Source organism: Ruegeria sp. HKCCD6647-2, from assembly GCF_057221075.1.
On record NZ_JBWVBD010000002.1, the window covers coordinates 1 to 115,025 of the forward strand.

The following is a 115,025-nucleotide window of genomic DNA, read 5'->3' on the forward strand; positions in this document are numbered from 1 at the left end:
ATGTCCCAAAGCGACGTTCTCTGACCTTTGCTGACCTTGGTCCTGCATTCAGCACCGCAGTTCTTGCACTCTCGATTGTAATTGACCGCTTTCCCAGATTGGAGGAGTTGCTCTCGCGGATACAGCGAAGGTCCGCTTACCGGCCTCCTTGTGGATGGCTTTGCGCTTGCAGTAGACTATTCGCGTATGCAGCGAACGGCAGCTATGTGGCGTTATCCCTTATCTTGCCCAACAGATTACAGGCGCGGCGAATGTCGGCAAGGTCGGCACAGCAGTCAATTGATTTTTGGGTGAACCCAAACCTCAGCTTCCGGATCGTGATCAGCGCGGCGGCCATCTGTCTGGGCTCCAAGCCGCTCTGCTACGGCCTGAGAACGACGGTTTTCATGGTATATGTAGCTGACCAATCGATTAAGGCCGTGACGACGGTTGGCCCAGCTGCGAACTACCTTTGCGGATTCCGTTGCATATCCATTGCCTTCCGCTCCATCAAAAAGATGTCAGGCCAGCTCGACCTGCGGCCAGCCGGAATGCTTGAGTAATCCTAGGCGACCAATTGGAGTGGTTTCCCCATGCAACGTCAAAATAAAGAACCCGAACCCATGCCATTGCCAATGGCCAATGCCAGTCAAAAAGCTATACCAAGCTTGGTCCTCGCTGACCGTTTCTCCTTGCGCTTTCATTCGAGGCGAACTTGTCATGAAGCGTGTGAAATCAGGCAAATAACTCTCTTGAGGGCCACGTAGTATCAGTCTTTGCGTTTTTAGGATCGGCGCGAGCGTCAAAGCTTGGGACACATCTAGCTCCTTATTGTGGACTTCCGCGTAGCCAAACAACCTCGGCAAAAAGCGCGGTAATTGCAATCAACACAATAGTAACTACAGCAAAGAACCGAATAAACTGAGTAGCCGCTCCGAAGATGGTCCACGTTTACAAGCTACCCACTTAGTCAGACTCATTTGCAGACAAAACTTTCGAGCCTTGTTATGCTTCAATGCCTGTCTCGCGTTTCCTGCTGAGACCTTTAGCGCCACCTTGGTATCCTGTTGGGCAAAGAGGTCTTCGCGGTAGATCGCAAATCACTTACAACAATGCACGCATTTGAACCTTTGATCGTCTTTTGGGACGCGGGGTTGGATCATGTGGGCTTCGTCTTAGCCATTGCAACGTATGCCAGGGATGCAGTTTTGATCGGATCGCGTAGATTACCTGATCTGAATGGCAGCTTTTAGGCTGCGATCAGCCACTGATGCGACTCAGGGCAAACCGGGAATCTGGATCTGGGCGGCCGTTCTCTTCCTTCCTATTCATCTCAGCAATGCAAAGTGTCGGCTCACATGTGCCCAAAGAGATGGCACCAAAGGCTCGGCGATCCCGCATAAGAATCTGACGATCCCTCCAGTTATTCTCAAGACATGCGAGCTGCTCCTCATTTCTCGGCGTTGGAAGTCCTGAACTACGCAAACAATTGCCTAGAGTTGGCGAAGTTCTGCTAATCGGCCGCTAACCGACCAGGACTCTGATCGCGATCGTATCTATGCCCGCGCTGCCCGTTGGCTATGCTATACTTCACTAAAACGGACGCATTGTTGTGGAGGTAACTTATGATTATTCGCTTAATAGCAACGCTTGGACTCACGTTTTCATTTGCCGCGGCCGCTCCTCAGATTGCACGAGCCGATGCGGGCGACTTTATCGGCGGCGCTGTCGTTGGTGGGGTCGTGGGTTACGCAATTGGCAAGGACCAGCAGAAGAAAAAGGCTCAGTCTACAACCCGGACCACCCGGTCGGGCATTCCGTCGACTACACATGGTGCGCAGACCCAGACTGCGCTCAACTATTTCGGTTACAATGCCGGAAGGGTTGATGGCCAGGTCGGCCGCGGCACCCGATCAGCGATCGAACGCTACCAGGCTTCAATGGGTTATCCTGTGAATGGCTATGATTTTCAGCCCTACCAGTACGACTTTCTGATGCAAGCATATTACTGGGCAACAAGCGGTGGACAGGCCACGACTCAACTATCGGGCCAGCCACTTTTGATGGCGTACCGCCAACAACTCCAAACCGGTTCTGCTGTTGCGGTCGCTCCTCAGGCTCCGGCACAGGTCACCCCGGTTGTTACGCCTCAGGATGACGCGTCCGCGACGAACGCGACCGAAACAGCGGCGAATAGCCTGCCGAGCCTGTTCTCTGGCGGTACAACAGGTCCTTCGCTTGCCAATCGCTGTAGTGCAGTCATGCTGCAAACCTCAACCAATGGCGGGTACACGACTCTGTCAAACATGTCCGATCCAAATTTTGCGCTAAGCGAACAGTTCTGCCTCGCCCGCAGCTACGCGATGGCGCGTGGTGAGGAACTTATGGCGGACGTACAAGGGCTCACGCCAGACCAGGTGTCCACCCAGTGCGACGCTTTTGGAGCATCGCTGGCGCCGCAAGTCGATACGCTTTCTCTGAGTTCACAGGCAGAAGCGGAATCCAAAATGCGTGAGTTTGCGTTGGGTACCGGACTTAGCCCAGAAGATCTGGCGGCAACGAGCAAGGTCTGTCTGGCAATTGGATACCGTCAGGACAACATGGATAGCGCACTGGGCTCTGCACTGATGTTGGTCGCAATGGGCGAGCCTGCCTACGGAGAGTTGATCGGGCACCACCTGCGTGAAGGCTTTGGTGTGCAGGAACGCCGCGATCTTGCGATGCAGTGGTATGATGCGAGCCTTTCGGCGCTGGACGCCGGATCCCAGGCTGTCTTCTTGCCGTCCCAGTCCGACCGACCACAGCTTTTGCGGGCGGCGATGACGGAGGCGCAATAAGCCGAATTTGCTGCTTTCCCGCGGGCGAACTGACTGCCTGCGGTACAAATCCATAATCCGCTTCTTTCACCATTAGTGTGTCAGGATCGGCAGTTTCCGTTGGCGAATTGTATCGAGGTTGCAAAGATCCAACGGCGGCTTGGCCGGTCACCTGGTTTATATCGGCAAGGCGATGCACTGCAGTTTGGCCCGATGTTTGGGGCGTCGGCGCCACTCTACACCGAACGGCAACTACGCCAACACAGTGCCCAACGATCAGGCATCCCGGAAGGCCACCAAGAACTGTTCCGGCGTCTGTAGAAGTGTGATTTTCGAGGTGCTCGCAACCCGCAACGTCATCACTTGACCAGTGTCCATCAAAAGACCGGAAACAGCCAATTTGGTGTGTGGAGCGAGTGATTGTACACCGGGCGTGAATGCCGCCAGGGCAAACTGTCTGGTCTTCGCAACAATTCTGGTGATGGCCCCATTGCCGCCTTGTTGCACTGTTTGGCCTAATACAATCAGTCGGGCAGTTTCGTTTCAAGGACCAACCGCAACGCGCGATGCGACCGAGAGTGACAGTTGTTCAATGGCCTTCCTGTGCGTAAATGAATTCGGCGCGACCGGTGTCAACTAGCTTTGGGCCACAAATCAAGATTGTTCCGCTTGCGGATTTTGATCCCGACAACGAGGCGGTTGATTGTATTATCAGCGCTGACCTACTCTGTTTTTGAACTGGTGTGGCTTTCGTCATTCCTCTTCCGACAACCAGATTGCGAATAGCTGTGGAATCCAAGCTCGTCACCACGATAATCGCCGATATTTCGGACAGCACCCCGTTTTACGAAGCAATGGGGGACGATCAGGCACAAAAGCTGATACAATCCGAGATCGACCGCCTGCGCGAGGTCGCACTGAGTTTTGGCGGAATTCCTGTCGGGCAAAAAGGCGACGACGTCCTGTGCTATTTTCTTGAGCCTGACGCCGCAGTTAATTCGGCCTTAGAGATGATCTGCAACCCGCCGGGTTCATTGTTGTCCATTCATGCGGGCGTGCATCATGGGCCGATTGTCGTCGCGGAGAACGGCATTTTTGGCGAGACCGTGAATCTGACGGCTCGATTGGCTGCGGCCGCCAATCCAGGTGAGGCCTGTGTTAGCGACAGTGTCGTGCACAACTTGTGTCCGGACCTCAGGCGATTGCTCACCTCTATTGGTCCGCTCCGTCTGAAAGGTGTCAGTGATCCTGTAACTGTCTATTCGCTGGTCGTGCCGACCGACGATCTGAGTACGGTAATGCATTTGCCCACCCAACTTGGTCCCGGCGACAAACAGGGGGAACAGAGCGAAAACTTTGCCCTCATCCTCTATCACGACGACCATTCATGGCGATGCCGAGAGGGCGACGAGCTAAAAATCGGCAGGTCCAACCAATGCGACGTGGTTTTACCCCAGCCGTGGATTTCGCGCCTACATGCCGTTCTGAGCATGAAAAGTGGAAAGCTCATGCTGACCGATCGCAGCTCGTCCGGGACTTACGTTCAATTTGATAATGCACGGGAAATTCAATTGAAGCGCGAAGCTGTCATGTTGGCGGGCAGTGGATTGATTTCGCCGGCACTTCCTATTTTGCACGCTGATGCGCGCCCGTTGGAATTCGAGGTCGTTCGGCGATAGCTCCCTTCTTTTGTTGGTTTTTCGGGATCTGTGGCGAAAGTCTCAGAAAGGAACCTGCAATTCGTGGTAGGATCAGCGCGAAGTGCGGTTTTCAACTAACTTCAGGAGGGAAAGATGTCATTGAATTCTTCGGGAAACCAAGTGCGTCTGGGCGGTCTTGTCCTTGGCGTTCTCGCATTGATTTGCGGTTCGGAAGCAGCCGCGCAATCGGCGATGCCCAATGCCTGCCCGGTGGATGGATGTGAAGTGCGCATCGTCTCGGTCGAGAAAAATGGCGACGAACTTACAATTACTTACGAAGCAAACTTCACGCCTGACGTATCAAAGAACCATTTTCATGCCTGGTGGGGGGAAAGCTACGCAGTTGAGCAGGTTGGCAGGAATGCCCAGAGCGAATTCAACGTTGAGCAGGGTCGATGGCACCGGCACGACGAGTATCCCTCTTACGTGACGAAGGAGGCCGCATCGACATCGGCACGGGACGGGGCCACAACCATGTGCGTCACTGCCGCAGATCGGGATCACAATATCCTGGATGCGACCAAGTACCATTGCGTGGATGTGCAGGAGCATTTCTAAAGTATCGGATGCGTCATGAGTTTCCCTGCGTTTATAGGTCGTTATGCCGTAGAGAGGGAAATTGCGAGTGGCGGCTTTGCTGCTGTGGTGCTTGCGCGGGATGAAGAACTGGAAGTTCCCGTAACGCTGAAAATCTTGCACGCAAACCTTGCTGCAAATGACAAGGTCATCACGCATTTTCTTGAGGAAGCGCGGCTGCTGCGTCGTATTCGATCACCACGCGTTGTTTCCGTTCACGATGTGGGTCGCCTGGAAGATGGGCGGCCCTATTTCGTCATGGATTACGCGGACCGCGGCACGTTGGCCGAACGCCTGAAGCGTCTGGAGCCGACGGCGTTGGCGAAGCGGGAAGGGCTCGACGTTTTGATTGACGCGCTGGCAGATGGTTTGGCCGCTGTCCACGAGGCAAACGTCGTGCATCGGGACGTCAAACCCGCAAACGTTCTTTTGCAGCGCATCAAAGGCAAAAAGGACGAAGAATCCACGGCGTCGTTTGGCGCATTGGTTGAACCGGATGAAAGAGTTTTTCTGGCTGACCTTGGGATCGCGAAAGATCTGGCGATTGGTGTGACCGGGGCGACCATGATGGCCGGAACACCGCTTTATCAGGCTCCGGAACAAGCCGAGAACGGGCATCCCGTTACTCCGATGACCGACATTTACTCGGCCACAGCGTTAATGTGGCATGTGTTGACGGGCAAGGCCCCGCCGCCGTTCTACCGTGTCTCGGAATTTCTGACGGGGCTGCCGGAAATGTGGCGGGAGTGCATAGAGCACGGAATGGCAATGGATCCAGATGCGCGGTTTCAGGAAATGGTGTCCTGGCGCAGTGCAATGAACGATGCGCTGGACCGCGACCGGCGAGAGGCAGCGTCCGAGGCTGTAACCCAGATATCGGCCAGCAAGGTGGAATGCCCCTACAAAGGACTGGCGGCTTTTCAGCCCGAAGACGCGAACTTTTTCTTCGGCCGGGAAGATCTGGTTGAAGAACTCTTACATCGGCTTCAACAGAGCCGCATTCTGGTTTTGGGCGGCTCCTCCGGCAGCGGAAAGTCTTCGGTTCTTCGCGCTGGGTTGCTCCCTGCGATTGCAGCGAACGCGATACCCGGAAGCGAGTGCTGGCGCACCTGTGTGTTTACCCCTGGCCGGGATCCGCTGACTGATTTGTATTTTCAGCTTATCGGAGACAACTCACATCTGACCGCCCAGATTTCACTGAACGACTTTATCGCATACCCCAGCGCAGCGCGCCGTCTCGCCACTGCCAATGACGGAGAATTGCTGATCTGTATCGACCAGTTTGAAGAACTGTTTACTCTGGTCACTCGGGAACGCAGGATCAATTTCATCGAGGCGTTGTCTGCAATGACTGATCCTGCAGACAGTCGCGTTCGCATTGTGATCACGATCCGCGCAGACTTTTATGCGTCCTGCGCCGAGATTCCCTGGCTTGCTGATCGGATTTCGGAAAACCAGCTGTTGGTCGGGCCGATGACACGACCCGAGCTTCGTCGCGCCATCAGCGAACCCGCGCGGGCGGCTGGTCTTCACATGGACAGATCGCTTATCGATGCCATAGTTGACGATGCTGGTCGCGAAGCTGGTTCACTGCCTCTGGTGGCCCATTCTTTGTATGAAACCTGGAGCCGGCGCAAAGGCGCGGTCATGTCACTGGATGGATACCGACAGGCCGGCGGCGTGGCGGGTGCAATCAGCCAGACCGCGGAAACGCTTTTTTCCAACAGTTTTGACGAAAAGCAACAAGAGGCGACGCAACGGTTGTTCTTGCGCTTGGTGACGCCCGGAGAAGGTACGCCGGATACGCGAAGACTACTTCCAATTGATGAGGTCGAACGGGACACCGATCCGGATACAACACGACGCGTTGTCGAAGCTTTGACGGATGCACGGCTGTTAACGCTGGACGAAAAAACCGTTCAAATCGCACATGAGGCCCTGCTGCGAACATGGCCAAGACTGAATTCCTGGATCGAAGACAGCCGCGACGATCTGCGAATGCGCCAACGCATCCAGCATGATGCCGCAGAATGGGAAAGCGAAAACCGCGAGCCTGACTTGTTGTATCGGGGAACAAGGTTATTGGCAGCAGAAGAATGGTCAGAGGACAACGAGAACGTACTCGGCGGGCTTGAGCGTGAGTTCCTCGGAGAGGCACGGGAAGCACGCGATAAGGCTCAAAAGGCATCCGAACGGAACAAGCGGCGGCGGCGCCGCCTCTATCAGGTCGCGGCAAGCGCATTGGGCATCCTGGCCGTGGGTGCGACGGTTGCTTCGGTTCTTGCCATTCGTGCCTCCAACCTTGCTGAGCGCAATCGGATGATTGCTGTAGCCGCGACGGCTGAAGCCAACGAGAGATTTGCGCGGGCACTTGGGGCGGCGGCAAATGGATTATCCCAATCAGATCCGTTGCTTGCCCTTTCCCTGAGCGCCGAAGCCATTACCCGCGCCAACTCTGCCGGCTCAACATCAGAAGCCCGCACCGCGATGCTGATGGCGCGAAATCGATTGAACGAGGCCGGTCTGATCCCATTGGGCAGTCCGCTGACAGTCGGAGATGCGCAGACAATGGAAATTGATGCCGCGGGTCTCAGAGTCGCAGTTGGATTGCGCGATGGCCGAATTGTAATCCACAGCACCACGTCTGACGAAGGCGTTTTGGCCGAATTGGTCGGTCATACCGGCGGAATAAGGGATATCGCCTTCTCACCTGATGGAAACTTGCTGGTTTCTGCGGCGACCGATGGCGATGTCCGGCTGTGGAATACAGAGTTGTCTCGGTACAGCCCGATAACCACTTTGTTTTCCGGCGATGACGTGGCCTTTGGCGTGGCATTCGACGCGACAGGAAAACGTGTTGCATCCGCAACCGGCGATGGAACGGTGCGCCTGTGGGACGTGACGAATGGAATGCAGCTAGGAGCCCCCCTGGCGAAAATGCCGCTTGGGTTCAAAAGGGTGGCATTCTCTCCGGTTTTGGAAGGCTTGGTTGCCGGAAATGTCGACGGTGCCATTTTTGGATGGGTGGACAAAGATGCGAAACCGGCATTCCCGCCAATTCCAGGTGGCCCACTGGGCCCTGATCCGGATCACCTGTCTTTCAGCATGGACGGCGATTCCTTTGCAGTGTCTCATACGAATGGAAAGGTCACGACAATTGGCTTCCCCTCAGGCGCCCCAATTGTCGATCGCTTTCCCAATGCAGGAACCGTTGTAGCGGCCGCATTTGCCGGCCCTGACAACGTACTGATAGGTGCCAGGTCTGACGGAACTCTTCTCATGGAAGCCTCAAACCTTTCGCCTGTCGGAGATGTCGTGCAGGCGCACAGCCAGAGCATCCTAGATATCGGCGTAGCCGACCGTGTATCCGTATTGGCAACCCTTGGTCGTGATCAGCAAGTTCGCCTGTGGCAAATCGCAACCGAACCAAGCTATGGCGAGACCCTGGCATTCGAAGACGACGTAAAGGCGCTTGGGGTGGCATACAGTCCGAATGGCAAGTCGATTGCCGTTGGCGACGGCGAAGGTAACGTCTGGATTTGGGATGTGGGCTCGACCATGAAGCCCATGCTGTTACGGGGTCACCGAAATCAGGTGTGGGCCGTGGCGTTTTCGCAAGACGGTCGCAGTCTCGTGACCGGTGATCGGGATGGTAACATCCGAATTTGGGATACAACTGTCGCGCAAGTGAAAGACCAGCTCAGCCTGGGACAGACACCCATTTGGAGTATTGCGCCAACTTCCTCATCTGTATTTTTTGCGGCCACCGAGGACGGGATCCATCGGATTGACACTGCAGACACAAATGTCGTCCAGACTTTTGGACCAACTGGTGTGTCATTTAATCGGGCGGCCGTCTCACCAGATCAATCGCGGATTGCTGCGGCTTCTTCCGACGGGAAAATCTATATATGGACGATTCCCGATCTTCAGTTGGAAAAAGTGATTGATGCAGACGACAACACGCTCTGGAGCGTGGCGTTTTCTGCCGACAACTCCCGGATTGCGTCTGCATCAAGCGATGAAGTGGTCAAAATCTGGGATTTGGAAAGCGGCGCAGAACTGGCGTCTTACGGAGGCCACAAGGGCGGCGCCACGGATATTGCGTTTTTGGATGATCAGGCAACTTTGGTCGCAATTGACCGAGCGGGAGAATTGCATTGGTGGGATACTGCCGCAAACAGACGGCTTATACCGGTTCAGAAAGTTCACACAGCTCCGAGCTGGCGAATTGCGCTTGCCCCCAACGGGCATTCGTTCGCGACAACCAGCGAAGAAGGCCTTACCAGAATTTGGGATGGGCTGAGTTTGGAATTAGCCTGCTCCTTGAGCAAACCTACTTTCGACAAAGGGCGACGGATCCAGTATCTGGGTAGTGAAAAGCCGACATCCAGTTGTGACGCTTTTGTTGAGTAGTAAAAAATGCTGATCAACACGTCGCTTTTGGGCAAATTGCGCCCAGTGAAAAATGTGATACTGCCCAAGGTCGCGCCTGCGCTGCCTGGCAGCCTTCACCCCCAAAAGCCAGGGAAATCAACGCAGGCTCAAAAACCGTCCTGAAAATCAGGCTCGTCATAGCCTTGAGTCAAGAGAAGGTCGGCCTCGTCACTGCAATCGAGAACGAGCTCTGCATTGGGAAGGTCGTTCTTTAGCGTCCTGTTCAGGGCGGTTTCGGCGTCCAGACCGTGGTTGATCCATCTTTGAATCAAACGATCCCTAAGCGCCTTCTTTGGCGGGCGAACAAACACGCGGACATCGAACAGGTCCTGCATGGAATTCCACGGCTCAGCGTTCAGCAACAGGTAGTTGCCCTCGACAACGACAACCGGGGTGTCGGGGTGAATTGCGATTGCATTCGCAATTGAGAGATCCAGGTGCCGGTCAAACCTTGGGTGAAACGTCTCCTGTCTGGCCGTTGCCAGACGCTGCATCGCTTCCACGAACCCGACGGCATCGAAAGTCTCCGGAGCGCCTTTCCGAGGTAGTAGTCCACGTGATTCCAGTAGCTGATTGTCCAAATGGTATCCGTCCATTGGCAGAAGCGCGGCCACAGGAGTTGTTTCATTAAATTCCGAATTCAATGAACGCACCACAGCATCGGCCAATGTGGACTTGCCGGAAGCAGGCGGTCCTGCAATCGCGACGATTGTCCTGGTCCCGTCCTGCTTTCTGTCCTTGATAAGGTCGCAGACACGTATTGTGTCATGATCGATCAAGCTGCGTCCTCACTTGGCGGTTCTTTCGCGCCGGTCATGAATGCAACCGCATCGGACATTGTGTAGTCCTTGGGATCGATGGTGCAGAGCCGTTTGCCCAGCCGGTGCACGTGAATACGGTCGGCGACTTCAAAAACGTGAGGCATGTTGTGACTGATCAGTATGATCGGAATGCCACGCGCCCTGACATCCTGAATAAGTTCCAGAACCTTGCGGCTTTCTTTGACGCCAAGCGCAGCCGTCGGTTCGTCCATGATGATGAACTTGGATGCAAAGGCGGCAGCACGGGCCACGGCAACACCCTGACGCTGGCCGCCGGACAGGGTCTCGACGGCCTGGTTGATTGACTGCACGGTCATCAACCCCAGCTCGGTCAGCTTGTCGCGTGCGAATTTCTCCATAGCGGGTCGATCCAGTTGACGCAGGTACTTTCCCATGAAACCGCTTTTGCGGATCTCGCGCCCCATGAACATATTGTCGGCAATCGACAGCGCCGGAGACATGGCAAGCTGCTGATAAACAATCTCGATCCCCATGTTTCTCGCATCGATCGGAGAGGTAAAATTGACCTGCTTGCCTTCAATCAGGATTTCGCCTTCATCGGGTATGGTTGCCCCGCAAATCGCCTTGACGATTGACGATTTGCCAGCCCCGTTGTCGCCGATAACTGCCAGGATTTCACCTTGACGCAGTTCAAAGTCTGAATGGTCGATCGCGGTCACGTGGCCATAACGCTTCACAAGTCCGCGGCCCTGTACGACAGGTGTATTGTCTGACATCAGCCCGATACCTTTCTGATCCACTGGTCAACCGCAACGGCGGTAATGATGAGAAGTCCGATAAGCAGGAAGGTCCACTGCGCATCCGCGCCCAGAAGCCTTAGCCCCAGCGTAAACACCCCGACGATCAGGGCTCCGAACAATGAGCCTAGGATTGATCCGCGCCCACCGAACAGCGAAATACCCCCTATCACCACAGCAGTGATGCTTTCGATATTGGCCAGCTGGCCAGAGGTGGGAGAGACCGAGCCAATCCGGCCGATGAGGGCCCAGCCGGCAAAGGCGCAAATCAATCCAGAAAGCATGTAAACCGACATCAGCGTTTTGTGGACGTTGACACCTGACAGTTCGGCCGCCTCTGGGTCATCACCGACGGCATAGACGTGACGCCCCCATGCCGTATGTCTTAGCGCGTAGGCCAGCACAGAGATCAGCACCAGCATGAATACCACTCCGATGGTGAGGGTCGCCCCGCCGATTTCAAATTTGGTTCCGAAGAATTGCAGGAACGGCGCGTTCGCTTCAATGTCCTGGCTGCGGATGGTTTCGTTTGCGGAATACAGGAAGTTAGTGGCCAGAACGATCTGCCACATCCCGAGTGTGACGATAAATGGGGGCAGTTTCACGCGGCTGACGAGCCATCCGTTTATCGCCCCAATCGCAGTGCCAATGGCAAGCCCACACAGAACCGCAATCGGTACGGGAATGCCATAGCGGAAAGAGAACTGACCCATAATGACAGATGAGAAGACCATGATAGCGCCGACGCTCAGGTCGATACCCGCGGTCAGGATGACAAGGCTTTGCGCGGCCGCGACAATGCCGACGATCTGAACCTGCTGAAGGATCAAGGTCATTGCGAAGGGCGAGAAGAATTTTGAGCCCAGAAGCAGGCCGAAAATAATAATCGCACCGACCAGAACGATCAAAGGCACAAAGGAAGGATTAACGTGAAGAATATGCTGCAACTTCCCGACAAAGCCAGTTCGATGGCTCTCGAACTCTGCAACTGTTTCTTTTCGGTTGGCCGCAGTTTCGAACTCTTGGGCACCTTGGTTAGCTTCAGACATTTCTCCTCCCTTTCGCGGCGGTGTTCGCTGCCAACGACGTCAGTTTACAGGAAGTTTCGGTTTTCTTGCGATTGGATTGGTGAGGCGCGTAAACGCGCCTCACACAAGAGGTAAGGCATCAGCCCCAGCAGAGTTCCAATCCCTCCGCGACCGAAATCGAGTCCACTCCATCGACGGGTTGATCGGTTATCAGTGCAACTCCGGTATCGAAGAAGTCTTTTCCGGGAGTGTTTTCAGGCTTAACGCCTTCATCGGCCCATTTCTTCACCGCCTCTACACCAAGCGCCGCCATCAAAAGCGGGTATTGCTGGCTTGTCGCACCAATGACGCCGGCTTCGACGTTTTGAACGCCGGGGCAGCCGCCATCAACCGACACGATCAATACGTCGTTCTCACGACCGATGGATTTCAGGGCCTCGTACGCACCTGCGGCAGCGGGTTCGTTGATCGTGTGAACAACGTTAATTGTCGGATCCTTGGCCAGAAGGTTTTCCATGGCGCGCCGCCCACCTTCTTCATTACCGTCTGTGACATCGCTGCCAACCAGTCTCGCATCGGTTTCGTCACCGATGACATTGGGGTCGGCAAGATCCACGCCAAAGCCCTCCAGGAACCCTTGGTTGCGCAGAACATCAACGGTCGGTTGGCTGACGTTCAGATCAAGCGTTGCGATTTTTGCATCCGCTGCGGCGTCGCCCATCTTGGCCTTCGCCCATTGCCCGATCAGCAAACCGGCTTTGTAGTTGTCCGTGGCAAACGTTGCATCGGCGGCATCGATTGGGCTGAGCGGCGTGTCCAGCGCGATAACCAAAAGACCCGCATCCCGAGCTTGCTGGACTGCCGGAACAATGGACCCCGTATCGGACGCCGTCAGCAGGATGCCCTTCGCGCCGTCGAGAATACAGGTTTCAATGGCCTGAACCTGCGTTTCGTGGTCGCCATCGATCTTACCGGCGAATGCTTTCAGCGTCATTCCCAGCTCTTCAGCTTTTGCCGTCGCGCCTTCCTTCATTTTTACAAAGAAAGGGTTGGTATCAGTTTTCGTGATCAAGCAGACGGTTTCACCAGCGGCCTGCGCAGATGTTGCCCCGATGGTCAGGGCTGCTGCTGATGCTGCAATATAAAGAATATTCTTCATGGTTTCCTCCCGGGTAATATCTTTGGTCGTGCCGGTTTTCCGGCACCTGCCCGCATTTGTCCTCCAATACGGGTCTGACTATAGCAAAGGCGATTCTGTCGCGCCTGTCAATAAATAAATAAACTTGATTTATTAATTGGAGATGTCATCTTTCCAAAGGGATAGGAGGTGTCTATGGTCGGTCTCATGGAAAAAGAGATGCTGGCAAAACTAACGGGCGGGGTGAACCAAAGCGGTGTTCGCGACCACAATGAGCGCCTGATTCTCACGGTTTTACAAAGGCATGGCCCAACTGCGGGCGCGGATGTCGCGCGCCTTACAGGACTGTCCCCGCAGACCGTTTCCATCATTCTCAGAAAGCTTGAAAAGGACGAAATCCTAAGACGTGGTACGCCGATCCGCGGAAAAGTCGGAAAACCATCGATACCAATGGAACTCAACCCGGAAGGCATCCTGTCGGTGGGAATGAAGATCGGCCGGCGAAGTGCCGATCTTGTATTGATAGATTTTGCCGGCAATCCTCGCCGACAGTTTTCCATTTCTTATGACTATCCATTCCCCGAAACTGTGTTCGGATTTTTGGAAGAAGGGCTGGAAAAACTACTTGCTGATGAGCCGGACAGACTGCGCCGGCGCGTTTGCGGTATCGGGATCGGAACTCCGTTTGAACTCTGGAAGTGGCATGACCTGACAGGCATCGCGGCCGAGAAGTTCCGGACATGGAAAGACGTGAATTTCTTCTCGGAAGTTGCCAAATTCAGCGATCTTCCAGTGTTTGTAGTGAACGACGCAACAGCGGCCTGCCATGCCGAGCATCTGTACGGGCGCGGGGGCGAGTATCGCGACTACTTCTATTTCTTCATTGGTTCGATGATTGGTGGTGGCGTTGCGCTTAACGGCACGGTTTTCGAAGGAAATCAGGGCAACGCCGGCGCATTGGGGGCGATGCGCACCACAGGTCCATTGGGTGAAAGCCAGCAACTTATCGATGTCGCGTCGCTGCACTTGCTTGAAGACCGTTTGGTTGAAGCGGGGGTCGATCCATCCATTCTCTGGAAAAAGCCGCAGGACTGGAGCAGTATTTCCCGCTACGTTGACCCGTGGATCGGCACGACGGCGCAGGAACTTGCCAAAGCTGCCCTATCCATTTGTGCGGTCATTGATTTCGAGGCCATTTTTGTCGACGGTGCCTTCCCGACGGATGTCCGCGAAGAACTGGTGGCGCGCGTTCGGCGATATTTGTTGAATCAGGACAAACGCGGGCTGATCCCTCCGAGGGTCGAGGCCGGGGCGGTCGGCGAAAACGCCAGAGGTATTGGAGCGGCAAGTAGCCCAATTTTTCGTCAATTCCTGTTGAACACGAACGCAGGATTGTCGGCGTTCTGAGTTGAAGCAACACGGCCAGATAACAACGAAAGTTTGATGAAGATTAGCGGGACCCGACTGCCACGGCAAAAGCAGCCCGACATGAAGCTGTGGAATTATCAAGATATGACGTGCACAAAGCCATAATTTGACTTTTGAGAATAGCGTTAGAAGATCGCACCCATTTGTTCTTGGCTGTCATACGGGGCTACGAGCCACTTTCGGCGAAGGCAACATCCGCACGCTCAATCGTGCGTTCTATTAGCGCGTTCACCTGATTCGGCGTTTCGATCGATGACGAATGCCCTGCACCCCTGAACACGACCAGTTCCGATCCACGGATCGCCTGATGCATGTGTTCGGATTTTTCCGAAACCGTCGCAACGTCTTCATCTCCGACACCGATACCGACTGGTATTGCAATTTTGTGGAGCAGATCCGCGCAGCCATCCCTGTCGATCACCCCCTTGACCGCGCGCGTGATACCAATTCGATCATTGCTGGTGATGGCCCGCGCCCAACGTTTCCTTTCATTGTCGCGTTTGGGATCATTCAAAAAACTCTTTCCGAACATGATCGGCATGACCCGATTGATCACCGCCCATAGGCCAATCCAGCGTGCCACAAAATTAAGCATGCGGTACTTTGGTGCATTTTGGGGATCTTCAGGTTGCGCAGAAGTCTCAAGCAACGTCAGGGTCCGGATCAGTTCCGGCTCACGTGCCGCCAATCTCATCCCAACAAATCCCCCCATACTCAAACCAACAAAGTGACATGGAGCTGCATCCAATTCCCTGATCAGAGCAGCGGCATCCCTGGACAGGGTATCAATGTCATAACCCTCTTCGGTGATTCCGCTTTGCCCCTGCCCTCTGTGGTCAAACGTAATACACCGGCACCGATCCCTGAGATGCGCGACTTGCGCTTCGAACATTGCACCACTGAAGAGAAGACCATGGGAAAAAACTATGGGCTCGCCATTTCCCTGGGTATCTTCGAAATGGATGCGCGCTCCGTTCACCTCGATATGGGGCATGATGAGTCTCCGATCATTTTGAGCGCAGTGTAGCACAACCGGGGATATCTTCGGCGTCCGGGTGTTTGCCGTCTGTTCAATGCGAAATTGTCGTATTCAGGTATGCCCGATCTACCGCCCTGCGCGTATCTTCAGCGCAACCCATCCATCAGCTATGAATTCCGGCAAACCGATTGCGAGCGATACCAGCAGCGAGCGATTCAATGTCGGCGCCCAACGGACGGTCTTCGACGAGAGGGGGCGAAACCTCGCGAATGTCGTCGCAAGTTCGGGCCAGTACGTTTCCCAACGATTGCCGGCATCCGCGCAGTTCTACGGCTTGGCAGGCTGCCAACAGTTCGATTGCAGTCAGGTGACGCAAGTACCCGACCACTCTGTTCAACGCCTTAACGGATGCTGGTGAGCCGGGAAAGCAATCCTCTACACCGTTGGCATTCAAGCTGGGCCAGATCGGCACGGATTGAGCCGCGTGCGCGAGCTCTGACAACAGCGCTTCGGCCACTTTCATAACAGGAGCGAAGCCATTGGACGCGCTGTCTGGTTTTGCCAGAAAGCCGGGCAGCGCGCTGAATTCAGGGTTCAATAGCTTCGAAACCCGTGCCAACTGCGCCATCGCTAACGGAACAATTGATCGGGAAAGCGATTCCATGACACTGGTGATTTCAGACGTGAAGTAAGCCCCGCAAGAAATCATCTCATCGTTGTCAACAAAAGCTACCGGGTTGTCGCTGGAACTGTTGATTTCAATCGTCAGGAACTCGATCGCACTGTCGAGGGCTGCGCGAGTCGTGCCGTGGATCTGAGCCACGTTTCGAAACGACAAAGGATCCTGCAAACGCCGCGCCTGCCCCGGATCAAACAAAGCTCCACCGGTCAATCGTTTGCGCAACCCTTCGGCGGCTTTCAATTGGCCGGGATGTGGCTTGATACGAAGCACCCGTGGCTCCAGCGGCCCGGCATTCGCGCGAAACCCTTCCATTGAAAGCGCCGCGGCAGATTGTGCCGCCTCGAACGCACAGGCTGTTTCCGCCACCGCAAGTGCCGCGGCCCCGGCAACGGCACAGGCATGGTTTGCCAGCGCCAGCCCGTCGCGCGGCGCCAATTTCAACGGCTCAATTCCGTGTGCGCGCATAACCTCGATGCTGGGGCCAACGGTTCCGTCAGGGGCTCGCATCTTCCCTTCGCCGATTAACGACAATCCGACAGTTGCATTGATAACCAGATCGGCCGCACCAATTGATCCGATGTCCCCGACGACAGGCGTCAAGCCTGCATTCAGGCACTCCGCAATGTGCTTCGCAACCTCGGGTCGGGCTGCACTATGACCTGTCAGCATCGTGTTTACCCGCACAATCAGCCCCGCCCTGACGGTGTCTGGCACAGCTTGGGGGCCGATCGCCTGAGCCCGCCCGCGTAACGTCTGAACCGAGAATTCGGACAGCGCGTCCGCCGACAGCACTTCGGTGGCCCGGGCGCCCAATCCCGTTGTGACCCCATACACTGGTATCCGTTCCTGGATGGCGCGTGCCACCAGCGCATGTGACTTGGCCATTGCCGCCAGCCCTGCGGGATCAAGCGAAACTGGCCGAGATTGCCGTGCCGCCTCGCCGAGCGCTTCAACGGTCAATGACGCTCCGTCTAGCCTGAGTGAACCCATCTCAGGCATTCCGGTAGAGAAGCTTCTGAACGATACCGAGCTCTCGGGCCCGCTCCAGAATCCGGGCTCCCAGAGCAATGTCCCCGGTCGACATGCCACGGTGCCAGAACAAAATGGTCTCGTCGTCGGATTCCCGGCCCGGTTTCAAACCCGCTGCAATTTCGCCGATTTCGGCGTAAAACGTGTTTTCGCTTACAAGGCCGGCGTCTATGTGCGGACGCAGCGCGCCCAGATGACCCGCGCGCATCTGGCCCAGATCGTCCATGACAAACTTGTCGAACCCCTCAGTAAAGTTCAGCGGCAGGGCGCTCATCGTGCCGTAAGGCACCACAATTGCGCCTTTTTTGACCCAAGACCGGTCAAACATTGGCGTTGGTTCGTTTAGGCGCGTTGCTTCGATCAGGATGTCTGCCCCATTCAGGCAGCTCTGCCAGTCTTCGGCGACAATCACCTTTTTGCCCAGATCGCCGCTGAGTCTGTCACCGAAGGCATCACGGCTTTCCTGACGTCGCGAGTGCACCCGGATTTCTTCAAAGTCGAACAGATGATCCAACAACCTGACATTCCAGTAGGACGTGCCACGCGCGCCGACATGCCCCAGTATTCGAGGGTTTCGGGGACCCAACCATTTGGCGCCAAGGGCGGTCAGAGCACCTGTCCGCATATCGGTGATACCAGCGGCATCAATCACTGCACGCGGGGCGCCGGTTCTGGGACAGAACAGGTTCAGCAGGGCCAGTTCCGACGGCAAGCCCTGCTTGTAATTGTCGACATAGTCGCCAACAATTTTCACCCCGGCATAGCCCAGCGGCTCCACATAGCCACGCAGCACGTTGAAATGCCCGTTGAACGCGGGGTCAGGCGTCAGATGCATGCGCGGCTCTATGACCGTCTTACCCTGCCCCGCCGCGATCAATCCCTGCTCGATCGCGTTCAGAATGTCATCATTGCTGAGTGCCACCTGATCGACTTCGGGCTGACCCAGGTATTCGATTTCAATTTTTGTCATGCGTAGATCCCGTGCTTTTTGTCATCTTGAAGAATGCATGCTGGCGTTCCAGATCAAAAAATGTGACGCTTGCCTAAGAATTCCTGATGCAAAACGAACGCCGCCCATGCGACTTCCCCCGCTGAACACACTCAAAGCATTTGAGGCAACCGTCCGACTTGGCGGGTTCACCGCGGCCGCGGCTGAACTGGGAGTGTCGCCTGCCGCAGTGAGCATGCAGGTCAAAAAGGCCGAAGAATTCCTTGGGAAAAAGCTGTTTCATCGGACCAACAACAGCCTGTTGCTTACAGATGCAGGGCGATCCTGCTATCCAACGATCGGCGACGCGCTGATGAGCATCTCAGCCATCACAGATCAACTCCTGGAAAACGAAGCGCGCTCTCGGATCATCATCAGCACTATTCAATCTTTGGCAGAAAAATGGGTCGCTCCTGCAGTATCCAGATTTCGATCTTCTCATCCAGACATAGGGATAGAATTGCGCATCGAAGGTGACCCGGTGGATTTGACAAGCACCCAAACCGACATCCGGATCACTGCTGAAAGCCATCTGTATCCCCAACACACAACCGAACCCCTTTTCACCGATACCGTCTATCCCTATTGCAGCCAACAGTTTCGCAAGCGATTTTTTTCGAACGGAAATCTTGCCGAAGTTCCTGACAACCTGCTGATCCATACCGATTGGGGTGAACAATATGCGTCATACCCGACATGGGCCGCTTGGTTCCGTGCCGCGGGGCTCGCAAGAACACCGGACATCCGCAAAGGCCTGCGGATCGGAGGCGCAGCCGTTGCCTTTGCACTTGCGTCCCGGGGTACGGGTATAGCTCTCGTACCGAAAATGCTCATTGATGCAGAGCGCGGTGCGGAGTGTCTTCCGCAATCCGCATTACTGGGTTTGTCTTTGCCTTATGGCTATGCAGCCATTCTTCCCAAACACTCGGCAGACCTGCGCCCCCCACCCTTCAAACCGGCATTAATTCAGGCGATTCTTGCCGACTTGAAGCAAAACGGCTGACACTTACAGGGTATGCCATGCCTGTCTTCCGAAATTCAGTGACAAAGCCAGAATTGCTATGAAACCGGTTGTCTTTTCGTCCGATCCCGCCTAGGCACAACAACACCTCGGGGTGCGCGGCTTGCCGTGCTGAGATGCCTTTGGCGAACCCGTTGAACCTGAACCGGCTAGAACCGGCGGAGGGAAGGGTAGCGGTTTCATCCATCCTTGCCCTCTCGCCGCAATGGAGGATGATATGAAACATCTGATGATTGCTGCGGGAATACTGAGTGCAACATCGGCCATCGCCGCCGACAAACCTCAGCTGACCGTTTATACCTATGACAGCTTTGTCTCGGACTGGGGCCCCGGCCCGCAGGTCGAAGAAGCCTTCGAGGCAGTGTGCAACTGCGACCTGAACCTGATTGGTGTCGAGGACGGCGCGGCGCTGCTGTCACGTATCCGGCTTGAGGGTGAGAGTTCCAACGCCGATGTCGTGCTGGGGCTGGATACCAACCTGATGACCGCAGCGAAGGAAACCGGTCTGTTTGCCCCCAGCTCGGTCACAGCTGACTACACGCTCCCGATCGAGTGGACGGATGATGTCTTTGCACCCTACGACTGGGGGTATTTTGCGTTCGTCCACAACGCGGATTCACCGGCGCCTGCCAATTTCCAAGAACTTGCAGACGGCGACACCAAAATCATCATTCAGGACCCGCGCTCGTCCACTCCGGGCCTTGGGCTGTTGTTGTGGGTCAAAGCGGCCTATGGCGATGAAGCGCCGGACATCTGGGCCGGGCTTGCCGACAACATCGTAACCGTGACCAAGGGTTGGTCCGAGGCCTATGGCCTGTTCCTTGAGGGTGAGGCGGACATGGTCCTCAGCTACACGACCTCTCCGGCCTATCATCTGATCGCAGAGGAAGATGCCAGCAAGGCAGCGGCGGCCTTTGACGAGGGGCACTACATGCAGGTCGAAGTTGCGGCAAAACTGGCCGGAACCGATCAACCCGAACTGGCCGATCAATTCCTGGAGTTCATGGTTTCGGACGCTTTCCAACAGATCATTCCAACGACCAACTGGATGTATCCGGCGGTAACGCCGGCCTCTGGACTGCCTGAAGGGTTTGAAACTCTGATCGTGCCCGAGAAATCCCTGCTCTTCGGAGCGAATGAAGCCGCCGCAATGCGGGATCAGGCGCTTGCGGAATGGCTGGGCGCGCTCAGCCAGTAAGCCCGTTACCGGGTATCGGCGCGGCCGCGCTGGTCGCCGCGCTGATACTGGGTACGCTCGGCGCGGTCGCCCTGCGTGCCGAAGCAGCCGGCGGGTTTGGCCCCGCCGACTGGTCTGCCCTGCGCTTTACGCTTACACAGGCGGTGTTGTCCGCACTGTTCAGCGCGGGATTGGCCGTCCCGGTTGCACGGGCACTCGCCCGGCGAAGGTTCAAGGGGCGACAAGCCCTCATTGCCTTGTTGGGCGCGCCTTTCATTCTGCCGGTTATCGTTGCAATCCTCGGACTGTTGCAGGTCTTTGGCCGTGCGGGGTGGATCTCGGACATTCTGGGGTTCTTTGGCCTCGCCCCCATTCGCATCTACGGCTTGCATGGTGTCGTTCTGGCCCATGTGTTCTTCAACCTGCCCTTGGCCACGCGCCTCATCCTGCAGGCGTGGCAGGAAGTTCCCGCCGAGAGGTTTCGCCTGGCCGCGCAATTGGACTGCAACGGCATGGCGATGTTCCGGTTGATCGAACTGCCCATGCTGACACGGATACTCCCCGGGGTGCTGGCCGTAATCTTCGCCATTTGCCTGACAAGTTTCGCCGTTGCTTTGACGCTGGGCGGGGGACCGCGGGCGACGACACTTGAACTCGCAATCTATCAGGCCTTCACCTATGACTTTGACCTTGGTCGCGCTGCACTGCTGTCAGCGCTGCAACTTGCACTAACAGCCGCCGCCGCGCTGGCAGCGCTCAGGTTTTCGCGCAGAGATGGCCTTGGCGCAGGGCTGGATCGTGCCATTCGCCGCTGGGATGGAGGGGCGCCTGCAATCGATGCGTTCTGGATCTTGGCGGCGGCGGCATTCCTGTTGCTCCCTTTGGCATCAGTGGTGATTTCGGGGTTCGCGGGGTTCTTTGACATGCCAGCAATTGTGTTTCGCGCGGCGCTGACCTCGATCATTGTGGCCGCTGCCAGCACTGCGATCCTGCTGATGCTTGCACTGCCGATGGCAACGGCCGCCGCGACCGGGCGTTACGGAATTGTCGAACTCAGCGGAATTCTGGGTCTGGCCGCGTCACCGTTGGTTATCGGCACCGGTCTGTTCATTATGATTCGTCCACTGGCAAACCCGACTTCGCTGGCGCTTCCTGTGACCGCCCTGGTGAATGCCGTCATGGCCCTGCCCTTTGCCCTGCGCATTCTCGTGCCAGCAGCCCGCGATATCGTCGCGCGGCACGGGCGGCTCGGGCTATCACTGGGCATGGAAAAGAAGACCTTTTTTGCCTGGGTTCTGCTCCCTCGAATGCGCCCGCAAATCTGCTTTGCCGCTGGCCTCGGCGCCGCACTATCGATGGGTGATCTTGGCGTAATCGCCTTGTTCGCTGATCCCCAGATCGCAACATTGCCACTACAAATTTATCGTCTGATGGGTGCGTATCAGATGCAGGCCGCCGCAGGAGGCGCATTGTTGCTACTGTTGCTGTCGATGGGGGCATTCTGGCTTTTGGATCGCGGAGGGCGCTGGCATGCTGAAGCTTGACGGCTGTGTCATCGAAAACGGAGGTTTCGCACTTCACGCCGATATTGGCGTCGAAACCGGAGCCAGCGTTGCCATCATCGGCCCATCCGGCGCAGGAAAGTCCACATTGTTAGAAGCGATTGCCGGTTTTCGCGATCTCAAACAAGGCCGAATTCTCTGGAACGGTGATGACATTTCCGAGCTTCACCCCGGGAAACGTCCGCTGGCCATGCTGTTTCAGGATGGGAACCTTTTTCCGCATTTGACGGCCGAGCAGAATGTCGCGCTAGGCCTGCGCCCGAACGGACGACTTTCGAAGGACGAACACACCAAGGTGCAAGCCGCCCTCGATCGCGTCTCACTGCACGGATTGAGCAACCGGAAGCCATCAGAACTGTCCGGTGGGCAACAAAGTCGTGTCGCACTGGCCAGGGTCCTTGTGCAACGTCGCGAAATGTTGCTGCTGGACGAACCCTTCGCCGCCTTGGGACCGGCGCTGAAGGCAGAAATGCTTGATCTCGTTGCCGACCTGACAACGGAGACCAATACAACTTTGCTGATGGTCAGTCATGATCCGCAAGACGCGCATCGAATAGCCGGACAAACAATCCTCGTGGCGGATGGATTGGTGAATCCTCCTGCTGCGACATCTCAGCTCTTTGAGAATCCGCCCCCTGGTTTGCGCGACTATCTGGGATAAATTTTCATCGAAATCCGTCATGCCCGAAACTTTTTGCGGGTGGGTGTCGAAAGATGGTTACTGCATAAGTCTTTGGCGGATTTGTGCGGCTAAAGCTTCCGTAAAGGGCTGGTTGGAAGACAACGCAGCGATTAAAGTGGTTCCTGCTTGCTGGGAATGTCGGGGGTCTTTGCCCAGCTATCTGTTCCGCGTTTGGTGTTTCACGCAATGAAAAGAAAAGTCGTATTTGCCTATCGCATAGGGCAAAAGAAAATGGGCGGCAAAGTCATGCGCGTCGATCAGTTGGCAGCGATGGCTCGGTCCCATCTTTCGGAACGTTACGAATTTGACGTGGCGTTGGCGCCAAGAAGCGCACGTCCGTACATGTGCAAAAGGTTCGTGGAACAGTGCAAAGATGCCATTGTGATTTTTCACAAAAACGCGGCGGAAAACCTTGGGCCAGACTTTCGCGAAGCCCTAAAAAGCGTAGCCGCAGGTATCTGCGTCGATCACTTGGACGTGGTCGCGGGCCCATTTGAGCCTGGGTTCGTCGACATCCACATAGCCGCTTCTTACGAAAGCGAGCGGATTTTGTATCAAAACATGAACTCGCTCAACCCGGTTCCCGGAACGCAGATACGTCATTTGCGACATCACGCAGACCCGCGCTTAAGGGCGGGAACTGCGCCGGATCACAAACTATGTCCAGGGTATTTTGGATTGGCATCCAATGTAACAATGCCGGATGCATTGGCCGAAACGGTATTTACGCCGCAATACGATGGAAAATCGAATGCTGACGATTTTATTCAGAAAATGTCGCACGCGAACTTTCACATCTGCACGCGCGATCCACCAAAAAGAAATTCTTTTAAGCCTTTTACAAAAGGTTTCAATGCCGCTGTGGTCGGTGCCAATGTTCTTGTGAATAAACAGGTCCATGATGCAGAGCACTATCTGGGGCACTCTTATCCTTATCTGATCGAGAGCACCAATCCTGATGAAATAATGGAATGCATTTCGCGCGTAGAATCAGAATTTGGTAATCGTCAATGGAATAAGGCATTGAAGATAATGGAGGATGTATCCCGACAAGTGTCCCCGAAAAATGTTACGACCGAATTGGACAGGATTCTAAGACTGTTTTAGGCGTGGCCTGTGTCTCTACAGATAAAGCGCATGGCACCGGCTGAAGTGACGCAATGCAAACTTTATTCTCATAGCCAATGCTCGCGCCAGACAAGAACACCTGAAATGCCTCGCATTCGTGCAGCTCCCAGTCTGGGTAATTGAAATATTATTAAACCGACGGGCGAGTCTCGGGTCAGAACCCGTTTGATTCAGCCTGACCTCGTGGTTCATCGCAGCCCAAGCAACCTCAATCCTTTAATGGCGCTCGTCGATACCAAGATCGGTCCAGCTTTGTCCTTCATGGCCTAAAGGCGAAGCTACACAGCTGTCAGTTCGTTCACAACCAGTTGGGTCAATACTTGTGCAGGATCCGATTGTCGGACACGACATCCGGTGTGATCACCAGCCCTATACTCCTTGTGGCGTGCCTTCCACAAAACAGGTATTGCGGTTCATTGCCAAGGCACCCGGGCCGCCCTGTCACGCACGACTAACCGCTGTCCTGTTCCGGATTGTACCCGTTGTGGTTTCGCGGGTTGAGCGCTAGAACCTGAACCCATGAGGATCAGGATCATTTCTCCCGCCATTGTCACCGGTGGACCAGAGCTTCTGCATCAGCTTTGTCATGAGCTCTGCACAAACGGCTTTGATGCAGCCATGTGTTACACGCCTTTCGGCGAGAACCTTGAAACGCCCAGCGCCTATTCGGACTATGTAACACCGACCGCGGAATTCGAAGATGATGCGGATGTTCTTTTCGTGATCCCGGAATCCAGAACGGGATTGGTAAAATACATCAGGAAAGCTCAAATCTGCATTTGGTGGTTGTCTGTGGACAATTACCTGGCTCGAAAGCTGTTTCCCGAAGAAAATGACGGCGCCAAAATGCGAATAAATTGGGGCCTGAGACACCGCATCGATATTGACAGATTGGCGGACATGAAATTGATCCACCTGAGTCAGAGCCACTACGCGACGGAGTTTCTGGCCCGGCATGGTATACCCAGCTATCCACTTGGCGATTATTTGCACAATGCCTTTATTGAGGCATCAAGTCTATCCAGTCTGGAAAGAAAAGACTTGATTGCCTACAATCCCAAAAAAGGAATGCGGCGTACTCGTCATTTGATGAAAAAACTCCCTGGATTTGAATGGGTGGCGCTTGAGAAAATGACTCGATCCGAACTGATCGACTGCTTGCGACAAGTAAAACTGTATGTGGATTTCGGCAATCACCCGGGGAAAGACCGAATTCCACGCGAGGCGGTGATCTGCGGCGCTTGCTTAATTACTGGTCAAAATGGGTCGGCCAAAAATCCAATAGACATTCCCATCCCCAGTCGTTTCAAACTTGATTTCGAAAGTGCCGATTTTTCCTCAGAGTTTGAAAACCTCGCGGAAGGTACTATGAAGGACTTCGCCGAGGTTACTCGGGACTTTGATGATTATCGACAACACATAAAACAGGAGAGAGCAGCTTTTCGAGGCAGTGTCAGGAACCTGTTCGAAAATTTCACTTGACCCACTCACTCAAGTTGATGGGAACTTCATTGCATTAGCCATCAGTGTATCAGGCTCAACAGAAACTGTATTGCTTACTGCTTCTGCAACCAACTGGTGAAAGCCATGACACTGGCTCGGGGGCGGGCATTGCGCGGACGAGCCAAGAAATAGCCATAGTCCCTAAGCTCATACCCGGACAGAGGGAACAGCTTTTCCTCTTCAAGCTCACGGTCAATCAGGGCGTCCATCAGGGCAATCCCCTGCCCGTCAATAACCGCCTGAACCCGTACATTGGGGTCCGGGATGATCAACGTGTCCCGGCGTGTCTGGTGCGGCAACTGTGCGGCGTTTAACCAATCGGTCCAGGCATTACTGTCATCATGATCCCGTAATAGCGTAAATCCGGAAATCGCCTTCGCCATACCCCGCTTTCTTACCTTATCCAACGCCTCGGCGTTGCCAACGGGAAAGGCCGGGCACGGCATAAAAGGCGTGATTTCGCAATCATCCCAATGTCCGCTCCCCCAGCGGATCGCGATATCTACACCTTGAGAGTCGAGGTCGAACAACCGGATCATGGGCTGCAGTCGCAGCTGGATTTCTGGATGATCCTGCATGAAGGACATCAGCCGCGGCGACAACCAACGGGCAGCGAAATAGGTAGAGACGCCAACAGTCAGTGTACTGGAAGATACGCCCTTCAAAGCCTGTATTTCCACCTCGATCTCATCGTAGCGGCTTTGACAGGCCCTCAGTAGCTTTTGCCCGACCGCCGTTACCCGGACCCCTCGGGAACTGCGTTGAAAAAGCGCAAAACCCAGATCGACCTCAAGCGTTTTGATCTGATAGCTGACTGCGCCTTTGGTCATGTTCAGCGCTTCGGCGGCATCAGAAAAGCTCCGGTATCGGGCAATTTCGACAAACAGGCGCAAGCTGTCGTGGTGGCGGAAGTCAATCGGCATGTGTCTAGCGTATAAATTTTTTGCACACCAAGTGAAGATAATTTCGATTTATTAGCGCCAAATTTCATAAATAATAAGGGTCGGAGTTGCCCACAGGAGTTTGGTGGTTGGGAAATATGAACAGCCAAACACATATCACCCAACGCGGCCGGTCGCGCCAAGGGCGATTGACCCGACACAATGCACGGCAAACAACGCCGGTCTATCTGCGTCGCAAAATCCCCGCTTATGATCTGCTGAGCGACGTCGCATTGACCCGCATCGAGGCCCAGGCGGATTGGATCCTGGAGCATATTGGCATCGAGTTCCGAGGCGATGAGGCTGCCCTTGCATTCTTTGCCGAGGCTGGCGCGCGCATCGATGGTTGCAGGGTACAGCTTGCACCGGGTCATGCCCGGCATCTTTGCGCCTCGGCACCAGCCCAGTTCCAGCTGCACGGCCGCGACCCCACGCGAACAGTGACACTGGGCGGCGACAATCTGGTGCTGATGCCGGGCTATGGCTCGCCTTTCGTATCCGATCTTGAACGCGGTCGGCGCTATGCCACCCTGGCAGATTTTGAGAACTTCGTGAAACTCGCGCATCTTTCGCCGGCGCTGCATCACTCTGGCGGCATCGTCGTCGAACCGACGGATGTACCTGTGAACAAACGGCATCTGGACACGATGCTGGCGCATCTCACGCTGTCGGACAAACCGTTCATGGGCGGGGTGACGTCAGCACAAGGCGCGCAAGATAGCATTGATATGGTCCGATTGGCCTTTGGCAAAAGGTTCGTGGATGAAAACGCCGTAATTCAAGCCAACATCAACGTGAACTCGCCGCTGGTCTATGACAAGGTGATGTCCACATCCTTGCGCATTTATGCAGAGGCGAACCAATGTGTCTGTATCTCGCCCGCCATTTTTGCCGGAGCCATGGGGCCTCTCTCTCCTGCCGCCGTCGCTGCCCAGACCCTGGCCGAAGCCATGATCGGTATTGCCCTGGTGCAACTTGTACGCCCAGGGTGCCCGGTAGTGTTTGGCAGTTTTCATTCCACCATGAATCTACGCACCGGCGGGCTGACATTTGGCTCGCCCGAGGCCAACCTGACCACCATGGCGCTCTCACAGTTGGGCCGCCGACTGGGGGTTCCCGTGCGGTCGGGCGGGGGTCAGGTAACGGCGTCGAATGCCCCGGATGGGCAAGCTATGCAGGACAGCACCGGCGCGATGTGGGCCACGCTTCTGTCCGGCGGGCATCAGGTCTGGCACGCGGCTGGCTGGCTCGAAGGCGGGTTGGTGATGTCATATGAGAAATTTATCCTGGACCTCGACCATTGTGGCGCCATGCTGAAAATGCTGCAGGGATTCGACACCGATGACGAAGACTTTGGCCGCGACGCCTATAGCGAGGCTGGGCCAGGGGAGAATTTTCTCTCGACCGGTCACACATTGCGCCATTACACCACCGCCAATTTCGAGCCCCGGGTGCCAGACGGAGGTCCCTTTGAAGCCTGGCAAGAAAACGGCTGTATGACCGCAGATCAACGCGCTTCCATCCGATGGCGTCAGATGCTGGAAGAGTATCAGCCACCAGAGATGCCTGAAAGTTTCCGAACAGCCCTGAATGACTTTGTGACAGAGCGCAAAGCGAGCATGCCTGACGAATGGCATTGAGAAAGGACCCTTGCACATGACCGAAGAACTGAGCCGCACGTCCGCGCTTGCCTCCCGCCACATAGCGCTTGGATCGGGTCTGGAGGACTGGAACGGAATGGGAACTGCCTGGACCTACAACAGCGACCCGAACGATGAGCACGACGCGGTGCGCGACCACGCCGGTATGTTTGACATGTCACCGCTGAAAAAAGTGCTTGTTAGCGGACCGGACGCACAGTCAGTGCTTGACCACCTGACGACCCGCGATTTGTCCAAAGTAACTGTGGGCAAGGCCGCCTATCTCTGCGTACTGACCGAGGAAGGCGGAATTGCAGATGATGCCATCGTGTCAAACAATGGCAATGATGAGTGGATGATCGTGCACGGCTCGGGCGACACGATGGCGTTGCTGCAGGCTTCTGCCGAAGGGCGAACCGTATCGGTCGAATTTACCGACGATTTGCACGACGTCTCGGTGCAGGGCCCGGCGGCCTTGGATATCCTGAATGCGCATTGCGATTGTGATCTGGCCCAACTTGCCTACTTTGAACATACGCCTGCAACCCTGTTCGGGCATCCCTGCCGCATTTCACGCACAGGGTATTCCGGTGAACGCGGGTATGAGATTTTTGCAGACGCCGAGGTAGTCACAGATATCTGGGACAATCTCGTTGAGGCAGGCGTCACGCCGTGCTCTTTCACGGCGCTGGACAAAGTTCGGATCGAGGCCGGGCTCTTGTTCTATGGATACGATATGACGGAAGAGCATACACCCTGGGAAGTCGGCTTGGGCTTTACGGTCAGTAACTCCAAACCTGACTTCCGCGGCAAGAAAGCTCTGATGGCTGCCAAAGGCCAGGAGAAGATCAGCAACGTCTGCCTCGATATCGATCATCCCGACATAGTCGAGGGCGGCGAGATCTTGTTGCTGGACGGCAAAGAGGTTGGCGTGATCAACAGCCCCTGTTATTCGCACCGGATGAACAAGTCGCTGGCACTGGCACATGTCGGAACCGAGGTTGTCGTCGGATCGGTTTTAGGGGTCAAAAGCGCGTCACTGGACACTACCGCAACTGTTGTCGACGGTCCGATCTACGACCCTCAGAAAGCCCGGACGCATCAGTAAGCTGGTGGGCTCGGCGTAGCGAGTGACATTGAGTACGCATTTCACAAGGGTTCTCAAGTCGGCTGATCTCCCGTCCTGATGGGTAAGATGCCACTCAGAACAAGGCCGCTTCCGCCCTGCCCCATATTCAAGTCTCATGCCAATTGCATGATCAACTCGACCTCGCCATCAATTACTCTTCCCGTCGGGCGGAAACCAAACCTTTCGTAAAGCGGCATTGCCCCACCGGGTTCGTCAACGACGCTGACAACCAGCCGGGCACGGCCCCTTTTTTGTGCCAGCGATCTGGCGAACTCCAATGCGGACCAGCCGTGGCCGCGCCCCTGATGGGCCTGGTCCACCATCAATCGCCAGATGTATATCCCATTCGGGTCATCGCCATCATCGAGTTGTGCTTCGGGATGAGACATATCGACAACGGCAAGCAACCCGACCGGGCAATCGCCTTCCCAAATTCCATAGATCTCTGATCCCGGCTCAAAAATGGACTGAGCCATAGTCATGAGGTTAGGTGCAACAAATGCCGCCTGTTTGTCGCCCACCTGAAGTGTTGCCAACGGTCGAAGTGAGTCTCGCTCTAAAGGTCGAAAATCAGGCATGGCGAATGTCTACCAGATGACCTGGTATCCGGGAAGCTCTGGATCAATCAGACACAGACACCTGATGGAATTGCGTTTCCAAGGAATGAAACACGACGCATCGTTTTGGATCACTCCCTTCCAGCCACCTTGTTACGGCTGGGCCTCACTGGATTCCTGTGCACTTCCTTGTCCAGAATACTCTTTCTCACGACCTTCAAAAACCGGGAACTCCACGAAGAATTCCGTGCCTGTTCCGACTTTACTTAGGTAATCTATCGTGCCGCCAAAGTGTTCAACGATTTCCTTGGAAATATTCATCCCCAGCCCGGTACCGCCCGCGTGCCGTTCGTCGGATGAGTCAATTTGCGAGAAACGCTCGAAGACCTTGTTCCTGCTGCCAGGAGGGATTCCGACGCCCTGATCCTTAACGAAAATCCGAACACGATTGCCGATAGTTTTGCACCCCACAGTGACCTTGCCACCGTCAAAGGAAAACTTGGCCGCGTTGGATATCATATTTGTCAAAACCTGATTAAGGCGAGACGCATCACCCCTGATCAGCGCGTCGCACTGACCCTGACAGTCTTCTTCGATTTCGACGTTGTGAGCACTGGCATATCCCAGGTTGCAGGCTATGGCCTCCTGAACCAGTGAGCAGACATTTATCGCATCGTCGCGGTAAACCATTTCTCCGGCTTCCATTTTTTGGATATCCAGAACATCATTGATCAGCGATGCAAGGCGTTCACTATTCTTGCTTGCCAATGAAACAAGGCTTTGCATCTTCTCTGGTATTTCACCCAAGGCGCCTGAGTTCATTAAGTCCAACGAGCCTTTGATCGATGTCAGCGGCGTGCGAAGTTCATGACTGACGGTCGAAATGAACTGAGTCTTCGCAATATACGCGGCTTTGGTACGTTCGTGCTCTTTCTTGAGTTTCTCCAACTGTTCCAGGTTTTTCCGGTAAAGACCCAGAAACACGAGCGAACAATCGATCAGAAAGTACATCACGAAGACGACGGTAAAAAAATGTAGCCAAAGTTCCGACGAAAGATCAGGCTGTTCGACCCAGATGTCTTTAACAACAATCACCATGAACGAAATGCCGTACATGACCAACCGGACAATCATTGCCCAAACGAACTGATGGTTGTTCATTGCCGCAAAAAGAGCGGCAGCAAAAAGGAAGAACAAAGGCGTAAAATGCCCACCGGACTCCTGTTTGAACGCCACTGATACGGCATAAAGGCAGATGGCCGTAGAACTGAGAACCGTGTTCACCAGGATCCAGGCGACCATCATGCGGATCGCTTTGCTCTGGTTGGGCTTCAGAACAGCCACACGTTTTGCGAGATACAAATCCTGCAGCTCGCAAATAAGGATTGTTGCGTAAAACAAAAGTGCATTTATGGGATTGAAAAAGAAGGCGGTCAGGATCGTCGAGGCGAGAAAAATCGCCTGCCGCTGCCATAGAAGCGACGTGATCATGGCAGTGTAGTCTTTGATGTTCTGCAGCAGCCTATCGTCGGGAAATTCGGGTACCCGATCCGGCTGTTTCGCTTCGATGACCGTCATTTCAAGATCTTCACTACTCGCACTCGCGTTTCCTTCTAACCAAACAATGAGGACGGAGTTGGCCAGAATTGAGTTCACAGTTTGTCAATAATCATTGCGGGCGCTCAAAACTGTTGCGCTGTCAGGCAATGTCTCGCAGTTGCGACCGTCGGTATCTGACTGAAAAGGCGCGCGAAATTGCGAAAGTGTAATATGGTAACGCATCAAAAAAGCTTTGCCCCACTCAGCCTTCCGTAGCGTCAGCAGCGAGCAACATACCGTAGGGTCATTGAAACCAGAACGTCCCAGAGCATACTGGCCTAATGCCGCCTTTTCGTTACTTTCGAGAAAGGTGTGTTTCCTGACCGTAGAGTTCGTGCAGCACCTTTTCGAACAGGCGCGGGCTCGCGAGTTCTTTTTGCTCAGCCTCAAAATCGCAACCGGTGTGAACCCGTGCCGCGGCACCCTTTCTCAAAGCCTGTTCCCGATTGTTTACCTGCTCAACGGCCATCTTCAATGCCGACAAAGCTCCTGATTTCGAGATGGAACGCATGGGTACTGGCGAACTCATCAATGTCCGCAGATGCGCAGAAGCACCGCGCGTACTGAGAACCATCCCCAGTTTCCTGCTCAAAATCTCTTCAGACGGGAGAAAATCTGTGCTGTCCCGGCCGTGGGTGACAATAAGAAAAACACCGCCACCCCGGTAGGAAAAAACTGCATCGGCGTCTTTCATTACCTTGTCAATGCAGAAACCGATATCGGAAATCGCACGGCGGAAGCTGCCAAAGTCATTCATGTCGTAACGGTACTCGGCATCCTGCAATTTTACCGCTGTAACCGAAGAGTCAAAAAGGCGACCCAGCGAAAGGTTCTCGACATAACTGTCAAACTCGACATATCCCAAACACCGTTTCGGGCCATCGATAGACAGTGGATCCTCGAAACTGAATTGCCGGTTGTAATCAAGCTTTTCTTTGAGGGACTTGACCGACGCCATAGTTCTCTTGGCCTTGATCCGCTCCTGCATCAGCAAGTGCGCTGCATTCATACGGCTGCGCAACTCAAAAAAATCGAACGGCTTTGTAATGTAGTCGAATGCGCCTTCCTGAAATGCATCTTCGACATGTTGCCTGTCGCTCATTGCAGTCAACATTATCACGGGTGTTTCGGAATTATCCGGCAGGCTTCGAATTTTCCGTAGAAGCTGAATTCCGTTTGTACCCGGCATTTGAATGTCCAGCAGAATGCAATCGAACGGGGTTTCAGACATCTTGATTTTTTGCAGCGCCTCAGAGGCTGAACCAGCCTCCGTGACATGACAGTTCTTGAATGCGGAAAGTCCGGTCTGAAGAAGTTCCAGCACACCCGGTTCGTCATCGACCGCCAATACTCTGAACGTAGTCTGTTTCAGCGCCCGAAGTTCCAACTTCTGCTGAAACTGTTCTTTTGCGGGGATCGAATGTTTCATGACTGGCTAACCGCTTTTGCCCTGTTTAACGACGCCAGACTATGAAACGACTAGGACGAAACCGCGGCAAAAAAGCAGAAAAGCAACAAGGAACAAGGTATTTTCTTGACCTTATTTGGGCGCACGTTCACCGATTGCGGCGTCTGAGTGACGGGCTTCCCGCGGAGTTTACCTACGAAAGATACGCACGAACCGCAAAGTTCAACCTTGCTGGCCCTGCATACTTTGTCGGCTGATCCAGATGAAAAACCACCGTCGCACTCGCACCGCGCCACAGCAAACCTGCCACGCAAGGCAATTCTCAGGCTATATCGTCTGCTTGTATCTGTACGTCGCTTGAACCGATATTCCCATGCGTCTTGATGTTGAACAAAACCGACTGACTTGCGGTTCCATCAATCGAGAACTTTGCGCCAACTGGTGCAGCACCAACCCCTAGTCGCCGGGACCACCGCGCCCAAACAGAAGGTACAATCCCGAGAATGCTGGTCGCACCACCTTCTTGCGCTGTCACTGTCATTTGACGGAACAACTCCTGCTGGACGATGGTCCTGCGTGTCGACGGAACATTGTCCGTGATGAAGAACCGTGATGCTTCCCAGACAGTAGGTTTGACCGGTGCTTCGAAAAACAGAATGTCGGTGGGCAAGCTTTTCAGAATACCTTTCTGGGCATCCCGCAGCATATAACTGTACACACCGCATTTCGCCGTGGTGGGCAGGAGGCGCACTCCACCAAAGATTTCTCCGAACTCGTGAAGCACGACCCACTGGCAGGCGGGGGTATCGTATTGGTCGAATTCCATACCGTCGGCCTCGCCGACCTGCCACTTCAAGCGGTCGATGAATATGGACTTTCGGATTTCAAGGTATTGCGCAAGCAATGTGCCGTGCTCATGCATATTGCGAAAGTTCATCGTCGCAGCACGGATGCCCCCAAGCCTGCTATCACGCTCGAGCGCATCACGACTGAGCGCAAAGAGATTGCGCGGCGCCGTCCCCGTCGGCGCAATCTTAGAGTCGTTGGCAGGCTCCAGGTCCGGAAGTACCTTCGGCGCCGGGAATGCCTGCTCATACCTGAGTGGTCTGTCCATATTTTGCTCTTAATTTCGCCACACTTATGACAAGATGTAGCTTAGCAAGTCTACAACTTATTGCAGTATTTTTTTCAATTGACCGGAATGTGTGACCAATTCGCCCTCAATGAGATGTATTGTGCAATAGCCTGGTGCCATTTCGATAGATTTGCGCAGACTTACCACTCAATAATGTAGCGTTTTGGGTACACATTCCGAATTCAACGCATTGATAGGAATTGTTTTTCTCCAGACTCAGCCGGACGCGCGCAGCGAAATTGACCCAAAGGTGTTTTTGCCCGAAGTCAAGCGCAGAAATTGCCGATACGCGGGCTACCTCTTGGTTTTTACGGGGTCAAACACCAGGCCAATTGCAGCTTCGGATTACGTGCTTTCAACTGGAAGGCTGAATGCACTGTGGTTAAGGTTTGCTGACAAACTGACGCCTTTCACGGGTCATCCTTTCGCCGCTTTTATCCGTCAGATTGAACCAACCCTAAGAGTTTCAAACACCAACCGACCTTTGCCCTAAGTCTGCAATGCCCAGAGGTCGGTTTGGTGAAAAAAGTTGGTGAATAGTTATGCGTATACTTGCCGTAGACGACGACCCTAGCATTCTGGAACTTCTGACCTGTGTCCTGGCGACGTTCGGCTATGAAGATGTCGTTACAGCCCGAAGCGGCCGCGAAGCCCTGCAGATTCTTTCAGAGCGTAAAGAGGCATTTGATTGTTTGCTTCTGGATGTCCAGATGCCGCAAATGAACGGGATAACTCTGTGCGAAGAAGCTCGAAAGATCCCGGGCTACAAGTTTACGCCCATAATCATGGTAACCGCCATGGTTCAGAAACAATATATAGACGAGGCTTTCGAAGTCGGGGCAACGGACTACGTAACAAAGCCTTTCGAGTTTTCCGATCTGAAGCAACGGCTGTCGGACGCCTACAGGATGGCTGCAGAGCGCAGAGCTGCCATCGAGGTGATGGAAGCTGATGTTTACGTTTGGAAGGATTCGGAGGTTAATCCCGACCTTCGGTTAAGTGACCCGCTGTATTTTGGCGATCTGCCCGGATGCATCGGGTTGGCGGAATTCGAGAACTACGTCATCCAGCTTTCGACGATGCATTCAATGGCCTCGAAAATCGTGGCGGTCAAAGTCGCGGACGTCGAGCAAGTTTTCAAGTCGAGCACTCCCGCCGAGTTTCGAAAAACCATGGCGTCGGCAGGAACCGCACTTTTGTCGGCAACCCAGGAAGGACGCAATTTCGCAACTTATTGGGGCAATGGCGTATTCCTTCTGATCCACGACAGCCAAAAGGGACTGAGCGCAGAGCAGTTGCAAAAACTGTTGGAAGAAATTCCGGCGGATGCTGTGGAAGGCGTTTTGCAAGACCAGGCGATAACATATCAGGCTGGCGAAGAGGTCGCGTTGAAAGCGACGTCAAAAATGGAAGCATTGTTCCTGATCGACAAGGCAGTCGAACTTGCCGAATTAAGTGACCGGCAAGAAGCCAGATTTGGTTAATATGCGCCCATCGTGACCGCCAAAATGTCGGCTGGCTTATAGTCAAAGACCAGATTGGCGATTTTGCCATTCTGCCCATTCCTCGACAGGATGGTGTCCAGCTTGATGCTGCCCCAGGCAAGCGCAATCCGCTCACCCTTTTTTCGGCACCTTGCTTGTGCCAACCTAGGCTGACGTCCCCAGAAATCGAAGCGGGGCTTGTTCCCCGGTCTGCAAAACGACCGCCTGACCGAATACATTCATGTCTTCCTAAAGACCCCTTAGGGGCGGCCTACTTAATGTGGGAATTCGTCGCTGACCCCCCGAAGACAGTGAGCGATATCATTGCCGAACCCCTGGTGGCCTCCGGGAAGTTCAAAGATAGCCAAAAAATCGATGCCCGGCAGGCCGCCATCGGGCAAAGTGATGCACTTCGCGTTGTGCAGGATACAAAGCAGTACCTAGTTGCCCTTAGTATCGAGGGCCTGGACACCCGGATGTCGAAACAGTTTTGCCATCGCAATCAGCGCCAAAATGCAGCATGCGATGGCGATGAGAAATGGCATCCGCAGATTGATGGCCATGAGTGACCCGCTCAGGGCTGTAATTGTTCCGGACCCCAACGCGTAAATTGCTACAGTCACACCCATCACCCAGCCTTGTTCGGACGAGCCGACACTCCCGGAGAATAAGGACAACATGGTCGGATACATGATCGCAAAAGCGATCGTTATTGGAACGATCAGGACATAAGAAAGATCGGCCACAGGGTTAAGCATGAATGCCAAAATCCCAATGCCCATGGCCGCGATAGAGGCGTATAGTATGCGGAATTTCTTGTATCGTTCGTGCAATGGCGCCGTCAGGTAAGCGCTGCCAAAGGCCATGGATGCACCGAATACAGCAAGAGCCATGCTGTTTTGAAGCGTGCCGAACTTGAATTTGGTCAGTAGATAGGTGTCAAGGAAAAAGAAAAACGCGTTCAGGCACATAAGCGAGAACAGCATGACAACGGAAAGCCGCAGAACAACCGGATGCGAACGGACTTTCCACAAATTCATGGCGACATCCAGAAGCCCAAAGTCAATTTTTCGTTTTTTGAACCCGGGCTCCGAGAAGAATATCAGGATCAGCGCCATGTTGATCAGGATAAGGCCGATTGCGACATAAAATGGCAACTCGAGCGATGCAAATGGCCCCATCAGGTTTTGGTCACTCAACAATCCCGAAATCAACGGCCCCCCGAGAAGACCCAAGGCCGATGCCGCGACAATCATCCCCAGGTTTTTCGATTTCTCCTGATCGTCACGACTTATGTCGATCAAAGCGGCCTGCGCGATGGGTTGATTTGCCGTCGTAAACCCGGAAACCGCACGCCCCAACAGCAGCAGCCAATAGCTTGCTGTCATGATCGCCGCCACGGTCAGAACATACCCAATCAAAGCACCGGTCAGGCAAATCATTATTCCTTTCTTGCGTCCTATATAGTCTGACACCTTGGCGATGAAGGCAGCCCCAAAGAAGTAGAACAAAAAGAACACCGCAATCAGAACCGTGTAATCGAACTGACGAATGTTTCTCGGAGTATCTTGCGGAAGGAAGTTTTGCTGTGGATCCAGTAAGATCGTATTGAAGATTGGCAGAATTAGACCAAAACCCATCACGTCAATGAACACAACAAGCAGCAAAGATAGTCGCGAAAGGTTCATGAAGGCTGCCTCGGTGTTATCCTTGAATTGAACAATTTTGCAAAAAAACTGAATGCCGGCTTTTGAAGGCAAAACAAACCGACAATGGATGTCGGGTGTTGTCTTCAATACTATTCTATTGACCAATCATACTTGTGTCCAATTCAACGGAGTCATCTGTTCTTTGGTGCGCCGACCGGCCAAACGCCAATTCGACCGTCTTTTAGCACGAAGGCCCATCGTAGGTTCCCAGTGTCTGGACACTTAGCCAGTAGATGACGATTGACGGGAGTGCGATTGTAGATGGGAATGCATTTGGGCACCTGTCGTATCCGATCGCGACACGCCCCAGTTCTTGAACCAGCCGAACAGTTCCTCATTGCGGTTGCGAATTCTGGAGCGCGATTTTCAAATTTGACGGTCACTTTATGTTGCTTCGGCCAGAGATACATGTGCGGACCACCTTGTCTTTTATGGATTTTATGACCCAACCGGCGCCGTGGTCTTGATCCCTCAGCAACCAGTCGACACGTCTGACGGCTCAAGAGGACCTGTATACCGATGCAATCACTGACCCGTCCGGCATTAACGACAGGATTCAATGGTCGCCCTTTGCGATCACAGATGGCGTTCAGCTTGTTACTCCCTTCAACTCTGGTTCTTTCAATCAGGCGTTCGCATCCCCTTTTCGACGTCCAAACTGGACGCCGAACGGCGGTTTTCCGATGCTCGGCGTCAATCTGATTGTCTGCTTTTTCATGCTCGGCAGCCAGGCCAGCCGCACGCGCCATTCGCCCGTCCATAAGTCAGAAAAGACCAGAAATACCCACCGCTTGCTTTCAAGTCGTGAATCGCGTCACTCGCGTAAGTAGTGGGTACGGAACCACAGCCAGCGGATGAGAGAGGCCAATTTCTAATGCCTTTCTCTGGCACTGCGGTAGAGTTTGCTCGCACGACTTAGACTTGCGAGCAACTCTCAGGCTTCTTGTCCGGTTGAAACGAATGCTTTTTGATTATTTCGGATAGCTCGGGCCGACAGGAACCACAGCCTGTTCCGGCTTGCACGGTTTCTCCAAGTATGTCCACATCAACAAAATGCCCGGTGTCAACTGCACGGATTATGGTTTTTAAACCGACGCCGAAACACGAACAGACTGTTGGCCCGGCATCTTCTACATCCAAAGAAGGACGCCCGGACAAGACCTGCAAGGGTGAGACGTCAGGCAAGGTCGCGATGTAGTCTCGCATCAGTTTTACCGGTTCAGGGGATACAAACAGTGCCGCCAAAAGGTGATGCCCTTCGAAGAATGCAATTCTGAATGACCCTCGATTTTGATCCGATATCGATGCGCAGACGGCATCGGGTAAGCCAAACCATTCTCTTGCCGAACTCTCCCAATCCTCGACGAGCCGGTATCCTGCAAGCTCCGTTCTGTAACCCTTGTCCGTTTTGGCCGTTGCCCAGTAGTCGGCCCCAGGCGATGGAGCTGTAACAGACACCGAGAACCCATACCAAGCAGCCTTCATACGCCGAATGGACACCGCCGTTGCCTTGCTTTCAGGTTGCCCGGAGATTGGGTCGGTCACACTTGGAACCAACGCATCCACACGGGATGATGGAGCTGTTTCACCAGTCCAGTGAATTGGCGCGAATACCTGGCCGGTTGCGACAGTATCTGTGGTACGAAGTCGAAATACTCCACTTCCAACAGGGCTTTTGACTTCGACCAAGTCGGCGGTAGCGAGGCCCAATCTTCCGGCGTCCTTGGGGTTGATATCCAAAAAAGGTTCGGCGAGGTGAGCTGACAATCGGGGCGACAGCCCTGAACGGGTCATGGTGTGCCATTGGTCCCGAATGCGCCCGGTATTCAAAAGATACGGGTATTGTGCAGATGTTCCAGCTATTGGCGGTCGATGGGTAACCGGCACAAAACGTGCTTTGCCGTCAGAATAAAAAAATTGTCCATCGCCAAAGAATCGCCCGTCCGTAGCACCCGATGCCACCGGCCAACGCGTGGGGGCCAAGTCTGCGTATTCAACGTCTTCGATTTCCGATAATCCTGAAATGTCAAAGTCTTTGCCAAACGATTTTGCAAGAGAAGATAATGCAGCATGTTCACGAAAGATCTGTGCCGGAGTCTTATAGCTGAAAGACGACACCCACCCCATGCGACGTCCCACTTCGGCAATTATGTCCCAGTCTGCACGTGCTTGCCCCGGCGGCGCCAAAACGGCGCGCTGTCTGCTGATCGTGCGGTCGGAATTGGTTACGGTGCCGCTCTTTTCCGCCCACCCCGCCGCCGGCAACAGCACATCTGCCATGCGCGAAGTGTCCGTATGGGCTGTCAGGTCGCTGACAACGGTAAACGGGCAGTGTTCAATGGCCGCCCTCACTCGGTTAACGTCGGGCATGGTGACCGCCGGATTGGTGTGGATGATCCAGAGCGCCTTGACCTGATCGTCCTCAATGGAACGAAACAGATCGACGGCTTTCAGCCCCTGTCTTGGCGCCATGGTCGGCGCGCCCCAGAACTCCTGAACCGCGGCGCGGTGGCTTTCGTTTTCTATGTCCAGATGGCATGCGAGCGTGTTGGCCAAACCGCCGACTTCGCGGCCGCCCATTGCATTGGGTTGCCCCGTCACCGAAAAGGGGCCCATTCCTTTTCGCCCGATCCGGCCAGTGGCCAGGTGGCAATTCAGGATCGCGTTGACCTTGTCAGTTCCGCTGGAGGACTGGTTCACGCCCTGACTGAAGATTGTCACCACGCGCTCTGTTTTGATCCAAAGATCACAGAACGCCTCGATCAGATCTGGGCTTAGACCCGTTACGGCTGGATCCTCATGCTGCGCCGTGTCGAGGGCATCGGAAAAACCGACGCTCCGCTCCAGAAACTCTGACGCTACATGCCCGCCTTCGTGAATTCTGCCTAGCAAGCGGTTGAACAAGGCGACGTCACTTCCGGGCTTTAGTGCCAGATGCAGATCCGCCTGATCGCAACTGGCCGTGCGACGGGGGTCAATCACGACGATCTTTGTTCCTCGAGACTGACGCGCTGCCAACACGCGCTGATAAAGGACCGGATGACACCACGCTAGGTTGGACCCGACCAGGACGACCAGATCGGCGTGATCCAAATCCTCATAGGTACCCGGTACCGTGTCCGTTCCGAAGGCACGTTTATGACCGGCCACAGTCGAGGCCATGCAGAGCCGCGAATTGGTGTCGATATTGGCCGAACCTATGAACCCCTTCATCAGCTTGTTGGCGACATAGTAATCTTCGGTCAACAATTGGCCTGAGACATAGAAGGCGATGCTGTCAGGCCCGTAAGCCTCGATGGTCGAGGAGAAACGATCAGCCACCAGTTGCAGCGCATCGTCCCACGCGACGTCCTTGCCAAAAGCACGCGGGCTCATTAACCGGTGTTCTGTTCCGACGGTTTCACCCAAGGCCGCACCCTTGGAACAAAGACGCCCGTGGTTTGCCGGGTGGTCCGGGTCGCCCCGAACCGCCAGCCCTCCGGCACCGTCAGGGCGCAGCAGGACGCCGCAGCCAACACCGCAATAGGCGCAGGTCGAGCGGACCTCGGGCAGGCCGGTACCGTCCATCAGGCTGCACTCCGCCGGGCAACTGCGCTGTCGTCCAGCAGGATGCGACCGTCCTTCAGGCGCACCGGATAGGTGGTGATCCGACCGTCATCGGCGCCTTGCGCTTCGCCTGTGTTCAAGTCGAAGACCCAGTTGTGCAGCGGGCAAGTCACCGACTGGCCGTGCACGATCCCTTCGGATAAAGGACCGCCCTTGTGCGGGCAGCTGTTGGTGGCGGCAAACACTTCGGACTCGGCTGTGCGAAAAACCGCGATGCAACCGATATGAGTTTTCACAAGCCGTGCTCCGCGTAGGGGTACGTCGTCGATCTGTCCGATGTCGATCCAGCTCATTCCGCGGCCTCCAGTGTGAAATCTGCAATTGGTGCAAAGGTTTGCGCTTTTTCCCGCACGTGTTCTGCCCAGGGATCCTTGCGGTAAACGCTTTGCGACAGCTCGAACCGGGCGACCAAAGCGGTCCGGTTTTCTAGATCATCGACCACCTGCGCCTTGACCCAGTCCATGCCGACCTTTCCCAGCCATTTGTACAGACGGTCCAGGTACTTGCCGCCCTCACGGTAGACCTGTGTCACGGCCATCACGACCTCAATCGCCTCTTGTTCCGAGGGCACTTGGCACAGCAGCTCGGTCTCTTTCACATCCATACCGGCGGCACCGCCAATGCTGATTTGATAGCCGGAGTCCACACAGACCACGCCGATATCCTTGCATGTCGCCTCGGCGCAGTTGCGCGGGCAGCCCGAAACGGCCAGTTTCAGTTTGTGCGGTGTCCATGAGCCCCAGAGAGTTTTCTCTAATTTGATACCGAGACCGGTGCTGTCCTGCGTTCCAAACCGGCAGTGATCGGTTCCAACACAGGTTTTGACCGTGCGGAGGCCCTTGGAATAGGCATGGCCCGAGACCAGCCCGGCTTTGTTCAAGTCCGACCAGATCGCCGGCAAGTCCTCTCCTTTGACGCCCAGCAGGTCAATGCGCTGACCGCCGGTGACCTTGACTGTCGGCACATTGTACTTGTCGGCGGCGTCAGCAATGGCGCGCAATTCGGCTGGGTTGGTGATCCCGCCCCACATACGTGGCACGACGCTGAAGGTGCCATCCTTCTGGATGTTGGCATGCTTGCGTTCGTTCACAAAGCGGCTCTGTGGGTCGTCCTGATACTCCAGCGGCCAGTCCGCCAGCAGGTAAAAGTTGATCGCCGGACGGCAGACATGGCAGCCGTTTGGCGTGGTCCAGCCGAGTTCCTGCCAGACAGCGGCCTGACTTTTTAGTTTCTGCCCTTTGATCAGACGCCGTACATCCTCGTGGGTCAGATCGGTGCAACCGCAGATCGGCTGCGCCGCAGGCATCTGGAACTCGTCTCCCAGAGTGACCTGCAATACTTGTTCAACCAGCCCCGTGCAGGTTCCGCATGAGGCGCTGGCCTTGGTGCTTGCACGCACCGCACCCAGATCGCCGGCCCCTTCATTGATCGCCTCAACAATCTCGCCCTTGCATACGCCGTTACAGCCGCAAATCTCCGCCTCAGGCGGCAATGCTGCAACGGCTGAGAGAGGGTCCGCAGTATCGCCCCCCTGATAGGCCGGGCCGAAAATCAACGTCTCTCGCATTTCGTCGATGTTGGTGCCGTCTTTGATCAAGCCGAAGAACCAGCTTCCATCGGTGGTGTCGCCGTACATAACGGCACCGATTAAGCGATCCTCTTCAATCACCAGACGTTTGTAGACACCGCGTGAGGGGTCGCGGAAGACGATGTCCTCTCGTGCCGGCCCGTCTGCGAAATCGCCCGCGCTGAACAGGTCACAGCCTGTAACTTTCAATTTGGTGGAAAGGGTTTTCTGAACGAACGCCGCCTCTTCCTCCAACAAGGCCTGCGCCGCCGCTTTCGCCTGATCGTAAAGCGGCGCGACAAGGCCAAAGACCTCTCCGTCATGCTCGACGCATTCGCCCACGGCATAGATGTCCGGGTCCGAGGTCAGCATCTGATCATCCACATGGATTCCTCGCCCGATGGCCAGTCCGGCCTCTTGCGCCAAAGCTGTGTTCGGACGGATGCCCACGGCCATGACCAGTAGGTCACAGGGCAATTCGGTCCCGTCCTCCAACAGTAGCGCACGGACCTTGCCATCGTGCCCGAGGATTTCCTTAGAATTCGCTTGCAGGCAGATCTTGATGCCCTTTTCTTCCAGCGATTTCTTAAGAAGATACCCGGCGGCCTCGTCCAGCTGACGCTCCATCAGGTGACCCATGATGTGCACCACGGTGACGTCTACGCCATGCGCGGCCATACCTGCCGCCGCTTCAAGCCCCAACAAACCGCCGCCAATCACAACGACCTTGTTGTCCGGGACCATGGCCATCATCTGCTGGGTGTCTTCCAGATCGCGGTAGGCGATCACACCGTCCAGATCATGACCCGGCAGCGGGACAATGAACGGGTTCGACCCCGTCGCGATGACCAGCTTGTCGTAGGGAACGTGGCCATTCGCGCCCTCGACCACTTTCATCTCACGGTCGACATTCACGACACGCTCGCCGAAACGGCAGGTAATACCACGCTCTGCATACCAAGCGTCGTCATGGGTGACGATCTCTTCGTAGGTCTTGTCACCCGACAAAACCGGGCTGAGCATGATGCGGTTGTAGTTTCCGCGCGGTTCCGCGTTGAACAGGGTGATGTCGAACGCATCTGGTGCCGCGTCGGTCAGGTGCTCCAGCACCCGACCCGAGGCCATGCCCGCGCCTATGACAACAAGTCTTTGCTTCATGAGTTCACTCCGCTGCAATCGCCTTAGGGGCGGGTGTTTTTGGCTTGGCGCCGTGTTCGTATTCTTCGAGGAAATCGAGGACTTCCTGCCGGTAAGCGTAGTAATCCGGGTGCTCCAACAGCGCCTTGCGCGTACGCGGACGCGGCAGTTTGACCGATGTGATCTTGCCGATGGTTGCTTGCGGACCGTTGGTCATCATCACCACCCGGTCGGCCAATAGGATCGCCTCATCCACGTCATGGGTTACGCAGATTGCGGTGACCTTGGTGCGGGACCAGACCTCCATCAGCACGTCCTGCAACTCCCAGCGCGTCAGACTGTCGAGCATCCCGAAGGGTTCATCCAGCAGCAGGAGCTTGGGGGACAGGGCGAAGGCGCGGGCAATACCAACGCGTTGCTTCATGCCGTTCGAGAGATCAGAGGCAGATTTGTCCATTGCATCGGCCAGTCCGACACGTTCCAGATAGTATTCCACAACGTCCTGCCGCTCGGCGATGCTTGCCTTGGGATAGACCTTGTCGACCCCAATCGCGACGTTTTCCTTGGCGCTCAGCCAGGGGAACAAATTGGGCGATTGGAACACCACCGCGCGTTCGGGATCGGCCCCCTCGACGTGACGACCATCCAGTTTGATCGCGCCTTTCGAGATGTCGTTGAGACCCGCAGCCATAGTCAAAACCGTGGACTTGCCACAGCCGGAATGGCCGATCAGAGAGATGAACTCACCCTTGTCGATCTTCAGGTCAAAATCCTCGACCACGGTCAGAGGGCCTTTGGGCGTCGGATACACCTTGTGCAGCTGCGAGAAGTCGAGGAAGCGGTTCTCGATCATCCCCTTTTGCGCCTCGGCCACTGCCGTTGGAACGCCGTGGATCGGGGTGACATCCGGGAGGATCCGCGAGCCTTCGACCTTGGCCTCGATCCCCACGTCCATCAGGTATTTGGTGACGTCAGCGCGGAGGCGTTTGAAGGTCTCATCGTTGTTCATCGCACCCCGATCACGCGGGCGGGGGATCGACACGCGGAACGCTTGCCCCAATGTCCCATCAGGGTTCAGAGCAATGATCCGGTCGGCCAGAATGATCGCCTCGTCGACATCGTTGGTGATGAGGACACAGGTCTTTTTGTCGGCCTCCCAGATGTGTTCGATCTCATCCGCCAGATTGGCGCGGGTGAGCGCATCCAGCGCCGACAAAGGCTCATCCAGCAGCAGAACTTCGGGGTTCATCGACAATGCACGCGCGACGTTGACCCGCTGGCGCATCCCACCGGACAGCTCAGCCGGGCGGCGCGTGGCGGCGTGGCTGAGACCAACCATCTTGACGTAGTGCGCCACTTTCTCGGCTTTCTCCGCCTTGCTGAGGTTGGGAAAGACAGTATCCACCGCCAGACCCACATTGCCGCTTACTGTCAGCCAAGGCATCAGAGAGTAATTCTGGAAGATCACGCCACGTTCCGGGCCCGGCCCCTTGATCGGAGTGCCTTTGAACGTGACCTCTCCGCCGGTTGGGGTGTCTAGCCCGGCCATCAAATTGATCAGGGTCGTCTTGCCGGTGCCCGAGAAACCAAGGATCACCAGAAACTCACCCTCTTGCACGTCAAGGTCGATACCTTTCAGCACATCGGTTCGCGCGGTGCCTTCACCGAAGGATTTCGAGGCGTTCTTGAAGCTCAGAATGCTCATCGCGTTCACCGGGCGTTCGTGAAGGTGAAGAGGGATTGCAGCGCGTACATCACCCGGTCCAGCAGGAAGCCGATGATGCCGATGGTGAACACCGCAACCATGATCTTGGCCAGAGAGCTGGACGAGCCGTTCTGGAACTCATCCCAGACGAATTTGCCCAGGCCAGGGTTCTGCGCCAGCATCTCGGCCGCGATCAGGACCATCCAGCCGACACCCAAGCTGAGGCGCAAACCCGTGAAGATCAGTGGCAGGGCCGAAGGCAACACCAGCTTGGTGATCTTGGTGTAGGTGTTCATTTTCAGCACTTTGGAGACGTTCACCAGATCCTTGTCGATGGTCGCCACACCTAGTGCCGTGTTGATCAGGGTCGGCCACAGCGAACACAGGGTCACAGTGATGGCCGAGATCAGGAAGGATTTAGCGAACAAGCCGTCATTGGTGACGTAAACGGCCGAGACGATCATGGTCACGATCGGTAGCCAGGCCAATGGCGAGACCGGCTTGAAGATCTGAATCAGTGGGTTCAGCGCCGCATTGGCAGTGGGCGAGAGACCGGCCGCGATGCCAAGTGGGACAGCAACGACCGTAGCGATCAGAAACCCGAAGAATACGGTTTTGATCGAAGTCCATATCTGTTGGTAGTAAGACGGGGCGCCCGTGTAGGCGACTTGCTTGACCTCATCCGCGCGGCCTGCGTCGACCAGCTTTTGGTTCCGTTTCTCGACCATTACCTCGAATTTGGCGCGTTTGGCGGCCTTGGCCCGTGCGTCCTCGTTCAAGTTGATCATCTCTTCCCAAACCTGAGCCGGTCCGGGGACCGCGCCAAGCGAGGTCTGCACTTTGGGGGCCAAAGTCGCCCACAACAGCAGAAAGGCACAAATCGACAACAGAGGCACCACCAGCAAACGCCAGATCTCGGCCATCTGAGCGCGCGGGTTGTCTCCGGCGGCGGCCTTTAGGACCGGTGTGGCCCAGCTGAGGCCAAGAACCTGGAACCATTTGTCGGCGGCGTTGATGCGGGTGAAAAGGTGGGCGCGACGCTCTTGCTTTGCAGCGTCCGTATTGAATTCGGGATCGACCGTTGTCATCTGATGTGTCCTTGCGATGGCGGGGCACTTGTGGGGGCCACGTCCGACTGATGCCGGGCGTGGCGCTGCGGATTTATCCTTGCACGTCCGAGCCGACGATCTTCTGATCGCCCTTCAGACCGATGGGCAGACTTTCGAGATAGGCGTTGGGCGTGCGACCGTCGTAGGCTATGCCGTCGATGATATCCTCGGACGGTGTCGGCGCTTTGTAACCGTCGCTGTCCCAGGGAAAGTCGGCCTCATTCGCCAAACCTTCTTCGACCAGCAGGCGTGCTGCATCCAGATAGATCTCGGGTTTGTAGACGGACTTGGCCACTTCGTTATACCAGCTGTCCGGCTTCGCATCGGCGATCTGGCCCCAGCGACGCATCTGTGTCAGGTACCAGACGGCGTCCGAGTAGAACGGGTATGTCGCATTATAACGGAAGAATACGTTGAAATCGGGGACTTCACGCTTGTCGCCCCTCTCGTATTCAAACGTGCCGGTCATCGAGTTTGCGATGACGTCATAGTCTGCGCCCACATATTCCGGACGGCTTAGGATTTCGACCGCTTCCGCGCGGTTGGCGTTGTCGTTTTCATCCAGCCACATCGCAGCGCGGATCAGGGCTTTGGTCACTGCCAGCGTAGTGTTCGGGTATTCCTCGGCAAACTCGGCGGTGATGCCGAAGACTTTTTCAGGGTTGTTCTTCCACAGCTCATAGTCGGTGATTACCGGAACGCCGATCCCCTTGAATACGGCCTGCTGGTTCCACGGCTCACCCACGCAGTAGCCATTGATCGTGCCGGCTTCCAAAGTGGCCGGCATTTGCGGCGGGGGGGTCACCGACAGGAACACATCCGCACCAATCTGACCGGTCACGTTTTCTGGGCTGTAAAATCCCGGATGCAGACCGCCCGCGGCCAGCCAGTAGCGCAGTTCGTAATTGTGGGTCGAAACCGGGAAAACCATACCCATGTTGAAGGGCTTGCCTTCGGATTTGTACTTCTCAACGACCGGAGCCAGCGCTTCGGCGCTGATCGGGTGTTGCGGGCGACCATCATCCATCACCGGGATGTTTGGCTTCATCTCTTCCCATATCTCATTGGATACGGTGATGCCGTTGCCATTCAGATCCATCGAAAACGGTGTGATAATATGTGCCTCGGTCCCGTATCCGATAGTCGCAGCCAGCGGCTGACCAGCCAGCATATGCGCCCCATCCAACTGCCCGTCGATCACTCCGTCCAACAGAACTTTCCAGTTGGCTTGTGCTTCGAGCGTAACGAAGAGACCTTCGTCCAAAAAATACCCCTGCTCATAAGCCACAGCCAGCGGCGCCATGTCCGTCAGTTTGATAAAGCCAAAGGTCAGTTCGTCTTTTTCCAGCTCAAGCTCGGCCAAGGCCGGAGAAACGAGCGCGGTGGTCGCCGCAAGGCTCAGAACAAGTTTTTTCATTTCGATCCCTTTCGGTCCCGCCCAGTTCCTTGGGCAAACAAAAAAGCCGCCGACACAAACCGCCGGGAAGAAATGGCGGTTGGTCGAGCGGCTTTGCTCTTGTGAGATGCCCACAGCTTTGGGCGAATTCCTACGGTGGGCGACGCTGCCTGCCGATAAGATGATTACGACATCGTTGTCGTAGGGTGTCATCAAGAAAGGTGTATCGATCGGATTTCTTTCTGCATCGCAGCAATTTTTCTCGCTGCAGTGCAATATTTTTGTGCACTCTTATTCGGAGGGCTCAAAAATACGCCGATCGAAAAAGACGTTCGGGGGTAGAATCAGGCTACCAGTGGCAGAAGCCACCGCCATCGAGTTGGGGATAGCGCCTTCCAGCTTTTCCGATGCGCCGGGCAGTTCCGCCCCGGAACCCTGCAACTCGCGGCGATACAAATCGCTGCGAAACACTTCTGCCGCCAGACGCTCAGCCTGCATCGGATCGATGCCGCTTCTAACCGCCAGTTGATGCCCGATCCACTTGGCCTGACTGCGCCATGGAAATGAGGCTGCGCCATCGAAGAACTCGACAAACTGCTCGATCGTCCTCTGGTCGCCACGCGCAGAGATGGTGAACTCGCCCAACAACGCCCGATCAACCAGATCCGGAGATACGTTCAGATAAGTCTTTCGTGAGAGCATTTCAGATGCGGTGGTCCGGCTTTCGGGCTTCGAAAGCCACCGCCCAGCCCGCCAGACTGACCGCACTAGACTGCCCAACAAGTACGGTTCAGTTTCGGCCCAGTCAGAGCGAACCGCCAACACTTTCTCGGGTGCGCAAGTCCAAATCGCCCGTCCCGGCAGAAGCAGCGCGCCGACTTCCTTGTCGACGGCAAATGACCCCCACGGTTCACCCACGCAAAAAGCATCAATCTCGCCGGCAGCCAGAGCCTGCGCCATTAGCGGAGGCGGTACAGTACGTATTTCGACTTGTGTTGATGCAAGTTCCGTTCCCTGCACCCAGTAACGTAGCAGCTCGACATGCATTGAAAACGGAAAGGGCACACCGATGACAAGCGGTCCAGCAGCAACCCGAGCAAGCGCGGCGCCTGCAATAGCTGCATCGCGAAAATCAAAGCCATACCCGTGTTTACGCAATCGGTTTTCCAGGCTGCGACCGACACCGATTACGTTTCCATTCAAGGACAATACGGAAACCGCCGAAATCGGCGTTGAGATACCTCCGAGGTTCAGAGCCATGGCGACCGGGATCGGCGACAATAAATGCGCTGCGTCCACATGCCCGAAGGCCAGCATGTCCCGCAGGGATGACCAGGACGGTGCCGGGCGCAGATCCAGAGAAATCCCTTCGGCACGATCAAAGCCCATTTCTCGAGCGACGATCAAAGGGGCCGCATCGACAAGGGGCATATACGCGACCGGAAGGGATACGGTTCTCATGACAAGAGCCCTGATGCGGTCACCAGCGCCTCGGCCACATCGGCAACACGACGATTTTGGTTCATCGCAGTCTTGCGCAACAGGGCATATGCTTCATCTTCGGATAGGCCCTTGGCTTTCATGAGCAAACCCTTGGCCCGGTCGATGACCTTGCGTTCTTCCAGCGCACGGCGTGTCTCGGCCAGTTCCGTACGCATCTGGCGCAAAACCTGAAACCGAGCGATTGCGGTGTCGATGACGGGTTTGATGCGCTCACTCTGCAGACCATCAACAACATATGCAGATACTCCAGCCTCGACGGCTGTCTTGGCCAGTCCGCCTGCTGCGCCAGACACGAACATTGCCACGGGACGCTCCAACGGACCCGACGCGACCGTCAGCTCTTCCAGCATATCGCGCGAAGGGTTGTCGATATCGATCAACACGATATCCGGGTTGTGCGTAGCAATCTTGCGCGCCAGCCCTGAGACACTGCCAATCACAAAGACGTCCACATCCCCAGACTCCTTTAAGGCATCGACAATTGCGAAAGCGCGTTCTTTGTTCTGCTCGACAACAACGACAGTCAAATTTTGGTTCATGGCGTGTCAGCTGGACCGAGTCCTCGACAGCGACAATTGGAAAGTACTCGTCCTCCACACTAGCGCTGCCAGCCTGCATAAATTGTCAGCCACTTTTCGCAATTCGCGGAAAGAATAAGCAGAACAATATGCTCATTTTCAGCACTGAATGTCTGAGGTGCGGCCTTCAAGGATTTATTCGCTTCTTCTGTTTTGAAGAAAACTTTTGTCAGAAACACCGCGATATGGATTGATCCAAATTAATGCGAAGATTTTGCAAATCTGGTAAAATTACCCAATCAGGTAATGGGAGGAGATTTTGATGCCAGAACAGGAACGCCAATCAAGTTACCCCAGCACCCTTGTCGACGTATTCAGGCTGATGCAACCCTCGGCTGCGACGAACCCCGTTTTAGATGCTCAGATCGAGCAATTCTGGGACGCCCAAGAAAAAATGCTTGAGGAAGCCGAAACCTTTGCACAGCACTGGTTTGAACGGCGCCATGAGGCTGTCCGGACCGCGCTCAAGGCTGCGCGTACTGCGTCGTCCGCGAGCCCTGCTGACCCGTCCAAAGCGATGCAGACCATGACAGAGTGGCAACGCCGTTCAGCAGACCGAATGATAGCAGACGCGCAGGAGTGGTTCGAAACCGTTGCCCGCTGTGCGGCTTATGCCGCAGAAACCGAGGTCGACGCCGTCGAGAAAACGATAGACGACGTTGCCAGCGCCGCAAAGAAAGCCGGGAAGTCCTCAAATTCTGAACCGGTTTAGGGTCTTTTCTGCTGGAGATGTCAGCTGACATCATCGGAAGCAGTTGAGAGGAGATGAAGTACACAGGAAGATCCCGCTCCCTGTGGCGTTGGATCGTGAACACGAGACAAAATCATCTTTCGAACACGCAAAGTGCTCAGGTCATCTGGCCCGGTAAAGTGTTTCAAAACCATGCCGGTTTCTAAGGCCGGATTTGAAACACCTTCAAGTCTGTGCTCTCGAAGAAAGCGCTTTTCCCAATGGTATTGACATCAAACGAGGGTCTGTTGGGAACCTATGGCACCGATTCAGATCTCCTCGCTAACTCCGCTAACCGTCTGTTTTTACGCTGCGCGGCCCGACAGCAGTCACTGCAAACTCAACACGGCGTTTTGTGTTTGGGTGCTCGCGCTGAGGGGCAAATGCTGCCTTCGCTGAATTAGTAGAGAAAAAGCAGCGCGGAAGGCTGAGCATTCGAGGGAAGTGCCACCTGCGCTGGTATCGATCTCAGAACACAGGACTATATCAGCCCATTTCGTTGTGAGGCATTTACTGTCCTCTTGCCCGACCCGCTCAATAGGCGCACAATATGGTCTTACACCCCAAATTGCGCCCTAGTTGCGCACCGTGACAGTTTCGCGACCGGGACGCCTTCGAAAACACGGAGGGCACCATGACTATTGCAACTCGCCTGAAACATCATCTGGACGCTCAAGGGATTCCCTTTGATATTGTTCCACATCCCTATGCCGTAACCGCCAGCGAATGCGCCGAAGCGGCACATGTACCCGGCGATCACCTTGCAAAATCCGTTCTCATCCACATGGAGGAAGGTCCGATGCTGGCAGTTCTGCCTAGCAATCATCAGGTTGACCTCACCGCTCTGCAATCAATGATGAACCGCCGCCTCGGTTTGGCGCCAGAATCCGAAGTGCGCGATCTGTTTGATGATTGCGACCTTGGTGCGGTACCGCCAGTAGGCGATGCCTATGACGTACCGACCGTCGTGGATAACAGCCTTACAGGGCTTGACAAAATCTGGTTCGAGGCGGGAGACCATAAGACTTTGGTCGAGATGCGCGGCGAGGACTTCGACACGTTGATGAAGGATGTCAAACACGGCGCTTTCTGCTGCATGCACTAGTTGCCTGAAAAAACTCTCTCGGATTGCCGTCAGACTTCTTGGCAAAGGCCGTGGCTCGAACCCGTATTGTCTTCACAGTCAAGAAGCAGTTCGAACAATTATTGCATGGAATTGTACCAACCATTCGCGAGGAGAAAATCGTCATGGCTCGCCTCATGATCACAGCTGTTTTGATGGGATTGGCCACCGGTGGAATGGCGCAGACGGCACCCACGGCGCAGGAGATTTCCGCTTACGTCGGGCTTTTAAAAGCCGCGCAGGAAGGTGATGTCGCAAAAATCAGGCACTTGGTTGCAAAGGGTGCCGACGTCGATATTCGCGATTCCCGCGGACGCACACCGGTGCACGTGGCAGCCTTCGCCTCGGAAGACGAAGCCCTTCGCGCATTGGCTGAAGCCGGGGCCGACATGAACGCACTTGAAGGACAGGCCTATGATGTGGTCACAATTGCCGCAGTGGCTGACGATCCTGAACTGATGTCGCTTGCTATTGAACTTGGCAACGATCCGGGCCTCACAACCAGCCCCTACGACGGAACAGCGCTTATCGCAGCGGCGCATCTCGGTCATGTCGAAGTTGTCAGACGATTGGTAGCCGCCGGCGCACCGCTTGACCATGTCAACAATCTGCACTGGACGGCGGTGATGGAGGCCGTGGTTCTGGGCGACGGTGGAGAAAACCACCAGGCCGTGCTCGACGCACTGCTCACGGCCGGGGCCGATCGAATGCTCACCGACCGAGAAGGCGCCACACCTCTTCAACACGCAGAAATGCGCGGATTTTCCGAAATGGCGGAACGGCTAAGGCAAGCAGATTGAGTGCAGCGACATAGTACGAAGTAACCTGAGATTCTTCCGGTCTGACTATCTGAAACTGTCGGAGTTTGTTTCCTTTTTGCCGAGCGAGGGCGCGACGATTGGACAATGCCGGCGAGGTGTAGTGACGACAAAGCTCCATCGGGATGCGACGACTGAAGTAGAAAACACCGTTTTTAACAAAGGTGACGAGTTTAAACTGGCCTCCACCATGGTCTACGGCTCCAACCTGCTTTTAAAAGCTGGAGTGAAACCGAGAGTTTACCTGATGAAGTGGTGCCCGGGGGCGGCACATACAACTTGTTTGAGATTGTTCGTTCCTGTGCAGATTGCCATTCTATTACATTGATTTAGCTGACTAAACTGTCCGAACTTGTCTTGTCGTGTTTGGCACCATCCAATAGGGTAAGGTGGACATCAGGGTGGATATAAATGCGGGCAACAAACAGACTTTCGGCTTCCTTTGTAAAATCAGCACCTGTGGGTAAACACTGCGATGGCGCTGGGCTTTGGTTTATTAAACGAGACGATGGTGGCGCGCAGTGGATGCTTCGTGTAACTGTGCATGGCCGAAGGCGCGAAATGGGTTTAGGCGGCTATCCAACTCTTTCTCTTGCAAGTGCTCGAAGTGTTGCACAGCGTTGGCGTACGGTTGCTGCGGAAGGCCGCGATCCGGTTAAGGAGCGTGAAGCAGAGGCACGTGCGGCGCGGCGGGAAGATGTTTCACTTGCGGTTCTGACTGCAGATACATTCGAAGCGCGAAAGGCTGAACTCAAAGGTGATGGAAAAGCCGGGCGTTGGCTCTCACCGCTAAATGGGCATGTCCTGCCAAAGCTTGGAAAGGTTCCAATAACAGACATTGACCAGCGCGACATTCGCGACACCCTGGCCCCAATCTGGCACACAAAAGCCGATACAGCACGCAAAGCAATGAACCGGCTAAACATAGTCTTTCGCCATGCGGCCGCGCTTGGATTGGACGTTGACCTTCAGGCGACAGAAAAAGCCAAAGCGTTGTTGGGAAAGTCACGTCACAAGCCGAAACATATCCCAGCAATGCTGTGGAGCGATGTCCCTGCTTTCTACTCGAGCTTAGAGGAACCCTCGCCTACGAACCTTGCTATGAGGTTGCTCATCCTAACCGGCGTTCGCTCTAAACCTTTGCGCTTTATCAGGCTCGAACAGATTGAGGGAGACGTTTGGACTATACCCGGTGAGGCCATGAAAGGTCGAAAAGGGGCAACAAGTGATTTCCGTGTGCCGCTTTCGCAGGAAGCGCATCGCGTTATCAAACTGGCCCTACCTCATGCCAGGCGTGGCTTTCTGTTCCCGAACACACGACATGGCGTAATTTCTGATATGACACTCTCGCGGATGATGGAACGTCGCAAACTGGACGCCCGTCCACACGGCTTCCGAAGTAGCCTTCGCGATTGGCTGGCTGAAGCGACCGACGCACCGCACGAAGTTGCGGAAGCAATGCTGGGACATACAACCGACTCTGGCGTGGTTCGAGCCTATCGGCGCACTGATTTTCTTGAGCAGAGATCTGTGCTGGCGGAACGTTGGGCGGACTTTCTGTCAGGTGGTGCAGGTCATGTCGTAAAGCTGGCGACCAATCAATGAATCAGCGGAACAACAACGACTACGCTTCGGATAAGACTGTGGAGCCCTCTTCTGATTTGAGCGAATGGGGCATCCCCGATTGGAGGGACGCTGCAGCCTATGGCGACACCAAAGACTGGACGCTAAATCGTTGGAGGTGGGAGTTCTTTCGGCGCAGATCTGATCTACGTGAGCACTTCGATCGGTGGGCAGAATATACGCACCAGAAAGAATTGGAGTGCAATGTCGGGTTAGACCCCAGAGATGCAGGTTTTCTTGCCTTCGGTACAGAGGATTTCAAGCGGGAGGCTTCAGAGAAGTTTGACTATCTCGGCATTCCCAACCCACGTATCGGCTCACAACCTGCTGGAGCAATCTTGCCGCGTAGTGAACTTTCAAAGCAGAGGCGTTTGATCAATGGAGCACAACGTCACTTAAGCGTTAGAGGAGTGCTTGAAGTCGTTAATGGGTTGTCAGCCGCACAGTTTTCAACGTGGCTTGAACCGCACGAGGTGACGATCAAGTTTGACTTAAACAAACCGCTTCAGGGTCAGCTGGAAGAAGCGCGCGAAATAGTAATGAGGCTCCAGAAACGGCTTCAAGGAAAACTGGTTGTAAAACGGCAGCATCGGAAAAAATGGTTGGGGTACCTGCGTACATTGGATGCACGCGAGGCTGGTGCTGCCTGGTCAGCAATCGCTGCTTTACATCCCGCAACTGCGCAAACAGAGCAATCAGCTCGTGACATTTGGAACCAAGCGAGAGACTTGTGTTTTAATTTCTGATTTCTTTTCACAATCCCAAAGACAGGCTCCTCTGGTCACGGTTGCACAATCCCGAACCAAAAAGGATTGTGACTATGAAATACCTCAACTTCGCAGAACTGCGCAAAAAGCTAGGCGGGCGGTCACGCTCTGCAATTTATCTCGATCTCCAGGCCGGGCGTCTGCCGCAACCGGTTAAACTCGGCGGGAAGCTTTATTGGCCGGAAGACGAAGTGGACACTCACGTCCGTGCCCTTCGCGACGAAAAAGCCCAATAACAATAGCCACCGGCGCTGAGCGACCACCGGGAGCAGGGTTGAGATCAACCAATCGCAGCCCAATCCTGGACTTAAAGGTTCGCCAGCGCCTCAGTGGTGAGGCAAAAATGAGCAAACAAAGCTGGAATAACACTACCGACACGTGTTTGCGTCGCTCCTCCCTGCCCCTTTGTGAACATGGGCAGCTGGACTCGGATGCCACTAACGTCACAAATCTACCACTTGCTGGCTGTGCAGAACTTGGTGTTTACCCCCAATGCAGCAATCCGTCGCACAAGGTGGGTGTAAGCATCGCTGATCATATTCCTGAGCACATTAAAAAGGTGTCGCGTTCAATTGGGTACACCCTTTGGCTGAACGGCGAAAACCAGTGGCTTGGCCTTGAATTAATTTTACAGGCACAACTGGATCAGCAGCAACGTGAAGCGCTTGCCTATATGGCGCTGAAATCTCTCAGCTACGACGCTGCCAAATCGATCGCAGAGGGCGTGCTGGACAATGGTGCAGGACAGCCTATTGCGCCCCTTCTAAATTACATGGACGAGGCCTTGTTCTGGGCTGACATGGCACTTCCTGAAGAGCTTGATGCCTATTGCCTTGCGAGCTTCGGACAGATGGATCCGGCTAGGCAGGCGGCTTTCCTCGAACACGTGCAGGGTGGCAAATAAACATGGCGCATAACTTTGCAGACATGGCTATGCAGCTTAAAGCACACCAAGCCGAGTTTCCTCGCCGGCGATCGGATCTGTTGCCAACGGAATTTTCTTGGCGCGACCCGTCCACCATTCCGCCCCGACCTTGGCTCTATGGGCAGCATCTGATCCGCAAACAGGTATCAGTGACAGTTGCCCCTGGCGGAGTCGGGAAATCATCTCTGACGATCTGTGAGGCGCTGGCAATGGTCTCTGGGCGGGAGCTTCTGGGCGACTGGACCGCCAAAGATCTCAAGGTCTGGATCTACAACCTTGAAGACACGCGCGACGAATTGGATCGGCGTATTATAGCAACCATGCAGCATCACCAAGTCACCTCTCAGGAAATCGCGGGGCGGTTGTTTGTGGACTCTGGTCGGGAACGTGAACTTAGCACTGCGATCCAAACCCGTGAAGGCGTCCAGATCATCAAACCGGAAATGACAGCCCTAGCGCATGAAATTGAGGCACGCGAGATCGATGTTCTGATCATCGACCCGTTTGTTTCGTCGCACCAGGTTGGTGAGAACGATAACGGTGCAATTGACATCGTGGCAAAGGAGTGGGCGCGGTTGGCGGACCGGTGCAACTGCGCAATTGAACTCGTGCACCACACTCGCAAAACCAACGGCGAAGAAGCAACGACCGAAAGCGGGCGCGGCGCAACCGCGCTTTTGGCGGCGGCGCGTTCCGGTCGGGTACTTAACAAGATGACAGAGAGCATGAAGGCTGAAGCGGGTGTGAAAGCGGATCCGTCTACGTATTTTGCTGTGACCCGCGACAAGGCAAATCTTGCCCCCACCGCAGGTCGTGTCTGGCGGCGCTTGGCTTCAGTCCACTTGTCAAACGGTGACAGCGTAGGCGTGGTCGAAGTCTGGAATTGGCCCGATACCTTTGATGGAATTACATTGGCCGACCTTCTTGCTGTGCAGAAAGCTCTGAACGGAAAAGGACTACGGTATTCGGAACAGGCTCGTGACGATTGGGCAGGCGTAACTATTGCGGGAGTTTTGGGACTTGATGCCTGTTCAGACCGCATACGCATCAAAAAATTGATCGAGGCATGGTTGAAATCTGGTGCCTTGAAGAAGGTCAAATTATTGGATGCAAAACGTATGGAACGCCCGTGTTTGGAGGTAGGTGAATGGGCAAACACATAAGTGCCACACCCACCCCAAAAGCAGAGGTGTGGCGGGGTGTGGCAAACATGCAGAAAACAGTTGCCACACCACCCCCCCCCTAAAAGGGGGCGGGTGGTGGTGTGGCTTACCGAACCTCCATTGAGCGAGGTAAGCTGCAGTACTCAATGAAATTTGTGAGAGCCGAAGGCCAAACACTACGCGCATCATGGGGTTTGTAGACTATGTTAACAATTGTTGGGGTTTTTTGATGGGACGACCGACCAATTTTGAGAAGAAATTCCGTGCGCGCTTTCAAGGTGACCCCATTGATTGGCAGGCACTACAGTCACGTTGGCGAACATGCCCAGCAGAGGCGCACAAGCATCCAGACTATCGGAGGGATTGCTCACAGTGCCACGGCGTAAATTGCAAACGGATGGCTGAGCTCGGCTTGAATGATGCCAAGGAACCCCTGCCTAAGACAGAGCGCCCCACATGCGGTGCTAAGACCCGTGCAGGAGGCCAGTGTAAGGCACGTGTCGTACCTGGAAAGCGACGATGCAGGTTGCATGGTGGTCTCAGTACAGGCCCGAAGGGGAAGCGAAGAGTTAGAACCAGTCTTGTACTAGAAGGCGACTGACGAGACGCGTTACGATACCTTTGGAGATTACTGGTACTCGCTCGGTTATCTGCAAAGGTGTATTCACCCACATACCGATCGGTGAATACAGAGCCGTGATTCTGGCGATACCGGAACGTAATGTTCTCGTCAAAAAGATAACACTCAGCCAATTTCGACTCTTTTTAGTCATCAAGATCTGCGCCCTCAGAAGGTTTGATATTGGCGAATGGGGCCACGTAGGGTCCACGACCTCCGCGCGCCAGAATACAGCCTTTTTCCTGCAGCGCGTGTGCGAATGCCTCCTTGCCATCGGAGACTGACCATGCCTACTGAAAGGTGCGTTTGACTTTGGGCAAGGGGCACCTGTAGGCAAGCTCGCTCCACACGCTTGGGCGCTGTGGGCACCTCGTATGTGGGACAAACCGTTTTGATGAAACGTGATTTCGTGTTCAATGGACGTAAAAGGCATGCTTAGGGAGGAATGGCTGGACAACGTTCATGGGATGGCATTGAAGTATTAAATTGAGATACCGCAGATATCAATCTGCGGTAGAATCGTCGTACGGTTGTCGCTACCAATGCACACATGTGAGACCTTTTGAGGCTCGCCATCAGAAGAAACGAATTTGAGGCTAATAACAGAAATGCAATTGCAGGACTTGCTGGACACTTACCGAAACTCGGCCCGCAGCGAACGTGAAAAAGGCGACTATTTTGAACGATTGGTTCGTGTTTATCTGGAAAATGACGATGTCCAGAAGCAATTTTATTCCCGTGTCGTACAGTTTTCTAACTGGGCAAAGGAAAAAGGTTGGAGCAGCGCGGATATCGGAATCGACCTAGTCGCAACTCTCGCCGACGGGTCCGGCTACGCGGCCATTCAATGCAAGTTCTACGCACCTAACTACAGCATCCAAAAACCCGATTTGGACTCGTTTATTTCTGCGGCTTCTAACGATGCTTTCACGCGACTCATAATTGCTGATACGACTCGAAAAGAGTTCGGCCGAAACGCCAACGAAACACTCGACAAGCTGTCTAAGGATTGGAACCGGATTGGGATCAATGAACTCGAATCCGGCCGGATTGACTGGTCGCAGTTCATAAGGACAGGCACGGTTAGCCTCGCACCTAAGAAACAGCTTAGAGATCACCAACGCGAGGCGTTAAAGGCTGTTATCGACGGCCTTGAAGGCGCGGATCGCGGCAAGCTGATAATGGCTTTTGGGTAACGAAAGCTCACTTTAGTCCGCACAACCGCCGTTGGTCGTGTCGGGACAGGCCTCAAGCGCGACAGTAGGCGTCGGATGACCGGTATGGAGCCCAAACGGTCATTGCTACAACGGCTCAGCGCTGCGGGCGCATTAGGCAGGTCGCAGCACATTGCGGACCTTGGACCCTAAGTGCCCGTCAATTGTTTGAGTAAAATGATCGGTTGTCGGCAGTGAGCCTAAAGCTACATGCTTCACTAAGAAAGCAAAGATTTGGATCATAACCATTAGTTCAAATTGCCCATTGATTGGCAGACAACGTAGATAGATGCCGAGGTCATAGTGGGTTTTGGGTGCAGCTTCCGTGGTCTTCTAGATTTTGAGTTCCATGTGCTGACAATTCGTACTTCATAGTCGGAAAATGTAGGGCTAGTGTCCAAACTTCTCTGGAGTTGATGTGAATAAAGGTCACCCCATCGAGACCATGCGCGACGGATGCTGTTCCGTCTATCTCATGAAACAAAATACGTGCTTCCGAACCGTCCTCTGGTTGCGAAACAACTATTTTTTCGCCGGTTATCGCCGATATACAGTTAAACTGCGTCCCACCTGCGACCGCGGTTGACCCAAGCACAGTTCCAAAGAAAAATGCCATTCCTTTTACCATTCTGTTCCTCACTTCTAGTGATATGTTCTAGTTTGTATTCTCAAAAGAAGATGCAACCTTATCTTTTCTACGTTTTAAATCGCCTGCGAACGACCGCTGGGGGTTTCCAAACTCAACGCAAATACGCAAACCGGGATCATTGTTGTGAGCAGAAATCACTGCTCCATGACGAAGCGCAACGGCTTTCACAAGGGCAAGCCCAAGGCCATTACTGGACTCGCTCCGATAACCATCAACTCGATAAAAAGCATCAAAGATCCTTTCGAGTTGTGTGCCAGGAACCCCATACCCATTATCCGCAACTTCAAGCTCCACGGTTTCATTCGTTGCATTCACGGACACTCTTATCCAGGCTTCCGGGGGGCAATACTTAATCGAGTTGTTTATAAGGTTTACAAGAAGCTGCTTCAGCATCTGCTCATCACCTTGCACAAGGATCGTGTCGGCGTTGAAATCAGCTGTGATGTTTTGCTCTTGATCTTCTGCAACGGGTGAAAACGTCTCAACGACATCGACGACCAATGCACTTAGATTCACCGTCGAAAACTTCTTCTTATATGCTCCTGCTTCAATTCTGGAAATTCTAAGTATGGTATCGAAGACGGCACTTAAGCGTTTCAGTTCCTTCTCCAGTTCGATGAGCTTTGGCCGCGGGTCTCCGCCATAATCGAGTTCACTGTACACCTGCTGCAGCGCCAAAAATCCATGGGATAACGGGGTTTTAAGATCATGAGCTATTGTTACGGCGGTGGTCTGCGTGCTGATGATCAAACTGGATAACCTGTCTAAGTGTCTGTTCATTAGTCGGGACACTCTGTCGATCTGATCATTTACCTCCGAAACCGGAAGACGTACCTCTGTGTTTCCTTTGGAAACCATGTCGAGGGTTCTCTCAATCCACTTGAGCTTTCTGTAACTTTGAGAGCTCACGTAGTAACCGAGCCCCAGAACTGTCGCAGTCGTAGCGACCGTGAGAAGCAGCAGGCCTTCCCAAAGTGTGGTCAATGCCCCGTTCAAAGATGTCGTGCTCCGCGCGACAACTGTCCGGTATCCAAGAAAATCCGAGGCCTTGAGCAGATAGACCGGCTTGCCGCCACCTATTTCGACGAAATCGGGGTCAACGTCGTACCAGCCATTCTCTTCCGGTATCTTGGGGATTGACCCAGCCAAGACAGAGTTGTGCTTATCAAACAGAGCAACCATATGCAGCCCGGTCCGGTTTGGGCTGTGCAGGTGATCAATAGCTCGCTGCAATCCATCGGTGCCGCCATCCAGAAGGATTTCGTGCAGAAGTAGTTCTTCCTCAAGGATTTGCTGCTCGAGATTGGTACGCAACGTGTGCTTCAACCCGAAATAAGCTGCATAACCGAATAGAGCTGTTATGACCCAGACGACAAGCGCCGCGTAGCAAGCTATGCGAAACGGAGCCCCGGAGAAGATACTAGCGCGGTCCATGGAGGCTGTATCCAACGTTTCGAACCGTATTCAGTAGAGCTACATCGAATGGTTTGTCTATTTTTGCTCTGAGGCGGCTGATATACGTCTCGATCACTGTAGAGTTAGGATCAAAATTGTAGTCCCAAACCTGTTCCAGGATCATGTTTCTTGTAACGACCCGACCCGAATTGCGCATAAGTAGTTCAAGAAGTGCAAACTCTCTCGGTTTCAGGTCGATGATTTGTTCCTGCCTGCGAACCAGCCGCTCAAGCAAATCCATCGACAGGTCCTGAACACGCAACTCGGTTGTTTTGACCGTTTCGGTGCGTCGCTTCAGTATGCACTGGAGCCGGGCAAGAAGTTCGGAAAAGTGAAACGGCTTTACAAGATAATCATCTGCGCCTTCCGTCAAACCTTCGACGCGATCATCAACATCGCCGATGGACGTAAGAAACAACACTGGTGTCTGGTTCCGCGCAACACGAAGCGCCTTTAACAATGACAGACCATCCATTCCAGGTAGCATCCGGTCCAGAATGACTGCGTCGCAATGGTTGTACAAGCAATACGAAAGTGCATCACGTCCATCTTCAAACCATTCGATGCTGTAGCCGTTGGCCCGCAGACCTGAAATCACGAACTCAGCAGTCTTTTTGTCATCTTCAGCGACTAGGATCTTCATTCTTCCGGCTTTCCAACCCGCTTCTTCGGGTCAAACACAACACAAAACAAAGAGAACGGGCCCGGCAAAAGTGGTTCAGGCACAATAATGCACCTGAACCAAGTTTGCGAGGGGGGGGTGGTTAAAGGCTCAAGGTCTCTTCGACCGATTTGACCTGGAGACGAGCGAGGCCAAGATTGGCAGTCTTTTTTTCAAGGGCTACATAAACAAAGATGTTTGGATTTTTTTCCAACGGCCTGATCAGATGGAACTGTTTTCCAAGCGTGATCAGAATGTCTTCGATTACATCGTTCAGCTTCAGAGCTTCAATCGCTTGCAATTTGGCGCGAACAACCTCGACATTAGCGGCGCCAGCCGTTTCGAGATCGAATTTTGCACCGCCTTCTGTCGCCAGTGTTAATCCGGTATCACTGTCAACCAGACAAGCGCCGATAAAGCCCTTGATTTCGCTTAGTTTTGATATGTCCAGGGACATCATTTTCTCCTTCATTAGGTGTATTTTGGCAGTCCGATCGCTATCGGAAGTGCCACGTTGCGGCTCAGATTCTTCATTCGCTGGAGGTGCGCCGGGAATGGTGATTTTATATCTCCGGACAAGCCCGAACTTCTCGCCAAAGTTGGTAATGGCGGAAGCAACTCCATCGTTGTTTTTTATCATCAGCTCGTTCGCTTCTCGCCTTTGGTAGGGAAATGAATCCTGTTGGAAGCGCCGGATACGCGTATTGGTTTGGGCAAGCCGAAAGCAACAGAACCTTCGGTTGTCGTACGCAGACAGCCACCTTCGATGCCAAGGCTCCGCGAGGGTTGCGTTGTGATAACACCGGCCTGTTGAAACAGAGAATCAATCAGGCATTCGTTGATCTGCGGCAGCTTTTTCACCTGCCCGTCGCAACAATACTCTACGGTGGTTGTTGCATCGATGTGCCTAGATTGGCTTAGTGGGTTAACGTGACCAGATTCTAACGCGGGCCAAACAGCGATTGCAGCTTTGGGAATGACTGAATCTCCGATCCTGGCTTGATCAGCCAAAAACCAAACAATTTCGCTGCCGTTGCTATTGTCAATGACAAACCAGAGACTCGCACACTCAAAACTGACATAAGCCAGCCCGCAAAGAATTAAGTTCAGCATTGTACCCTCGACTCACACAAAACCAGCAGTTGAGCGAAGTGGCGACATTTAGTTTAATCGAAATATTCAAGGAGTTTAAATTTTTGTAAGTTTATTGTTTTGGGTGCTGATAAAAGACCTGAAAGAGCCTATTGTCGAGTTCACGCTAAACTTATTAAATTGAAAACAATAACTTAACGAAGTTGTGGCTGATCGGAACCAATTTGCATTACCTGACGTAAAGGTGTGGTCGAGCAGATTTTCGAATTGAAAAAGCAGACGTGCTTTATGGGTGTTTCGATCCAATTTGGTTTTAATGAAGCTAAGATGAGAGCACATCGCAACGCTCTCAGAATCAAATCTGAATAAAACTCAGGTTCTGATCTTTACCCCCATACGTCTTCAACACCGGATTCTGTGCTCGCCAGAAATCTGTTTGGTCCCAATATTTGAGAGATCGAGACAGCTTGGGAAAATTTACTCAATAGCGCGAACACTGCAGAAAAGCCAACGTTGCAATCGCGGTCTCTTGAAAGTGTTCTTCAGTTGGCAACATGATTGAAGAGGAAAAGTGGCGACCTTTTCCTCCAAGTGTTCGAGTTCGGAAAAGGTCGCCAAGAAAGCTGACAGTAGCCAAGAGTGAGTGACATATCTAAATGCCAGTGTTCCCCGGTTCGGGTAGGCTCAGTTCTGTCAGCCGCTCCGTTTGAGCGTCAAATCACCTCTACAATCTTTTCCTTTGATTTCTTTCATGCACTTTTCGGCTTTCTTACGTTTTTGAAAAAGTAGTGTTGTGAGGCTACTGCAGTTTCAATGCAAAGATGTCTGGTGTACTTCCAGCACCGAGAGTACCCGCCATGCGCGGGATCGACCTTGCAGAAAACTGGTCAGCGCCTCAGTTTCATGCTGATGGGTGTAAGAGAAACTGTTCGCCGAATAATGAACCGGGTTTTTGAAATTATGCGTTCGGAACGGTCGCTTTGGTCTGTGGATCTTGATTTTACTTTCTTTGAACGTGTGGCGTCGCCATCCAGAAAATACTGCAAGTGAGCGATCGACTCCGGAACTCAAAGTCGCCGGTAGAATTCCCCTTGAGGCGCCATTGAAAATACAGTTCCGAAATCGGCCATTGGGACTCGTTTTGCACGGCTTTCACTTTCGTAGATGCAGTACAAAATTCCGAGTCACCAAATGGATGTCTGTCAATTCCGAAGATGAGAGCTTTGCATTATGCCTGGTCCACAAAAAGATGCGATCGTTTCTGCGGGGTGCTGACAATTCAACACTAACCCTGTCAGCATCCCGCAGCGGAACGCGTTTGCGGCCCGGCGCGCAGTGCTGGTTTGGCTTCGAGGATTTTCACGCGCGGTAAGAATTTTCCTTCGGTTTCTTTGCAGCAACTTTTCGGCAATCTTACAAAAGTGATCGTTTTCTTGCTGGATGTATCGTGATCGAAGCCGGAGAAGACAACCTTATAGCTCTCGCAGTAAAAGCGGACATCGACACAGCGCAAGCGATTGGCCGCTTTGTCCGCGAGAGCGGACGTTAGAGGCCAAATGTTACTTGCAATACTTGGCCCGCTTGAGCCGTGATTTGGCTGCTGGGGTCTCCAAGTGCCGGTAACGACCGCCGGAGTACCTTCTGCAATCTAGTGCGTGTCCAGCGGAGATAACAGCGGCTCCTATGTCCTGACCGTCTGCATAACAAACCCCCACCCATCGGTCATAGGTGCGCTCGCCGTTCAGCTCGCAAGAAACAGACTTGCCGCGAAGGTAATTTACCATCCAGCGCTTAGCGTCCCGACCTGACCTTGTACCAAGCTCTGGTGCATCCACGCCATTAAGCCTTACCGGGGTTCCGTCTACAACAATTGTGTCAGCATCGCGGACAAGTAGGCTTCCAGCTTGAACGGCGGTAGCGAAGAAAACTGCTGCAAGAAAAAAACGTCGTTTCATATCGTTCACGATGCCCATTTCGCGTGAAAAAAGCCGGGCCACAAGGTGCAATTTGTCGGCTTATATTTGTCGACTCGGATCAGCGAACGCGCGACTGACGTGCAATATTCAGTTGCCTGAATCTGCAAATCCCCGCCGCACTGCGTCTCTAATTTCGTTAATCCTCGGGCTGTCTTCGCACGCACCTATCGCGACCCATCCGCGACGTGCCAAGTTATATATGTTCTCCGGCCTGCAATAGATCCGATTTCCGATTTTGTACGCACTGAAGTACTTTTTCTTGTCTGGTACCTTGGATCTCTTAGCGCAAAGCTGCTCGTACACTGAGAAGTAAGCGGCCTCGATACCGAGTTCACCATCGGAGAACCCGACCGCAGACCAATCAATACGACCAATGCACGCCTCTGGTGGGAATAGCCTTGAAACCAGGTTTAGACGTGTTTCACCAGCTTTTGCCATCGGGACCATGATGAAGACTGGCAGAACACACACGTAGAATAACGCTGAGTACTTCGCGCTTAATCTCGAAACTGGTCGCCGAAATGCCGCTGACTTCGTGCCTTCAAATCCCTTCATTTCAAACCTCCTTCGAGTACGCTTGCTAGCCGCAACGGCGGAGAGCGAGGAACTGCAGTCATGTCGTTGGAATGGGGTTCGTCTAGACAGCGCTTAAACCCGCGCTGTCGAACCTCGTCAAAAGGGGAACTCAATAGAAAGAACGCCAATCATTTGATCCTCAACTTGCGAAGTGAACTCCCTGCTTAGGTGAGTGAAGCCAAAGAACACTGAAGCTGAAGAGACTCGAGCTTGAAACCCAGCGCGCACCCGCACTCGGTTATTTTCCATCTCCACATCTGACCAATCCGGAAAAAACTCACTACTGGTAACGTACGAGTAGTCAGCGCCTACCAAGAAAGACAAATCGTTCATCCTCTCGGCACGATTTGGCGACGAAGGCTGCAAAAAACCTGACACGGGATCGCGCACATAGCGCTCGGCTCCGGAGTAACCATCCAGTATAACGTCTATGCCGATCCGTCCGAAAGTTTCGTATCCTGCCTGCACACCAACAAACGGGCGCAAGTTCAAATCATCAGTAACGCGGAAGCTTCTTGCGATTTCGCCTGAGACCATTCCGGTCACACTATTACCGACATGGTCATGCGGCATATTTCTGGGCAAGTATCCGGCAATCCCAGTTATCTCGTGAAAACTTTGCTGAAAATCGGCAACGTTCGTTTGGTCACCGGTAAAAAGGATTTCTGCACCGACGTTGTAGTCAATGGTCCTATAACTATCATTTGCAAAAATACCCAGCCCCAGCATTCCGACGTAGGGGCGGTCATCGTTTGTTGGCTGGATTTTCGAGCCCCAGGGAGAGATAATTTCGGCCCGAGCACGAACATCATGTGCGATCCCTCCGGTATTCTCACCTTCAAAACCGAGAAAAAGCGTATAGCTGGCTGACCGCCATCGATCCTGTCCGTCCCCGAAAAAATCGTTTGTGAAGAAACTAGACTTGATAGGATTTGCTGAAGCTTCGCAAGTCAGGGATAGAGCGCACAGAGTCAACACTTGGATTTTCATTTATTCCACCTCACTGATGACCAGAGTCGAGAGAAAGACTTCTGAAGCTCTAGAGTGAGATGGTTAATAATGGGCTAATGCTGAGCACTGTGCATTTAAGAAGAAACTTCTTTTTGAAACAATAGAGCAAGGGCGCTCAAGCATGGCGCACTGATCTTGTGAAAATTGCTGCGCGTTAACTAGGAATTATGTTTCTTGTTGAAGAAAGATGCCCGCATCAAATGAAGGGCAACAAAGTTGTTTTGCATGACGACGACACCTTTTGATATCCAGGATATCGTTCCTGTATTGTCAAAACCCATCAATCAAATTGAGACTGCTTGGCAAATTCTACAACCATTCTTTGGAGCACAACTAAGTTTTGGGTGCGGTCGAAACGTAATGGTGCCAAATTTCTTTGATGTAGTTGCCATGAGCGTGTTAATCGAATTGCTAAAGAAACCTCAAAGCGTTGAGAGCCTTGTGAAGGCATCCGTATGCGTTGCCGAGGAAGTAGCAATTTGTATGGACCAGTCCAGTCTAACTGATCCATTGGGCCAACAACAAAAAGTTGAGGTCGTAGACCATGTCATAGGCGTGTTTGAAAATCAGGCTTTCCACATTGAGATTGGGCTTGATGCTCAATCGTGTAGTGGGGTTGCAAAGACCATTGCAGAAGTCTTTGAAAAAGTTCATTCGAGATTGGAGAGCGCCAGAACTCCCAGGCCCTATGGTGAGAAGTATCTGCCTAGTGCGTTAGATCAAACGGCTTAGTTTCGTTGGCTCCAATGTCCCAAGCAACTATTGTTGAGGAACCGGGAAAATCGAAAAAGTGTTTTCCTAATGTGACGTTTGCCACGTTTTCAATTTTCGAGCAAATAATTAGGAAGGTATTTGAGATTTACTTGTTGCGATTGAGTCAACTAGTCGTCTTTAAAGCTTATCAAATTTTCGATTCAATGCGGGTTCTATTTTGCGAGATTCACTATATTTGGGGTTTCCGTATTTTCTATCACAAGACATTCAACTGCAGACTTTTCTGCGTCGGTTAATCCAGCTTCGTCGCAATATACCGATAATGCAGTGCGCAGCCCACACAACACATTCGGTAAATTTTCTCTTCTCGCATCATCAACCATCTCGGATACTGCTTCGACGAACCAATGTTTAGTTTCCATGGAACACCTCGTATTTATTTTGAGTACCGTCGGAGCAAGTAGGTTAACGGTACGTTAACCAGACTGCTTTTTTTGAGTTTCGGGGCCAAATTTTTGCGCTACTTCTTTGGAATATTCGCAAACATAGTCGTTTATGACCTTACGGATAGCCACAGCGGTAAGAAACATCCCATCCGCCTCAAGCCGTAGTTCAATGTCAGTTGCTCGTTGCAAAAAGTCTTCATCCATGACGCCACTCCCCGTTCACAGAATTTCGCCTAAATTGAGCCGATTCCGTTAATGAAACGTAAATTGTTCGAAAAACGGCACGAGCTTGTATGTGTTTGGTGTCGTGTAGGCACAAAATATCGGATGCATCGCAATTTTTTTTGTGAAAAACGTGCGGTTTGTTTCTCGAAAGCAACCAAAGCAAGAAGTCGCGGGTGAGAGCGGGGCAAGGTGCTTCTCTAACGGCATCTCCGACCAATTGAAGCTTACAGCGACCGATAAATTAGGACTGAAAACCGCCAAACCATCCGGCCAGAGGTTAACAGGGAGTTAGCGACCTTTCAGGTAGCTCACCAACAATTAACCACGATCCATCACCACTTGGTCCGCAATGGAATCAAAAGGTGAGAGAATGCTCCGGTATGTATTTGGAGATGAGCTGTGCAATTTTCCGACACTCGCGAGAGGTATGTTCAGGGACAGAGCAGACCAATTCAAAACGAGACTGGGTTGGGATGTGGAAGTAAACGCAAGAGGGGAAGAAAGGGACCAATACGACGAATTGAACCCGCTCTACGTAATTTGGGAGGAACCCGACGGAACTCACGGTGGATCGATGAGGGTTTTGCCGACGACTGGCCCGGTAATGATTAATGATGTATTCGGACACCTTACCGGACCCGCTCCAGTGCGTGATCCGTTGATTTGGGAGGTTACTCGCTTCTGTTTGTCGCGGAAAGCGAGCCCCTTCACAGCCGGTGCCATCATGTTGAGTGGCGGTGAGTTGATGGAAAAGTTTGGCCTTTCCCACATCGCGGGTGTCTTCGATGCCAGAATGATCCGGATTTATCGAATGATTGGTTCCTCTCCAACGGTTTTAGGTTCTGAAGGTACTGGGCGTGAGCAAATTTCTGTCGGGCTCTGGCCGTACTCACCAGAAGACTGCAATCGAGTCGCGGAAAGAGCTGGAGTGTCCAGAGAACTGTCCAGAATCTGGATTAACGCAGCATTTGGTCGTCTCGAGCTCCAAAACCTTAAGACTAAGCGTTTCGCGTAGCGGAACATGCAGGATCAACTTCTCAGGGTCGATGCAAAAGCTGGATGCAATGCTCCAGACAGAATTGCGTTGGCGGATCAACGTGCGTTTCCCGCCGACTTTGGGCAGCGGCTCACAAGTGGAGAAGTCGTCTACTATAGCTGCGTAAATTGGAAGAGGAGATAGACTATGCGTGTTTCTTCCCATGCGCCTTTGCTGTCGCGTATCGAGAACATTGTGAATCTGCCCGCAAGGCGAAGTCCTTATTGGAATATTTTGGAGTATTGCCGCCATATCGGAGTGGAAAAGCTGCCCTCTGATCGGTGCCAATGGAAGGCCCGGATCCGCCGGATTGATGGCAACTACAGCCAGACAAACCTTGGACGCGTTGCGCCATTCCACGACGACGGGCTAAACTACGACCAGGCACTGGCCCTCGCAAAAGAATGGTTTAGTCACCCCAGTGTCACCGCAATCGCTTCTCAACCCTATGCCGTTGGCGTTAACTCGAAGCTCAACTACACCAAAACTAGCAACGGCTTTACGGTTGGCGACGCAATGCATGCGTTTGTCGAGTGGAAGCGTATTGCGGCGGCGAGAACTTATTTCGAGACAACGTTATCTCTAATAAACCATCACATAATTCCTAGACTAGGTGATTTGCCGGTAGAAGAACTCAGTCAATCCGTATTCACAGAATTCTGCATCGAAGTCCTCGAATCCGCTCCCAAAAGGGGCAATAGGCCTCAGGGCGCGAGTATCCGCCTCAAAGAATTGGACCACGAGCAACTTCGAAAGCGAAAGAAGACACTTAACACAGTCATCGGATTGCTAAGAGTCGCACTCGAAATGTCGTGGGAAAACGGTGATTTCGAAAACGAGAGACTATGGCGCCGGTTGAGACGTATCCCTCACGCCGACTCTCCTCGACAGTTCTTCTTGACGCGGGCTCAAGCCAAGCGGTTGATAAACTCATGCCGCCCAGACCTAGCTTTGCTAGTTCAAGCCGCACTGTATTCCGGGTGCCGAGTTTCGGAACTCGCAAACCTCAAGGCTCGCGACGTTGGCGGTCATGTGTTTGGCATATACGTTGCTCCAATGAAAAGTTATCGAGGACGGTATGTGGTCCTACCCGATGAAGGGATGTCATTCTTTTTGGACCAAATTGACGGCTTGGACGATGAAGACCACGTGTTTCGAATGGCGACTGGAAAGACATGGGCTGGATGTCACAAGCACCTTTTTAAGGCAGCTGTTCGGAATGCAGGGTTGCCAGAGAGGTTTGTGTTCCATGGTCTTAGGCACACCTATGCCAGTCAGCTGGTTCAAGCAGGGACGCCTCTCGCAATTGTCGCGAAACAGCTCGGTCACTCCAATACCGACACAGTGAGCAGAACCTATGGTCACTTGTGCTGCGACTCAATTGAAACCGAAATATCAAAGCGGTTTGCTCCGCTTCGTAAAGCCAGAAAGGATCCGCGACTCAACGGTCTGCGGGGTACTCTACAGTCCAAGGAAGAACCAAAATGGTCTTGGCCTCAAAGAAACCGAAGCAAGGCTTCCGGAAGCGTTGTCAGTCTTTTGCGGTCGCGTGAAGACGAGTTGCGAATTCGATGAAGGAAACCGCATCAAGTAATTGAAAAGTTGCAAAACAAGACTCTTTTTGGCTACGCTTGGGCATTCTGTGGGGGAATTGCTATGCGAGTATTTTTTGCGGCTGTCGCCGTTTGTGTTGCTGGTGCAGCCAATGCGCTAACGGTGACATTCGACCACAACAACGCTACCTACAATCCAGCGAACTTTGAATACATTGGCGAAAGCCAAGGCTTTACTTACGACTTTAGCTATACGTATTTGACAGGCTTCCATTTGTCGCTGCATGACGATAGTGGGATTACATCCTCGACCATTAGGGCGCAGAACGGAAACAGGTTTACGCCGCACTCCATCGACACGACCGGATTCAGCCAAATTAATAAGACCGGACCCGGGCCAAATCCTGACCCAGACAACATGTCTGCCTGGGACTATTCTGGGATCGCACCACCAATTTCGTTGGCGTTTCAAGGTGTCCGCAACAATCAGGTGGTCGCAACACAGTCGGTATCAACATCGCAGAGTGGATTCAATTGGACTCCGAGTTGGTCAACGATGCAGTTCTCTTCGGCATTCAATGGGATTGACAGTCTGGTGTTAAGCCTTCAATTCCCAATCGTTAACTGGAAGGACCACTCACTGCCGGATAACGCCCCCTCAAACCTGGTTTGGTGTCCTGCGTGGTGCGGTGAATACCGAGTGGACAATTTGACGGTAACGCCGGATGTCGCACCTGTGCCCCTTCCTGCAAGTGGTCTGTTGTTGATTGGTGGCTTGCTCGGTTTAATCGGGCTTGGTCGGCGCAAGGCAGTTTCCCATTAACTGCGGGTGGCTTGCTCAGAAAAGGCCCATCGCGCACGCGTAGCGATTTCGTCGGCAAACCACCTCGCCACAGGATGACCGGCGTGAACGTGCCTGTCCCTTCGCCTTTACTATGGGCACATGGGGAGGTAGAGGGTTTTCCTGGATTCATTGCGACAGTTGCTGCGTCATGGGTTTCGGTGCCTCATTTGAGTTTGGCGAAACAAGCGCACACACGTGTGGACTGTGTGCTACTCAACCTCCCAACGATGTCGAAAGCTAACGGGACCCGATTGGCGTTATCCGTTGCAGGCACAACCTGCGCCCTTCCGACATGTATAGGTCCGACTGATGCAGCTATCCCCGCAGGCTTTTCCCTTTCGGCAAATCTTGCAGCAAGCAGCGTTGAGGATTTTCACCTCTTCACCACTATGCATCAGGTTCCAAAAGGACTGAGTTGATAAAGGTGGTGTCGGATTGCTTGCGTCCTTGGATGCGCTTTGGGCAATCGCAAAAGAACACGACAGGACCAACACCGTCACACTGGCTGAAATGTGAGTCTTCAAATTCTTACTCCTTTGGCAATGTGTGAACTTTTTCACAGCCTAGCGCTTGGTGGAACATCTATTGTCGGCTCATCATTTCTTTCAAAACAACACGTTAAGGACTGAGTATGAGTGGACAAAGTGGCGAATGCGCTGAACGTGGATTGACCACTCGGCAGATCCCTGGGAATACTAGAGAAAAGCCGTGCGCTGAATGCGGTGGTCCTGTTTGTGTCCATACAGAGGACCGGGGAGCTGTAGTTTTCCTAATTCTGGCTGGGTTGATTGTTGGAGGCACTCTTGCGGCCATAGCGGGTAGTTGACTAAGTCAGCCTCCTTTTGGAGGCTTCGCACAAAACCCAGTGGTTTGGGAAACGGGTTGTTATCCAAACGAGAACAGTAGCAACCGCAGCAGTTCATTGCCTTCGAAGACGTCCAAAAAATCGCTGAATTGTCGTCAAACCCAAGCATTTCTTTTTAACTTGGTAGGCGAGTGTTAATTTCATTCCCGAAGTTGTTTTAAATGGTGATTTGTTTCGATAAAGCCTTTGGGAGCTCGTACCTGAGAGAACCGAGGCGTGAACCGAAGTAAGTACGGTCAGCGCCTTAAAGTTCGAAGCTCCAATAAGAGCCCCGCACTAAGACTGATAGTCCAGGCTTAGTTCGGGGCTTTGTTTTTTTTGGGGGGGAGGGTTGAAAGTGGATGCTTTTGTTGTTCCTGGTTCTTCGGGGACGCTCAGGTGAACAAGAACTCATCCGTGAGCAGTAGCGGTTTTGGCGTTGATACGTGTGGCTTCGCCGAGACCTTAGGAACTGCAGGAGGTTTTGCGGCACGAGCGATTGTTTTTGCCTGAGCCTTTCGTTTCTCAGCCTCGTCCAGCAAGAAAAACACAACGGCGGTTTTGCCGACTAATTCTCTGGGTGTTGAGATCCGCTCAGCCTTTGGTTCCATCTTATGCTGCCCATAAATGCATATCGTTGGTGAGGTAGACGTTTGCATAACCAACTGCTTCACGGTCTTTTCGAACAACAATGGTAATCAGCCAACCACCGTTTGCTGCGTTGGCGTACTGGTCCTTCCTCGGGTTGTAATCACCGATAGTATGTCCGTCGCGCTTCAGACGCTCCGGCATTTTGCCATAGTGCTGGCGGTAAATCGGCTCTAGCTCGTCGTAGGTGTCAACCCAGTTCCGGCGAATATCTCTCAAGAGCTATTCGATCTGTTGAGCACTGAACGTGAAACACCGGCCTGAAAACCGAGGCGAGACGCGGGAGGATTGCGGAGGCTCAGAAACGGCGTTGGGCTGCGTATCGTGTGCAAAGAGCACTCTAGGAATAACCTGAATCTCTAACCGATTTCTCAGTATGGCAATACCGGTCGGCGATGTTCAAACTTTCAAAAAGAGTTGCTGCATTGCGTCGATTTGGTAGGCGGGCAAGTTGGAAGCAATACGCATGTCTAAGGTTCTCTCATTCGCTTTCTCGCCGACGTAGCTCGTCTAGAGTGTAACTTTGCGCAATTGGCCCTGCGCCACCTTCACTGAAATTTTCGTCTGAACTCAGGCAATAGAGGTCACACAATAGGGTTGCCGTCGCCTCTCGCCAGTCGACCAGCCAAAGCCGTCCGCCCGGTGTTCCGATATATCCAAACACCTGCTCATCCATGTCGGCGAGCAAATCATCAGTGCTGGGCACTTCGCTATCTGCGTCGGTATCGAAACTTGAATGTGTGTGATACGACGCCACGATGTCGACTATCTCCTCTGAGATGTCTTCGACGACGCAATCGTCATTCGTGCCGCGAACGGGATCGCTGGCGACAAACCTACCCTCAGAATCCAGACCGAAGTATCCGCAAACCTCGATATTCTCAGAGAAGCTAACCGCTTGATACGCGGCAAATGCTGCTTTGGCTTGTGCATGAAAAGCCGTGTCGGGAACGCTACCCGATCCCAACGGCTCAGATGGTGAGTCTTCGCATCCCGCAAGAATAATTGCGGCAAGCACAATACAGATTTGTTTTGTCATTTACCGTCACTCTCCAACAGGCCTGCGCGGTTTTGCATCCCGTTTCGGTAATTGTCTATCTGAATTCTGATGCGCTGTCGCGGTTAAGCCAGATCCATTTTCGTCCAAGCCAAGGCCATCCCTTTCGACTAGGCTAACAACACGAAGAAAAATTTACCTATTTGTGTGCCCCGGTATGGAGGGGCTGGCCAATACCCCCTCGCCCAGCCCCTCGCTCCACCCGCCACATCCAGAGCGTACAGGACGGGCAGACTCCAGTTGTCCAGGGCTTAGCTCATTCCGATTTAGACGCCGTGTCTACTCGCCAATTATGGGGAGGTGTCGCAGCCAGTGAATGGGGAGAACTTTGAGGCAAGCTAGAGAAGCCGCCAACTTGTCCAATCCAATTGTTGCACGTAGCCTTCCTTTCCATGTGTAACTTGTACTCCAACACCATCCCAGCAGAGGCAATGCGCCAACTGTTCGACGTGGCCGTTGAGCGGGACAGGTTGGGGAACGCAGAACCTCTGCCTGCCATTTTCCCAAAACACATGGCTCCGGTCGTCAGAATGGCAGAAGACGGCAATCGCGAACTCGTACCGCTCAGTTGGGGTTTTCGCACCACCAAGAAGTCGAAAAAGACCGGTGCGGTTATTCAGCCCGGCGCCTGGAATAACGCGCGAGATGATAAGGTTCGATCGAGTGGACTTTGGAAGGGAAGTTTTGAGGAGCGCCGGTGCCTGGTTCCCGCAAGTTCGTTCTGCGAGGCCAAGGGACGCAACCCGGCCACCTACCACTGGTTCGCACTCAGGGGCGATGCAGAGCGCCCACCCTTCGCCTTTGCTGGGATGTGGCAGGTATCACGCTATGAAGGCAAGGAAAGCCCTGAACAGGTGGAGACCTATACAGTGATCACTACCACGGCCAACGATATCGTCAGGCCAATCCACCCGCAGAGAATGCCGGTGATCCTTAAGCCGGATACCTATGATCAATGGATGGATGGAAGCGCAGCCGAAGCGTTCGAGCTATTGCAGCCCTACGATGCTGATCAAATGCGGATAGTGCGCACGGGTGAAGGTGAGAGATCAGACCCGATAGGCTGAACCGCACCGCTTTACTGCTCCAACCGGGTCAGCAGCGCCCGCTCTATTTCAAGGCTGCGCTCCAATTCCTTCCGCCTCCCATCGTCCTGACAGGCGGCGATCTCCGCCTCGATCTTCGATATCTGGCGCTGGTATGACGCGCGAACAGCAGACTTCATGACCGCTCCTGCTCGTCAATTCATTCTCTCTGCTATTTCTGGAATACTATACAACTTACCCCACTCCCGTTCCGATGCTGGATGAGCTGGCGTGCCTGGAGGCCCGTCCATTTTCAAGTTAATACTAAAACGCAGAAAATATGATCCAACCGTACGGTTTCGCGCAATGATCTCCTCAAAGTCCCCTTTTTGATAGACGAGAACGTCGTCTCGGCTGAATTCTCCCAACACTGAAATCCTAGGATCAACTAGCAACAGGGCGTCCGGGATCTCATCATTAAACCCCCATGCCCAATGTGCGAGCTTGTTCCTACTTTTCTGCACTGAAGCTGCGATATCCAACACCACCTTTAGCAATTTTTGTTGATTGTTATTGAGGACAACTTTCGCGGCGGCCTGTATCATCGCCTTTCGGGGTCCTTCCGCCGACACCGCCATGAAGGTTGCAGCAGTGAGGCTTTTGTTGCCTCCGAAAATCTCAATATACAGCGAAAGCATATGATGCTCGACTATAGTCCAAGACGCTATGGCCTCCATGCCTAGCGCGGAAAGGTCCGGGTTCTTGGTGAATGGGGAAGGCTCAAATCCCAGATTGCCGATACTCACATTGCCGCCAGGGCAAACTCTGCTCATAGGTTGAGGCATATTTCTTCCTTATTGTTAACTCACGGCCTCTACGAAAACTGCCGAAACGTCAGCCGCGCGCGCGCGCAAAGCTCCACTTCCATTCGCGTACAGGACATGGTTCATATTGGAGCTAGTCACGTTTGGATTGGTCGTGCTCTCGGTGTAAAAATCGCCTGCGATATCGCTGGCTTTCCTCTCATCACAAATGACTTCATGAACCGCGCCACTTCTAAAAACGACCACTAGTTTTACGTCAGCCATGCCTATTCTCCTTATTGTTAACCTTTCAAACTTCCCAAAGCTCTCCCTTGGCTAGGAACTCGGCCAAAATCCAAAGCAAAGGCTGAACATACGGAACGTTGGTTTTCCCTTTCGGGTAACGCAGCGCGTAAAATGTTTCGCCTCCGTACAGCTTTTCGAGTGTCTCAATTGTCCAATCGACAGTGTACACCTCGGGATCTGGTATCGGAGAATCTTTAACCTCAACGCATCCCACTGCAATCTGTTGAGCCTTTTCGCGCATTGACTGAAACTCGGGCAGCATCCACATTTTGTAGATGTTATGACCAAATTTTTCGCGGTCTCGTAGTTGATTATGAGTGTAGCCAAGCTCCAGCAACTTACCCTTCAGGAACAACTCCAAACCAATTCCGAGAAGTTGCGTCGTAGGAGCCACAACAGGTAAGCGGTTGTTTTCGACGAGCCGTCTATCGCGCTCTTTTTTCCAAAGAATCTCGGCAGCCAACAGATAATCAGTTGCAAGTGCAAAATAACTATCAGGCCCTCCGTCTTCAGTTCCTGGCAGCACAAAATCCTTCGGCTCTCTCATCGAAAATCCATGTCCAAACTTCGCTCCTTATTGTGGAGTGTCTCTCAAATCTTCTTCAGCCTGATGCCACAAATTATCCGCGTCCGGACGTCTAAGATATACGTCCTCGACTCCGCCCCCTGCACCGTGCGCAATCTCCCAGTGAGTAGCTCTCGGAGAAGACCCGAATGCAGCACCACCGCAGGCCGAAGTTCCCGCCCCATAGCTGTGTTGCAAACAAGGATGGGAACCAAAGTCTTCTATTCGATCGAAAGGAAGAACAGAAACCAAAAGAGAATGCGAACCGCTGCATTCAGAATGTCCGCAATCAAATTCTACTCGAAAGTCTGGTGCCCAATTCCCGTCCGCGACCGGGTTTGTCCACCAACGCCACCCCGCACGATCAAAGAACGCTGCCCACTTCGCTTCAGGCCTCGTTTTGAATGTCAAACCGTTATAGATGAACATTCCGCCCTCCTTATTGTAAAGTCTATATCCCGCGCGCTTTTGTATCCCGGCGACAGCCCAAAGGCTTGGCTGTGTTGCCGGAATAAGCTGTTACACCGCAGGTTCGGCAGGTCCATCCGATTAGCCCACCTCTATCGCTCGTTTGCTCACGCCTCCACTGGCAATGCCCGTTAGTACCGCCCCAACGCTTACGTCGCATAAGGACAAACACCAAGCCCACAAAAAGTACCGCCGCGATCAATGCCGCCCAGACCAACCAAGCTTCTAATCCGCCGTCTGAAACCGTGATCGATTTCAACCTGCTGCTCCTTATTGTGGACCTTATGGATCGCTACCAAACTCTTGCGGTAACTGAATCCCTTTGTGCTTTTTACACTCACAACGTTCCCATTCTGGACTTTCATGGCAAATCGCGAGGCAACCAAGGTGCGTGCAGTAATGAAGTCCAGGGCAGGCCATAGCCTCTTCGGTAGTAATCTTTGTGTGCGTCTCGTTGATGAGCCTCCCCAACTGAACTGGTCCACCGTTATGTTTAGGAAACGGAGGACCAAGAATGGCAAAAAACACCGACTAACTGAAATTCAGGTTGTTATTCTGGAAAACTAAGTAAGTAGAGATCGGCTGTCTCGCGGTCCTAGGCGTGAGATCGTTCAGCGAAGCAAATCAGTCACATCTCTCCGAGTGAATATAAGGTGTCCCTAGCAAATCAACCCGGACGTGTGCTTGGGTCGATCCTGATCCGGTGCGACAATATTGATTGACCTAACTTTTGGAGGCCTGTCTCGTGGGAGTCTTGATAGTTTTGGGTTTGGTTTTGGCTGGCGCAGTGTATTTGGCAGTTCGCAGCAACAGGCCGGGCGACACAACCACTCATCCTAACCAGTCAGGTGTGTATGAGAGACCAAGATTAACCACAAACCAAGGACGGCGCACTTCGCAGCCACAGCGCTTTGATGCAGCCCATAAGTTACCCAAACCCGAAGTACCCACAATAAAAGGTTCAGCGTACGTAGTAGATGGCGATACATTGGTAATAAAGAAAACCCAGATCCGTCTGTTCGGCGTGGATGCTCCTGAGATGGATCACCCCTACGGAAAAAAGGCAAAATGGGCACTCGTTTCGCTCTGCAAAGGTCAAAAAATTAGGGCCGAAATAACCGAGCAAGACACCCACGGACGCACTGTTGCAAAATGCTATCTTGAGGATGGTCGTGACCTATCCGCAGAAATGGTCAAGCTTGGCCTAGCGATAGATTGGCCGAAATTCTCTGGCGGGAAATATCGATCACTGGAAACGCCTGATGCTCGAAAAAAGCTATGGCTCGCAAACGCGCGTCAAAACGGACATATGGGGTTATGGAAGAAATATGAGGCAAAGCAAGCCGCACGTAAACTGAACATCTAAAGCCCGCCAAAATCGGTGGTCTTAAACGGTCTTCTCTTCGGCTTAAGTGCTCGAATCGTTGCATCACTCAGAACCGCCGTGAGTGCATCTCTTTTGTTACTTTGAAACGTCGCCCCAGATTAGTGGGCCTGTTTGAGGTACATATAGCTGAACCACCCAACACATCACGGTAATACTTAGCATAAACAAGCTAGTATTTGACGACTTCGAAAGCAATTGTAAGACTTTGTAGTGCAGGCGGTGGAGTGTAGATTAGCGGCCCTGGGTTCATAGCAGAAACCCTTTTAAAGAAACCCCTGATCAGTGGCACAGACAAAGTCACAAAAGCGGATGTTTTCAACCAAGCATTGCATGTTACTGAAGCTGTCAAAGCTTTGTGTTGCCGATCAAAAGATCTCCTGCCTGGACGAACCCCTCCTGTGGAGTTACACCGTCCAAAAAGCGTGACAACTCCCGCATCGGTTCAACACGGCGGGTTCATCGGACGGGCGCAAAATTAGAAGAGATCAGGGCGAAGCGCTGCCACTCGTCATCCGGTGGGTTTAAACTCCTGATCTGGATTGATTTTCATCCGATGCCGACAAGGTGACGGCACCCCAAAGCCTTCACCTTCGCCTCATCAAGCTAGGCCTTCTTCTTGAACGCAACTGAGACTGAGGCATTGCCTTTCGTCACCAAGCCAACGTCCAATCCCGCCTCGATCCCAATATTGAACTCTATTGTGTCCAGCTCATAGGGCGAACCATCAACCTTCTCCTTGGTTGCTGATGCAATTGCAGTGAGTTTTTCCACCACCGTATCCCATATTTCAGCAAGCTCGTCGATTTTCGCTACAGCCTTTTTCCCGCCGCCGTGTTTTTCAGTTTGGAAACGCTCACGATCCACGTTCTCGTCAATGCCTTGTGGTGCGGTCTTTGAACTAATAATTGTTACTTGGAAGTCAGTCATGAAATTCACCTTTCAATTGGTCTGGTTCGACACCTGAAATCTCTGCGGCTTGCACAATGTTTAAGGCATAGCCATAATCAAAAGTGGTTCCAAGCTCGTCTTCGCACTCTGTTTTGCCTAAATAGACACCAAGAAGAGCGCGCTCTTCGTCAATTGGGTTTTGTGCGCAAACAAGCGAACCGCTATCTCCCTTATGACCATGTTTATCAATCAAAAAATGCTCCGGCATCGCTGCACTTCTCAACTGTGAGTACGTCTGAAGGACACTCATCACTGTAGCCGGTTTCTTACCGCTCAACCCCAAGTGGGCTTCCACGTGCTCTCCTTGTGTCGGTCGGCGTACTTCACCCGTCCCGTTAATATCCGGCCCACCACAAGGAAATGAAACAACAGCCGTATCCAATAGACCAGGTGATAGTCTGTAAAGCTCTGCTTCGTTCGCACAAGTTGAGCACCAAACAGGCACCGCATCTCCTTTACTAAAGTCTTCCACGACGTGACCTGCCGTAAGCCCACGGCGTTCACCTTGCATTGAATAGGTGGCTGCGACATATCCGTCGGGAGCATTCGAGTGCTTTTGAAGCTCAGCTACCATCTGAATGGCCGGCGCGCGAAAACCGGCGAAACCCATGTCAATGCTTCCGACATATGGCCCGTCATACTTCGAATGGAAATCACTCCTTAGAAACATGACTCCAAATTGATAGCCTTCGAATTTCGGAAACCCGCTAAATTTCATTTTTGTTTCGCTAGTAGGGGCTCGAAAAATTCCTGTGGAAATAAAGCCAGACGTCGTTGCGAGGGGCCAAAAAAACTCTGGGCTATCTTTTCGATCAAGCATCTGCGACAGTCGACGCCGGAGTAATTCCGACCATACTCCAATTCGTCGGGATGGCTCAGACATCTCTCCTTCCCTTAGCCAGAATGCACTCGGAGCCGCTTCTTTTGGCAGTTCCTGTGGAACCAGTTTCTCAAGTATTTTGTCAGAAATCATTTTTTCTCATCCCTCTAACCTATCTGGAACTAGCGACAAAAATCACCACTCTCGCCTAACCGTAAAGAGCTTCGTACCAAATGCAACTTTTCACCGATGTGCTGCTGTTAGTTGAAGCAAAGCGCACGATGTCATAAAAGGAAGCTCGACCCGCACTTCGAACGGAAGTCAAAGTGCACAACCGGGGGAACCCGCAGTCTATCCTCGAAAGGGAAAGAAAATGACCGATACTCCAACTTACTCATCAATCCTGCATTGCATCTATGACGAGCCTGAAGAGCGCGGAAACATAGGTAGAGGCACCCATTACTCCGTCTTCCGGGTTCCTGAGTGGTTTGATGTGACGGGCAAGCCTGTCAGTAAGGCCCTTCAGCATGACTTCGCCGTACTTTGGGATGAAGACCACGACCAAAGGATAATCCCAGCCATTGAGCGCCTGTACGTTAATGGGCTACTTTTCCCAGTCCAGTTCATTGGAGAGCGTAAGGGCTGGATAACCGCAATTCTAGCGTCAAAGTTTTGGTATTCGGGAACGGAAGTCGAACTCAAGGCATATCAAAAGAAATTCGAAGAGCTTGCCGGCAAAGTCGAAAATGATTGGTGGAACACGGATTTTGGTATGTTCGACAAATCGCTCGTGCACGGTGTGCCACACCAAACTGAACTAATGGGTATTGTGAGTGATCACGCCGATAAGGTAGACACTTACGTTCGCAATATCGACAATCTTTGGTCGATTGGCAGCAAGCCTTTCAGCATCGCTTGAGGAGCGTCAAATACACTTGAGGAAATTGATCCTTCTTCGCGTAAGTGGTCCACCGGTATGTTTAGGAAAACGGAGGCTTTACGATGGGAAACAAGAGACAAACCTGAGCCTCCCGATCCGCCGAGGTAAGCTAATAGCGATAAAGCTGGCCTAAAACATAGGAATTGAAAGTTCTGTCCAGCACTTTCACACTTCTTGCTTGGACCCACGATATCATAGACACGCGGGCGGCCATCAAAGGGTGGATAAAAGGGTGGATAAAAAACGATCTTACTCTGCTAAAAGTTTCATAAAAATAACTTTTTTCAGAATAAATGGTGCCCGGGGGCGGAATCGAACCACCGACACGAGGATTTTCAATCCAAAACTAAATCAGTATTTTCAGCACCTTAGATCAGCAAAGGCTGTCAAACCGGCTTCCAAATATCAAAGACTTAGCCAGCGTTTGTCAAACCCATCCACGGCGCTACTGACCCAAAGAAAAACCGCTGAGGGGGCGGCCACCCACCTCAACGGCAATGCAAATTTGTCTGCAAGCACAGAGTACCAAATTGACAGCCTGACCGCAATCGCGGGAGGCGCAAATGCCTAAGCTCAATCGCTTTGAATGGCTCAAGGCCGTTCTGCAATGCGCTGACCTCAACTCGTCAACTAAGGCAGTTGCCTCAGCGCTTTCGGTACAGTTCGCTAACGACAGGACCGGCCAGCTCAATCCCTCACTAAAAACGCTTGATGAGTTCCTGGGTGGAATGTCGCTGGCGACCATCAAACGCTGCCTCAAACAGCTTGTCGAGTTTGGCTGGCTGTTTCGAACTGAAGGGCGTGGCGCAGGCAATCACACCGAATACGACCTTCGCTCCCCGGCAAAAATCATCCCGTTTCGCCAGAAGAAAAAGGATGCACCGATGAGCCATTCAGAAGTGCGAAAGGGTACACCCGTGACAGACAAAGGGCGCATGGGTGATCTTTCCTATATAAAGAAAGAACCATCTAAAGAACAAAACCCCGCGCTTGAGCCGGATCTGCCGGATGGAGGGCCATCCGACTCGACGCGCGTAGGCTGCGCGCAACCCGTCTTCGTCTCGCGCCAGTCTTTCGGTTGCCGCCAATGGGAGCAGTTCATCGAACGAATGTTTGGTGCTTGGATCGACCGGGTACTTCCTGAAGTCATCGAAAACAACGAGCGCGGCTACTGGCTCCCCGGCAGGTTCCCTCCAACGAACAAGAACGAGTGGCCGGCATGGCGCAGCTGGCTCCTCACCGAAGGCTGGACCCTGTTTGCACCTTCGAAGCGGGAGCGTTGCCATGCGGTCTGAGCAAAGAGCAAGGCGACCCATGTCATACGCTGACGCTGCTGACACCGGACCTTGCGAGGGGTGGCAAGCCTCCCCTTCGAACCCCACCGGCGAGAGCACGCCCCACGCCAAAGCACCACTCACAGAAACATTCGTCTTTCGGTGCAGCGCTGCTGAAAAGGCCGAACTTCGCGCTAAAGCCGAAGCTGCGGCTGTGCCGGCCGCGACCCTCCTGCGTGAAGCCTTGCGTCTGACAGAAGCTCGCCGTCGCAAGCCAGCGCCCCGCGTTGATCCTGCGCTTGTGCTGGCCGTTGGACGCATCGGCGGCAACCTCAACCAGATTGCGCGGTTTGTGAACCGGGCGCTTTTGGTCGGGCGGGTTGACCATGATACGCTGGAAATCGCCCGCCAGTTGGTTGTGATTGAACGCCAGCTTGCCCAGATCCTCGATGGGGCACGGCAATGCTGATCAAGTTCTTCCCCAATGGCAAAGGCACGGGTGCTGGTCCCGTCGGCTATCTCGTCGCGCGCGAGGTGCTGGCCTACGACACCAATCGCGATCTGATCCGCGATGCCGATGGCCAAACTATGATGGTCACGCGCGACCCTTTGCCCGAAGTACTGCGCGGCGATCCTGCCCGCACCGAGGCCCTGATTGATGCTAGTCGCAATCAATGGACCTACCGCGCGGGCGTCATCAGCTTTGCCAGCGACGATGCACCCACCGAAGCCCAGCAGGTCGAAGTTATGGACGCCTTCGAGGAACTGGCTTTCGCTGGTATGGGCGGTGAGCAATTCGACTTGCTCTGGGTCCGGCACAGCCACGAAGACCGCATTGAACTGCATTTCTGTACACCGCGTTTGGAGCTGACAACCGGTAAAAGCCTCAACATTGCGCCACCTGGCTATCAGTCAGCCTATGACAGTCTCCGCGACCTAATGAACAAGACGCACGACTGGGCCGATCCGATGGATCTGGAACGCGCACAGGAGGTTCAAGCCACCGTTGAGGCCCCAACTAGGGCACAGGGCCGCGAAGAACTGCACGAATGGATCTTAGACCAGGTCAGCATCGGCACCATCACCGACCGCGCAAGCATGGTCGATGTTCTGACCGACGCAGGTTTCGATACCCCCCGCGTAAGCAAAAATTACATCACCGCCAAAGACCCCGACACAGGCGAACGCTGGCGATTGAAAGGAGAGATTTTCCATGACGACTGGCAAGCCGACCCGGCTGAGCGAGAAATTGAACGCGGACTTGGACAAGATCCGAAAAGAGCACGCCGCCTTGATGGATTCTCAATTGCAGAGCTTCAGGAGCGATATTCAAAAATGTGTAACACTCGCGCGGAATACAATCGAAGCCGATACCCGCGCGTTTTTGGACTGGAGCGGGACGACCTGGCAGACTCACATCGACAAGATCAAATTCCTGATTCAGATCTCACCTTGGGCGGTGATAACGGCCTGTATGGTGTTGATCACAGCAACCTTAGGACTGACTTTTCTGTGGAGCTGGAAACTCTCAACGATAGCCACCTCGACACAGCTAGAGAGGTTGGGCATCCAGGCGGTACCCCACGAGGGAGCAACTTACCTGTTCCTGCCTTCCGAGACATCCAGCATTCGCACCTGCACAGTGGCGAGTCGTTTGATTTCCTGCGTGAAAGTGGAGCCGAACTAGATGGATCAACCCCTGACAGCCTTGGAGCGAGGTTTGCTCGCGTGCGTCGAGCGGTTGGTGACGGCTTGCGAGACCTCCGCCAAGGAATTGCGCAATTTGGAAGAACGCTCGACGACCGGGATCGAGGCCAGGCTAAATGGCTTAACGCAGTGCATCGAACTGCTGATGAAATCACATCTCAAGTCCGTAGCTACATTGGCCGACTTGCTGACCGAAGAACAGAACTACACCACGCTGGAAGAGAACTTGCAGACCAGTTTGAAGCTAGCGAGAGACGCAGAAATACAGCTGAAATAGAGCTTAGTGAGCATCAACGGAAGCAAGATCTCAGTCTAACGCTATAGCTGTAAAGGACCACAATGAGCCAATCCAATCTAAAGTTCACCATGAGTTATACGCAGGCTAGGATGTGCGGCATCGACTATAGAGCGTTCGAAAAAGTCGACCTCTTGCCGAAAGACGTGCCGCTTGTCGCATTCGCTGGCGTTTGGGGAGACTACAATAACATACGTTGCCTATTCATTGATGTTTTTGGCAACCGCTATCGGCGAAATATTTGGGGAGGAAACGGGCTTTACATGATACCAGAGCTTGAAGTGAACGCACGAGAAGTCCTAATTGGATCAGTGTTCAAGCTGTAGCCGAAGCTTCGAAGCGTTGATCACTTTCTTAATGCGGTTACGAGTCTGTGTGGGCCACTCTAGGTCGGTCGCACGGCAGGCCTTTGAAAGGGACAAGCAGGTGTTAGCTAAGATCGTGGGATTTTGATTGAGTTTTCATTTTAGAGTTAGGCGCCAAGACACCCACTACATAATGTGAGTTTTGGCATTCCACCTACATCCAATTGAGTGTAGATTGTTCTGAAAGAGCAGAAAAAAGCAAACCTGAATGAAAAATTTGCATCAAAGTTTAAGGGCCCGCAAGAAGGAGCTAGGGGCATTTTATACGCACAGAGGCCTGACTGACATCATTTGCGAGTGGGCTATAAGGTCTTCCACATGTCGTGTTTTGGAACCCAGTTTCGGAGGCTGCGGTTTTCTTCGTTCCGCTCACGATAGGCTGTCTAGTTTTGAAAATAGCGTGCCCACCGACCAAATTTTTGGCTGCGACATTGACCCAGACGCTTTTGGTTTCTTAGCTAACCTTTTTGAGCGCCCAGTAGATCTGGAACGTTTTCATGAAGGAGATTTCCTTCTTCAAGACTTTCCTGATACGTGGCTGTCCAGCTTTGACGCTGTTATCGGAAACCCACCCTATTTGCCATATCGCAAGATTTCACCTTTGGTGCGCGAAAAGGCACTAAAGCACCTGCACAAGGAAGGACTTACTCTTGATCGGAGATCGAGCCTTTGGGCCTACTTTGTAGGTCTCTCAGTTCGCTACGTTAGGGAAGGTGGACGTATGGCTTGGGTTCTACCAAGCAGTTTTTTGTACGCCAACTACGCAAAATCCCTGAGACAATATCTACTGACAAACTTCGGTAAGGTTCGCGCGTTTGAACTGCAAGAAAGACAGTTTCTGCTGGAAGGGACCGAAGAAAAGACAATTGTTCTACTCGCAGAAGAAAAACTGCATCAGATCAAAGCTCAGAGTATTGAGGATATCCACCTCGTTCGTTGCACTGGAGTACGGGACTTAGGAAACAAAATTCAATCTTGGCGAGAAGGCTCGTTCACGGGCGTATCATCGTGTGGATCCGCGGTAATTGATTGTCTCTCAGGCGCGCCTCGTAAACTATTTCAAAAGCTCGAATCCAACTCCTACTGCCACCGCTTGTCAGACTTCATGAGGATCCAGATTGGACTCGTTACAGGCAACAATCAGTTTTTCCTGAGAAACGAGGAAGAGAGGAAAAGGGCTGAGATCTGTAAAGAGCATCTCATTTCAGTTCTTCCTAGATTTTCTTTTGTTAATGGAGCCGCTCTTACTCCAAATGATGTCGTCTCAATGCGAGAAGATGGAGCAAAAGCTTATCTAGTAAGTGCGCCCAGCCTCGATGAAGCGCCTGCTAAAATCCAGAACTACTTAGCATCTTATCCAGAAGAAGAAATAGCCAAGTGTTCGACCTTCAAGAAGAGAGCTTCATGGTGCCTGACCGACGACGGCGCAATACCAGATGCGTTTTTCCCGGTTATGCAGCACAATGGCCCTAGACTTGTTCTAAACACAGCTAGAGTGAATTGTACAAACTCAATTCACCGGGCTTATTTCACCCAAAGTCTTTCTGATACACAAAAAAAACTTCTGTCGCTGACGACTATTTCAACGTTTTCTCAAATTTCTGCCGAAATCGCAGGCCGCTCGTACGGATCAGGCGCTTTGAAGCATGAGCCACGAGAAGCTGAGGCCATCGGAGTACTATTGCCACCCTTACATCATGCCAAAATCACATCGGCGTTTCAAAGAGCGGACGCTTTTTTACGCGCCGGAGACTTTGACGAAGCCAGCCAGGTGGCTGACCATGTGATTCTGGAAGCTTTAGATGTTGGTTGCGTTCCCACACAAGCTGGTGTCTTGAAGTCTGGGTTAAGGCAGCTTCGCATGAACAGACAGCGCTGAGTGTTGCACAAGTCCAGTTTTCATTGCCAGTTTGCGGCCCATACGTCATTCAGAATGGTAGATCCTCTGGGCGCACTAAGGCACTGCTGCAATCGCTCCAAGTATGCCTCGTAGCAGAGTTTTTGAAAAAGGTGGATGCTGGTGCACCAGCTAGGATCTTGCCTTAAGTTAAACCACGCATCTTCGAAGAAATTTGCAACTATCATCTCGCTTGCAAGAGCAAGTTCCATAGGTGGATGACACCATCTTGGCTCTTTCACTGGATGGTCATCGGCGCGATCATAACCACTATTTCGTCCACCGAATTGGAGATGGAAAAGTGGTCCCGTTTGAAAATACCCACCTTGGTCATTGGCCTGATCGATATGCCAACGCGATAAAGGCTCTCCGTTTTCCCCCTCCAACACAATTGCAAGATCAAAACAATCGAAAGGTGGCTGTGTCTTATGGCTTTGGTTAACTTGAATCTTCGCAAAGTCTATTCGCGGTCGTACGGTTTTCTTATCTGAAGTTTTCCCAGGTCGAAAACGCACCGGGTCATGACGATCAACTTCCAACGGCCAAACTTTACTTCGTTTTTTTGACTTTAGTTCACGAGCAACCCTCATCAGCGCGTTCTGCCCCTCTGGCTCGATCACCTTTGCATCATTGAGTTTTTGCGCAATCGTGTGCAACGCTGATCCAGCGTCCACAGCCTTAATATCTGTCATGAGTCTTACCCAGGAAATTGAAGCTTCTTTACTTCTTCGACGATGCTTTCGTCGGAAACATCGATTTCGAAGCTAGGTTGGGTATCCAAGTAACGATCCGTGTGAATGCATCTCCAACAAATTCGACGCCGAACAGAAAAACTGAACGAATTCATTTCGAAAACACCAACAGAGTGCCGCATTTCCGTTCCATCAGAACAGCAAGCGCAGGAAAATGCGATTAATTCGTCATCTTTACCAGTCCAAGGTGACATTGCTGGTTTTAGTTCTTTGCCCAAAACTTCAGAAAGTCGCACTGCACGTTGGCGAGCAGGGATACCGGTAGCTCGCTGACCAAAGAGCTGTTCAGAATGCGCGTCCAGCCGATGCGCCCAGAAACGGACCCAGCCGGAAGAGAATATTCCACAATACCCTACTCCAGATTCAATGAGGTGCTTTGCAATTACGTTTCCTTCGCTCTGAGACACGCCTAGGCGGGCACAAGCCTCGTTGATATCCAACAACAGCCCCGTCCGCCCAATGAGTTGGTTCAAGAAAATAGCGGCCACTTGATGTGGGGCAGTCGCGCGTCGAAGAGCAAGGGTCAGGTCTTGGTAGTCAACGACATAGTCTTCATCTTTGTCTAAGCACGTTAACTCCAGTAGGTCGTAGGATCCTACTTTCGATCGGAGCTGTTCATATCCTTCACACAAACTCAGCAGAACGGAACGGATTTCATCTCTCCGATCATTTACCTCTTCCTTAGAAAAGACTTTATCGAACAAGTCATGCGACGTTAGATCGGGATCAAACTGTTCCCTAATCTTGTCTTCCGATGAGACCAAAACAATTGGAAAGTCGTGTTCCGGAGATGCTGTCGCGCAGTCACGAACCTGCTGCGCCATAACACTTCCCTTGTAAGTATCGCTCGGGTCTAGGGCACTGTCCTCATCTAGTCGAAAATCAACGACAAGCATGTCTGGTCTCTGCTCGAAAACATACTTCGACTGGCGACTTACTTGCTCTGGAGGCAGGTAGGTAAGATCGAGCACACCTCGAGTTGACAGAGTTTTAGCGTATACAGACTCGGTTTCATTATCGTCTATGAAGAACCCATTGTAGCTCATCATTCAGCCTCGTTGTGCAAAATTCTAAATTCTATCCGACAGTTATAACCCTCGCTCGGTTCCACCACGGAAACACTGCCGCCGTAACTCTGAGCTATGTCAGAGACAATTTTGAGGCCTAGCCCTGTTCCTGGGCCCGCAAGTTCGTCCTCTTCGGCGGTTAACGTCGTGGTGTAGAATGCGTCGAAGATCAGCGTTTGTTGTTCTTCAGGTATCCCAACGCCGTTATCTTCAAATCCAATTACTACATGGCGAGCATCTTTTCTTGCATCTAGTCGAATGCGTCGTTTGGGTGCCTTGGCTTTCTTCATTGATTTTATTGAGTTAGTCAAAAAATTGAGGAGTACCGAGTCCAGTTCGCTTGCATGCATTTCACAAGTTCGAAGGTTCGACGGACTTACTACAATGGGATCGAATTCAACCTGTTGTTTAGCCATGTAGCTCTTAAATTGCTCGCTGAACCGTTCCAAGGCACCGTGTACCGACAGTTCTTTCAATTCGCGGCTTTCTGTTTTTGACATAAGCCCAGAGATGTAGCCTCCTATATCAAATAAGCGTCGAGTAGCAGCACTAAGCTGCTCAAGTTCCCGCTCAAGCTCGTTCTTTTCACTACCATCAGGTAGCAAGGCGATTTCGTCTTCAATTAGCTGCAATCGCGCTCTAATCGCTTCACGAGAACCTTTAACTTCATGACCAAAAACACTTATAGAAAGCCCCAGAGAAGCAAGTAGGCGCAACATCGCTTCGTATTGCAAGGAAGCCGCTCGCTGACGCTCCATTTCTTCTTCGGCCGCCTTAGCGTCTTGCTCCGCAGTGATAAGCGCCCCTAGCAAATCCTGGTCATGAGATTTCTCAGCGACAACTGATGAAGAGTTCTTTTCCCCTTCCGTTTCAGGTTCCTTTTCCTCACGTGCAACACTGTTCTCATAAATCTCGATAGCGTCACGGATAGATTCAGATGGAGGGCGATGCTTCGAAACAAAGCCGGTTTGAGAAGACGTTTGCTTTCTTTCACGGTGCGCGGCAACTCGGGTAATCGCCCAAACAAGCGCTTTTTTTGCGAACACTTGCAGCTCTTCAAATGCTTCGTTTTCTTGAAGCCCCTCTCGACTGGCTGTTTCGTCAAGCAAAGGATTGTTGTCACTGTCTATAGTGACCTGCCCAAAGAAGTTGCTATTGTTGCCGGGTGCCAAAAACTCGCGGCGCCCTGCCGCAGAATCCATTCCTAGCCAGTCATCTGACGGCTCTCCATAAGGAAGAACTCTGAATCCGTTTCGGTACACTCGGATACCACCGAATCTCCGCCCCATGTTTGTGGCGTCCCTTTGGGTCATCCCTGAAAGGACGCCTGGAGAATAAATGAAGTACTTAGAGGAAAGTGATAGCTTTCCAACAAGTGAGAACTTTTCCTCGAATTCTTGACTATCGTGGAGGGCAAGCTTCTTGGAGCTCACTGAAACAATCGCTTTTCCTTCTTCATCTATGGTTGCATCGATTTCAGCAATAGCCTGATTCAGAAAGCTTTTCTCGATTGAGAAGTTTGTTTCTTGGTCGTCAACGCCCCCACTGACCTGCACTTTAAAACCTGGATCGCCTAGCCGACCTTCAGCCTTTCCCGATACCTGGGCAATTTGGAAAGGAGGCTGTAGTAATAGCACAGTCTTCCATACTTTGGACATCGCGCTGGGAGGCCAAGAGTCGCGGAGGCAGCGCATAGTTAGCTCTGTTCCAACCTTTCCTTCCTCGTTTGGAACAACGCGTACTTGATTGAAAACGTCATTCAAATCCCGCCCTGCTATGAACTCTTCATCCCAGTTAAAGGCCACAATGTATCCCTGCGCTTCCCCCTCTGGATAGGTTCGCAATTCCAGCTTCTCAGCAAGTCTTTGCACAGCAAAGCGCCCGATACCCTTTCGTCCAGCCCGACGGCGCGTATATTTTTGTGAAAACGGGTGTTCTACTTTGTTATCCGTGGAAATTCGCATCCAACTGTTACGAATTGTATGGATGCTCATCCCCGTACCATTATCTGAGATCGTAAGTGTTCCGCCCTTGGCCTTGGCGTTGCTGAAAGACAAAGTCACTTCTGTTGCGTCTGCATCGTAGGCATTTTTGATCAGTTCAGATAAAGCGGTGTCTTTTTTTCCGACGAGCTCATTTCCCAATCGTTGAATATGCCCGGCGTCGACCGAAAACCTCACGTTGGACTCGTCTTGCCAAAGTTCTCCACGGCTCAAACGTTCGACTAATCTCCAGTCAGGATGCTCCTTGCGAAGCTCCTCTGCGATTATTTCTTTTGCGCTGGGTTCACTCATTTGGGTTCTTCTTAAGTTTGAATAGAAGTACGTATTCTATGCGGAGACAAATTCTTGGCGCTTATCGCCGTGAAACACGACTTTGAGATATCTTTTCGATCTCACGCTCTTGTCTTAGGTGAAGGAGTGCGGGGACCACCAGTGCCATCGATGACGCAAACACCAAAAATGTGGAAACAACGATTGAATAGAGCTGAAACTCAGTCGTAGGCAGCCAAGGCAAGAAGTAGATCTTACCGCTACAAGCGACCAGTGTTACGGCTGACAATAAGAAAACACGATAAAGCGGTTCTGCTAGCCGCTTAATTTGTTTGAGATTTCGCTCATGGAACGTAATCGCTTGTCGTTTCCACGACGCGGAAGGTATTTCAAACATTTTCATTCCCTTAACAGCTCTATCCATGTGTGGACGTCGTCCAGAGCGATTTCCTTGCCTTCTAAAAATGACTTGTACCACCTAGCGGTAATTGCTCCGCGTTTCTCGCTCCGAACACTAATCTCATTCTCAGAAAGGTACTCATCCAGCGAAGTCTGAAAGGACTCAAGCGCTGCGATGTCGTGCTCTACACGTGCCACTTTGGTTCCCACCAGTATCCAAGCAATATCTGAGTTGAACTTCTCATGAAGTCTTATCAAGGCTTCGATAGGCAGGCCTCGCTCACCTTTTTCATAGCTGTGGTAAGCGCGCAGCGACACACCAGTCTGCTTTGCCATCTCTGTTTGGGAAAGCCCCAACTCATTCCGAGTGATCGCAAGGCGCGCACCTACACCCACAAAGAGATCTGACGTTTTTTTCGCCATTACGATTGCCATTTGACTACTGTGTCATTTTTTGCGTATATGCACAAAATGACGCTTTTCTGCTTGTTTTGCATCTCATCATGCCGGATTGAGTAAGACAAGAGATTCTACGCAACTACTTCAAAAGGAGGTAATTTTGGAACACGAACGTTTGTTTTCGCCCAAACAACTAAGCAAAATTGTTGGCCTCAGTCCTGCGCAAATTCGTGCACTCATCAACGGGGGGCGTCTAGAATTTGTCGAGATTTCAGCCAAAACTAGAATGCTTACGATGAGCGGTTGGGAGCGTTTCCAAAAAAGCGCGACTAAAATTAAAGCAACAGACGGCCAAAACCTTGATGTAGCTACCAACAAAAAAATCTATTCCGAGTAGGTGCAATGGCTACCACTAATCTCAATATCAGCGTGATCGACAAAAGAATGTTGAAGCAATCAGAGGCTGCAAGCTACACCGGACTGCCGCTTAAGCACTTCAAAGCAGCCTGCCCGGTTCAACCTGTCGAACTCAAGCGAGGCACTCTTCTTTGGGATCGTAGGGATATTGACCATTGGATCGACCGCGTAAAATCCGGGTTAACTACGGAAACACGCGACAATATCTTGGACCGCCTTTGATGACAAAAATACGCGTCAAGGGTTTCAAGATTTTCAAGGATCGCCATGGTCGACAGCGTTGCTATCATCGAATTACCGGACACAAAATCGATCTTCTAAAGACTCCGCTTGGATCTGCCGAGTTCTTTGCCGAATGTGAGAAGATTCGCGCAATCGCTGAAGCCCAAGCTTCCAAAGAACCAAAGGCAGGGACTCTTTCGCAGCTCATTAGTACTTACTTCGAGACCGAACATTTTCGAAATCTGGCTGAAACTACGCGCAGCGATTATAGAAAATGCGCCGCCTTCCTCGAACCGATCAAGAACACGCCAGTTCAGTTTATCGACACCCCGTTAATTGCTGGGATACACGACAAAGCCGCCAACAAAATCGGGTGGCGACGTGCAAACATGGTGAGGACGCTATTGAGCGAGGTCTTCCGCCACAATATCCCGAAAGGTCGTATCGACGCTAACTATGCCAAGGATGTAATTCCGAAGCGTCGCCCCCGCGATCTGGCTTATGCGAACCGCCCTTGGAGTACGGAAGAGCGAAGTATTGTTCTAAATCGCGCAAAACCGCACATGCGGGTCGCCTTGGCCTTAATGATGAATACCGGCCTAGACCCATCCGACGCTTTGAAGTTGCGTAAGAATCAGATCGATGGCGGAACTATTTGGGCTTCGCGCGGTAAGACTGGCGAGGAAGTTGCGATTCCAGTCAGCCCTACCCTTCAGGTAGCCCTCAACAGTATCCCAAGTCATGACGCTGAAACTGTTCTGTGCAGTTCACGCGGCGAGGCGTGGACATACAACGGGTTCTCCACTGTGTGGCACCGTTTCAAGAAGGAATTGCAAAAAGAGGGTTTAATCGCTCCAGGGCTAACTCTCAAAGGCCTACGACATACCGTAGCAACCACCTTGCGCGAAGCGGGGCTAGACGAACGGCGCATTGCGGACCTTCTTGGCCAGAAAACCCCATCAATGGCGCGCCACTATTCAAGGTCGGCGAACCTTGCAGACAAAAATCGCGAGACCGTGGCGACTTTGGAAAAAGAAAACCAGCGGCGCTCAAAGAGTGTCAAACCTTAGAACGAAACGTCAAACCTGATACAACGGAGGTTGAAGAATGGAACATAAACCGAGTAATTTCAGGTATTTAAGTGGTGCCCGGGGGCGGAATCGAACCACCGACACGAGGATTTTCAATCCACTGCTCTACCCCTGAGCTACCCGGGCACGGGAACGGTGTTTGCCGTTGGGTGGAGGCCTTCTATGACTTGCACTCCGCAGTGTCCAGAGGGTTTTTGACATTTTTTCAATGCGGGAGGGATGGTTTGGATTCTTCATGATCCAGCTCGGCCTCTGCCTCGTCTTCACGCTGCGATGGTACTGCATAGGAGCCGTTCAGCCACTTGGCCAAATCAATATCGGCACACCGTTTTGAACAGAACGGGCGAAAGGAATGCTGTGTGTCTTCTCCGCAGATTGGGCAGCTCATTTCAACACCTCCGCCAAGGAGATACGACCGCGTTTGCGTTGCAACTCATAGTGCCCGAGCGGCGTCCAGCCGGCCATAATTGTCTCTTCAGGATCAGATTTGAAAGCCGACCGCAACGCAGACTCAAAGCCGCGACGGTCTTTCTTGGGCATTGGCGCCAGGTCGAGGGTGATCTGACCGCCCAGACCGCGCACGCGAAGTGCCCGGGGCAGCACCTTTGCGCAGGCGAAATTGGCCTTGGTCCCGGCTGCAAGCGAACTGTCGCTGCCGGTGTTCACGTCGACGGCCACAAGGGCGCGCGTTGGCTGGATGTACAGGTGCCCACCCCCGGGCAGCGGTTCTGCTACGCCCCTGACTGTTTCCAGCGCATCCAGAATTCCGTGCATTTCAAAACTGCCTGCAGCGGTCGCGACCTCGGCCGGTTCGGTCCAGTCGCGCCACGCCAGGATATGTGGTCCGTCTCCATCGCTCAGCGTTTCCGGGTCTGTGCCGGGATCATTCATGACCTGCTCGGCCTGCGCTCGCATGGCCACGATATCCTCGGCGATTTCGTCCTCGTCGGCACTCTGGCAACAGGATCGAAGGATCAGGCCATAGGGACTGTCACTCATCTGCTCATGCGCGATTTCCAGCAACCGGTCACGCATATCTTCGTCACGGATGCTGCGCGAGATATTCAGGCCGGGCGCATCCGGGGTCACGATGGCATATCGGCTTTTGAACAGAATGCGGCTGGTCACCGGGATCGCTTTGCCGGATTCGGCATAGCCGGTTACCTGCACAAGAAGTAAGGAGCCCTGAGCCAGCCCCTTGACCTGACGAAGGAATGCCGGGCCGTCAGGCGTGGTCAGAAACATTCCGCCCTGCCCTTTCACTGGCCTGTCCGCGCGGGCGCGATAGATGGTACCAGGTGGCGGCGCATCGGCAGCGATCAGAAAGTCCTCCAAAACACCGTCGACCATCAGAGCAGCCGCTTCGCGGCCTTGAATATGGTCCAGAACGACAGTGCGACCCTTCATGATGCCTCGCGATACAATGGGTAACCGATGCCTTGCAGCAAGGCTGCGGTTTCGGAAAGGGGCAGACCGACAATGCCGGTGAACGACCCCGAAATCCAGGGAATGAAAGCCCCCGCGGGGCCCTGAATGGCGTATGCACCGGCTTTGCCCTGCCAGTCACCAGTGGCCAGGTAGGCGTTGATCTCGGTGTCCGACAGGCGTTTGATCCTGACCTGTGAGACCACGTCGCGCTGCAAAACCCTGTCACCGCGCCGTACCGCGACCGAGGTGATGACCCGATGTCGGCGCCCCGACAATGCAAGTAGAAATTCGGCTGCCTGACCGACGTCAGCAGGTTTGCCCAGAATGCGGCGACCCATCGCTACGGTGGTATCCGCGCACAGCGTGATGTCGTCGCTATCTGCCTGAACCGCATGTACTTTTGAGCGGGTGATACGACTGCAATAGGGGGCGGGCAGTTCCCCTTTCAATGGCGTTTCATCAATGTCTGGCGCACGAATTGCGTCGGGTATGACGCCAAGCTGCGCCAACAGGTCCAGCCGTCTTGGGCTGCCTGATCCCAGAATAAACGCCATTGGGTTGGGCGTTACTTGAAGCGGTAGTTGATCCGACCCTTGGTCAGATCGTAAGGGGTCATCTCGACCTGAACCTTGTCGCCGGCCAGAACACGGATGCGGTTCTTGCGCATCTTGCCTGCCGTATGTGCGATGATTTCATGGCCGTTTTCCAGCTCGACCCGAAACGTCGCATTAGGCAGGAGTTCCTTCACGACACCGGGAAATTCGAGCGTATCTTCCTTGGCCATGTTGTCTCCATCATTACGTTGCACCCGCAGAATCTACGGGGATGTGGGCTTAAATGAGCCTATTTTGGCCCTATTTCAAGGGCGGAATCACCTAAAGTCGGCACTTTGTGACCGAATTGACTCTGGGATCCTGCTCGGCCCAGTGGGTGCGGTTCAGCACATGCCCATCCGCGCGGACATTGGCGATGGCGGCGGGGTCGACCTCGGCGTAGGTCCAGCCTGGTTGGTTCAAACTGCCTTCGGCCAGTACTCCGGTTTGCGGAAAACCCTTGTCGGGCGGGCCAAAAATACCTCCGGTTCCGGTATTCATGTCCACCGCTTCTGACCATTCATTGTCGCCGACCAAAGATGCCATGACCGTAACGCATTGATTTTCCAGCGCGCGTGACATTGCACCTATCCGAACACGCCAATATCCCGAAAGCGCCTCAGTGCAGGACGGGACAAGAATCAGATCAGCCTCGCACAGCGCGCGACCCAGCAAGGGGAACTCGCTGTCATAGCAGATCAGAACGCCAATCTTTCCCAACGTTGTGTCGAACAGTTTGAGCGGACCGCCGGGGGCGATATCCCACGACTCGCGTTCGAAGCGTGTCATGATCTGTTTGTCCTGATGATCATGCGCACCGTCAGGTCCGTAAATCGCAGCGCGGTTTACAGGGCGCCTCGGTCCAGCCACCACAGGGGCCGACGCACCCAGAATATGAGTTTTGTACTCTTGTGCGAGGCGGATATGCACATCTTGCACATCCTCCATCCGATCAGAAACCGCGTGAATAGAACGCTCCAGATCGCCAGCCGCCTCGGGTCCGTCAAGGGTCGACACCTCCATTGCACCGTATTCGGGGAAGACCAGCAGATCGGCCCCCTGCCCGACCGCTTCAGAAACCCAGCCAGCCAGTTTGTCTTCGTATTGCGCCCAGCTGTCGAGCCAGTCCAGTGGATAGGCGGCGGTGGCGATTTTCATCCTGCTGTCCCCGTGTGCACAATCTGAAGGACATTAGCCACGCGCACGCAGGAGTGTACAGCCCGTTTAACGCGCCGTGGTCGGATCGATAATCGTGGTAATTTCAGTGATCGTGGTGGCCGGAAACCCGCTCAGCTCCGCATGCTTGTGAATCGCATCCTCGTTTTCCGCCAAATAGATGCAGAAGGTCTTATCGCCTGCGACATAAGAATGCTGCCATTGAACACCAGGAATTTTTTCCAACGCCTCGTTCGACTTCGCCGAAGCTCCGCTGAGCTCATCGCCTGACATTCTGCCTACTCCGGGCAGGTCACGTTCGATTACATATCTCTTCATCGTGCAATCCCCCATGGAAAGCACCACCATATCATAATTTCTGATTTTGATCGCCTGCCCTGTGGGATGAAAGAGCAGAATTGGGCGCTAAATGTCCCTGATCCAGAACTGCAACGGTTTCGATGTCTCCTCGACTTCGCCAAGGTCCTTCCAGGAAAACTGCGCGACGACACCATCCATCGGTTCATATCCCCGCGCCCGCCAAAAGGCATCGAGAGGCCTATAGTTTTTCGGCCGCATCGGGTGATCCGCTGGGCGCTGCACGCCGCAAAAGGCACATTTTGAGAAACCCAGGCGGCGCGCATGTGCTTCTCGCAGGTCAAAGAACTTATGCCCCACTCCCTGTCCGCGATAATCCGGTAACAAAACGGATTCCGCGCAATAGAAGATGTCGTCGAGTTTCAGGCCCGCGCCTTCGAACGCGGCAGCAAAATCATCGGCATGATCGGTCAGTGGCGCTCCGGTCGAAGCACCGACCAGGCGGTCGCCATCAAACGCGCCAACCACGATTGCCCGGTCACTGTCGCGGTAGGATTGCAGGTACTTGCGTTCATATTCGAGGTCGCCGTCATACAGATACGGCCAGGCGTGAAACACTTCGATCCGCAAACGCGCCACATCGTCCAGCGCGCCCTCCAGAGCCGATCCGGTTAGCGCACGGATGTCGTTGACCTTAGCCATTCGAAACCTGCTTGGTCCAATCGGCAAGGTTGTAGAAAGTGGTGACGCGAGTGATCTTGCCACCCTTCAGGTCAAAGAACGATCCGGCAGGCAGACGATAGGTTTGACCGTGGGCCTCGGGCAGCCCTTCGTCGGTTTCCAGATAGGTGCCGTTCACGATGAACTCTGCTGCTGCGCGGGTGCCGCCTTCGGCTTCGAATACCACGATGTCAGTCAGGTTTTCCTTGTAGCAGCGGTTCATGTGAGCGCAGAACGCCGCAAACTTTTCCTTGCCAACGCGAATCTGGCCTTCGTTGACGTGGTGCGCCACATCTTCGGACAGACAAGCCAACATTCCGTCCACATCACCGGCATTGAAGGCATCGAAATAGGTCTTGACGGTCGGGTTCATGATCACTCCATTGGTTCACCCCAGCAGTCTTTCAGATGCTTGATGATCTGATCGCGGGTCTGTCGATAGTGATGTAACTTTTCTTCCCGCGTTTCGCCCAGTCCGGTAGGGTCCATTATTGGCCAATAATCGACATCGAGGTGAAAAAACCGCGTCAGTTCCAGCGCCTTTCGCTGACTGGCGGGCGAAAGCGCCACGATCAGGTCGAACGAACTGAGATCATCACCCCACTCTTCCATCTCGTCGAATGAACGCGACCGGTGGCGGGACAGTTCCACGTCGATTTCCTGACAGGCGGCGATGCAGAACCCGTCAATCTCAAGGTCGTTATGCACACCGGCGGACTGAACATAGGTTCCGGTGCCATAGAATTTCTTCATGATGCCTTCGGCCATGGGCGAACGGACCGAGTTGTGGTCACAACAAAACAGGACCGACTGCGGCAAAGGCTTCACCCGTCACCCCCCGAAATGCAGCACGCAGATCAGCGTGAACAGGCGACGGGCAGTATCGGTGTCGATCTCGGCCTTCCCTCCCAACCTTTCCTGAAGAACGCGGCTGCCTTCGTTGTGGATACCGCGGCGGGCCATGTCTATGGTCTCGATCTGGCTGGGTGGCAGGGTCTTGACCGCGTTGAAGTAGCTTTCGCAAATCTGGAAATAGTCTTTGACTACCTGACGGAAGGGTCCAAGCGACAGATGGAACTCGGCCGCCTTTTCGCTGGCCTCGGTCTCAATGTCGAAAACCAGCCGCTTGTCCCGTATCGACAACTGCACGCGATAGGGACCTTCGGGGACGACACGGTCATCCCGCTGCGGCAATGCAAACGAGTTCTCTTCGAGCAGGTCGAAGATCGCTACTTTGCGCTCCTGCTCAATCTCCGGGGTTGGAGGCGGCAGGTTGCTGTCGTCCAGTTCGATATGCGAAATTCGGGTCATTTATTGCAGTGGTCCGTTCAGATCAGGTCAGACCTATAACAACATATCGTCCGGGGCAACGTGGCAGAGCTCACCCTGTCGCAATCAGCCATTCAACCGCTGCAACCGTGCCAGCACGGACAATCCATGTGCCTCGAGGCTTTCGGATTGCGCCAATTGTGCTGCGCTGGGGCCGATGGCCTGCAAAGCCTGTGGCGTCATCTGACTGATCGTGGTGCGCTTGAGGAAATCCATCACGCTAAGACCCGAAGAAAACCGGGCCGAGCGGGCAGTCGGTAAAACGTGATTTGGTCCGCCAACATAGTCACCGATGGCTTCGGGTGTGTATTGGCCGAGGAAAATTGCGCCTGCGTGGACGGTTTTGGCGCTGAGAGCCGCAGGGTCGGCAACGCAGAGTTCTAGATGTTCCGGCGCGATCCGGTTGGACAGGGCCGCAGCCTCGTCCAGATCACGCACAGTGATCACGGCGCCAAAGTCGCGCCAACTGGCCCCGGCGATTTTGCGACGCTGCAGGGTTTCGAGTCGTTTGTCGACGGCCTGCGCCACCGCTTTACCAAATTCGGCGTCATCGGTAATCAGTATGGACTGCGCACTTTCGTCGTGCTCCGCTTGGCTTAGCAGGTCCAGCGCGATCCAGTCAGGATCATTGTCTTTGTCAGCGATCACCAGAATCTCAGAGGGGCCAGCGATCATGTCGATGCCCACCTTGCCGAACACCCGGCGCTTGGCCGCCGCGACGAAGGCGTTGCCCGGACCGGTAATCTTGTCCACTGGTGAGATGGTCTGCGTGCCATAGGCCAGCGCAGCCACCGCCTGAGCACCGCCGATCCGATAGATCTCATCAACACCTGCCAGCTGCGCCGCCAGCAGCACCAGCGGATTCACCTGCCCATCCGGTGTGGGCACGACAATAGCCAGCCGCTCAACCCCGGCGACCTTGGCCGGGATGGCATTCATCAACACCGAAGACGGATAAGATGCCAACCCACCTGGTACGTAGAGGCCCGCCGCCGACACGGGCGACCAGCGCCAACCCAACGTGGCACCCGCCTCGTCCGTCCATTCGTGATCCGACGGCATCTGTTTTTCATGGTATGCCCGGATGCGGTTGGCCGCCAGTTCCAGCGCTGCACGATCCTGCGACGAAACCTGACACATCGCCTCTGTGATCTCTGCCGCGCTGAAGGCCATCGTCTCGGGCGTCAGGTCCAACCGGTCGAATTTCGCGGTCAGTTCAATGACAGCCGCATCACCGCGGTCGCGGACATCCTCGATGATCTGTGCAACGACTGCATCCACATCCGGGCTGTCTTCGCGTTTGGCAGACAGCAGCGCCTGAAAGGCGGGTTCGAAATCTGCGGACGTTGTGTCGAGGAATACAGGCATGGTCAGAAACTCCGGACAGGTGCGAGGGTCTTATCGCCGGGATCGGGCACCCTCAACCCTCAGACCGGGGGGTGCAGCGATTTGCGCATCGGAAATTGCGGGATTCCGTTCCAATTGCCGGATGGACCGAATGGCTGCCACCCGCGCGCGATATAGAAATCACGAGCTGTCAACGTCGCCTCCAAATGCGCTTCGCTGCATCCAACCGCAACAAGTTCGCATTCGAGTCGGTTTAGCAACTGCGCGCCGATCCCCTGCCGGACATGATCTGGGTCGACATACAGCAACATGACCTTGCCGGTCTCGCACAAGCCCCCCACCGCAGTTATCTGTCCCGAGACGTCCGCCAGCCAGATCTGCCTGCCTGAGACAATCCACCTCCGAACGGAAGCCGGGTCCTTCATTGCTGTCCAAAGCGCCATGTTCTGCGGATCATTCCCGTGGTCCGCTTCGCAAAGCTGCTCTATCGACCGGATCAACACACGGCTGACTGCAAACACATCGAAAACCGTTGCGCGACGCAAAGTCATCCCCTGCGGCGGGTTGGAAAACGCCTGCGCTATGCCGCGCTTGTTTTTCATTCAGTCCGGATGATGCGGTGCGTGGCCCGAAGGAGCGCGATACGGCCGGGTAACGTCTTTGAGAGTGGCGTCAATAGCTTCGACATTCAGGCGGATCGCGCCATCACCGGCCAGTGTCAACAGGACCTGACCGGCGCCATCGTCGCCTGCTTCGAAATCGACCGACAGCAGGGACAGAACCATATCCTTGTCGCTCCGGTCGATGCCCTGACTGGCGACCGACAGCACGGAATCAAAAACCAAAACGGATTGCACCCGCTCGAAATCCCGGTTGCGTCGGGTTGCGGCTTCCTTGTCCTCCCATCGAAATCGGTTCAGCAACAATGCGAACCTGCGCTCGGATGGACGCCAGGTCATTTCGGTCACTGGAAAAATGGCATCCTGTGCCAGGGTCGCGATGACCTGAAGGTCGTCCCTGTCTTCTGCGCCGAGGTTCAGCGGAGCCTCGCGCCCGTCCTTGAAACTTGCGTCAGTCATTGGCCCTTGATCCGTTCAATCTTTGCGCCTACGCCTTCCAGCTTGCGCACCACATGTTCATACCCTCGATCGAGGTGATAGACGCGGCTGACCGTCGTTTCCCCCTCGGCCGCCAGCCCGGCTAATATCAAGGAGACCGAAGCGCGCAGATCTGTCGCCATCACCGGCGCACCCTTCAGCCGCTCCACCCCCGTTACCGTGGCGGTTCCGCCGTGTACTTCGATCTGCGCGCCCATGCGCACCAGTTCAGGGGCATGCATGAAGCGGTTTTCGAAAATACGTTCTTCCAGAACAGATGTCCCCTCAGCCGTGCACATCAGCGCCATCATCTGCGCCTGCAGATCGGTCGGGAAGCCCGGGAACGGTTCGGTCACCACGTCCACCGACGTAACACGCCCATTCTTGCGAACGACCTTCAGCCCTTTGTCAGTCTGTTCGACACTTACCCCCGCCGCATCGAGTTTCTCGGCAAAGGATGCAACAAGATCAATGCGCCCGCCCAACAGCTCGACCTCGCCACCGCAGATCGCCGGAGCCAGCATGTAAGTGCCCAACTCAATCCGGTCGGTCACAACCTGATGCGTCGCGCCATGCAGGCGATCAACACCTTGGATTTCAATGGTCGAGGTCCCCTCGCCCGAAATTTGTGCCCCCATCTTGCGCAGACATTCGACCAGATCGACAATCTCCGGTTCGCGCGCGGCGTTTTTCAGAACGGTAGTGCCCTTTGCCAGCGTGGCGGCCATCACGATGTTCTCGGTCGCGCCCACCGAGGCAAACCGCATCTCATGCACGGCACCCTTCAACCCATCCGGAGCCTTGGCGTGAAGGTAGCCATCTTTCAGTTCAATCTCGGCGCCCAGCGCCTCGAGGCCTTCGACGTGCAGATCCATCGGGCGCGCACCAATCGCGCAGCCGCCGGGCAGCGAGACCACCGCCTGCCCCAACCGCGCCAGCATCGGGCCCAAGACCAGATTGGACGCCCGCATCTTGCGCACGATGTCGTAATCCGCCGTATGACTGGTCAGGTCGTGGCTGGACATCGCAATCACCTGACCGTCCTGCAGTTGTGACACCTCGGCCCCAAGCGATTGCAGCAACTGGGACATGGTCTTGATGTCACTCAAGCGCGGCGCATTGGTGAGCGTCAGCGGTTCGTCGCTCAGCAAGGTTGCGGGCATAAGCGTCAGACACGCGTTCTTGGCCCCCGCAATCGGAATCTGACCGTTCAGCGGCCCATTGCCCGTCACCAGAATCGAATCCATCTGCTCTTAATCCTCGTTTTTGCCGGTTTTATCCCCGGATGCCGCCCGCGCCTTGGCCTGCGCCTTACGCCGCGCCATATTGGCCTTCAGCGCGGCCTTGAGTCTTTCATCGCGCGCGGTCCCGGTTTTGCCGTGTTTTTTTGGTGAATTTCTGTCTGCCATTGTCTTTCTCTACAGGAGACGCAAAAAACCGTCCAGACACCCTTGCGCCGCGTTTCGTTTGAGTCTAATCACCCGCCCACAGCGCTGCTGTAGCTCAGAGGTAGAGCACTCCCTTGGTAAGGGAGAGGTCGAGAGTTCAATTCTCTCCAGCAGCACCATGATTTCCTGACAAATCAACGACTCTCGAATGCGATTTGATAGAATGGCTATTCGGATGCGGCAGGTCGACGCTTGGCTTTGGCGGCGAAACCGTGAATTCATTTTTTAGCCCTTACGCTTCTAAATTATTCCGTTCGTTGCTTATTCTGCCGCTATGCGATTCCGAAACGCGCACAAACCCCATAAGCTCGAAACCCAGGCGTTGCTAAATGAGACCTCAAACGCTAGTCTAAACTTAATTGATTGATAACTTTTGGGGGCCGTGATGAGACTTTTCCTTGCTGCCGTTATCACTTGCGTAGCGGGTGCTTCGAACGCGCTGACTATAACGTTTGACCACGAAACGACAGAACCCGGTGGCACCCCATTCAGCCACGTGGGTTTTAGTCAAGGTTTTCGGTATGATTTCAGTGATGTCCACCTGACCGGAAATCATGTTGCGCTTCATGACGATAGCGGAATCACCTCTTCGATGATTCGAGCGATCGATGGTGCCCTATTCACCCCGATCTCTATCGACACAAATGGGTTCAGTCGGATCTTTATGACAGGTAGCGAAGAGGCTGCCGGCGATATTACTTACGACTGGGCAACTGCAGGAACAGCACCGGCCGTAACGCTGGTCTTTCAAGGGGTGAGAGACAGCCAGGTTGTTGCAACGCAATCAATATCGACCGTTGCGCATAATCCACTGTCTTGGGCAGCCATGACATTTGGCACTGCGTTCCAGGCCATAGACGAACTTATACTAAGTCTCAGGTTCCAGTCCGACCCTGAGTATTTCGCCGGTCTTCCAGACGGCGAATTTGATCCTGATACGGCTTGGTGTGATCAGTGGTGTGGCGAGTATCGTGTGGATAACCTCGTGGTGTCCCAAGAAGTGGCACCTGTACCGTTGCCAGCCAGCGGGTTGCTCCTCATTGGAGGTATTTTAGGGTTGATGGGGTTCAGAAGCTTTCGGCGGCAGGCCCAATAGCCATTGATACTACTGAAAGAGCCGTTTGAGGTTAATAGCATCGTCTGAATCCGCAATTGCCGGATGAGTTGGTACGACCCAACTCAGTGGAATGGGCGTTGAGGTAATGATTTGGCCACAAGTCAATCTCGCTGGGGCGTGATCAGTGTTTATTGGTCTTCCGAAGTGTCGGTTCCATCTTGTCAGGTGGAAACGTCGACCAAATGGGGGGAGCGCAATGGCAAGGGTAAAGACAATACTCCAGTCCGCTGTGGTAGTTCTGGTTGTCGGCGGACCTCTTACCGCTGTCGGGCAGACCCATCCGGTTGGAACGGCTGATGGTTTCAAGAGAATTCCGGCGATCACCGCCGGGCGGGGCGCAAGCCTGCATATCCCGACCAAACTCAACCGACATTTCGGAACTGTTCAGCGCTCACTGCCTTACCGGGCCCATAGGCATACACCGCGCCTAAAACGGACAAGCGACCATGGCCGGTCTTATCGGCGAGATTACAAGTACAAGGTGTACATATACGCGCGACCTCGTTCTTCCATCAAATACGGATATTACCTGCGCTTAGGACCAAAATACCGCGTTCACAAACCCACCCGACATTTCGGCGGCCACAATGGGTTTCACATCAGGCATAATGGATTGCGCAGGCCGAACTGATCAGCGATCAGCCGCCGCGAAGCCTTTGCATCAGATAAATTTCCGCGCCTTCCGGTATTGGCTCAGCCAGTCCTGTGGCAATAATTCGTCCGTCGATCGCAATCGACACGCCGGCGTCAATTGGCCCCTGCAATTGCGGATGGGCGCGTATCAGCTCACGTAGCAACTCGCCGGTTGTGGTCGCCTCAACTTCGACGACCTGCCGGCCCCCGGTCAAAGACCGGAGGCCGGACCAAAGGTGGACCTCAACCATTGTCCTTTAGCGCCGCAAGGATGCGCGGCGGCGACATCGGCAATTCCCGCATCCGTACGCCGGCCGCATGAGAGACTGCGTTGGCGATGGCCGCCAAAGGCGGCACGATACCGGTTTCGCCGACACCACGCACACCGAACGGGTGACCGGGGTTCGGTACCTCGACAATCACGGTGTCGATCATCGGCAGGTCCGAGGCCACAGGAATGCGGTAATCGAGGAAGATCGAATTCTGCAGGCGACCGTCGTCGCCATAGATGTATTCTTCGTTCAACGCCCAGCCGATACCCTGCGCGGCACCGCCCTGATACTGGCCTTCCACATAAGTCGGGTGGATCGCCTTGCCGGCGTCCTGAATGACCGTGTAGCGGACGACGCTGGTTTTCCCGGTTTCCGGATCGACCTCGGCATCCACGATGTGCGTGCCAAAGGACACACCCGCGCCTTCGGGCGTCGCTTCAAAATGGCCCGAAATCGGGCCGCCGGTCGCACCCATGTCGGCGGTAATCTCGGCCAGCGGCATCGGATCGAAATCGCCTGCGTTCGGGCCGGAGGGCACGGCGCAACCGTCTTCCCATTTGACCGCATCGACCGGGATGCCCCATTTGGCCGCCGCCCGTTCACACAGTTTTTCAACCGCATGGCGGGCTGCCTTGATGGTGGCGAGCCCGCTGGCATAGGTCACCCGACTGCCATGGGACACGTCGTTATACCCCAACGAGGCTGTGTCGGCGACGGTCACACGGATATTCTCGTAGGGGATGCCCAGAACCTCGGCAGCCATAAGCGCCATCGACGCGCGCGAGCCACCGATATCGGGAGTGCCCACCATGACCTGAGCCGAGCCATCCTCGGACAAGGCCAGCGAGACACTGGTCTCGCCCCCGTGATTGAACCAGAAGCCGCAGGAAATCCCACGACCCTGCCCCGGTTTTAAAGGCGCCGAATAGTGTGGATGCGCCTTCGCCGCCTCCAGCGTCTCCACCAGACCAATGCGTTCGTAGGTTGGACCATAGCTTGCCTTGGTGCCTTCGTGCGCCGCGTTTTTTAGGCGAACATCGATCGGATCGAGGCCGAGCTTCTTGCACAGCTCGTCCAGCAGGGATTCAACCGCGAATGCGCCCATCGGCGCACCCGGTGCACGGTAGGCCGCCTGCTTCGGACGGTTGGCCATGACGTCATAACCCACCTGCCGTACATTCGTCAGGTTGTAGGGCGCAAAGGCACACATGGCGGTCATGTCGCCCGGCGCACCGGGGAACGCCCCGCCTTGCAGGCGGAAGATACCTTCGGCGGCGGTGATCGTGCCGTCTTTTTTCATCCCGATCTTTATGTCCATCGACGCCGACGCGGTCGGCCCGGTGGCCCGGAATACTTCAGACCGGCTCATGACCAGCTTGACCGGGCGATTGGCCTTGCGGCTCAATGCCAGCGCAACCGGTTCAATGAACACTGTGGTCTTGCCACCGAACCCGCCGCCGATCTCTGACGCAGTGACCCGCAGGTTTGAAGTTTCGATCCCCAGAACCGCAGCACAGGTTTTCTGGACGATCCAGTGCCCTTGCGTGCAGCACCACAGCTCGCCCTTGCCGTCATTGCCCAGCATCGCCAGACATGCATGAGGTTCGATATATCCCTGATGGGTCGCCTCGGTGACAAAGCTGTCTTCGATGACCAGATCGGCCTCGGCAAAACCGGCCTCGACATCGCCATGGCCGCTTTCGTGATACCGCACGACGTTCGGGTGCATACCTTCGGGAACCGAGTAATCTGCCGCACCTTCGCGGATGACCGGCGCGTCCGGCGCCATCGCCTTGTCCACATCGGTGACATGCGGCAGGACTTCGTATTCGACCTCGATCAGCTTCAAGGCATCGCGCGCCGCCAGTGCCGAAGTTGCGGCTACAGCGGCCACAGCGTGCCCGTCATACAGTGCCTTTTCACCCGCCATGACGTTTTCAAGCACGTTCCAGAATTCACCTTCCAGGCCCGGTTTGAACGGGACATCGGCAAAATCGGCACGGGTGACAACGGCCTTAACGTCCTTGAGCGCCTCGGCCTTCGAAGTGTCGATCTTTACGATCCGCGCATGCGCGTGGGGCGAGCGCAGGATTGCGCCATGCAGCATACCCGGAGCGGAAACATCCGCCCCAAACTTGGCGCGACCTGTTACCTTGTCCAGCCCGTCCGGCCGATCGGGGCGCGTGCCGACAAAATTGAATACGGATTTACGATCGTCGAGTGCCATTACGAAGCCTCCCGCAGTTCAGCAGCCGTATCCATCACGGCGCGAATGATCTTGTCATAACCGGTGCACCGACACAGGTTGCCCGCCAGCCAATAGCGCGCCTCTTCCTCGGTCGGATCAGGGTTTTTCTCCAACAGGGATTTGGCGGCCACAAGAATGCCCGGCGTGCAGACACCGCATTGCAAGGCAGCATACTCAATGAATTTCTTTTGGAGCGGATGCAGAACGTCACCTTCAGCGATGCCTTCGACAGTTTCGATCTGCTTGCCGTCGGCCTCAATCCCCAGCATCAGACAGGAACAGACCAATCGGCCATCCACCGTGACCGAACAGGCACCGCAATCTCCGGTGCCGCAGCCTTCCTTGGCGCCGGTCAGGTTCAGTTTGTCGCGCAGGCAATCCAGCAGGGTTTCTCGCGGGTCGCACAGGTATTCGACCGTGTCGCCGTTGACAGTGGTGGATACGTGGAACTTGCTCATGCTTGCTCTCCCTTCGCGCGGGCATAGGCGATTTTGGCGACCCGCTTGGCCAGAACGCCCGAAACTTCGGTTCGGAATGCGATTGTGCCCCGTTTGTCGTCGATCGGGTTGCACGCCGCCGACGCAGCGGCCGCCAACGCATCCAGCGCGGCATCGTCCAGCGTTGTACCAATGATGGCGCGGGCAGCGTCCTCGACCAACAGGACGGTTGGCGCGACAGCACCCAGAGATACGCGGGCCTCGGTGATCGTGTCACCGTCAAGACGCAGGTTCACGGCAACGCCGACCACGGCGATGTCCATTTCCGTGCGGGGGATGAAGCGCTGATAAGCGTCGCCACCGTTTTCACCGCGCGCCGGGATGTTCACCGCAGAGATCACTTCGCCCTTGGCCAGTGATGTCTTGCCGGGGCCGGTCGGAATTTCCTCGACCGCAACTTCACGCGCGCCATTCGGCCCCGTGACAGTCACGGTCACGCCTGCGGCCACCATGGCAGGTACGGAATCAGCCGCAGGTGATCCGTTGCACAGGTTGCCGGTCAGTGTCGCGCGCCCCTGAACCTGAGTCGATCCGATCAGGTCCATCGCCTCAACCACACCGGGCCAGTCGCGTCCAAGTTCGGGATGTTCGCTCATTTCCGCGCCGGTCGCGGCAACGCCCAGCGTCCAGCTGCCATCTGCATTGCGTGTGATGTCGCGTACACCGTTGATTTTCTTGATGTCGATCAGCGTATCGGGTGTGACCAGATCCGAGCGCAACTGCACCAGAACGTCGGTACCGCCGGCCAGAAACCGGGTGATGCCCGTCGCGTTTGCAGCCAGAGCCGAGGCTTCGGCAAAACTGGCGGGGCTGTGATAGTCCATGTATTTACCTCGTACCTGTGGATCAGGATTCACTGGGATTCGCCGGGGACGTTAGTGCAGCAACCCCAGCGCGTCCATGGCCGGAACGACCAAAATTCACGATTCAGCAGGCTGTTTCCAAACTCTGATCAAAGGTCGAGCTCGACGACCCCACCCGGTTGGGCAGCCCGGCTCTGGCACAGGATGATCGCCGCTTCGCGTTGTTTGTTCGAAAGAACAAAGTCTCGATGCTCGATATCGCCCGAAATCACACCGCATTTGCAGACACCGCAAATCCCGTCAGAGCATTTCACATCTACGTGAATCCCAGCCTCGTTCAGCACCTGAGCTGCATCTTTGTCTTTGGGAACCGTCAACTCTCGCCCCGACTGCGCAAGACGCAGGGTGAAGGGGTGGTTCTCGTATTCCGGCTGCTCGGGGACCGAGAAATATTCAAGGTGGCGGGCGTCGTCCGGAAATCCCTGCCGTTCCGCCACCTGCATGACACCGTCCATGTATCGATCCGGACCGCAAGTGTAGACATGCCAGCCTTCCTGATACCCCGACAGAATGGCATCCAGGTCAGCACGCGTGCCATCGTCCGAAAAATGATAGAACACCCGATCTGCCCATGGCATCGAAGCCAGATCATCCAGATACCCGGCCCCAGAACGTGTGCTGGCCGAATAGTGAAGCTCGAATTCTCTGCCCAGCGCGTGTAGGCGATGGGCAAAAGCGATCATTGGCGTAATGCCGATGCCACCGCCCATCAGAAAAGTCCTGGTCGCCGTTTCATCCAACTCGAAATGGTTGATGGGTTTCGAAATGAAGACCTTGCGCCCCTCGTTGAAAATGCGGTGCAGCAACGCGGATCCTCCGCGCCCTTCGTCTTCGCGCAGTACACCGATCTGATAGGTGCCTGTGTCCCCCGGGTTGCCGGACATTGAATACTGGCGCAGAAACTCGGGTGCGACCAGAACGTCCAAATGGGCCCCGGCGGTCCATTCTGGCAATGGCGCGCCATCAAGGGCCGAGAATTCATACTTGGTCACGTCCGCAGTCATCTTGTCGACCTTGGTGAGCTCGACCCGCATCACCGGGGCGTCGCCCGCAACCTGATATCGATGGACAACGGATATATCCCCGGCAGCCTTGCGGGCCTTGTATTCATCTGCCGTGACCATCGCCTCATAGGCCGCAATTCCGGCCTCACGATCCATGGCAAAGGGATAGGGCCAGGGATGTGGTGCCAGATAGGCCGGATAGACGGCCAGTGTCTGATCTTCGTATTTCAGATCCAGGTCCTTTTGCAGGTCGCGCCGGTTCAGAGGGTGAACCGACGGGCGATAGGCTCCGTCGGCCTGCAACTCGATATCCCACCACCACTTCTTGGTGTCGTTCAATCGGCCATTTCCGACTGCATCGTCCAGCTTGGCCAGCGCGGGCGCCGCTTGGGGAATGTTCATCGCGGCCCAACGGAAAGGGCGTTCCTTGAAAATCCCCTCAAGGTTCCACGGACACGTCTTCATACACCGGCCACACATCGCTCCACCGGGTGTGGTCACACGATAGGTCGCACATTTCTGACTGTCCGATTTCCAGATTTCATAACCGTTGAACATCAGTTTCGGCCCAGCCGTGATTGCCCCCGACGGGCATTCGCGTGCACATTTGTTGCAGGCTTCGCAGAAAGTCTGCAAACTGAAATCAATCGGCTTGTCGTGGGTCAACGGCATGTCGGTGGTCACAACACCGGATTTCAAGCGTGGCCCCAGATATGGGTTCAGAATGACCTCGCCAATCCGGCTGACCTCGCCCAGCCCGGACAGCAGCAGCAGCGGAGGTTGCAGCACCTCGCCATCCATCACCGTATGCGCCTTGGCCTTGTAGCCGAGGTTGCGGATCTGCTGAGCGACAACACCGCCCAGCAGTGAAAACCGCAGATAGGCACGCATGGACTGCGCAACGCTGATCCAGTCATCGCCGCTTGCGCCTTCCATCGTCTCATAGCCCTGATCGATGATCATGCTGATGGCCTGATCATGGGGCGGCGTGATCTCCTCTCCGGTGGCATCGTGGGAATACCAGCTCCATTCGGGACATCGGCTGAGACCCACGGCGTCGACACCCAGAAAATAGGTTGCTGCCTTGACATTCGCCGCATTGCGTTCGGCGTCGGTGGGTTGGGCAACTTCGGCGCTTTCGCCATCCTGCAGCAGCACAAACGCCCCCAATGCGCGGCGCTGTGCGAAACTGGGTGCGGATTTGCGAACATAGTGCCCGCCTTTCGCCGCGTCTTGCAGCGACTTGCCCATATCCCCGAACTGCGCGCGGGCAAACATGTCGGCCCGTTTTGGCACGCGGGCGACATTTTCTTCGTCAATATACGTGGTGGGCGTATCGACCCGATTGAGCTTTTCGAACGGGTGCGCGCCTTCCATATACCGCCGATTGGCATATGGGTCGCGGTTCAAAGCGTTCTTGGCAAAACCCGTTCCCAACCACCAAGCCGGACCTTGCGTGCGGAACCACGGTTGCTGTGCCATGGGCAACAAGGGCTGATCGTGCGCAATGTCCATCTCGGTTGTGACGGCTGCCAGGCCAAAGCGCCTGCCAAGCCATGGAACAACAACGTCACCGTCTTCGACCGACGCCAGCCCGGCCGCAACGGCAAGCCTGCCAAGATCAACATCAGACGACATTGCCGTATGCGCCCGCGCATCGAAACCCAACAGGCGAATGTAATTGGCGATGACCACGGCGTTTTCCGTCGCCAACAGACAGGCACGATGATCCTGCGCGGCCAATATCCAATCAGACCCAGGCTCATGCGGGTCGGGGTCCCGATTGAATTCATACAGGAAAACAATGGCATGCCGGTGGTTGTCGATTGAACCAGGTTTTGCCTCCATGCTTTCCTTGAGATCAGCCATGATCACGTCGATCCCCGAGGCCAGTGTCTTGGTCTGTCGCGTTTTCAGCGCGTGGGCCAAACGGTCGATATCCGGATTACGGCGGGGCCGCTGCAACAACGCTTCGGGCGGCAGAGGGCCACAGCCCATCATCGAGGCGTCATTGAAATAACCGAAAGCCTTCAGATGATGGGCACGCTCGGTCGGGTCCGTCGGGATTTCCGCCGCAGCCGGATTCACGAACCCATCCCGGATCGCGTCCATCATCGCCTGAAACTCGCCCATTGCGTTAACAATGCTCTCCGGCTGGTCGGGTCGGTGGAAGCTTAGTTCGGGCATCGGTGTTGCCGCGGACAAGTCCGGCATGCCTTCCCGCCGCGCCAACCGCTCCAGCGGGTACGGGCCCATATGAACGGGTCTGTTCTTGTCCGAGAAAAATCGGATTCCCATCATGCGCCTCCTGTTCCACATCGTCCCCTATCGCCTCATGGACAGCAAATCCATTCATGAATAATCATAAAGGGTATGAGCAAAACTAATTTCACTGACTTGGACGGAAAAGTTCTGCGAGTCTTTCTGACCATCCTCGAGGAAAGCTCGGTTTCCAAGGCCGCCGACCGGTTGGGCGTTACGCAATCCGCGATAAGCCATAAGCTGGCCAAGTTGCGCCAGGTGTTGGGTGACCCGCTGTTTGTAAGGTCAGGACAGGGCCTGACGCCAACCGAACGCGCTTTGTCGTTGAAGGAACCAGTTCAATTGGTGCTGGACAATATGCGCGCTCTCACCGCCGAGCGCCCTTTTGACCCCCAGTCCGAGAATATCAAAATCGAGATCGCCACCAATGATATGCCGCGAGAGTTGATCTTTCCCCAACTATTACGCGCCGTTCGTACCGAAGGTGTACGTCTTCGATTGGGTTTCATACCCTCGGGTGTTCCGGATCCCGACCTGTTGCGCAGCGACCGGTGCCAGTTGATGCTGACGCCCCTGCCCCCGGACGGACCGGATATTTTTCAGAAACGCGTGCTGCAAAGCCCGCTGATGATCTATTTCGACGGCGACCACTGTCGACCACCGCACAATTGGCAGGACTATTGCGAAACAGAACATGTCGAGGTGCGTTTCGCGGATGGCCGCAGTTCCCGCGCGGTTATGCGCGGTGTGGATCAGAGTCAGATCCGGCCACCCACCGTCACGCTGCCTCATTTCAATGCGATTCCGTCTTTCGTGAAAGGCAGTGATCTGATCTCAACGGACACCGAGCTAATGAAATTCGGTCCACTGGCGGGGCTGGACTGCGCGCCCCTTCCCTTCGCGTGCGAACCAGTTTCGATCTATATGGTCTGGCATCAGCGATCCGCCAACGACCCGGCGCACCGTTGGCTCCGCACCCGGATCGAGGCAATCGCCACTAAACTTCAGGCCTGAGACAGCAACCAGTCCTTCATTTTCTCGACCAGCTCGGGTTGGCGTGGCTTCCGCGGCGCAACCACATAGAACCCCAGGTCTTCTATCAACACGTCTTCCAGTGGCTGGACAAGGCGGCCCGTTGCAATCTCGGTTGCCACGAGCGGAGCGTTTGCCAGAGCAATGCCCTGCCCCGACACCGCCGCATCTATCGCAAGACTGGTCTGGCTGAAATTCATCATTCTCGGCTTCCCGCTAACTGCGACACGCTCAAGAAACAATGGCCAAAGCCCGTGTGTGTCATTAAGCAAAACCTGTTTGATCAGGTCGAAAGGCTTGGTTACCTGACGGGCCAGATCAGGGCTACACACCGGAACGAATTCGGTCGAGAACAATGGAACGGCGGTCAGGTCAGGCCCAAATGGCGCACGCCCCTGCCGAACCGCTAGGTCCACGCCGTCGGTTTTGAATTCAGCAAGGCGTTCGCGCGCGTCGACCTGAACCGAGATATCTGGATGCCTGGCCGTGAAATCCGCCAATCGTGGCACCAGCCATTTCGACGCGAAGCTTGGCGTGACCGAAATTGTGATTTGCCGGTCTCCTGAAAGATCATCAACCGCCTCTTCGATCAACCTGAAAGCCCGCCTCAATGGCGCATGAAAACGCCGCCCGGCTTCCGTCAGGCGCAAACCGCGTGGCAGGCGCTCGAACAGCTTTTCGGCCAGCCGCGCCTCAAGCCCGCGCACCTGCTGGGCAACGGCGCCTTGTGTCACGCCCAACTCCTCGGCGGCCAGACGAAAGTTAAGGTGCCGGGCCGAAGCTTCGAAAGCCCGAAGTGCGTTCAAAGGGGGAAGAGCGGCCATTGGATTACCCAGTAGATTTTCTACAGCATACGGTCAGAAGAACTGATTGGTCAAACCGGTCATGGGCCCGCATTTTGAAAGAAACGGATTGTCAGGAGAAAACACATGACAAAAGTAGCTCTGATCACGGCCGGCGGCAGCGGCATGGGCGCGGATTCAGCCCGAAGGCTCGCGACCGACGGGTTCAAAGTCGGTATCCTGTCCTCCTCGGGCAAAGGCGAAGCCCTTGCGCGCGAATTGGGCGGCGTCGGCGTCACCGGATCAAACCAGTCCAATGACGATCTGCAAAAGCTTGTCGACGCAGCCATGGCCCATTGGGGGCGCGTCGATGTTCTGGTCAATTCAGCCGGGCACGGACCGCGGGCACCAGTCCTGGAGCTGACGGATGAAGACTGGCACACTGGTATGGATGTCTATTTCATGAACGCGGTGCGCCCGACACGGCTGGTGACGCCGATCATGCAGGCGCAGGGCGGTGGCTCGATCATCAATATCTCTACCTTTGCTGCGTTCGAACCTGATCCGGTATTCCCGACATCGGGCGTTTTTCGCGCGGGGTTGGCAGCATTTACCAAGCTGTTTTCGGACCAATACGCCGCCGACAATATCCGGATGAACAACGTTTTGCCGGGTTTCATCGACAGCCTGCCGGAAAAAGAAGAGTTTCGCGCCCGTATCCCTCTGGGGCGCTATGGCCGCAGCTACGAGGAAATTGCATCGGTTGTAGCCCTGCTCGCGTCGGAAGGCGGGGCATACATGACCGGACAGAACATCCGCGTGGATGGTGGGATCACACGTTCGGTCTGATCAGCAGCGGCGCTAAAACCGCGCCTTGATCAAATGGGTTACCGCCGCGCCTGCTTCGAAAAAGGCGCGGCGCAGACCCGTCCAGCTTTCTCGATACTGAGTGATAGGCCGCACCGGCAGGTAGGACGGGTCCCCATCCAATAGACTGTTCGCCATCAGGCGCCCGAACACGGTACCCGGCCCGATCCCCCGGCCCGAGAAACCATGTACCGAAAGCGCATTGGGTCCCATTTCGATAATCTTGGGAAGATGATCCGATGTCATCGCAATTCTGCCGTGCCAACCATCGGTCAGAGGCTGATCCGCCAGTTGCGGATAAAGCTCGGCCATCTTTCGACAGACCCATCGACTGTGCGCAAACCTGCCGATCTGACCCAGATCGCCCATGCCGCCGATGATGAACCGCCCATCCTGATCCAGTCGGAATGATGTCATGATCAACCCGGTATCCCAGCATCCCTCGCCACCCGGCAGAATGCTGGCGCGAAGGTTTTCCGACAGCGGATCCGTGGCGTATTGGAAATAGTAGACCGGTACATAAGCAGGCGTGGATTGGGAAAGCTCCTGATGATATGCATTTGTGGCCTGGATGACCGCCTTCGCCTGAACCCTGCCCCGAGGTGTGGTCAGCACCCAGGCACCACCCTGATGAATCAGCGACCGAACCGGGCTGTTCTGAAAAACCTGAGCTCCGGATTGCACGGCCGCACGCGCCAACCCCCTGGCAAAGGCCAGCGGCTGGATCGTTCCGGCGCGCGGGTCGAACAAGGCACCGTGAAAGCCCGCGCTGCCGGTTCTTTGGCCTGCCTCGTCTGCCGAAACCAGCGTGACCGGCGCACCTGAAGCGGTCAGTTGTTCATGCCGGGATTGCAATTCGCGCAGACCACCGGTGGAATGGGCACAATGCAGTGTACCGCATCGAACCGGTGCGCAATCAATACCGTGCGCTTCGATAAGACCAAAAACCTCTTTGGGTGCAGCGGCCAGTAATGCGATCAGGTGATCGCCCGTGTCCTGCCCCAAGTAAGATCGGATTCGGTCCGGCGGCATCCAAAGGCCGGCATTCACAAGCCCGACATTGCGCCCCGACCCACCATGTCCGATCTCCTTCGCTTCCAGCAAACAGACCGATGCCCCCGCCTGGGCAGCAGTCAGGGCGGCCGAACACCCGGTGTAACCACCGCCTATGACAGCGAGGTCGACGCTC

General features: G+C 54.1%; 107 protein-coding genes, 2 tRNA genes, 1 pseudogene and 1 riboswitch (1 of these 111 running past the window's edge). Of the genes and pseudogenes, 44 read left to right on the plus strand and 66 right to left on the minus strand.

The window, feature by feature from the left end:
* Positions 1-275: 275 nt before the first annotated feature.
* Positions 276-797, minus strand: a pseudogene (locus AC2TDJ_RS06080) (GNAT family N-acetyltransferase).
* An 807-nt stretch (positions 798-1,604) separates the two neighbouring features.
* On the opposite strand from AC2TDJ_RS06080, the gene AC2TDJ_RS06085 reads away from it, so the two are divergent.
* The 4 genes from AC2TDJ_RS06085 (at position 1,605) to AC2TDJ_RS06100 (ending at position 9,487) form a co-directional block, all read left to right on the plus strand.
* The gene (locus AC2TDJ_RS06085; RefSeq protein ID WP_480840265.1) at positions 1,605-2,816 is read left to right on the plus strand and encodes a peptidoglycan-binding domain-containing protein; all 1,212 of its coding nucleotides are present in this window, start codon (positions 1,605-1,607) and stop codon (positions 2,814-2,816) included.
* Positions 2,817-3,583: 767 nt separating this feature from the next.
* The gene (locus AC2TDJ_RS06090; RefSeq protein ID WP_480840267.1) at positions 3,584-4,474 is read left to right on the plus strand and encodes an adenylate/guanylate cyclase domain-containing protein; all 891 of its coding nucleotides are present in this window, start codon (positions 3,584-3,586) and stop codon (positions 4,472-4,474) included.
* A 114-nt stretch (positions 4,475-4,588) separates the two neighbouring features.
* A complete protein-coding gene (locus AC2TDJ_RS06095) occupies positions 4,589-5,053 on the plus strand; it encodes a hypothetical protein (protein ID WP_480840269.1) in 465 nt (154 codons plus the stop codon).
* A gap of 15 nt (positions 5,054-5,068) precedes the next feature.
* Positions 5,069-9,487 carry a WD40 repeat domain-containing serine/threonine protein kinase gene (locus AC2TDJ_RS06100; protein ID WP_480840271.1) on the plus strand — a complete coding sequence of 1,473 codons (4,419 nt, stop codon included), beginning with the start codon at positions 5,069-5,071 and terminating at the stop codon, positions 9,485-9,487.
* A 128-nt stretch (positions 9,488-9,615) separates the two neighbouring features.
* Here AC2TDJ_RS06100 and AC2TDJ_RS06105 read toward each other — a convergent pair whose 3' ends face one another.
* The 4 genes from AC2TDJ_RS06105 to AC2TDJ_RS06120 all read right to left on the minus strand — a co-directional run bounded on the left by AC2TDJ_RS06105 (position 9,616) and on the right by AC2TDJ_RS06120 (position 13,274).
* Positions 9,616-10,104 carry a nucleoside/nucleotide kinase family protein gene (locus AC2TDJ_RS06105; RefSeq protein WP_480840273.1) on the minus strand — a complete coding sequence of 163 codons (489 nt, stop codon included), beginning with the start codon at positions 10,102-10,104 and terminating at the stop codon, positions 9,616-9,618.
* 179 nt (positions 10,105-10,283) lie between these two features.
* Complete coding sequence (locus AC2TDJ_RS06110) at positions 10,284-11,066, minus strand: ATP-binding cassette domain-containing protein (protein ID WP_480840275.1); 783 nt, start codon at positions 11,064-11,066, stop codon at positions 10,284-10,286.
* Complete coding sequence (locus AC2TDJ_RS06115) at positions 11,066-12,136, minus strand: ABC transporter permease (protein WP_480840277.1); 1,071 nt, start codon at positions 12,134-12,136, stop codon at positions 11,066-11,068. Before AC2TDJ_RS06115 ends, AC2TDJ_RS06110 begins: the two co-directional genes overlap by 1 nt.
* Positions 12,137-12,254: 118 nt before the next feature.
* The gene (locus AC2TDJ_RS06120; RefSeq protein WP_480840279.1) at positions 12,255-13,274 is read right to left on the minus strand and encodes a substrate-binding domain-containing protein; all 1,020 of its coding nucleotides are present in this window, start codon (positions 13,272-13,274) and stop codon (positions 12,255-12,257) included.
* A 186-nt stretch (positions 13,275-13,460) separates the two neighbouring features.
* Between AC2TDJ_RS06120 and AC2TDJ_RS06125 the strand changes: the two genes are divergently transcribed.
* Positions 13,461-14,660: an ROK family transcriptional regulator gene (locus AC2TDJ_RS06125; protein ID WP_480841417.1), complete on the plus strand. Its 1,200-nt coding sequence runs from the start codon at positions 13,461-13,463 to the stop codon at positions 14,658-14,660.
* Positions 14,661-14,847: 187 nt separating this feature from the next.
* Here the strand turns inward: AC2TDJ_RS06125 and AC2TDJ_RS06130 are convergent, their stop codons facing one another.
* From AC2TDJ_RS06130 to AC2TDJ_RS06140, 3 genes are all read right to left on the minus strand, one after another.
* Positions 14,848-15,675, minus strand: coding sequence for an alpha/beta fold hydrolase (locus AC2TDJ_RS06130; RefSeq protein ID WP_480840281.1), 828 nt, complete (start codon positions 15,673-15,675; stop codon positions 14,848-14,850).
* 148 nt (positions 15,676-15,823) lie between these two features.
* The gene (locus AC2TDJ_RS06135) at positions 15,824-17,302 is read right to left on the minus strand and encodes an aromatic amino acid lyase (protein WP_480840283.1); all 1,479 of its coding nucleotides are present in this window, start codon (positions 17,300-17,302) and stop codon (positions 15,824-15,826) included.
* Positions 17,303-17,333: 31 nt separating this feature from the next.
* Positions 17,334-18,341, minus strand: coding sequence for an ornithine cyclodeaminase family protein (locus AC2TDJ_RS06140; protein WP_480840285.1), 1,008 nt, complete (start codon positions 18,339-18,341; stop codon positions 17,334-17,336).
* A gap of 106 nt (positions 18,342-18,447) precedes the next feature.
* On the opposite strand from AC2TDJ_RS06140, the gene AC2TDJ_RS06145 reads away from it, so the two are divergent.
* From AC2TDJ_RS06145 to AC2TDJ_RS06170, 6 genes are all read left to right on the plus strand, one after another.
* On the plus strand, positions 18,448-19,362 hold the full coding sequence (locus AC2TDJ_RS06145) for a LysR family transcriptional regulator (protein ID WP_480840287.1): 915 nt from the start codon (positions 18,448-18,450) through the stop codon (positions 19,360-19,362).
* A gap of 98 nt (positions 19,363-19,460) precedes the next feature.
* A riboswitch (TPP riboswitch) is annotated at positions 19,461-19,564 on the plus strand.
* A gap of 33 nt (positions 19,565-19,597) precedes the next feature.
* A complete protein-coding gene (gene thiB, locus AC2TDJ_RS06150) occupies positions 19,598-20,578 on the plus strand; it encodes a thiamine ABC transporter substrate binding subunit (protein ID WP_480840289.1) in 981 nt (326 codons plus the stop codon).
* Entirely contained in the window at positions 20,554-22,101 is a 1,548-nt protein-coding gene (locus AC2TDJ_RS06155; protein WP_480840291.1) for a thiamine/thiamine pyrophosphate ABC transporter permease ThiP, read from the plus strand. The genes thiB and AC2TDJ_RS06155 overlap by 25 nt, the downstream gene beginning before the upstream one ends.
* The gene (locus AC2TDJ_RS06160; RefSeq protein WP_480840293.1) at positions 22,088-22,780 is read left to right on the plus strand and encodes a thiamine ABC transporter ATP-binding protein; all 693 of its coding nucleotides are present in this window, start codon (positions 22,088-22,090) and stop codon (positions 22,778-22,780) included. The genes AC2TDJ_RS06155 and AC2TDJ_RS06160 overlap by 14 nt, the downstream gene beginning before the upstream one ends.
* A gap of 207 nt (positions 22,781-22,987) precedes the next feature.
* Entirely contained in the window at positions 22,988-23,908 is a 921-nt protein-coding gene (locus AC2TDJ_RS06165; RefSeq protein WP_480840295.1) for a hypothetical protein, read from the plus strand.
* Between the two features lie 540 nt (positions 23,909-24,448).
* On the plus strand, positions 24,449-25,411 hold the full coding sequence (locus tag AC2TDJ_RS06170; protein WP_480840297.1) for a hypothetical protein: 963 nt from the start codon (positions 24,449-24,451) through the stop codon (positions 25,409-25,411).
* A 74-nt stretch (positions 25,412-25,485) separates the two neighbouring features.
* Here the strand turns inward: AC2TDJ_RS06170 and AC2TDJ_RS06175 are convergent, their stop codons facing one another.
* The gene (locus AC2TDJ_RS06175) at positions 25,486-26,355 is read right to left on the minus strand and encodes a LysR substrate-binding domain-containing protein (protein ID WP_480840299.1); all 870 of its coding nucleotides are present in this window, start codon (positions 26,353-26,355) and stop codon (positions 25,486-25,488) included.
* A gap of 116 nt (positions 26,356-26,471) precedes the next feature.
* On the opposite strand from AC2TDJ_RS06175, the gene AC2TDJ_RS06180 reads away from it, so the two are divergent.
* Positions 26,472-28,013 (plus strand): trimethylamine methyltransferase family protein, encoded by a 1,542-nt coding sequence (locus AC2TDJ_RS06180; RefSeq protein ID WP_480840301.1) that lies wholly within the window; start codon positions 26,472-26,474, stop codon positions 28,011-28,013.
* A gap of 16 nt (positions 28,014-28,029) precedes the next feature.
* The gene (locus tag AC2TDJ_RS06185) at positions 28,030-29,121 is read left to right on the plus strand and encodes an aminomethyl transferase family protein (RefSeq protein ID WP_480840303.1); all 1,092 of its coding nucleotides are present in this window, start codon (positions 28,030-28,032) and stop codon (positions 29,119-29,121) included.
* A gap of 134 nt (positions 29,122-29,255) precedes the next feature.
* Here the strand turns inward: AC2TDJ_RS06185 and AC2TDJ_RS06190 are convergent, their stop codons facing one another.
* The 4 genes from AC2TDJ_RS06190 to AC2TDJ_RS06205 form a co-directional block, all read right to left on the minus strand.
* Entirely contained in the window at positions 29,256-29,618 is a 363-nt protein-coding gene (locus tag AC2TDJ_RS06190) for a GNAT family N-acetyltransferase (protein WP_480840305.1), read from the minus strand.
* 234 nt (positions 29,619-29,852) lie between these two features.
* Positions 29,853-31,277, minus strand: coding sequence for a sensor histidine kinase (locus tag AC2TDJ_RS06195; RefSeq protein ID WP_480840306.1), 1,425 nt, complete (start codon positions 31,275-31,277; stop codon positions 29,853-29,855).
* Positions 31,278-31,593: 316 nt separating this feature from the next.
* Positions 31,594-32,646 (minus strand): response regulator, encoded by a 1,053-nt coding sequence (locus AC2TDJ_RS06200; protein ID WP_480840309.1) that lies wholly within the window; start codon positions 32,644-32,646, stop codon positions 31,594-31,596.
* A gap of 382 nt (positions 32,647-33,028) precedes the next feature.
* Entirely contained in the window at positions 33,029-33,820 is a 792-nt protein-coding gene (locus AC2TDJ_RS06205) for an acyl-homoserine-lactone synthase (RefSeq protein WP_480840311.1), read from the minus strand.
* Between the two features lie 563 nt (positions 33,821-34,383).
* On the opposite strand from AC2TDJ_RS06205, the gene AC2TDJ_RS06210 reads away from it, so the two are divergent.
* Positions 34,384-35,325 carry a response regulator gene (locus AC2TDJ_RS06210; protein WP_480840313.1) on the plus strand — a complete coding sequence of 314 codons (942 nt, stop codon included), beginning with the start codon at positions 34,384-34,386 and terminating at the stop codon, positions 35,323-35,325.
* Here the strand turns inward: AC2TDJ_RS06210 and AC2TDJ_RS06215 are convergent.
* From AC2TDJ_RS06215 to AC2TDJ_RS06260, 10 genes are all read right to left on the minus strand, one after another.
* Positions 35,322-35,489, minus strand: a complete 168-nt coding sequence (locus AC2TDJ_RS06215) for a hypothetical protein (protein ID WP_480840315.1) — start codon at positions 35,487-35,489, stop codon at positions 35,322-35,324. The two genes, AC2TDJ_RS06210 and AC2TDJ_RS06215, sit on opposite strands and share 4 nt — an antisense overlap.
* A 276-nt stretch (positions 35,490-35,765) precedes the next feature.
* Complete coding sequence (locus AC2TDJ_RS06220) at positions 35,766-37,013, minus strand: MFS transporter (protein ID WP_480840317.1); 1,248 nt, start codon at positions 37,011-37,013, stop codon at positions 35,766-35,768.
* Between the two features lie 936 nt (positions 37,014-37,949).
* Positions 37,950-40,601 carry a molybdopterin-dependent oxidoreductase gene (locus tag AC2TDJ_RS06225; protein ID WP_480840319.1) on the minus strand — a complete coding sequence of 884 codons (2,652 nt, stop codon included), beginning with the start codon at positions 40,599-40,601 and terminating at the stop codon, positions 37,950-37,952.
* Positions 40,601-40,933, minus strand: coding sequence for a nitrite reductase small subunit NirD (nirD, locus tag AC2TDJ_RS06230; RefSeq protein WP_480840321.1), 333 nt, complete (start codon positions 40,931-40,933; stop codon positions 40,601-40,603). Before nirD ends, AC2TDJ_RS06225 begins: the two co-directional genes overlap by 1 nt.
* Positions 40,930-43,365 (minus strand): nitrite reductase large subunit NirB, encoded by a 2,436-nt coding sequence (gene nirB, locus AC2TDJ_RS06235; RefSeq protein ID WP_480840323.1) that lies wholly within the window; start codon positions 43,363-43,365, stop codon positions 40,930-40,932. The genes nirD and nirB overlap by 4 nt, the downstream gene beginning before the upstream one ends.
* Before the next feature lie 4 nt (positions 43,366-43,369).
* Positions 43,370-45,049 (minus strand): ABC transporter ATP-binding protein, encoded by a 1,680-nt coding sequence (locus tag AC2TDJ_RS06240; RefSeq protein ID WP_480840325.1) that lies wholly within the window; start codon positions 45,047-45,049, stop codon positions 43,370-43,372.
* A 5-nt stretch (positions 45,050-45,054) separates the two neighbouring features.
* Positions 45,055-46,137, minus strand: coding sequence for an ABC transporter permease (locus tag AC2TDJ_RS06245; RefSeq protein WP_480840327.1), 1,083 nt, complete (start codon positions 46,135-46,137; stop codon positions 45,055-45,057).
* Between the two features lie 73 nt (positions 46,138-46,210).
* On the minus strand, positions 46,211-47,575 hold the full coding sequence (locus tag AC2TDJ_RS06250) for a CmpA/NrtA family ABC transporter substrate-binding protein (RefSeq protein WP_480840329.1): 1,365 nt from the start codon (positions 47,573-47,575) through the stop codon (positions 46,211-46,213).
* A 270-nt stretch (positions 47,576-47,845) separates the two neighbouring features.
* Positions 47,846-49,015, minus strand: coding sequence for an ABC transporter substrate-binding protein (locus tag AC2TDJ_RS06255; protein WP_480840331.1), 1,170 nt, complete (start codon positions 49,013-49,015; stop codon positions 47,846-47,848).
* Positions 49,012-49,596, minus strand: a complete 585-nt coding sequence (locus AC2TDJ_RS06260; protein ID WP_480840333.1) for an ANTAR domain-containing response regulator — start codon at positions 49,594-49,596, stop codon at positions 49,012-49,014. Before AC2TDJ_RS06260 ends, AC2TDJ_RS06255 begins: the two co-directional genes overlap by 4 nt.
* A gap of 301 nt (positions 49,597-49,897) precedes the next feature.
* Here AC2TDJ_RS06260 and AC2TDJ_RS06265 point away from each other — a divergent pair, with 301 nt between their 5' ends.
* From AC2TDJ_RS06265 to AC2TDJ_RS06315, 11 genes are all read left to right on the plus strand, one after another.
* Positions 49,898-50,347, plus strand: a complete 450-nt coding sequence (locus AC2TDJ_RS06265; RefSeq protein ID WP_480840335.1) for a phasin family protein — start codon at positions 49,898-49,900, stop codon at positions 50,345-50,347.
* A 652-nt stretch (positions 50,348-50,999) separates the two neighbouring features.
* The gene (locus tag AC2TDJ_RS06270; RefSeq protein ID WP_480840337.1) at positions 51,000-51,470 is read left to right on the plus strand and encodes an aminoacyl-tRNA deacylase; all 471 of its coding nucleotides are present in this window, start codon (positions 51,000-51,002) and stop codon (positions 51,468-51,470) included.
* Between the two features lie 143 nt (positions 51,471-51,613).
* Positions 51,614-52,288, plus strand: coding sequence for an ankyrin repeat domain-containing protein (locus AC2TDJ_RS06275; protein ID WP_480840339.1), 675 nt, complete (start codon positions 51,614-51,616; stop codon positions 52,286-52,288).
* A 121-nt stretch (positions 52,289-52,409) separates the two neighbouring features.
* On the plus strand, positions 52,410-52,634 hold the full coding sequence (locus AC2TDJ_RS06280) for a hypothetical protein (protein WP_480840341.1): 225 nt from the start codon (positions 52,410-52,412) through the stop codon (positions 52,632-52,634).
* Between the two features lie 83 nt (positions 52,635-52,717).
* The gene (locus AC2TDJ_RS06285; protein WP_480840343.1) at positions 52,718-53,911 is read left to right on the plus strand and encodes a tyrosine-type recombinase/integrase; all 1,194 of its coding nucleotides are present in this window, start codon (positions 52,718-52,720) and stop codon (positions 53,909-53,911) included.
* Complete coding sequence (locus AC2TDJ_RS06290) at positions 53,908-54,675, plus strand: hypothetical protein (protein WP_480840345.1); 768 nt, start codon at positions 53,908-53,910, stop codon at positions 54,673-54,675. Before AC2TDJ_RS06285 ends, AC2TDJ_RS06290 begins: the two co-directional genes overlap by 4 nt.
* A 74-nt stretch (positions 54,676-54,749) precedes the next feature.
* Complete coding sequence (locus tag AC2TDJ_RS06295) at positions 54,750-54,932, plus strand: helix-turn-helix transcriptional regulator (RefSeq protein WP_480840347.1); 183 nt, start codon at positions 54,750-54,752, stop codon at positions 54,930-54,932.
* Between the two features lie 107 nt (positions 54,933-55,039).
* Positions 55,040-55,600: a hypothetical protein gene (locus AC2TDJ_RS06300; RefSeq protein ID WP_480840349.1), complete on the plus strand. Its 561-nt coding sequence runs from the start codon at positions 55,040-55,042 to the stop codon at positions 55,598-55,600.
* Between the two features lie 2 nt (positions 55,601-55,602).
* Positions 55,603-56,784 carry an AAA family ATPase gene (locus AC2TDJ_RS06305; protein ID WP_480840351.1) on the plus strand — a complete coding sequence of 394 codons (1,182 nt, stop codon included), beginning with the start codon at positions 55,603-55,605 and terminating at the stop codon, positions 56,782-56,784.
* A gap of 397 nt (positions 56,785-57,181) precedes the next feature.
* Positions 57,182-57,385: an HGGxSTG domain-containing protein gene (locus tag AC2TDJ_RS06310; protein ID WP_480840353.1), complete on the plus strand. Its 204-nt coding sequence runs from the start codon at positions 57,182-57,184 to the stop codon at positions 57,383-57,385.
* 626 nt (positions 57,386-58,011) lie between these two features.
* Positions 58,012-58,599 (plus strand): restriction endonuclease, encoded by a 588-nt coding sequence (locus tag AC2TDJ_RS06315; RefSeq protein ID WP_480840354.1) that lies wholly within the window; start codon positions 58,012-58,014, stop codon positions 58,597-58,599.
* 673 nt (positions 58,600-59,272) lie between these two features.
* Here the strand turns inward: AC2TDJ_RS06315 and AC2TDJ_RS06320 are convergent.
* From AC2TDJ_RS06320 to AC2TDJ_RS06350, 7 genes are all read right to left on the minus strand, one after another.
* On the minus strand, positions 59,273-60,700 hold the full coding sequence (locus tag AC2TDJ_RS06320; protein ID WP_480840356.1) for a sensor histidine kinase: 1,428 nt from the start codon (positions 60,698-60,700) through the stop codon (positions 59,273-59,275).
* On the minus strand, positions 60,687-61,364 hold the full coding sequence (locus tag AC2TDJ_RS06325) for a response regulator (protein ID WP_480840358.1): 678 nt from the start codon (positions 61,362-61,364) through the stop codon (positions 60,687-60,689). The genes AC2TDJ_RS06320 and AC2TDJ_RS06325 overlap by 14 nt, the downstream gene beginning before the upstream one ends.
* A 121-nt stretch (positions 61,365-61,485) precedes the next feature.
* A complete protein-coding gene (locus AC2TDJ_RS06330; RefSeq protein WP_480840360.1) occupies positions 61,486-62,022 on the minus strand; it encodes a roadblock/LC7 domain-containing protein in 537 nt (178 codons plus the stop codon).
* Positions 62,022-62,495 (minus strand): hypothetical protein, encoded by a 474-nt coding sequence (locus tag AC2TDJ_RS06335; protein WP_480840362.1) that lies wholly within the window; start codon positions 62,493-62,495, stop codon positions 62,022-62,024. Before AC2TDJ_RS06335 ends, AC2TDJ_RS06330 begins: the two co-directional genes overlap by 1 nt.
* 1,538 nt (positions 62,496-64,033) lie before the next feature.
* On the minus strand, positions 64,034-64,447 hold the full coding sequence (locus tag AC2TDJ_RS06340) for a thermonuclease family protein (protein WP_480840364.1): 414 nt from the start codon (positions 64,445-64,447) through the stop codon (positions 64,034-64,036).
* A gap of 90 nt (positions 64,448-64,537) precedes the next feature.
* Positions 64,538-65,005, minus strand: coding sequence for a DUF2799 domain-containing protein (locus AC2TDJ_RS06345; protein ID WP_480840366.1), 468 nt, complete (start codon positions 65,003-65,005; stop codon positions 64,538-64,540).
* Positions 65,006-65,122: 117 nt separating this feature from the next.
* Positions 65,123-66,016, minus strand: coding sequence for a lipid A-modifier LpxR family protein (locus AC2TDJ_RS06350; protein WP_480840368.1), 894 nt, complete (start codon positions 66,014-66,016; stop codon positions 65,123-65,125).
* Positions 66,017-66,262: 246 nt separating this feature from the next.
* Here AC2TDJ_RS06350 and AC2TDJ_RS06355 point away from each other — a divergent pair, with 246 nt between their 5' ends.
* A complete protein-coding gene (locus tag AC2TDJ_RS06355) occupies positions 66,263-66,769 on the plus strand; it encodes a hypothetical protein (protein WP_480840370.1) in 507 nt (168 codons plus the stop codon).
* 458 nt (positions 66,770-67,227) lie between these two features.
* On the opposite strand, the gene AC2TDJ_RS06360 is transcribed toward AC2TDJ_RS06355, so the two are convergent.
* The gene (locus tag AC2TDJ_RS06360; RefSeq protein ID WP_480840372.1) at positions 67,228-67,401 is read right to left on the minus strand and encodes a hypothetical protein; all 174 of its coding nucleotides are present in this window, start codon (positions 67,399-67,401) and stop codon (positions 67,228-67,230) included.
* Between the two features lie 391 nt (positions 67,402-67,792).
* On the opposite strand from AC2TDJ_RS06360, the gene AC2TDJ_RS06365 reads away from it, so the two are divergent.
* The 3 genes from AC2TDJ_RS06365 (at position 67,793) to AC2TDJ_RS06375 (ending at position 70,834) form a co-directional block, all read left to right on the plus strand.
* A complete protein-coding gene (locus AC2TDJ_RS06365) occupies positions 67,793-68,437 on the plus strand; it encodes an acyl-homoserine-lactone synthase (RefSeq protein WP_480840374.1) in 645 nt (214 codons plus the stop codon).
* 168 nt (positions 68,438-68,605) lie between these two features.
* A complete protein-coding gene (locus AC2TDJ_RS06370) occupies positions 68,606-70,033 on the plus strand; it encodes a tyrosine-type recombinase/integrase (protein ID WP_480840376.1) in 1,428 nt (475 codons plus the stop codon).
* A gap of 81 nt (positions 70,034-70,114) precedes the next feature.
* Positions 70,115-70,834, plus strand: a complete 720-nt coding sequence (locus tag AC2TDJ_RS06375) for a hypothetical protein (RefSeq protein ID WP_480840378.1) — start codon at positions 70,115-70,117, stop codon at positions 70,832-70,834.
* 1,477 nt (positions 70,835-72,311) lie between these two features.
* Here AC2TDJ_RS06375 and AC2TDJ_RS06380 read toward each other — a convergent pair.
* Positions 72,312-72,566 carry a hypothetical protein gene (locus tag AC2TDJ_RS06380; protein WP_480840380.1) on the minus strand — a complete coding sequence of 85 codons (255 nt, stop codon included), beginning with the start codon at positions 72,564-72,566 and terminating at the stop codon, positions 72,312-72,314.
* Positions 72,567-72,828: 262 nt separating this feature from the next.
* Entirely contained in the window at positions 72,829-73,386 is a 558-nt protein-coding gene (locus AC2TDJ_RS06385; RefSeq protein WP_480840382.1) for a DUF4329 domain-containing protein, read from the minus strand.
* Between the two features lie 410 nt (positions 73,387-73,796).
* Between AC2TDJ_RS06385 and AC2TDJ_RS06390 the strand changes: the two genes are divergently transcribed.
* Complete coding sequence (locus AC2TDJ_RS06390) at positions 73,797-74,471, plus strand: SOS response-associated peptidase (protein WP_480840384.1); 675 nt, start codon at positions 73,797-73,799, stop codon at positions 74,469-74,471.
* Between the two features lie 11 nt (positions 74,472-74,482).
* Here the strand turns inward: AC2TDJ_RS06390 and AC2TDJ_RS06395 are convergent, their stop codons facing one another.
* The 4 genes from AC2TDJ_RS06395 to AC2TDJ_RS06410 are packed head-to-tail and all read right to left on the minus strand — an operon-like array spanning position 74,483 to position 76,085.
* Positions 74,483-74,629: a hypothetical protein gene (locus tag AC2TDJ_RS06395; RefSeq protein ID WP_480840386.1), complete on the minus strand. Its 147-nt coding sequence runs from the start codon at positions 74,627-74,629 to the stop codon at positions 74,483-74,485.
* Positions 74,630-74,644: 15 nt separating this feature from the next.
* Entirely contained in the window at positions 74,645-75,274 is a 630-nt protein-coding gene (locus AC2TDJ_RS06400) for a hypothetical protein (RefSeq protein WP_480840388.1), read from the minus strand.
* Positions 75,275-75,289: 15 nt separating this feature from the next.
* A complete protein-coding gene (locus AC2TDJ_RS06405; protein WP_480840389.1) occupies positions 75,290-75,517 on the minus strand; it encodes a hypothetical protein in 228 nt (75 codons plus the stop codon).
* 25 nt (positions 75,518-75,542) lie between these two features.
* On the minus strand, positions 75,543-76,085 hold the full coding sequence (locus AC2TDJ_RS06410; protein ID WP_480840391.1) for a hypothetical protein: 543 nt from the start codon (positions 76,083-76,085) through the stop codon (positions 75,543-75,545).
* A 1,231-nt stretch (positions 76,086-77,316) separates the two neighbouring features.
* Here AC2TDJ_RS06410 and AC2TDJ_RS06415 point away from each other — a divergent pair.
* Entirely contained in the window at positions 77,317-77,937 is a 621-nt protein-coding gene (locus AC2TDJ_RS06415; RefSeq protein WP_480840393.1) for a thermonuclease family protein, read from the plus strand.
* Positions 77,938-78,561: 624 nt separating this feature from the next.
* On the opposite strand, the gene AC2TDJ_RS06420 is transcribed toward AC2TDJ_RS06415, so the two are convergent.
* Positions 78,562-78,885 carry a hypothetical protein gene (locus AC2TDJ_RS06420; protein WP_480840395.1) on the minus strand — a complete coding sequence of 108 codons (324 nt, stop codon included), beginning with the start codon at positions 78,883-78,885 and terminating at the stop codon, positions 78,562-78,564.
* Positions 78,878-79,879, minus strand: a complete 1,002-nt coding sequence (locus AC2TDJ_RS06425; RefSeq protein WP_480840397.1) for a hypothetical protein — start codon at positions 79,877-79,879, stop codon at positions 78,878-78,880. Before AC2TDJ_RS06425 ends, AC2TDJ_RS06420 begins: the two co-directional genes overlap by 8 nt.
* 220 nt (positions 79,880-80,099) lie before the next feature.
* On the opposite strand from AC2TDJ_RS06425, the gene AC2TDJ_RS06430 reads away from it, so the two are divergent.
* The 6 genes from AC2TDJ_RS06430 (at position 80,100) to AC2TDJ_RS06455 (ending at position 86,186) form a co-directional block, all read left to right on the plus strand.
* Complete coding sequence (locus tag AC2TDJ_RS06430; protein ID WP_480840399.1) at positions 80,100-80,645, plus strand: hypothetical protein; 546 nt, start codon at positions 80,100-80,102, stop codon at positions 80,643-80,645.
* A gap of 253 nt (positions 80,646-80,898) precedes the next feature.
* The gene (locus tag AC2TDJ_RS06435) at positions 80,899-81,237 is read left to right on the plus strand and encodes a hypothetical protein (RefSeq protein WP_480840401.1); all 339 of its coding nucleotides are present in this window, start codon (positions 80,899-80,901) and stop codon (positions 81,235-81,237) included.
* Positions 81,230-81,961 (plus strand): helix-turn-helix domain-containing protein, encoded by a 732-nt coding sequence (locus tag AC2TDJ_RS06440; RefSeq protein ID WP_480840403.1) that lies wholly within the window; start codon positions 81,230-81,232, stop codon positions 81,959-81,961. Before AC2TDJ_RS06435 ends, AC2TDJ_RS06440 begins: the two co-directional genes overlap by 8 nt.
* Positions 81,962-81,980: 19 nt before the next feature.
* Complete coding sequence (locus tag AC2TDJ_RS06445; protein ID WP_480840405.1) at positions 81,981-82,409, plus strand: plasmid mobilization protein; 429 nt, start codon at positions 81,981-81,983, stop codon at positions 82,407-82,409.
* Positions 82,403-83,971, plus strand: a complete 1,569-nt coding sequence (locus AC2TDJ_RS06450) for a relaxase/mobilization nuclease domain-containing protein (protein WP_480840407.1) — start codon at positions 82,403-82,405, stop codon at positions 83,969-83,971. Before AC2TDJ_RS06445 ends, AC2TDJ_RS06450 begins: the two co-directional genes overlap by 7 nt.
* Positions 83,972-84,515: 544 nt before the next feature.
* Positions 84,516-86,186, plus strand: a complete 1,671-nt coding sequence (locus AC2TDJ_RS06455) for an HsdM family class I SAM-dependent methyltransferase (protein ID WP_480840409.1) — start codon at positions 84,516-84,518, stop codon at positions 86,184-86,186.
* 20 nt (positions 86,187-86,206) lie between these two features.
* Here AC2TDJ_RS06455 and AC2TDJ_RS06460 read toward each other — a convergent pair whose 3' ends face one another.
* From AC2TDJ_RS06460 to AC2TDJ_RS06475, 4 genes are all read right to left on the minus strand, one after another.
* On the minus strand, positions 86,207-86,896 hold the full coding sequence (locus tag AC2TDJ_RS06460) for a hypothetical protein (RefSeq protein ID WP_480840411.1): 690 nt from the start codon (positions 86,894-86,896) through the stop codon (positions 86,207-86,209).
* Positions 86,897-86,901: 5 nt separating this feature from the next.
* Positions 86,902-88,002 (minus strand): hypothetical protein, encoded by a 1,101-nt coding sequence (locus AC2TDJ_RS06465; protein WP_480840413.1) that lies wholly within the window; start codon positions 88,000-88,002, stop codon positions 86,902-86,904.
* A complete protein-coding gene (locus tag AC2TDJ_RS06470) occupies positions 88,002-90,317 on the minus strand; it encodes a sensor histidine kinase (RefSeq protein WP_480840415.1) in 2,316 nt (771 codons plus the stop codon). Before AC2TDJ_RS06470 ends, AC2TDJ_RS06465 begins: the two co-directional genes overlap by 1 nt.
* 378 nt (positions 90,318-90,695) lie before the next feature.
* Positions 90,696-91,130 carry a helix-turn-helix domain-containing protein gene (locus AC2TDJ_RS06475; RefSeq protein ID WP_480840417.1) on the minus strand — a complete coding sequence of 145 codons (435 nt, stop codon included), beginning with the start codon at positions 91,128-91,130 and terminating at the stop codon, positions 90,696-90,698.
* Between the two features lie 124 nt (positions 91,131-91,254).
* Here AC2TDJ_RS06475 and AC2TDJ_RS06480 point away from each other — a divergent pair, with 124 nt between their 5' ends.
* The 3 genes from AC2TDJ_RS06480 to AC2TDJ_RS06490 are packed head-to-tail and all read left to right on the plus strand — an operon-like array spanning position 91,255 to position 92,803.
* A complete protein-coding gene (locus tag AC2TDJ_RS06480; protein ID WP_480840419.1) occupies positions 91,255-91,491 on the plus strand; it encodes a hypothetical protein in 237 nt (78 codons plus the stop codon).
* 5 nt (positions 91,492-91,496) lie between these two features.
* Positions 91,497-91,733 (plus strand): hypothetical protein, encoded by a 237-nt coding sequence (locus AC2TDJ_RS06485; RefSeq protein WP_480840421.1) that lies wholly within the window; start codon positions 91,497-91,499, stop codon positions 91,731-91,733.
* Positions 91,733-92,803 (plus strand): tyrosine-type recombinase/integrase, encoded by a 1,071-nt coding sequence (locus tag AC2TDJ_RS06490; protein WP_480840423.1) that lies wholly within the window; start codon positions 91,733-91,735, stop codon positions 92,801-92,803. Before AC2TDJ_RS06485 ends, AC2TDJ_RS06490 begins: the two co-directional genes overlap by 1 nt.
* 72 nt (positions 92,804-92,875) lie before the next feature.
* Here AC2TDJ_RS06490 and AC2TDJ_RS06495 read toward each other — a convergent pair.
* From AC2TDJ_RS06495 to AC2TDJ_RS06570, 16 genes are all read right to left on the minus strand, one after another.
* Positions 92,876-92,950 (minus strand) — tRNA-Phe (locus AC2TDJ_RS06495).
* 79 nt (positions 92,951-93,029) lie between these two features.
* A complete protein-coding gene (locus AC2TDJ_RS06500; protein ID WP_480840425.1) occupies positions 93,030-93,212 on the minus strand; it encodes a DNA gyrase inhibitor YacG in 183 nt (60 codons plus the stop codon).
* Positions 93,209-94,231, minus strand: coding sequence for a ribonuclease E/G (locus AC2TDJ_RS06505; RefSeq protein ID WP_480840427.1), 1,023 nt, complete (start codon positions 94,229-94,231; stop codon positions 93,209-93,211). The genes AC2TDJ_RS06500 and AC2TDJ_RS06505 overlap by 4 nt, the downstream gene beginning before the upstream one ends.
* Complete coding sequence (locus AC2TDJ_RS06510; RefSeq protein ID WP_480840429.1) at positions 94,228-94,806, minus strand: Maf family protein; 579 nt, start codon at positions 94,804-94,806, stop codon at positions 94,228-94,230. The genes AC2TDJ_RS06505 and AC2TDJ_RS06510 overlap by 4 nt, the downstream gene beginning before the upstream one ends.
* Before the next feature lie 11 nt (positions 94,807-94,817).
* Positions 94,818-95,036, minus strand: coding sequence for a translation initiation factor IF-1 (gene infA / locus AC2TDJ_RS06515; RefSeq protein WP_005978431.1), 219 nt, complete (start codon positions 95,034-95,036; stop codon positions 94,818-94,820).
* Between the two features lie 91 nt (positions 95,037-95,127).
* On the minus strand, positions 95,128-96,003 hold the full coding sequence (locus AC2TDJ_RS06520; RefSeq protein ID WP_480840431.1) for a carbon-nitrogen hydrolase family protein: 876 nt from the start codon (positions 96,001-96,003) through the stop codon (positions 95,128-95,130).
* A gap of 66 nt (positions 96,004-96,069) precedes the next feature.
* On the minus strand, positions 96,070-96,339 hold the full coding sequence (locus AC2TDJ_RS06525; protein WP_480840433.1) for a DUF4242 domain-containing protein: 270 nt from the start codon (positions 96,337-96,339) through the stop codon (positions 96,070-96,072).
* Positions 96,340-96,426: 87 nt separating this feature from the next.
* The gene (locus tag AC2TDJ_RS06530; protein ID WP_480840435.1) at positions 96,427-97,020 is read right to left on the minus strand and encodes a GNAT family N-acetyltransferase; all 594 of its coding nucleotides are present in this window, start codon (positions 97,018-97,020) and stop codon (positions 96,427-96,429) included.
* Entirely contained in the window at positions 97,013-97,411 is a 399-nt protein-coding gene (locus tag AC2TDJ_RS06535) for a ketosteroid isomerase-related protein (protein ID WP_480840438.1), read from the minus strand. Before AC2TDJ_RS06535 ends, AC2TDJ_RS06530 begins: the two co-directional genes overlap by 8 nt.
* 2 nt (positions 97,412-97,413) lie before the next feature.
* Complete coding sequence (locus AC2TDJ_RS06540; RefSeq protein WP_480840440.1) at positions 97,414-97,866, minus strand: arsenate-mycothiol transferase ArsC; 453 nt, start codon at positions 97,864-97,866, stop codon at positions 97,414-97,416.
* A 3-nt stretch (positions 97,867-97,869) separates the two neighbouring features.
* Positions 97,870-98,349 (minus strand): UPF0262 family protein, encoded by a 480-nt coding sequence (locus AC2TDJ_RS06545; RefSeq protein ID WP_480840442.1) that lies wholly within the window; start codon positions 98,347-98,349, stop codon positions 97,870-97,872.
* Positions 98,350-98,433: 84 nt separating this feature from the next.
* Positions 98,434-99,735 carry a histidinol dehydrogenase gene (hisD, locus tag AC2TDJ_RS06550; protein WP_480840444.1) on the minus strand — a complete coding sequence of 434 codons (1,302 nt, stop codon included), beginning with the start codon at positions 99,733-99,735 and terminating at the stop codon, positions 98,434-98,436.
* Positions 99,736-99,794: 59 nt separating this feature from the next.
* Positions 99,795-100,316, minus strand: a complete 522-nt coding sequence (locus AC2TDJ_RS06555; RefSeq protein ID WP_480840446.1) for a GNAT family N-acetyltransferase — start codon at positions 100,314-100,316, stop codon at positions 99,795-99,797.
* Positions 100,317-100,793, minus strand: a complete 477-nt coding sequence (locus AC2TDJ_RS06560; protein ID WP_480840448.1) for a DUF2948 family protein — start codon at positions 100,791-100,793, stop codon at positions 100,317-100,319. It lies immediately after the preceding gene.
* Positions 100,790-102,058, minus strand: a complete 1,269-nt coding sequence (gene murA, locus AC2TDJ_RS06565) for a UDP-N-acetylglucosamine 1-carboxyvinyltransferase (protein ID WP_480840449.1) — start codon at positions 102,056-102,058, stop codon at positions 100,790-100,792. The genes AC2TDJ_RS06560 and murA overlap by 4 nt, the downstream gene beginning before the upstream one ends.
* A 6-nt stretch (positions 102,059-102,064) precedes the next feature.
* Positions 102,065-102,220, minus strand: coding sequence for a hypothetical protein (locus tag AC2TDJ_RS06570; RefSeq protein ID WP_480840451.1), 156 nt, complete (start codon positions 102,218-102,220; stop codon positions 102,065-102,067).
* Between the two features lie 83 nt (positions 102,221-102,303).
* Here AC2TDJ_RS06570 and AC2TDJ_RS06575 point away from each other — a divergent pair.
* Together AC2TDJ_RS06575 and AC2TDJ_RS06580 are read left to right on the plus strand one after the other, a co-directional pair.
* A tRNA-Thr gene (locus AC2TDJ_RS06575) sits at positions 102,304-102,378 on the plus strand.
* Positions 102,379-102,644: 266 nt separating this feature from the next.
* A complete protein-coding gene (locus tag AC2TDJ_RS06580) occupies positions 102,645-103,355 on the plus strand; it encodes a hypothetical protein (RefSeq protein WP_480840453.1) in 711 nt (236 codons plus the stop codon).
* Between the two features lie 659 nt (positions 103,356-104,014).
* Here AC2TDJ_RS06580 and AC2TDJ_RS06585 read toward each other — a convergent pair.
* From AC2TDJ_RS06585 to AC2TDJ_RS06605, 5 genes are all read right to left on the minus strand, one after another.
* Complete coding sequence (locus AC2TDJ_RS06585) at positions 104,015-104,260, minus strand: MoaD/ThiS family protein (RefSeq protein WP_480840455.1); 246 nt, start codon at positions 104,258-104,260, stop codon at positions 104,015-104,017.
* The gene (locus AC2TDJ_RS06590; protein ID WP_480840457.1) at positions 104,253-106,508 is read right to left on the minus strand and encodes a xanthine dehydrogenase family protein molybdopterin-binding subunit; all 2,256 of its coding nucleotides are present in this window, start codon (positions 106,506-106,508) and stop codon (positions 104,253-104,255) included. Before AC2TDJ_RS06590 ends, AC2TDJ_RS06585 begins: the two co-directional genes overlap by 8 nt.
* The gene (locus tag AC2TDJ_RS06595) at positions 106,508-106,987 is read right to left on the minus strand and encodes a (2Fe-2S)-binding protein (protein ID WP_480840459.1); all 480 of its coding nucleotides are present in this window, start codon (positions 106,985-106,987) and stop codon (positions 106,508-106,510) included. Before AC2TDJ_RS06595 ends, AC2TDJ_RS06590 begins: the two co-directional genes overlap by 1 nt.
* Positions 106,984-107,850 carry an FAD binding domain-containing protein gene (locus AC2TDJ_RS06600; RefSeq protein ID WP_480840461.1) on the minus strand — a complete coding sequence of 289 codons (867 nt, stop codon included), beginning with the start codon at positions 107,848-107,850 and terminating at the stop codon, positions 106,984-106,986. Before AC2TDJ_RS06600 ends, AC2TDJ_RS06595 begins: the two co-directional genes overlap by 4 nt.
* Positions 107,851-107,978: 128 nt before the next feature.
* A complete protein-coding gene (locus AC2TDJ_RS06605) occupies positions 107,979-111,191 on the minus strand; it encodes a 2Fe-2S iron-sulfur cluster-binding protein (RefSeq protein WP_480840463.1) in 3,213 nt (1,070 codons plus the stop codon).
* A 75-nt stretch (positions 111,192-111,266) separates the two neighbouring features.
* Between AC2TDJ_RS06605 and AC2TDJ_RS06610 the strand changes: the two genes are divergently transcribed.
* Complete coding sequence (locus AC2TDJ_RS06610) at positions 111,267-112,169, plus strand: LysR family transcriptional regulator (RefSeq protein WP_480840465.1); 903 nt, start codon at positions 111,267-111,269, stop codon at positions 112,167-112,169.
* Here AC2TDJ_RS06610 and AC2TDJ_RS06615 read toward each other — a convergent pair.
* Positions 112,160-113,011 (minus strand): LysR substrate-binding domain-containing protein, encoded by an 852-nt coding sequence (locus AC2TDJ_RS06615; RefSeq protein WP_480840467.1) that lies wholly within the window; start codon positions 113,009-113,011, stop codon positions 112,160-112,162. The two genes, AC2TDJ_RS06610 and AC2TDJ_RS06615, sit on opposite strands and share 10 nt — an antisense overlap.
* A 105-nt stretch (positions 113,012-113,116) precedes the next feature.
* On the opposite strand from AC2TDJ_RS06615, the gene AC2TDJ_RS06620 reads away from it, so the two are divergent.
* A complete protein-coding gene (locus AC2TDJ_RS06620; RefSeq protein WP_480840469.1) occupies positions 113,117-113,818 on the plus strand; it encodes an SDR family oxidoreductase in 702 nt (233 codons plus the stop codon).
* A 12-nt stretch (positions 113,819-113,830) separates the two neighbouring features.
* Here the strand turns inward: AC2TDJ_RS06620 and AC2TDJ_RS06625 are convergent, their stop codons facing one another.
* On the minus strand, positions 113,831-115,025 hold the 3' portion of the coding sequence (locus AC2TDJ_RS06625) for an NAD(P)/FAD-dependent oxidoreductase (RefSeq protein WP_480841419.1). Its footprint extends 89 nt past the window's final position; 1,195 of the gene's 1,284 nt are visible here — the last part of the coding sequence; its start codon lies off the right edge, out of view; its stop codon occupies positions 113,831-113,833.

Coding starts and splice junctions, on each gene's coding strand:
- AC2TDJ_RS06140 (WP_480840285.1), bottom strand. CDS start 18,341: ATGACAAAAATTGAAATCGAATACCTGGGTCAGCCCGAAGTCGATCAG.
- AC2TDJ_RS06445 (WP_480840405.1), top strand. CDS start 81,981: ATGTCATACGCTGACGCTGCTGACACCGGACCTTGCGAGGGGTGGCAA.
- AC2TDJ_RS06315 (WP_480840354.1), top strand. CDS start 58,012: ATGCAATTGCAGGACTTGCTGGACACTTACCGAAACTCGGCCCGCAGC.
- AC2TDJ_RS06085 (WP_480840265.1), top strand. CDS start 1,605: ATGATTATTCGCTTAATAGCAACGCTTGGACTCACGTTTTCATTTGCC.
- AC2TDJ_RS06165 (WP_480840295.1), top strand. CDS start 22,988: ATGAAAAGAAAAGTCGTATTTGCCTATCGCATAGGGCAAAAGAAAATG.
- AC2TDJ_RS06600 (WP_480840461.1), bottom strand. CDS start 107,850: ATGGACTATCACAGCCCCGCCAGTTTTGCCGAAGCCTCGGCTCTGGCT.
- AC2TDJ_RS06620 (WP_480840469.1), top strand. CDS start 113,117: ATGACAAAAGTAGCTCTGATCACGGCCGGCGGCAGCGGCATGGGCGCG.
- AC2TDJ_RS06300 (WP_480840349.1), top strand. CDS start 55,040: ATGAGCAAACAAAGCTGGAATAACACTACCGACACGTGTTTGCGTCGC.
- AC2TDJ_RS06355 (WP_480840370.1), top strand. CDS start 66,263: ATGACGACGACACCTTTTGATATCCAGGATATCGTTCCTGTATTGTCA.
- AC2TDJ_RS06170 (WP_480840297.1), top strand. CDS start 24,449: ATGAGGATCAGGATCATTTCTCCCGCCATTGTCACCGGTGGACCAGAG.
- AC2TDJ_RS06110 (WP_480840275.1), bottom strand. CDS start 11,066: ATGTCAGACAATACACCTGTCGTACAGGGCCGCGGACTTGTGAAGCGT.
- AC2TDJ_RS06570 (WP_480840451.1), bottom strand. CDS start 102,220: ATGGCAGACAGAAATTCACCAAAAAAACACGGCAAAACCGGGACCGCG.
- murA (WP_480840449.1), bottom strand. CDS start 102,058: ATGGATTCGATTCTGGTGACGGGCAATGGGCCGCTGAACGGTCAGATT.
- AC2TDJ_RS06205 (WP_480840311.1), bottom strand. CDS start 33,820: ATGGACAGACCACTCAGGTATGAGCAGGCATTCCCGGCGCCGAAGGTA.
- AC2TDJ_RS06520 (WP_480840431.1), bottom strand. CDS start 96,003: ATGAAAATCGCCACCGCCGCCTATCCACTGGACTGGCTCGACAGCTGG.
- AC2TDJ_RS06475 (WP_480840417.1), bottom strand. CDS start 91,130: ATGGCAATCGTAATGGCGAAAAAAACGTCAGATCTCTTTGTGGGTGTA.
- AC2TDJ_RS06360 (WP_480840372.1), bottom strand. CDS start 67,401: ATGGATGAAGACTTTTTGCAACGAGCAACTGACATTGAACTACGGCTT.
- AC2TDJ_RS06460 (WP_480840411.1), bottom strand. CDS start 86,896: ATGACAGATATTAAGGCTGTGGACGCTGGATCAGCGTTGCACACGATT.
- AC2TDJ_RS06530 (WP_480840435.1), bottom strand. CDS start 97,020: ATGGCTAAGGTCAACGACATCCGTGCGCTAACCGGATCGGCTCTGGAG.
- AC2TDJ_RS06305 (WP_480840351.1), top strand. CDS start 55,603: ATGGCGCATAACTTTGCAGACATGGCTATGCAGCTTAAAGCACACCAA.
- AC2TDJ_RS06470 (WP_480840415.1), bottom strand. CDS start 90,317: ATGAGTGAACCCAGCGCAAAAGAAATAATCGCAGAGGAGCTTCGCAAG.
- AC2TDJ_RS06130 (WP_480840281.1), bottom strand. CDS start 15,675: ATGCCCCATATCGAGGTGAACGGAGCGCGCATCCATTTCGAAGATACC.
- AC2TDJ_RS06260 (WP_480840333.1), bottom strand. CDS start 49,596: ATGAACCAAAATTTGACTGTCGTTGTTGTCGAGCAGAACAAAGAACGC.
- AC2TDJ_RS06290 (WP_480840345.1), top strand. CDS start 53,908: ATGAATCAGCGGAACAACAACGACTACGCTTCGGATAAGACTGTGGAG.
- AC2TDJ_RS06345 (WP_480840366.1), bottom strand. CDS start 65,005: ATGAAGGGATTTGAAGGCACGAAGTCAGCGGCATTTCGGCGACCAGTT.
- AC2TDJ_RS06375 (WP_480840378.1), top strand. CDS start 70,115: ATGCGAGTATTTTTTGCGGCTGTCGCCGTTTGTGTTGCTGGTGCAGCC.
- AC2TDJ_RS06545 (WP_480840442.1), bottom strand. CDS start 98,349: ATGACCCGAATTTCGCATATCGAACTGGACGACAGCAACCTGCCGCCT.
- AC2TDJ_RS06330 (WP_480840360.1), bottom strand. CDS start 62,022: ATGATAAAAAACAACGATGGAGTTGCTTCCGCCATTACCAACTTTGGC.
- AC2TDJ_RS06220 (WP_480840317.1), bottom strand. CDS start 37,013: ATGAACCTTTCGCGACTATCTTTGCTGCTTGTTGTGTTCATTGACGTG.
- AC2TDJ_RS06335 (WP_480840362.1), bottom strand. CDS start 62,495: ATGCTGAACTTAATTCTTTGCGGGCTGGCTTATGTCAGTTTTGAGTGT.
- AC2TDJ_RS06400 (WP_480840388.1), bottom strand. CDS start 75,274: ATGCCTCAACCTATGAGCAGAGTTTGCCCTGGCGGCAATGTGAGTATC.
- AC2TDJ_RS06410 (WP_480840391.1), bottom strand. CDS start 76,085: ATGAGAGAGCCGAAGGATTTTGTGCTGCCAGGAACTGAAGACGGAGGG.
- AC2TDJ_RS06560 (WP_480840448.1), bottom strand. CDS start 100,793: ATGACTGACGCAAGTTTCAAGGACGGGCGCGAGGCTCCGCTGAACCTC.
- AC2TDJ_RS06310 (WP_480840353.1), top strand. CDS start 57,182: ATGGCTGAGCTCGGCTTGAATGATGCCAAGGAACCCCTGCCTAAGACA.
- AC2TDJ_RS06585 (WP_480840455.1), bottom strand. CDS start 104,260: ATGGTTGAGGTCCACCTTTGGTCCGGCCTCCGGTCTTTGACCGGGGGC.
- AC2TDJ_RS06555 (WP_480840446.1), bottom strand. CDS start 100,316: ATGAAAAACAAGCGCGGCATAGCGCAGGCGTTTTCCAACCCGCCGCAG.
- AC2TDJ_RS06510 (WP_480840429.1), bottom strand. CDS start 94,806: ATGGCGTTTATTCTGGGATCAGGCAGCCCAAGACGGCTGGACCTGTTG.
- AC2TDJ_RS06175 (WP_480840299.1), bottom strand. CDS start 26,355: ATGCCGATTGACTTCCGCCACCACGACAGCTTGCGCCTGTTTGTCGAA.
- AC2TDJ_RS06490 (WP_480840423.1), top strand. CDS start 91,733: ATGACAAAAATACGCGTCAAGGGTTTCAAGATTTTCAAGGATCGCCAT.
- AC2TDJ_RS06240 (WP_480840325.1), bottom strand. CDS start 45,049: ATGAGCATTCTGAGCTTCAAGAACGCCTCGAAATCCTTCGGTGAAGGC.
- AC2TDJ_RS06390 (WP_480840384.1), top strand. CDS start 73,797: ATGTGTAACTTGTACTCCAACACCATCCCAGCAGAGGCAATGCGCCAA.
- AC2TDJ_RS06370 (WP_480840376.1), top strand. CDS start 68,606: ATGCGTGTTTCTTCCCATGCGCCTTTGCTGTCGCGTATCGAGAACATT.
- AC2TDJ_RS06195 (WP_480840306.1), bottom strand. CDS start 31,277: ATGACGGTCATCGAAGCGAAACAGCCGGATCGGGTACCCGAATTTCCC.
- AC2TDJ_RS06405 (WP_480840389.1), bottom strand. CDS start 75,517: ATGGCTGACGTAAAACTAGTGGTCGTTTTTAGAAGTGGCGCGGTTCAT.
- AC2TDJ_RS06255 (WP_480840331.1), bottom strand. CDS start 49,015: ATGAGAACCGTATCCCTTCCGGTCGCGTATATGCCCCTTGTCGATGCG.
- AC2TDJ_RS06180 (WP_480840301.1), top strand. CDS start 26,472: ATGAACAGCCAAACACATATCACCCAACGCGGCCGGTCGCGCCAAGGG.
- AC2TDJ_RS06580 (WP_480840453.1), top strand. CDS start 102,645: ATGAGACTTTTCCTTGCTGCCGTTATCACTTGCGTAGCGGGTGCTTCG.
- AC2TDJ_RS06610 (WP_480840465.1), top strand. CDS start 111,267: ATGAGCAAAACTAATTTCACTGACTTGGACGGAAAAGTTCTGCGAGTC.
- hisD (WP_480840444.1), bottom strand. CDS start 99,735: ATGCCTGTATTCCTCGACACAACGTCCGCAGATTTCGAACCCGCCTTT.
- AC2TDJ_RS06425 (WP_480840397.1), bottom strand. CDS start 79,879: ATGATTTCTGACAAAATACTTGAGAAACTGGTTCCACAGGAACTGCCA.
- AC2TDJ_RS06430 (WP_480840399.1), top strand. CDS start 80,100: ATGACCGATACTCCAACTTACTCATCAATCCTGCATTGCATCTATGAC.
- AC2TDJ_RS06320 (WP_480840356.1), bottom strand. CDS start 60,700: ATGGACCGCGCTAGTATCTTCTCCGGGGCTCCGTTTCGCATAGCTTGC.
- AC2TDJ_RS06095 (WP_480840269.1), top strand. CDS start 4,589: ATGTCATTGAATTCTTCGGGAAACCAAGTGCGTCTGGGCGGTCTTGTC.
- AC2TDJ_RS06105 (WP_480840273.1), bottom strand. CDS start 10,104: ATGGACGGATACCATTTGGACAATCAGCTACTGGAATCACGTGGACTA.
- AC2TDJ_RS06395 (WP_480840386.1), bottom strand. CDS start 74,629: ATGAAGTCTGCTGTTCGCGCGTCATACCAGCGCCAGATATCGAAGATC.
- AC2TDJ_RS06420 (WP_480840395.1), bottom strand. CDS start 78,885: ATGACTGACTTCCAAGTAACAATTATTAGTTCAAAGACCGCACCACAA.
- thiB (WP_480840289.1), top strand. CDS start 19,598: ATGAAACATCTGATGATTGCTGCGGGAATACTGAGTGCAACATCGGCC.
- AC2TDJ_RS06385 (WP_480840382.1), bottom strand. CDS start 73,386: ATGACAAAACAAATCTGTATTGTGCTTGCCGCAATTATTCTTGCGGGA.
- AC2TDJ_RS06525 (WP_480840433.1), bottom strand. CDS start 96,339: ATGAAGAGATATGTAATCGAACGTGACCTGCCCGGAGTAGGCAGAATG.
- AC2TDJ_RS06155 (WP_480840291.1), top strand. CDS start 20,554: ATGGCTGGGCGCGCTCAGCCAGTAAGCCCGTTACCGGGTATCGGCGCG.
- AC2TDJ_RS06100 (WP_480840271.1), top strand. CDS start 5,069: ATGAGTTTCCCTGCGTTTATAGGTCGTTATGCCGTAGAGAGGGAAATT.
- AC2TDJ_RS06325 (WP_480840358.1), bottom strand. CDS start 61,364: ATGAAGATCCTAGTCGCTGAAGATGACAAAAAGACTGCTGAGTTCGTG.
- AC2TDJ_RS06485 (WP_480840421.1), top strand. CDS start 91,497: ATGGCTACCACTAATCTCAATATCAGCGTGATCGACAAAAGAATGTTG.
- AC2TDJ_RS06615 (WP_480840467.1), bottom strand. CDS start 113,011: ATGGCCGCTCTTCCCCCTTTGAACGCACTTCGGGCTTTCGAAGCTTCG.
- AC2TDJ_RS06365 (WP_480840374.1), top strand. CDS start 67,793: ATGCTCCGGTATGTATTTGGAGATGAGCTGTGCAATTTTCCGACACTC.
- AC2TDJ_RS06160 (WP_480840293.1), top strand. CDS start 22,088: ATGCTGAAGCTTGACGGCTGTGTCATCGAAAACGGAGGTTTCGCACTT.
- AC2TDJ_RS06210 (WP_480840313.1), top strand. CDS start 34,384: ATGCGTATACTTGCCGTAGACGACGACCCTAGCATTCTGGAACTTCTG.
- infA (WP_005978431.1), bottom strand. CDS start 95,036: ATGGCCAAGGAAGATACGCTCGAATTTCCCGGTGTCGTGAAGGAACTC.
- AC2TDJ_RS06145 (WP_480840287.1), top strand. CDS start 18,448: ATGCGACTTCCCCCGCTGAACACACTCAAAGCATTTGAGGCAACCGTC.
- AC2TDJ_RS06190 (WP_480840305.1), bottom strand. CDS start 29,618: ATGGCTCAGTCCATTTTTGAGCCGGGATCAGAGATCTATGGAATTTGG.
- AC2TDJ_RS06185 (WP_480840303.1), top strand. CDS start 28,030: ATGACCGAAGAACTGAGCCGCACGTCCGCGCTTGCCTCCCGCCACATA.
- AC2TDJ_RS06225 (WP_480840319.1), bottom strand. CDS start 40,601: ATGGACGGTACCGGCCTGCCCGAGGTCCGCTCGACCTGCGCCTATTGC.
- AC2TDJ_RS06125 (WP_480841417.1), top strand. CDS start 13,461: ATGGAAAAAGAGATGCTGGCAAAACTAACGGGCGGGGTGAACCAAAGC.
- nirB (WP_480840323.1), bottom strand. CDS start 43,365: ATGAAGCAAAGACTTGTTGTCATAGGCGCGGGCATGGCCTCGGGTCGG.
- AC2TDJ_RS06465 (WP_480840413.1), bottom strand. CDS start 88,002: ATGAGCTACAATGGGTTCTTCATAGACGATAATGAAACCGAGTCTGTA.
- AC2TDJ_RS06120 (WP_480840279.1), bottom strand. CDS start 13,274: ATGAAGAATATTCTTTATATTGCAGCATCAGCAGCAGCCCTGACCATC.
- AC2TDJ_RS06505 (WP_480840427.1), bottom strand. CDS start 94,231: ATGAAGGGTCGCACTGTCGTTCTGGACCATATTCAAGGCCGCGAAGCG.
- AC2TDJ_RS06275 (WP_480840339.1), top strand. CDS start 51,614: ATGGCTCGCCTCATGATCACAGCTGTTTTGATGGGATTGGCCACCGGT.
- AC2TDJ_RS06295 (WP_480840347.1), top strand. CDS start 54,750: ATGAAATACCTCAACTTCGCAGAACTGCGCAAAAAGCTAGGCGGGCGG.
- AC2TDJ_RS06340 (WP_480840364.1), bottom strand. CDS start 64,447: ATGGGCATCGTGAACGATATGAAACGACGTTTTTTTCTTGCAGCAGTT.
- AC2TDJ_RS06250 (WP_480840329.1), bottom strand. CDS start 47,575: ATGAAAAAACTTGTTCTGAGCCTTGCGGCGACCACCGCGCTCGTTTCT.
- AC2TDJ_RS06265 (WP_480840335.1), top strand. CDS start 49,898: ATGCCAGAACAGGAACGCCAATCAAGTTACCCCAGCACCCTTGTCGAC.
- AC2TDJ_RS06350 (WP_480840368.1), bottom strand. CDS start 66,016: ATGAAAATCCAAGTGTTGACTCTGTGCGCTCTATCCCTGACTTGCGAA.
- AC2TDJ_RS06500 (WP_480840425.1), bottom strand. CDS start 93,212: ATGAGCTGCCCAATCTGCGGAGAAGACACACAGCATTCCTTTCGCCCG.
- AC2TDJ_RS06450 (WP_480840407.1), top strand. CDS start 82,403: ATGCTGATCAAGTTCTTCCCCAATGGCAAAGGCACGGGTGCTGGTCCC.
- AC2TDJ_RS06245 (WP_480840327.1), bottom strand. CDS start 46,137: ATGACAACGGTCGATCCCGAATTCAATACGGACGCTGCAAAGCAAGAG.
- AC2TDJ_RS06590 (WP_480840457.1), bottom strand. CDS start 106,508: ATGGCACTCGACGATCGTAAATCCGTATTCAATTTTGTCGGCACGCGC.
- AC2TDJ_RS06455 (WP_480840409.1), top strand. CDS start 84,516: ATGAAAAATTTGCATCAAAGTTTAAGGGCCCGCAAGAAGGAGCTAGGG.
- nirD (WP_480840321.1), bottom strand. CDS start 40,933: ATGAGCTGGATCGACATCGGACAGATCGACGACGTACCCCTACGCGGA.
- AC2TDJ_RS06115 (WP_480840277.1), bottom strand. CDS start 12,136: ATGTCTGAAGCTAACCAAGGTGCCCAAGAGTTCGAAACTGCGGCCAAC.
- AC2TDJ_RS06535 (WP_480840438.1), bottom strand. CDS start 97,411: ATGAACCCGACCGTCAAGACCTATTTCGATGCCTTCAATGCCGGTGAT.
- AC2TDJ_RS06440 (WP_480840403.1), top strand. CDS start 81,230: ATGCCTAAGCTCAATCGCTTTGAATGGCTCAAGGCCGTTCTGCAATGC.
- AC2TDJ_RS06285 (WP_480840343.1), top strand. CDS start 52,718: ATGCGGGCAACAAACAGACTTTCGGCTTCCTTTGTAAAATCAGCACCT.
- AC2TDJ_RS06605 (WP_480840463.1), bottom strand. CDS start 111,191: ATGGGAATCCGATTTTTCTCGGACAAGAACAGACCCGTTCATATGGGC.
- AC2TDJ_RS06595 (WP_480840459.1), bottom strand. CDS start 106,987: ATGAGCAAGTTCCACGTATCCACCACTGTCAACGGCGACACGGTCGAA.
- AC2TDJ_RS06270 (WP_480840337.1), top strand. CDS start 51,000: ATGACTATTGCAACTCGCCTGAAACATCATCTGGACGCTCAAGGGATT.